Annotated in this window: 115 protein-coding genes and 4 tRNA genes (1 of these 119 cut by a window edge); 69 read left to right on the plus strand and 50 right to left on the minus strand. The window is 69.1% G+C overall.

All coding sequences use genetic code 11. From position 1 onward, the window contains the following. Positions 1 to 193: the final stretch of a lysophospholipid acyltransferase family protein gene (locus tag ACFYTQ_RS11455; RefSeq protein WP_387359450.1), read on the plus strand. Its footprint begins 824 nt before the window's first position; only the last 193 of its 1,017 coding nucleotides appear in the window; its start codon lies off the left edge, out of view; it ends in the stop codon at positions 191 to 193. Here the strand turns inward: ACFYTQ_RS11455 and ACFYTQ_RS11460 are convergent. Then, complete coding sequence (locus ACFYTQ_RS11460) at positions 190 to 1,209, minus strand: HAD family hydrolase (protein ID WP_387359452.1); 1,020 nt, start codon at positions 1,207 to 1,209, stop codon at positions 190 to 192. The two genes, ACFYTQ_RS11455 and ACFYTQ_RS11460, sit on opposite strands and share 4 nt — an antisense overlap. A 67-nt stretch (positions 1,210 to 1,276) precedes the next feature. Between ACFYTQ_RS11460 and ACFYTQ_RS11465 the strand changes: the two genes are divergently transcribed. The 5 genes from ACFYTQ_RS11465 (at position 1,277) to ACFYTQ_RS11485 (ending at position 6,634) form a co-directional block, all read left to right on the plus strand. Beyond that, entirely contained in the window at positions 1,277 to 1,537 is a 261-nt protein-coding gene (locus ACFYTQ_RS11465; protein WP_387359454.1) for a glutaredoxin family protein, read from the plus strand. Positions 1,538 to 1,807: 270 nt separating this feature from the next. After that, entirely contained in the window at positions 1,808 to 2,647 is an 840-nt protein-coding gene (locus ACFYTQ_RS11470; protein WP_387359456.1) for a redox-sensing transcriptional repressor Rex, read from the plus strand. Continuing rightward, entirely contained in the window at positions 2,644 to 4,035 is a 1,392-nt protein-coding gene (locus tag ACFYTQ_RS11475; RefSeq protein ID WP_387359458.1) for a glutamyl-tRNA reductase, read from the plus strand. Before ACFYTQ_RS11470 ends, ACFYTQ_RS11475 begins: the two co-directional genes overlap by 4 nt. After that, on the plus strand, positions 4,032 to 5,072 hold the full coding sequence (hemC, locus tag ACFYTQ_RS11480) for a hydroxymethylbilane synthase (RefSeq protein ID WP_387359460.1): 1,041 nt from the start codon (positions 4,032 to 4,034) through the stop codon (positions 5,070 to 5,072). Before ACFYTQ_RS11475 ends, hemC begins: the two co-directional genes overlap by 4 nt. After that, positions 5,072 to 6,634: a uroporphyrinogen-III synthase gene (locus ACFYTQ_RS11485; protein ID WP_387359462.1), complete on the plus strand. Its 1,563-nt coding sequence runs from the start codon at positions 5,072 to 5,074 to the stop codon at positions 6,632 to 6,634. The genes hemC and ACFYTQ_RS11485 overlap by 1 nt, the downstream gene beginning before the upstream one ends. A gap of 28 nt (positions 6,635 to 6,662) precedes the next feature. On the opposite strand, the gene ACFYTQ_RS11490 is transcribed toward ACFYTQ_RS11485, so the two are convergent. Beyond that, positions 6,663 to 6,932, minus strand: a complete 270-nt coding sequence (locus tag ACFYTQ_RS11490; RefSeq protein WP_387359464.1) for a hypothetical protein — start codon at positions 6,930 to 6,932, stop codon at positions 6,663 to 6,665. A gap of 88 nt (positions 6,933 to 7,020) precedes the next feature. Continuing rightward, complete coding sequence (locus ACFYTQ_RS11495; protein WP_387359466.1) at positions 7,021 to 7,821, minus strand: tetratricopeptide repeat protein; 801 nt, start codon at positions 7,819 to 7,821, stop codon at positions 7,021 to 7,023. A gap of 105 nt (positions 7,822 to 7,926) precedes the next feature. Here ACFYTQ_RS11495 and hemB point away from each other — a divergent pair, with 105 nt between their 5' ends. The 4 genes from hemB to ACFYTQ_RS11515 all read left to right on the plus strand — a co-directional run bounded on the left by hemB (position 7,927) and on the right by ACFYTQ_RS11515 (position 10,476). Beyond that, positions 7,927 to 8,904, plus strand: coding sequence for a porphobilinogen synthase (gene hemB, locus ACFYTQ_RS11500; RefSeq protein WP_387359468.1), 978 nt, complete (start codon positions 7,927 to 7,929; stop codon positions 8,902 to 8,904). After that, positions 8,901 to 9,422 (plus strand): hypothetical protein, encoded by a 522-nt coding sequence (locus ACFYTQ_RS11505; protein WP_387359470.1) that lies wholly within the window; start codon positions 8,901 to 8,903, stop codon positions 9,420 to 9,422. The genes hemB and ACFYTQ_RS11505 overlap by 4 nt, the downstream gene beginning before the upstream one ends. A 270-nt stretch (positions 9,423 to 9,692) precedes the next feature. Beyond that, positions 9,693 to 10,184 (plus strand): hypothetical protein, encoded by a 492-nt coding sequence (locus ACFYTQ_RS11510; RefSeq protein ID WP_387359472.1) that lies wholly within the window; start codon positions 9,693 to 9,695, stop codon positions 10,182 to 10,184. Between the two features lie 49 nt (positions 10,185 to 10,233). Then, positions 10,234 to 10,476: a hypothetical protein gene (locus ACFYTQ_RS11515; protein ID WP_387359474.1), complete on the plus strand. Its 243-nt coding sequence runs from the start codon at positions 10,234 to 10,236 to the stop codon at positions 10,474 to 10,476. A gap of 4 nt (positions 10,477 to 10,480) precedes the next feature. On the opposite strand, the gene ACFYTQ_RS11520 is transcribed toward ACFYTQ_RS11515, so the two are convergent. After that, entirely contained in the window at positions 10,481 to 10,867 is a 387-nt protein-coding gene (locus ACFYTQ_RS11520; RefSeq protein WP_387359476.1) for a hypothetical protein, read from the minus strand. A 202-nt stretch (positions 10,868 to 11,069) separates the two neighbouring features. Between ACFYTQ_RS11520 and hemL the strand changes: the two genes are divergently transcribed. The 7 genes from hemL (at position 11,070) to ACFYTQ_RS11555 (ending at position 19,449) form a co-directional block, all read left to right on the plus strand. Next, positions 11,070 to 12,383: a glutamate-1-semialdehyde 2,1-aminomutase gene (gene hemL, locus ACFYTQ_RS11525; protein WP_387359478.1), complete on the plus strand. Its 1,314-nt coding sequence runs from the start codon at positions 11,070 to 11,072 to the stop codon at positions 12,381 to 12,383. A gap of 68 nt (positions 12,384 to 12,451) precedes the next feature. After that, on the plus strand, positions 12,452 to 13,057 hold the full coding sequence (locus tag ACFYTQ_RS11530) for a histidine phosphatase family protein (protein ID WP_387360171.1): 606 nt from the start codon (positions 12,452 to 12,454) through the stop codon (positions 13,055 to 13,057). 188 nt (positions 13,058 to 13,245) lie between these two features. Further along, positions 13,246 to 13,836 carry a TlpA disulfide reductase family protein gene (locus tag ACFYTQ_RS11535; RefSeq protein ID WP_387359480.1) on the plus strand — a complete coding sequence of 197 codons (591 nt, stop codon included), beginning with the start codon at positions 13,246 to 13,248 and terminating at the stop codon, positions 13,834 to 13,836. 109 nt (positions 13,837 to 13,945) lie between these two features. Then, on the plus strand, positions 13,946 to 14,767 hold the full coding sequence (locus ACFYTQ_RS11540; protein ID WP_387359482.1) for a cytochrome c biogenesis CcdA family protein: 822 nt from the start codon (positions 13,946 to 13,948) through the stop codon (positions 14,765 to 14,767). Between the two features lies 1 nt (position 14,768). Next, the gene (locus ACFYTQ_RS11545; protein WP_387359484.1) at positions 14,769 to 16,397 is read left to right on the plus strand and encodes a cytochrome c biogenesis protein ResB; all 1,629 of its coding nucleotides are present in this window, start codon (positions 14,769 to 14,771) and stop codon (positions 16,395 to 16,397) included. Between the two features lie 2 nt (positions 16,398 to 16,399). Beyond that, positions 16,400 to 17,356 carry a c-type cytochrome biogenesis protein CcsB gene (ccsB, locus tag ACFYTQ_RS11550; RefSeq protein ID WP_387359486.1) on the plus strand — a complete coding sequence of 319 codons (957 nt, stop codon included), beginning with the start codon at positions 16,400 to 16,402 and terminating at the stop codon, positions 17,354 to 17,356. A 914-nt stretch (positions 17,357 to 18,270) separates the two neighbouring features. Continuing rightward, a complete protein-coding gene (locus ACFYTQ_RS11555) occupies positions 18,271 to 19,449 on the plus strand; it encodes a hypothetical protein (RefSeq protein WP_387359488.1) in 1,179 nt (392 codons plus the stop codon). Between the two features lie 705 nt (positions 19,450 to 20,154). Here ACFYTQ_RS11555 and ACFYTQ_RS11560 read toward each other — a convergent pair. Further along, the gene (locus ACFYTQ_RS11560; protein ID WP_387359491.1) at positions 20,155 to 21,075 is read right to left on the minus strand and encodes a LysR substrate-binding domain-containing protein; all 921 of its coding nucleotides are present in this window, start codon (positions 21,073 to 21,075) and stop codon (positions 20,155 to 20,157) included. Positions 21,076 to 21,145: 70 nt separating this feature from the next. Here ACFYTQ_RS11560 and dapA point away from each other — a divergent pair, with 70 nt between their 5' ends. Together dapA and ACFYTQ_RS11570 are read left to right on the plus strand one after the other, a co-directional pair. Next, positions 21,146 to 22,021 carry a 4-hydroxy-tetrahydrodipicolinate synthase gene (gene dapA / locus ACFYTQ_RS11565; RefSeq protein WP_387359493.1) on the plus strand — a complete coding sequence of 292 codons (876 nt, stop codon included), beginning with the start codon at positions 21,146 to 21,148 and terminating at the stop codon, positions 22,019 to 22,021. A 65-nt stretch (positions 22,022 to 22,086) separates the two neighbouring features. Then, positions 22,087 to 23,013 carry a LysR substrate-binding domain-containing protein gene (locus tag ACFYTQ_RS11570; protein ID WP_387359495.1) on the plus strand — a complete coding sequence of 309 codons (927 nt, stop codon included), beginning with the start codon at positions 22,087 to 22,089 and terminating at the stop codon, positions 23,011 to 23,013. An 8-nt stretch (positions 23,014 to 23,021) separates the two neighbouring features. Here the strand turns inward: ACFYTQ_RS11570 and ACFYTQ_RS11575 are convergent, their stop codons facing one another. Together ACFYTQ_RS11575 and ACFYTQ_RS11580 are read right to left on the minus strand one after the other, a co-directional pair. Continuing rightward, positions 23,022 to 23,225, minus strand: a complete 204-nt coding sequence (locus tag ACFYTQ_RS11575) for a hypothetical protein (protein ID WP_387359497.1) — start codon at positions 23,223 to 23,225, stop codon at positions 23,022 to 23,024. 71 nt (positions 23,226 to 23,296) lie between these two features. After that, on the minus strand, positions 23,297 to 23,530 hold the full coding sequence (locus ACFYTQ_RS11580) for a BldC family transcriptional regulator (protein ID WP_062513434.1): 234 nt from the start codon (positions 23,528 to 23,530) through the stop codon (positions 23,297 to 23,299). 241 nt (positions 23,531 to 23,771) lie between these two features. Between ACFYTQ_RS11580 and ACFYTQ_RS11585 the strand changes: the two genes are divergently transcribed. The 4 genes from ACFYTQ_RS11585 (at position 23,772) to ACFYTQ_RS11600 (ending at position 25,456) form a co-directional block, all read left to right on the plus strand. Further along, positions 23,772 to 24,110, plus strand: coding sequence for a DUF4229 domain-containing protein (locus ACFYTQ_RS11585; protein ID WP_387359499.1), 339 nt, complete (start codon positions 23,772 to 23,774; stop codon positions 24,108 to 24,110). Positions 24,111 to 24,231: 121 nt separating this feature from the next. Then, positions 24,232 to 24,453, plus strand: a complete 222-nt coding sequence (locus tag ACFYTQ_RS11590) for a helix-turn-helix domain-containing protein (RefSeq protein ID WP_387359501.1) — start codon at positions 24,232 to 24,234, stop codon at positions 24,451 to 24,453. Next, the gene (locus ACFYTQ_RS11595) at positions 24,453 to 25,040 is read left to right on the plus strand and encodes a Clp protease N-terminal domain-containing protein (protein ID WP_387359503.1); all 588 of its coding nucleotides are present in this window, start codon (positions 24,453 to 24,455) and stop codon (positions 25,038 to 25,040) included. Before ACFYTQ_RS11590 ends, ACFYTQ_RS11595 begins: the two co-directional genes overlap by 1 nt. Positions 25,041 to 25,069: 29 nt before the next feature. After that, positions 25,070 to 25,456 carry a phage holin family protein gene (locus tag ACFYTQ_RS11600; protein ID WP_387359505.1) on the plus strand — a complete coding sequence of 129 codons (387 nt, stop codon included), beginning with the start codon at positions 25,070 to 25,072 and terminating at the stop codon, positions 25,454 to 25,456. On the opposite strand, the gene ACFYTQ_RS11605 is transcribed toward ACFYTQ_RS11600, so the two are convergent. Further along, positions 25,453 to 26,322 carry a 1,4-dihydroxy-2-naphthoate polyprenyltransferase gene (locus tag ACFYTQ_RS11605; protein ID WP_387359507.1) on the minus strand — a complete coding sequence of 290 codons (870 nt, stop codon included), beginning with the start codon at positions 26,320 to 26,322 and terminating at the stop codon, positions 25,453 to 25,455. The two genes, ACFYTQ_RS11600 and ACFYTQ_RS11605, sit on opposite strands and share 4 nt — an antisense overlap. A gap of 21 nt (positions 26,323 to 26,343) precedes the next feature. Beyond that, on the minus strand, positions 26,344 to 26,799 hold the full coding sequence (locus ACFYTQ_RS11610; RefSeq protein WP_387359509.1) for an SRPBCC family protein: 456 nt from the start codon (positions 26,797 to 26,799) through the stop codon (positions 26,344 to 26,346). 89 nt (positions 26,800 to 26,888) lie between these two features. Here ACFYTQ_RS11610 and ACFYTQ_RS11615 point away from each other — a divergent pair, with 89 nt between their 5' ends. Next, positions 26,889 to 30,260 carry a BTAD domain-containing putative transcriptional regulator gene (locus tag ACFYTQ_RS11615; protein WP_387359511.1) on the plus strand — a complete coding sequence of 1,124 codons (3,372 nt, stop codon included), beginning with the start codon at positions 26,889 to 26,891 and terminating at the stop codon, positions 30,258 to 30,260. A gap of 49 nt (positions 30,261 to 30,309) precedes the next feature. On the opposite strand, the gene ACFYTQ_RS11620 is transcribed toward ACFYTQ_RS11615, so the two are convergent. The 8 genes from ACFYTQ_RS11620 to ACFYTQ_RS11655 all read right to left on the minus strand — a co-directional run bounded on the left by ACFYTQ_RS11620 (position 30,310) and on the right by ACFYTQ_RS11655 (position 36,652). Next, entirely contained in the window at positions 30,310 to 31,155 is an 846-nt protein-coding gene (locus ACFYTQ_RS11620; RefSeq protein ID WP_387359513.1) for an ABC transporter permease, read from the minus strand. Next, positions 31,152 to 32,165: an ATP-binding cassette domain-containing protein gene (locus ACFYTQ_RS11625; RefSeq protein WP_387359515.1), complete on the minus strand. Its 1,014-nt coding sequence runs from the start codon at positions 32,163 to 32,165 to the stop codon at positions 31,152 to 31,154. Before ACFYTQ_RS11625 ends, ACFYTQ_RS11620 begins: the two co-directional genes overlap by 4 nt. Before the next feature lie 88 nt (positions 32,166 to 32,253). Beyond that, the gene (menE, locus tag ACFYTQ_RS11630) at positions 32,254 to 33,357 is read right to left on the minus strand and encodes an o-succinylbenzoate--CoA ligase (protein ID WP_387360173.1); all 1,104 of its coding nucleotides are present in this window, start codon (positions 33,355 to 33,357) and stop codon (positions 32,254 to 32,256) included. 133 nt (positions 33,358 to 33,490) lie between these two features. Further along, complete coding sequence (locus tag ACFYTQ_RS11635; RefSeq protein ID WP_387359517.1) at positions 33,491 to 33,811, minus strand: DUF3349 domain-containing protein; 321 nt, start codon at positions 33,809 to 33,811, stop codon at positions 33,491 to 33,493. A 9-nt stretch (positions 33,812 to 33,820) separates the two neighbouring features. After that, positions 33,821 to 34,105, minus strand: a complete 285-nt coding sequence (locus ACFYTQ_RS11640) for a hypothetical protein (protein WP_387359519.1) — start codon at positions 34,103 to 34,105, stop codon at positions 33,821 to 33,823. Continuing rightward, a complete protein-coding gene (locus ACFYTQ_RS11645; protein ID WP_387359521.1) occupies positions 34,105 to 35,301 on the minus strand; it encodes an anion permease in 1,197 nt (398 codons plus the stop codon). Before ACFYTQ_RS11645 ends, ACFYTQ_RS11640 begins: the two co-directional genes overlap by 1 nt. A 69-nt stretch (positions 35,302 to 35,370) precedes the next feature. After that, a complete protein-coding gene (locus ACFYTQ_RS11650) occupies positions 35,371 to 35,754 on the minus strand; it encodes a VOC family protein (RefSeq protein ID WP_387359523.1) in 384 nt (127 codons plus the stop codon). A 4-nt stretch (positions 35,755 to 35,758) separates the two neighbouring features. Beyond that, positions 35,759 to 36,652, minus strand: a complete 894-nt coding sequence (locus ACFYTQ_RS11655; RefSeq protein ID WP_387359525.1) for a 1,4-dihydroxy-2-naphthoyl-CoA synthase — start codon at positions 36,650 to 36,652, stop codon at positions 35,759 to 35,761. A gap of 128 nt (positions 36,653 to 36,780) precedes the next feature. Here ACFYTQ_RS11655 and ACFYTQ_RS11660 point away from each other — a divergent pair, with 128 nt between their 5' ends. Both ACFYTQ_RS11660 and ACFYTQ_RS11665 read left to right on the plus strand, forming a co-directional pair. Continuing rightward, a complete protein-coding gene (locus ACFYTQ_RS11660) occupies positions 36,781 to 37,437 on the plus strand; it encodes a PaaI family thioesterase (protein ID WP_387359527.1) in 657 nt (218 codons plus the stop codon). Positions 37,438 to 37,521: 84 nt separating this feature from the next. After that, on the plus strand, positions 37,522 to 37,968 hold the full coding sequence (locus ACFYTQ_RS11665; RefSeq protein ID WP_387359529.1) for a DUF6918 family protein: 447 nt from the start codon (positions 37,522 to 37,524) through the stop codon (positions 37,966 to 37,968). A 48-nt stretch (positions 37,969 to 38,016) separates the two neighbouring features. On the opposite strand, the gene ACFYTQ_RS11670 is transcribed toward ACFYTQ_RS11665, so the two are convergent. Then, positions 38,017 to 38,838, minus strand: coding sequence for a siderophore-interacting protein (locus ACFYTQ_RS11670; protein ID WP_387359531.1), 822 nt, complete (start codon positions 38,836 to 38,838; stop codon positions 38,017 to 38,019). An 89-nt stretch (positions 38,839 to 38,927) separates the two neighbouring features. Here ACFYTQ_RS11670 and menD point away from each other — a divergent pair, with 89 nt between their 5' ends. After that, entirely contained in the window at positions 38,928 to 40,559 is a 1,632-nt protein-coding gene (gene menD / locus ACFYTQ_RS11675; protein ID WP_387359533.1) for a 2-succinyl-5-enolpyruvyl-6-hydroxy-3-cyclohexene-1-carboxylic-acid synthase, read from the plus strand. On the opposite strand, the gene ACFYTQ_RS11680 is transcribed toward menD, so the two are convergent. Continuing rightward, positions 40,556 to 40,753, minus strand: coding sequence for a hypothetical protein (locus ACFYTQ_RS11680; RefSeq protein ID WP_387359535.1), 198 nt, complete (start codon positions 40,751 to 40,753; stop codon positions 40,556 to 40,558). The two genes, menD and ACFYTQ_RS11680, sit on opposite strands and share 4 nt — an antisense overlap. 100 nt (positions 40,754 to 40,853) lie before the next feature. Beyond that, positions 40,854 to 41,087 carry a hypothetical protein gene (locus tag ACFYTQ_RS11685; RefSeq protein ID WP_387359537.1) on the minus strand — a complete coding sequence of 78 codons (234 nt, stop codon included), beginning with the start codon at positions 41,085 to 41,087 and terminating at the stop codon, positions 40,854 to 40,856. Between the two features lie 110 nt (positions 41,088 to 41,197). On the opposite strand from ACFYTQ_RS11685, the gene ACFYTQ_RS11690 reads away from it, so the two are divergent. Next, on the plus strand, positions 41,198 to 41,761 hold the full coding sequence (locus ACFYTQ_RS11690) for a TIGR03086 family metal-binding protein (RefSeq protein ID WP_387359539.1): 564 nt from the start codon (positions 41,198 to 41,200) through the stop codon (positions 41,759 to 41,761). Between the two features lie 113 nt (positions 41,762 to 41,874). Here ACFYTQ_RS11690 and ACFYTQ_RS11695 read toward each other — a convergent pair whose 3' ends face one another. Then, positions 41,875 to 42,477 (minus strand): TetR/AcrR family transcriptional regulator, encoded by a 603-nt coding sequence (locus ACFYTQ_RS11695; protein WP_387359541.1) that lies wholly within the window; start codon positions 42,475 to 42,477, stop codon positions 41,875 to 41,877. A gap of 83 nt (positions 42,478 to 42,560) precedes the next feature. Here ACFYTQ_RS11695 and ACFYTQ_RS11700 point away from each other — a divergent pair, with 83 nt between their 5' ends. Then, positions 42,561 to 43,595: an aldo/keto reductase gene (locus ACFYTQ_RS11700; RefSeq protein ID WP_387359543.1), complete on the plus strand. Its 1,035-nt coding sequence runs from the start codon at positions 42,561 to 42,563 to the stop codon at positions 43,593 to 43,595. Between the two features lies 1 nt (position 43,596). Here the strand turns inward: ACFYTQ_RS11700 and ACFYTQ_RS11705 are convergent, their stop codons facing one another. The 5 genes from ACFYTQ_RS11705 to ACFYTQ_RS11725 all read right to left on the minus strand — a co-directional run bounded on the left by ACFYTQ_RS11705 (position 43,597) and on the right by ACFYTQ_RS11725 (position 51,159). Next, on the minus strand, positions 43,597 to 47,658 hold the full coding sequence (locus ACFYTQ_RS11705; protein WP_387360175.1) for a molybdopterin-dependent oxidoreductase: 4,062 nt from the start codon (positions 47,656 to 47,658) through the stop codon (positions 43,597 to 43,599). An 83-nt stretch (positions 47,659 to 47,741) separates the two neighbouring features. Then, a complete protein-coding gene (locus ACFYTQ_RS11710) occupies positions 47,742 to 48,446 on the minus strand; it encodes a demethylmenaquinone methyltransferase (RefSeq protein WP_387359545.1) in 705 nt (234 codons plus the stop codon). A gap of 28 nt (positions 48,447 to 48,474) precedes the next feature. Next, positions 48,475 to 49,251 carry a 23S ribosomal RNA methyltransferase Erm gene (gene erm / locus ACFYTQ_RS11715; RefSeq protein WP_387359547.1) on the minus strand — a complete coding sequence of 259 codons (777 nt, stop codon included), beginning with the start codon at positions 49,249 to 49,251 and terminating at the stop codon, positions 48,475 to 48,477. 259 nt (positions 49,252 to 49,510) lie between these two features. Beyond that, positions 49,511 to 50,653 (minus strand): glycosyltransferase family 4 protein, encoded by a 1,143-nt coding sequence (locus ACFYTQ_RS11720; RefSeq protein ID WP_387359549.1) that lies wholly within the window; start codon positions 50,651 to 50,653, stop codon positions 49,511 to 49,513. Between the two features lie 74 nt (positions 50,654 to 50,727). Then, positions 50,728 to 51,159 carry a DUF3592 domain-containing protein gene (locus ACFYTQ_RS11725; RefSeq protein WP_387359551.1) on the minus strand — a complete coding sequence of 144 codons (432 nt, stop codon included), beginning with the start codon at positions 51,157 to 51,159 and terminating at the stop codon, positions 50,728 to 50,730. 41 nt (positions 51,160 to 51,200) lie between these two features. On the opposite strand from ACFYTQ_RS11725, the gene ACFYTQ_RS11730 reads away from it, so the two are divergent. After that, on the plus strand, positions 51,201 to 51,707 hold the full coding sequence (locus tag ACFYTQ_RS11730) for a DUF2505 domain-containing protein (RefSeq protein WP_387359553.1): 507 nt from the start codon (positions 51,201 to 51,203) through the stop codon (positions 51,705 to 51,707). 85 nt (positions 51,708 to 51,792) lie between these two features. Here the strand turns inward: ACFYTQ_RS11730 and ACFYTQ_RS11735 are convergent, their stop codons facing one another. Genes ACFYTQ_RS11735 through ACFYTQ_RS11745 form a run of 3 tightly spaced genes read right to left on the minus strand, consistent with a single transcriptional unit; the run spans position 51,793 to position 53,964 of the window. Continuing rightward, entirely contained in the window at positions 51,793 to 52,239 is a 447-nt protein-coding gene (locus tag ACFYTQ_RS11735; RefSeq protein ID WP_387359555.1) for a VOC family protein, read from the minus strand. Positions 52,240 to 52,291: 52 nt separating this feature from the next. Next, positions 52,292 to 52,705: a helix-turn-helix transcriptional regulator gene (locus ACFYTQ_RS11740; protein ID WP_387359557.1), complete on the minus strand. Its 414-nt coding sequence runs from the start codon at positions 52,703 to 52,705 to the stop codon at positions 52,292 to 52,294. Next, positions 52,705 to 53,964: a geranylgeranyl reductase family protein gene (locus ACFYTQ_RS11745; RefSeq protein WP_387359559.1), complete on the minus strand. Its 1,260-nt coding sequence runs from the start codon at positions 53,962 to 53,964 to the stop codon at positions 52,705 to 52,707. The genes ACFYTQ_RS11740 and ACFYTQ_RS11745 overlap by 1 nt, the downstream gene beginning before the upstream one ends. A 160-nt stretch (positions 53,965 to 54,124) precedes the next feature. On the opposite strand from ACFYTQ_RS11745, the gene ACFYTQ_RS11750 reads away from it, so the two are divergent. Beyond that, entirely contained in the window at positions 54,125 to 55,147 is a 1,023-nt protein-coding gene (locus ACFYTQ_RS11750) for a polyprenyl synthetase family protein (protein ID WP_387359561.1), read from the plus strand. Positions 55,148 to 55,222: 75 nt separating this feature from the next. Continuing rightward, on the plus strand, positions 55,223 to 56,107 hold the full coding sequence (gene htpX, locus ACFYTQ_RS11755) for a zinc metalloprotease HtpX (RefSeq protein WP_387359563.1): 885 nt from the start codon (positions 55,223 to 55,225) through the stop codon (positions 56,105 to 56,107). On the opposite strand, the gene ACFYTQ_RS11760 is transcribed toward htpX, so the two are convergent. Then, complete coding sequence (locus tag ACFYTQ_RS11760; RefSeq protein WP_387359565.1) at positions 56,098 to 56,589, minus strand: YajQ family cyclic di-GMP-binding protein; 492 nt, start codon at positions 56,587 to 56,589, stop codon at positions 56,098 to 56,100. The two genes, htpX and ACFYTQ_RS11760, sit on opposite strands and share 10 nt — an antisense overlap. A 172-nt stretch (positions 56,590 to 56,761) precedes the next feature. Here ACFYTQ_RS11760 and ACFYTQ_RS11765 point away from each other — a divergent pair. The 25 genes from ACFYTQ_RS11765 to ACFYTQ_RS11885 all read left to right on the plus strand — a co-directional run bounded on the left by ACFYTQ_RS11765 (position 56,762) and on the right by ACFYTQ_RS11885 (position 82,348). Then, positions 56,762 to 56,842: transfer RNA gene (locus ACFYTQ_RS11765), tRNA-Tyr, on the plus strand. Between the two features lie 190 nt (positions 56,843 to 57,032). Then, positions 57,033 to 57,105, plus strand: a tRNA-Thr gene (locus ACFYTQ_RS11770). Between the two features lie 73 nt (positions 57,106 to 57,178). Then, positions 57,179 to 57,251, plus strand: a tRNA-Met gene (locus ACFYTQ_RS11775). Between the two features lie 45 nt (positions 57,252 to 57,296). Beyond that, entirely contained in the window at positions 57,297 to 57,467 is a 171-nt protein-coding gene (gene rpmG / locus ACFYTQ_RS11780; RefSeq protein ID WP_011211653.1) for a 50S ribosomal protein L33, read from the plus strand. 138 nt (positions 57,468 to 57,605) lie between these two features. Further along, positions 57,606 to 58,661, plus strand: coding sequence for a fused (3R)-hydroxyacyl-ACP dehydratase subunits HadA/HadB (locus ACFYTQ_RS11785; protein WP_387360177.1), 1,056 nt, complete (start codon positions 57,606 to 57,608; stop codon positions 58,659 to 58,661). Positions 58,662 to 58,834: 173 nt separating this feature from the next. Beyond that, positions 58,835 to 58,907: transfer RNA gene (locus ACFYTQ_RS11790), tRNA-Trp, on the plus strand. A gap of 27 nt (positions 58,908 to 58,934) precedes the next feature. Next, positions 58,935 to 59,351 carry a preprotein translocase subunit SecE gene (gene secE, locus ACFYTQ_RS11795; RefSeq protein WP_387359567.1) on the plus strand — a complete coding sequence of 139 codons (417 nt, stop codon included), beginning with the start codon at positions 58,935 to 58,937 and terminating at the stop codon, positions 59,349 to 59,351. Positions 59,352 to 59,592: 241 nt separating this feature from the next. Next, complete coding sequence (gene nusG / locus ACFYTQ_RS11800; protein ID WP_387360179.1) at positions 59,593 to 60,300, plus strand: transcription termination/antitermination protein NusG; 708 nt, start codon at positions 59,593 to 59,595, stop codon at positions 60,298 to 60,300. Between the two features lie 38 nt (positions 60,301 to 60,338). Beyond that, positions 60,339 to 60,773 (plus strand): 50S ribosomal protein L11, encoded by a 435-nt coding sequence (rplK, locus tag ACFYTQ_RS11805; RefSeq protein WP_387359569.1) that lies wholly within the window; start codon positions 60,339 to 60,341, stop codon positions 60,771 to 60,773. 68 nt (positions 60,774 to 60,841) lie between these two features. Continuing rightward, on the plus strand, positions 60,842 to 61,555 hold the full coding sequence (gene rplA, locus ACFYTQ_RS11810; RefSeq protein WP_387359571.1) for a 50S ribosomal protein L1: 714 nt from the start codon (positions 60,842 to 60,844) through the stop codon (positions 61,553 to 61,555). Positions 61,556 to 61,928: 373 nt separating this feature from the next. Beyond that, a complete protein-coding gene (rplJ, locus tag ACFYTQ_RS11815; protein ID WP_387359573.1) occupies positions 61,929 to 62,483 on the plus strand; it encodes a 50S ribosomal protein L10 in 555 nt (184 codons plus the stop codon). Positions 62,484 to 62,545: 62 nt separating this feature from the next. After that, a complete protein-coding gene (rplL, locus tag ACFYTQ_RS11820) occupies positions 62,546 to 62,929 on the plus strand; it encodes a 50S ribosomal protein L7/L12 (protein WP_387359575.1) in 384 nt (127 codons plus the stop codon). 222 nt (positions 62,930 to 63,151) lie between these two features. Next, positions 63,152 to 64,228, plus strand: a complete 1,077-nt coding sequence (locus ACFYTQ_RS11825; RefSeq protein ID WP_387359577.1) for an ABC transporter ATP-binding protein — start codon at positions 63,152 to 63,154, stop codon at positions 64,226 to 64,228. An 11-nt stretch (positions 64,229 to 64,239) separates the two neighbouring features. Continuing rightward, positions 64,240 to 65,034, plus strand: coding sequence for an MlaE family ABC transporter permease (locus ACFYTQ_RS11830; RefSeq protein WP_387359579.1), 795 nt, complete (start codon positions 64,240 to 64,242; stop codon positions 65,032 to 65,034). A gap of 2 nt (positions 65,035 to 65,036) precedes the next feature. Continuing rightward, positions 65,037 to 65,891, plus strand: coding sequence for an MlaE family ABC transporter permease (locus tag ACFYTQ_RS11835; RefSeq protein ID WP_387360181.1), 855 nt, complete (start codon positions 65,037 to 65,039; stop codon positions 65,889 to 65,891). A 17-nt stretch (positions 65,892 to 65,908) separates the two neighbouring features. Further along, positions 65,909 to 67,240: an MCE family protein gene (locus tag ACFYTQ_RS11840; protein ID WP_387360183.1), complete on the plus strand. Its 1,332-nt coding sequence runs from the start codon at positions 65,909 to 65,911 to the stop codon at positions 67,238 to 67,240. After that, positions 67,237 to 68,319 (plus strand): MCE family protein, encoded by a 1,083-nt coding sequence (locus ACFYTQ_RS11845; RefSeq protein ID WP_387359581.1) that lies wholly within the window; start codon positions 67,237 to 67,239, stop codon positions 68,317 to 68,319. The genes ACFYTQ_RS11840 and ACFYTQ_RS11845 overlap by 4 nt, the downstream gene beginning before the upstream one ends. 14 nt (positions 68,320 to 68,333) lie before the next feature. Beyond that, on the plus strand, positions 68,334 to 69,329 hold the full coding sequence (locus tag ACFYTQ_RS11850; protein WP_387360185.1) for an MCE family protein: 996 nt from the start codon (positions 68,334 to 68,336) through the stop codon (positions 69,327 to 69,329). After that, positions 69,329 to 70,558: an MCE family protein gene (locus ACFYTQ_RS11855; protein ID WP_387359583.1), complete on the plus strand. Its 1,230-nt coding sequence runs from the start codon at positions 69,329 to 69,331 to the stop codon at positions 70,556 to 70,558. The genes ACFYTQ_RS11850 and ACFYTQ_RS11855 overlap by 1 nt, the downstream gene beginning before the upstream one ends. Next, positions 70,555 to 71,772 carry an MCE family protein gene (locus tag ACFYTQ_RS11860; protein WP_387359585.1) on the plus strand — a complete coding sequence of 406 codons (1,218 nt, stop codon included), beginning with the start codon at positions 70,555 to 70,557 and terminating at the stop codon, positions 71,770 to 71,772. The genes ACFYTQ_RS11855 and ACFYTQ_RS11860 overlap by 4 nt, the downstream gene beginning before the upstream one ends. Further along, entirely contained in the window at positions 71,769 to 73,010 is a 1,242-nt protein-coding gene (locus ACFYTQ_RS11865) for an MCE family protein (RefSeq protein WP_387359587.1), read from the plus strand. The genes ACFYTQ_RS11860 and ACFYTQ_RS11865 overlap by 4 nt, the downstream gene beginning before the upstream one ends. Positions 73,011 to 73,062: 52 nt before the next feature. Then, on the plus strand, positions 73,063 to 73,731 hold the full coding sequence (locus tag ACFYTQ_RS11870; protein WP_387359589.1) for a hypothetical protein: 669 nt from the start codon (positions 73,063 to 73,065) through the stop codon (positions 73,729 to 73,731). A gap of 9 nt (positions 73,732 to 73,740) precedes the next feature. Continuing rightward, on the plus strand, positions 73,741 to 74,430 hold the full coding sequence (locus tag ACFYTQ_RS11875; protein WP_387359591.1) for a hypothetical protein: 690 nt from the start codon (positions 73,741 to 73,743) through the stop codon (positions 74,428 to 74,430). A 421-nt stretch (positions 74,431 to 74,851) separates the two neighbouring features. After that, positions 74,852 to 78,337, plus strand: coding sequence for a DNA-directed RNA polymerase subunit beta (locus ACFYTQ_RS11880; protein WP_387359593.1), 3,486 nt, complete (start codon positions 74,852 to 74,854; stop codon positions 78,335 to 78,337). A 57-nt stretch (positions 78,338 to 78,394) separates the two neighbouring features. Further along, a complete protein-coding gene (locus ACFYTQ_RS11885; protein WP_387359595.1) occupies positions 78,395 to 82,348 on the plus strand; it encodes a DNA-directed RNA polymerase subunit beta' in 3,954 nt (1,317 codons plus the stop codon). A gap of 63 nt (positions 82,349 to 82,411) precedes the next feature. Here ACFYTQ_RS11885 and ACFYTQ_RS11890 read toward each other — a convergent pair whose 3' ends face one another. The 5 genes from ACFYTQ_RS11890 to ACFYTQ_RS11910 all read right to left on the minus strand — a co-directional run bounded on the left by ACFYTQ_RS11890 (position 82,412) and on the right by ACFYTQ_RS11910 (position 85,828). Further along, positions 82,412 to 82,870, minus strand: coding sequence for a hypothetical protein (locus ACFYTQ_RS11890; RefSeq protein WP_387359597.1), 459 nt, complete (start codon positions 82,868 to 82,870; stop codon positions 82,412 to 82,414). Then, positions 82,867 to 84,120, minus strand: coding sequence for a hypothetical protein (locus ACFYTQ_RS11895; RefSeq protein WP_387359599.1), 1,254 nt, complete (start codon positions 84,118 to 84,120; stop codon positions 82,867 to 82,869). The genes ACFYTQ_RS11890 and ACFYTQ_RS11895 overlap by 4 nt, the downstream gene beginning before the upstream one ends. A 22-nt stretch (positions 84,121 to 84,142) precedes the next feature. Further along, positions 84,143 to 84,958 carry a hypothetical protein gene (locus tag ACFYTQ_RS11900; RefSeq protein ID WP_387359601.1) on the minus strand — a complete coding sequence of 272 codons (816 nt, stop codon included), beginning with the start codon at positions 84,956 to 84,958 and terminating at the stop codon, positions 84,143 to 84,145. Positions 84,959 to 84,963: 5 nt separating this feature from the next. Then, a complete protein-coding gene (locus tag ACFYTQ_RS11905; RefSeq protein WP_387359603.1) occupies positions 84,964 to 85,581 on the minus strand; it encodes a DUF3558 domain-containing protein in 618 nt (205 codons plus the stop codon). Positions 85,582 to 85,690: 109 nt separating this feature from the next. Beyond that, the gene (locus ACFYTQ_RS11910; protein WP_387359605.1) at positions 85,691 to 85,828 is read right to left on the minus strand and encodes a hypothetical protein; all 138 of its coding nucleotides are present in this window, start codon (positions 85,826 to 85,828) and stop codon (positions 85,691 to 85,693) included. A 210-nt stretch (positions 85,829 to 86,038) separates the two neighbouring features. On the opposite strand from ACFYTQ_RS11910, the gene ACFYTQ_RS11915 reads away from it, so the two are divergent. Next, positions 86,039 to 86,509 carry a PaaI family thioesterase gene (locus tag ACFYTQ_RS11915; RefSeq protein WP_387359608.1) on the plus strand — a complete coding sequence of 157 codons (471 nt, stop codon included), beginning with the start codon at positions 86,039 to 86,041 and terminating at the stop codon, positions 86,507 to 86,509. Here ACFYTQ_RS11915 and ACFYTQ_RS11920 read toward each other — a convergent pair. Both ACFYTQ_RS11920 and ACFYTQ_RS11925 read right to left on the minus strand, forming a co-directional pair. Further along, positions 86,481 to 87,134, minus strand: coding sequence for a hypothetical protein (locus ACFYTQ_RS11920; protein ID WP_387359611.1), 654 nt, complete (start codon positions 87,132 to 87,134; stop codon positions 86,481 to 86,483). The genes ACFYTQ_RS11915 and ACFYTQ_RS11920 overlap by 29 nt on opposite strands. A gap of 106 nt (positions 87,135 to 87,240) precedes the next feature. Beyond that, complete coding sequence (locus ACFYTQ_RS11925) at positions 87,241 to 88,245, minus strand: aldo/keto reductase (protein WP_387359613.1); 1,005 nt, start codon at positions 88,243 to 88,245, stop codon at positions 87,241 to 87,243. Between the two features lie 101 nt (positions 88,246 to 88,346). Between ACFYTQ_RS11925 and ACFYTQ_RS11930 the strand changes: the two genes are divergently transcribed. Beyond that, positions 88,347 to 89,210 carry a helix-turn-helix transcriptional regulator gene (locus ACFYTQ_RS11930; RefSeq protein WP_387359616.1) on the plus strand — a complete coding sequence of 288 codons (864 nt, stop codon included), beginning with the start codon at positions 88,347 to 88,349 and terminating at the stop codon, positions 89,208 to 89,210. Here the strand turns inward: ACFYTQ_RS11930 and ACFYTQ_RS11935 are convergent. From ACFYTQ_RS11935 to ACFYTQ_RS11945, 3 genes are all read right to left on the minus strand, one after another. After that, entirely contained in the window at positions 89,205 to 90,191 is a 987-nt protein-coding gene (locus ACFYTQ_RS11935) for a pirin family protein (RefSeq protein ID WP_387359618.1), read from the minus strand. The two genes, ACFYTQ_RS11930 and ACFYTQ_RS11935, sit on opposite strands and share 6 nt — an antisense overlap. Further along, positions 90,188 to 90,499, minus strand: a complete 312-nt coding sequence (locus ACFYTQ_RS11940) for a GNAT family N-acetyltransferase (protein WP_387359620.1) — start codon at positions 90,497 to 90,499, stop codon at positions 90,188 to 90,190. The genes ACFYTQ_RS11935 and ACFYTQ_RS11940 overlap by 4 nt, the downstream gene beginning before the upstream one ends. A gap of 70 nt (positions 90,500 to 90,569) precedes the next feature. Beyond that, entirely contained in the window at positions 90,570 to 91,031 is a 462-nt protein-coding gene (locus ACFYTQ_RS11945; RefSeq protein WP_387359622.1) for a MarR family winged helix-turn-helix transcriptional regulator, read from the minus strand. 93 nt (positions 91,032 to 91,124) lie between these two features. On the opposite strand from ACFYTQ_RS11945, the gene ribA reads away from it, so the two are divergent. Beyond that, on the plus strand, positions 91,125 to 91,733 hold the full coding sequence (gene ribA, locus ACFYTQ_RS11950; protein WP_387359625.1) for a GTP cyclohydrolase II: 609 nt from the start codon (positions 91,125 to 91,127) through the stop codon (positions 91,731 to 91,733). 13 nt (positions 91,734 to 91,746) lie between these two features. Next, positions 91,747 to 92,532: a dioxygenase gene (locus tag ACFYTQ_RS11955; RefSeq protein ID WP_387359627.1), complete on the plus strand. Its 786-nt coding sequence runs from the start codon at positions 91,747 to 91,749 to the stop codon at positions 92,530 to 92,532. Between the two features lie 9 nt (positions 92,533 to 92,541). Here ACFYTQ_RS11955 and ACFYTQ_RS11960 read toward each other — a convergent pair whose 3' ends face one another. From ACFYTQ_RS11960 to ACFYTQ_RS11980, 5 genes are all read right to left on the minus strand, one after another. Beyond that, complete coding sequence (locus tag ACFYTQ_RS11960) at positions 92,542 to 92,865, minus strand: STAS domain-containing protein (protein ID WP_387359629.1); 324 nt, start codon at positions 92,863 to 92,865, stop codon at positions 92,542 to 92,544. After that, on the minus strand, positions 92,862 to 96,722 hold the full coding sequence (locus tag ACFYTQ_RS11965) for a SpoIIE family protein phosphatase (RefSeq protein WP_387359631.1): 3,861 nt from the start codon (positions 96,720 to 96,722) through the stop codon (positions 92,862 to 92,864). Before ACFYTQ_RS11965 ends, ACFYTQ_RS11960 begins: the two co-directional genes overlap by 4 nt. Then, positions 96,719 to 97,090, minus strand: coding sequence for an STAS domain-containing protein (locus ACFYTQ_RS11970; RefSeq protein WP_387359633.1), 372 nt, complete (start codon positions 97,088 to 97,090; stop codon positions 96,719 to 96,721). Before ACFYTQ_RS11970 ends, ACFYTQ_RS11965 begins: the two co-directional genes overlap by 4 nt. A gap of 46 nt (positions 97,091 to 97,136) precedes the next feature. Further along, on the minus strand, positions 97,137 to 97,853 hold the full coding sequence (locus ACFYTQ_RS11975; protein ID WP_387359635.1) for a PAS and ANTAR domain-containing protein: 717 nt from the start codon (positions 97,851 to 97,853) through the stop codon (positions 97,137 to 97,139). An 87-nt stretch (positions 97,854 to 97,940) separates the two neighbouring features. After that, entirely contained in the window at positions 97,941 to 98,357 is a 417-nt protein-coding gene (locus ACFYTQ_RS11980; RefSeq protein WP_387359637.1) for a MerR family transcriptional regulator, read from the minus strand. Between the two features lie 89 nt (positions 98,358 to 98,446). Between ACFYTQ_RS11980 and ACFYTQ_RS11985 the strand changes: the two genes are divergently transcribed. Next, positions 98,447 to 98,647: a hypothetical protein gene (locus tag ACFYTQ_RS11985; protein WP_387359639.1), complete on the plus strand. Its 201-nt coding sequence runs from the start codon at positions 98,447 to 98,449 to the stop codon at positions 98,645 to 98,647. Here ACFYTQ_RS11985 and ACFYTQ_RS11990 read toward each other — a convergent pair. Then, positions 98,644 to 99,135: a SixA phosphatase family protein gene (locus tag ACFYTQ_RS11990; RefSeq protein WP_387359641.1), complete on the minus strand. Its 492-nt coding sequence runs from the start codon at positions 99,133 to 99,135 to the stop codon at positions 98,644 to 98,646. The genes ACFYTQ_RS11985 and ACFYTQ_RS11990 overlap by 4 nt on opposite strands. A 176-nt stretch (positions 99,136 to 99,311) precedes the next feature. Here ACFYTQ_RS11990 and ACFYTQ_RS11995 point away from each other — a divergent pair, with 176 nt between their 5' ends. Then, the gene (locus tag ACFYTQ_RS11995; RefSeq protein ID WP_387359643.1) at positions 99,312 to 100,979 is read left to right on the plus strand and encodes an FAD-dependent oxidoreductase; all 1,668 of its coding nucleotides are present in this window, start codon (positions 99,312 to 99,314) and stop codon (positions 100,977 to 100,979) included. A gap of 22 nt (positions 100,980 to 101,001) precedes the next feature. On the opposite strand, the gene ACFYTQ_RS12000 is transcribed toward ACFYTQ_RS11995, so the two are convergent. Beyond that, complete coding sequence (locus tag ACFYTQ_RS12000; RefSeq protein ID WP_387359645.1) at positions 101,002 to 101,775, minus strand: acyl-[acyl-carrier-protein] thioesterase; 774 nt, start codon at positions 101,773 to 101,775, stop codon at positions 101,002 to 101,004. Between the two features lie 221 nt (positions 101,776 to 101,996). Here ACFYTQ_RS12000 and ACFYTQ_RS12005 point away from each other — a divergent pair, with 221 nt between their 5' ends. Continuing rightward, entirely contained in the window at positions 101,997 to 103,811 is a 1,815-nt protein-coding gene (locus tag ACFYTQ_RS12005; protein WP_387359648.1) for a serine/threonine-protein kinase, read from the plus strand. Positions 103,812 to 103,844: 33 nt separating this feature from the next. Here ACFYTQ_RS12005 and ACFYTQ_RS12010 read toward each other — a convergent pair whose 3' ends face one another. Both ACFYTQ_RS12010 and ACFYTQ_RS12015 read right to left on the minus strand, forming a co-directional pair. Continuing rightward, entirely contained in the window at positions 103,845 to 105,023 is a 1,179-nt protein-coding gene (locus ACFYTQ_RS12010; RefSeq protein WP_387359650.1) for a transglycosylase SLT domain-containing protein, read from the minus strand. Then, positions 105,020 to 105,337, minus strand: a complete 318-nt coding sequence (locus ACFYTQ_RS12015) for a hypothetical protein (protein WP_387359652.1) — start codon at positions 105,335 to 105,337, stop codon at positions 105,020 to 105,022. The genes ACFYTQ_RS12010 and ACFYTQ_RS12015 overlap by 4 nt, the downstream gene beginning before the upstream one ends. A 115-nt stretch (positions 105,338 to 105,452) precedes the next feature. Between ACFYTQ_RS12015 and ACFYTQ_RS12020 the strand changes: the two genes are divergently transcribed. Both ACFYTQ_RS12020 and ACFYTQ_RS12025 read left to right on the plus strand, forming a co-directional pair. Then, entirely contained in the window at positions 105,453 to 106,427 is a 975-nt protein-coding gene (locus ACFYTQ_RS12020) for an NADPH:quinone oxidoreductase family protein (protein ID WP_387359654.1), read from the plus strand. Positions 106,428 to 106,431: 4 nt separating this feature from the next. Beyond that, positions 106,432 to 107,550 (plus strand): winged helix DNA-binding domain-containing protein, encoded by a 1,119-nt coding sequence (locus ACFYTQ_RS12025; RefSeq protein ID WP_387359656.1) that lies wholly within the window; start codon positions 106,432 to 106,434, stop codon positions 107,548 to 107,550. A 1-nt stretch (position 107,551) separates the two neighbouring features. On the opposite strand, the gene ACFYTQ_RS12030 is transcribed toward ACFYTQ_RS12025, so the two are convergent. Further along, a complete protein-coding gene (locus tag ACFYTQ_RS12030) occupies positions 107,552 to 108,073 on the minus strand; it encodes an Lrp/AsnC family transcriptional regulator (RefSeq protein WP_387359658.1) in 522 nt (173 codons plus the stop codon). Between the two features lie 137 nt (positions 108,074 to 108,210). On the opposite strand from ACFYTQ_RS12030, the gene hppD reads away from it, so the two are divergent. From hppD to ACFYTQ_RS12045, 3 genes are read left to right on the plus strand one after another with little or no spacing between them, the layout of a single operon-like run. Beyond that, complete coding sequence (gene hppD / locus ACFYTQ_RS12035; RefSeq protein WP_387359660.1) at positions 108,211 to 109,380, plus strand: 4-hydroxyphenylpyruvate dioxygenase; 1,170 nt, start codon at positions 108,211 to 108,213, stop codon at positions 109,378 to 109,380. Between the two features lie 19 nt (positions 109,381 to 109,399). Continuing rightward, the gene (locus ACFYTQ_RS12040; protein ID WP_387359662.1) at positions 109,400 to 109,930 is read left to right on the plus strand and encodes a DUF3558 domain-containing protein; all 531 of its coding nucleotides are present in this window, start codon (positions 109,400 to 109,402) and stop codon (positions 109,928 to 109,930) included. Between the two features lie 8 nt (positions 109,931 to 109,938). After that, positions 109,939 to 110,484 carry a DUF3558 domain-containing protein gene (locus ACFYTQ_RS12045; RefSeq protein WP_387359665.1) on the plus strand — a complete coding sequence of 182 codons (546 nt, stop codon included), beginning with the start codon at positions 109,939 to 109,941 and terminating at the stop codon, positions 110,482 to 110,484. Positions 110,485 to 110,553 lie beyond the last annotated feature (69 nt).

Below are 110,553 nucleotides of genomic sequence, written 5' to 3' on the forward strand. Positions count from 1 at the left end.
CCTGCTCGGCGCGCTGCCGCTGCCGTCGAAGTGGTACATCGAATTCGGAACGCCGATCTGCACGGGCGCGTTCGAGCCGGAGGCGGCCGACGATCCGATGACGATGTTCGAGGTCACCGATCAGGTGCGCGAGACGATCCAGCAGACGCTCTACAAGCTGCTGGCCCGGCGGCGCAATCCCTTCACCGGTTAGCCCTTCTCGTCGCGCTTGCGCGTCAAGACGGCGGCCGCCGCGCCCCCGGCCGCGCCGAGGGCCAGTGCGGTCGGCACGCCGATCTTGGCGGCCTTGCGGCCGGTGCGGAAATCGCGGATCTCCCAGCCCCGGTTCTTGGCCACCTCGCGCAGATCCGAATCCGGGTTGATCGCCACCGCCGTGCCGACCAGCGACAGCATCGGGACGTCGTTGTGGCTGTCGGAATAGGCGGTGCAGCGCTTGAGGTTCAGGCCCTCGCGGATGGCCAGCGTGCGCACCGCGTGCGCCTTGCCCAGCCCGTGCAGGATGTCGCCGACCAGCCGCCCGGTGAACACGCCGTCGACGCTCTCGGCGACCGTGCCCAGCGCGCCGGTGAGCCCGAGTCGCTTGGCGATCACCTGCGCGAGTTCGACCGGGGTGGCCGTCACGAGCCAAACCTGTTGTCCCGCATCGAGATGCATCTGGGCCAGCGAGCGGGTGCCCGGCCAGATCTTGTCGGCGATGATCTCGTCGTAGATCTCCTCGCCGAGCGCGGCCAGTTCGGCGGTGGAGCGGCCGGCGATGAACGACAGCGCCTTCTCCTTGCCGCTGGCCATATCGCCCTTGCTCTCCTTGCCGGTGACCCGGAATTTGACCTGCTTCCAAGCGATGTCGACCAGATCGCTGGTCTTGAAGTACTTGCGCGCGGCCAGCCCGCGGGCGAAGTGCACGATCGACGCGCCCTGCACCATGGTGTTGTCGACGTCGAAGAACGCGGCCGCGGTGAGATCGCGCGGAATCTCCGAATCGGTATCGCCGACACCGGATTCCGCCAATTCGGCGTCGTGCAGCGCGAGCGCGGCGTCGGCGCTCGCCTCCCCGGCGAGGTTGGCGCGCACCTCCTCCTCGCTGGGCCCGAACGGGCTGCGGGCGATGCGGGTCAGTTGATCGGACAGCCCTTGACTCCAGCGCGCCGGGAATTCGCCGAACCTCCCCGCGATGAACCCGGTCCTCGCCTCTTTCGATCGATCCGGCACCAGTACCTCCGCTGTCCGCGCGAACACACCCACACTAGCCCAGGGCGCCGACCCGTTTAATTGACACATGAGCGACTCCTCCCATTCGGTGACCCTGTTGACGCGCGCGGGATGCGGGCTGTGTGGTGTGGCCCTGGAACAACTGCGCGCGATTTGTGCCGATTACGGGATCGAACCGGGCACGATCGACGTGGACGAGGCGGCCGCGACCGATCCGGCGCTGCGCGCGGAATTCGGCGATCGGCTCCCGGTCGTGCTGCTCGACGGGCGTGAACACAGTTATTTCGATGTCGACGAGCCCCGGTTGCGGGCCGATTTGTCGCGTTGACCGGCGTACCCGCGGGCGCGCGGCGCGTTGTGTGGAATATCACCGGCTATTGCGGGTTCAATGGGCCGGGCCGGGCTACCCGCGCGTGACCGAATTCACCGACTTTGTGCAGGGCTTCACAAGCGGTTACGGTGGTGACACGCAACCCGCTGCTTCGGGCAGCGGAGCTACCCCGAACCCTGTCGAACCGCTACCGGTGCCACCCCGGGCGCCGACGGTCGACAAGCGATACCGGACACCTATCCCCGGCCGGACGAGGAGCCGAACGACGTGACAGAGCAGCATGAGACGCCAGGCGGCGTCTCCGGCAGGGCTCTGCGTCCGACCCAGCAGAAGGACATTCCCCAGGCCACCGTCGCGCGGCTGGCGACCTATCTGCGTGTCCTCGCCGTCCTTGCCGACGAGGGTGTGCTCATCGTATCGAGTGAGGAACTGGCTGTCGCGGCGGGTGTCGGTTCGGCCAAGCTGCGCAAGGATCTATCCTTCCTCGGCCCCAACGGGGTTCGCGGCGTCGGCTACGACGTCGCCAAACTCCGCGCCCGCATCGAGGACGTGCTCGGCCTGTCCGACGGGCACCGGGTGATCCTCGTCGGCGCGGGGAATCTGGGCCGGGCGCTGGTCGGCTACGGCGGCTTCGCGCGGCGCGGTTTCGGCATGGTCGGCGTCTTCGACCGCGATCCGCGGCTGATCGGCGAGACCATCGACGGCATCGAGATCCGCGATGTGGCCGGGCTGGCCGCGGCGGTGACCGAACTCCAGCCGACCATCGCGGTCATCACCGTGCCCGACGACGCCGCCCAGGCCGTGTGCGACGAACTGGTCGCGGCCGGGGTGCGGTCGATCCTGAGCTTCTCCCCGGTCGTGCTCGACGCCCCGCCCGCGGTGGAGGTGCGCCGGGTGGATCTGGCCGTCGAGATGCAGATGCTGTCGTTCGAGCGGGCCCGGATCGCCGAGGCCGAGGCGCGCGAGGAGCGCGGTGTGGCGGCCGGTGAGACCGTGCACGCCGTCTCCACTCCCATCGGCCGGCGGCTGGCGAACCGCTCGGCCTCCGCACACGTGGGAATTTCGGCAACGGAGCCAACCAGCAAGGGATCGGTGGTCGCACCATGAGCGTGCTTCTAGTCGGTATTTCGCATCGCAGCGCGCCGGTCGCGGTGCTGGAGAAGGTCGCGGTCACCGAGGACGATCGGCCCAAGCTCACCGAGAAGATGCTCGAATCGCAGCACATCTCGGAGGCGATGATCGTCTCCACCTGCAACCGGGTCGAGATCTACGCGGTGGTCGACGCCTTCCACGGCGGCCTGGCCGAGGTCGGCGATCTGCTCGCCCGGCACTCGGGCCTGCCGCTGCCGGAACTGACCCGGCACGCCTACGTCCGCTACAGCGAGGCCGCCGCCGAACACCTGTTCGCGGTGGCCTCCGGCCTGGATTCGATGGTGATCGGCGAACAGCAGGTGCTCGGCCAGATCCGCGCGGCCTACGCCGCCGCCGACGCCCAGCAGGCCGCCGGGCGCACCCTGCACGAACTGGCCCAGCACGGGCTGCGGGTCGGCAAACGGGTGCACACCGAGACCGGCATCGACCGGGCGGGCGCCTCGGTGGTCTCGGTCGCGCTGGAGCGGGCGCGCACCGTGCTCGGCGAGCTGGCCGGCCGCACCGCCGTGGTGGTCGGCGCGGGCGCGATGGGCGGGCTCGCGGTCGCGCACCTGGCCCGCGCGGGCGTCGAGCGGATCGTGCTGGTGAACCGGACGCTCGAGCGCGCGCGGCGGCTGGCCCGCACCGCGCTCGACATGCACGGCGTCGCCGCCACCGCCACCGACCTGTCGGGTCTGGTCGAGGCCATGGCCGACGCCGATCTGATCATCACCAGCACGGGGTCGGTCGGCGCGGTGGTCACCCTCGCCGACGCGCATCGCGCGCTCAACGCCTCCCGGCCGGGTCATCAGCTGGTCGTCTGCGATCTGGGCCTGCCGCGCGACGTGGACGCCGCCGTCGCGGGCCTGCCCGATGTGACGGTCATCGACATGGAGACCCTGCAACGCGATCCCGCCGCGCTGGCGGCCGCCGCCGACACCACCGCGGCCCGCGCCATCGTCGCCGAGGAACTCACGAAATACCTTGCGGGACAACGCCTGGCCGAGGTCACCCCGACCGTCGCCGCGCTGCGCCAGCGCGCCGCCGACGTGGTCGAGGCCGAACTGCTGCGGCTCGAGTCGAAGCTGCCGGACCTGGGCGATCCCGAACGCGAGGAGGTCGCCCGCACGGTCCGCCGCGTGGTCGACAAACTGCTGCACGCGCCCACCGTGCGGGTCAAACAACTGGCCTCGACCCCCGGCGGCGGCAGCTACGCCGAGGCGCTGCGCGAACTCTTCGAACTGAAACCCGGTGCGGCCCAAGCGGTTGCGGCCCCGATGGAGATCGCGGCCCTGGGCGGCGAACTCGCCGACGACTTCGCGCCCGGTCACATCCACTCCGACGAACAGGGGCGCCACGCATGACGGAGGCGACGGTGCGGCAGCACATCGACATTCGACGCGGGAGCGCCGACCTGCCCTGGCGCATCGGCACCCGCGGCAGCCTGCTGGCGCTCACCCAGGCCGGAACCGTGCGCGACGCGCTGATCGGGGTGGGCCAGCACGCCGAACTCGTGATCGTGAAGACCGCGGGCGACAAGTCGTCCGATCCGGTCGAGAAGATCGGCGTCGGGGTGTTCACCACCGCCCTGCGCGACGAATTGGCCTCGGGCGCGATCGATATCGCGGTGCACTCGTACAAGGATCTGCCCACCGCACCCGATCCGCGCTTCACCATCGCCGCCATCCCCGGCCGGGAGGACCCGCGCGACGCGGTCGTCGCCCGGGACGGGCTGGTGCTCGGCGAGCTGCCCCCCGGCGCGCGGGTGGGCACCTCCGCGCCGCGCCGCGCCGCCCAGCTGCGGGCGCTCGGGCTCGGGCTCGACGTCGTGCCGTTGCGCGGCAATCTCGATACCAGACTTCGTAAGGTCGCCGAGGGTGAACTAGACGCCGTGGTGGTCGCGCGGGCCGGGCTGTCCCGCATCGACCGCCTCGACGCGGTCACCGAGGCCCTGGAACCGGTGCAGATGTTGCCCGCACCGGCGCAGGGCGCGCTCGCGGTGGAATGCCGCCGCGAGGACGGCGATCTCGTGACCATCCTGTCCACCCTGGACGATCCCGGCACCCGTGCCGCGGTGATCGCCGAACGGTCGCTGCTGGCCGAGCTCGAGGCCGGATGCACCGCGCCGGTCGGCGCGCTCGCCGAGGTGGTCGAGTCGCTCGACGACGACGGCAGGGTGGTCGAGGAATTGTCGCTGCGCGGTTGCGCGGCGGCGGTCGACGGCTCGGATGTGATCCGGGCCTCGGCGGTCGGCGCGCTCGCCGACGCCGAGCGGCTGGGCCGCGGCCTGGCGCGTGAGCTCCTGGAGCTGGGGGCGCGCGACCTGCTCGGCCAACCCGCGCGGGCGGTGAACCCGTCGCCCTCCGACTTGCCCGATCCCAGCCCGATGGAGAACGAATAATGAGCCGAGCCACTAAGAAGCACCCTGGTCGGATCCTGTTCGTGGGGTCCGGACCCGGTGACCCGGCACTGCTCACCGTGCGGGCCCGTCAGGTGCTCGGCCGGGCGACGCTGGCGTTCACCGATCCCGATGTCGACAAGGGCGTGCTCGCGCTGGTCGGCACCGCGGTCGAGGCGGGCCCTGACGGCGAGCCCGCCGTCGACGTCCGTCCGGCGCTCGGCGAACCCGCCGAGGTGGCCAAAACCCTTGTCGCCGAGGCCCGTTCGGGCAACGACGTGGTGCGGCTGGTGTCCGGCGATCCGCTCACCACGGATTCGGTGATCGCCGAGGTCAACGCCGTCACCCGCTCGCATCTGGCGTTCGAGGTGCTGCCCGGCCTGCCGTCCGGCACGACGGTGCCCGCCTACGCCGGAATCGCGTTGGGCTCCAAGCACACCGAGGTCGACGTGCGCGGCGAGGTCGACTGGGCGTCGGTCGCGGCCGCGCCCGGCCCGCTGGTGCTGCACGCCACCTCGGGTCATCTCGCCGAAACCGCCAGCGCCCTGGTCGAACACGGTCTGGCCCCGCAGACCCCGGTCGCGGTGACCGTGCGCGGCACCACCCGCCAGCAGCGCACCATCGAGGCGACGCTGGCCACCCTCAACAGCGCCGCCTCCGAACTGGTCGGACCGCTCGTGGTCACGGTCGGCAAGGAGGTCGAGAAGCGCTCGAAGATGTCGTGGTGGGAGTCGCGCGCGCTGTACGGCTGGACCGTGCTCGTGCCGCGCACCAAGGAGCAGGCCGGGGAGATGAGCGAGAAGCTCGTCATGCACGGCGCCATCCCGATGGAGGTGCCGACCATCGCGGTCGAGCCCCCGCGCAGCCCCGCCCAGATGGAACGCGCGGTGAAGGGCCTGGTCGACGGCCGCTACCAGTGGGTGGTGTTCACCTCCACCAACGCCGTGCGCGCGGTCTGGGAGAAGTTCGGCGAATTCGGCCTGGACGCCCGGGCCTTCTCCGGGGTGAAGATCGCCTGCGTGGGCGAGGCCACCGCCGACCGGGTGCGCTCGTTCGGCATCAACCCCGAACTGGTGCCCAGCGGTGAGCAGTCCTCGGAGGGCCTGCTGGCCGACTTCCCGCCCTACGACGACGTCTTCGATCCGGTCAACCGGGTCCTGTTGCCGCGCGCGGATATCGCCACCGAGACCCTGGCCGAGGGCCTGCGCGATCGCGGCTGGGAGATCGACGACGTCACCGCGTACCGCACCGTGCGCGCCTCGCCGCCGCCCGCCGAGACCCGCGAGATGATCAAGACCGGCGGCTTCGACGCGGTCCTGTTCACCTCGTCCTCGACGGTCCGCAACCTGGTCGGCATCGCCGGAAAGCCGCACGCGCGCACCATCGTCGCCTGCATCGGCCCCAAAACCGCCGAGACGGCAATCGAATTCGGCCTGCGCGTGGACGTCCAGCCGGAGATCGCCCAGGTCGGCCCCCTCGTGGACGCCCTCGCCGAACACGCCGCCCACCTGCGCGCCGAGGGCCTGCTGCCCCCGCCGCGCAAGAAGAGCCGCCGCCGGGTGTGAGACCCGGCGGGGCGCGGGGTGCGGGTGCTCAGCGCCGGGCGCGCATGAGGTCACGGACCAGGCGGCACGTCTTGTCCGACGGCGGGCGGATGCCCACGAGATCGGCTGTGCGCCGGATGGTTTCGTTGTCGGCCAGGGCGGCGCGGTAGACGCCGGAGTCGAGTAGCGCGATGGCCAGGCGCATGGCCTTCAGCCGTCGGTTGTGGGTGACGTACCACGACCGCGGGCGGCCCGGCGGCAGGCGGCGTTTCTCGAGCGGGACGTACGGTCGGTCGATGAGCGTGGTTGTGGTGGCCACGTGATCCTCCCCTCGGATCGGAACCGGAGTTCCTCGAACACATCTTCGATTCTACCGAGGGGCACCGACAGAAAACCGTTCCGCGCGCTCACATCCCGTGCAGCAGATCGAGGGCGCGCGGATGTCCCAGGGCCGCCGATCGTTCCAGCCACTCGCGCGATTCCGCCTGTGCCGCGGGCGTGGTCGGCTCCGCGTCCAGGAACTGCGACAGGTGGAACATCGACTCCGCGTCGCCGACCTCCGCGCCGCGCCGCAGCCAGCGTTCGGCGTCCTCGGCCCGATCCCGTTCCAGGCAGACCGCGCCCAGCACGGCGTACGCGTCGGTGCGCCCGCGACGGGTCGCCTCCACCAGAAGTTCGGTGGCCCGGGCGATCTCGCCGCGCCGGGCGTAGCGGAGGCCGAGATTGCGCATGCCCGTGGCGTTTCCGGCCAGGGTCGCGCGCTCGTACCACTGCTCGGCCCGCTCGTCCTCGCCGCGCCGATCGGCCAGCGCGCCCAGATTGCACATGGCCTCCGGCAGCCCGGCCTCCGCCGCGCGCAGCAGCCACGGTTCGGCCGCGTCCAGATTCCCGCGTTCCAGATGGATCGCGCCGAGCTGGTACTCCGCGGAGGTCAGCCCGGCGTAGGCGGCCTGTTCGAGCCATTCCATCGCCTCGGCCACCCGCCCGTCCTGCCACGCCGATTCGCCCAGCCGCCCGAGCGCCGCCACGCTGCCCAGCTCCGCCGCCCGGCGTAACCAGCGCTCGGCCTCGGCCCGTTCACCCGCCTCCCCCAGTCGTTGTGCCAGGAGTTCGACGGCCGCGAGATCACCCCGCTCCGCCGCCGCGCGCAGCGCGCGCACCGCGGCCTCGTCGTCCACCCCGTACTGTCGTTCCTCGCGATCGGACATGTTCGCTCCCGTTTCAGTCCTCGTTCGGAGTATGCCGTTCTCGGTCCCGCTCGGCTGGCCGAGGCGGCGAAGACGTGCGTCCGGACGCGGCGTATCGTGCGGTTCATGACCGGAATGGACCGCCCGCGGCGGTTGCGTCGTACCCCCGCCCTGCGTCGTCTGGTAGCCGAAACGACGCTGGAACCAAGGCAATTGGTGTTGCCGATGTTCGTCGCCGACGGGCTCGGCGAACCGCGCGAGATCGGCTCGATGCCCGGTGTGCATCAGCATTCGATGGACTCGCTGCGCAAGGTGGCCGTCGACGCCGTCACCGCGGGCGTGGGCGGTCTGATGCTGTTCGGCGTCCCCAAGCCCGAGGACAAGGATCCGATCGGCAGCCGGGCCAGCGATCCGGACGGGATTCTCAACCGCGGCCTGCGCGCGCTGGCCGAGGAGGTGGGCGACGCGACGGTCGTCATGGCCGACACCTGCCTCGACGAATTCACCGACCACGGCCACTGCGGTGTCCTCGCGGCCGACGGTTCGGTCGACAACGACGCCACCCTGGACCGCTACGTCGAGATGGCGATCGCCCAGGCCGAGGCGGGCGCGGATCTGCTCGGCACCAGCGGCATGATGGACGGCCAGGTCGGCGCGATCCGCGCCGGGCTCGACGAGGCCGGACTGCTGGACGCCGGAATCCTGGCCTACGCCGCCAAATACGCCTCCGCGTTCTACGGCCCGTTCCGCGAGGCGGTGGCCTCCTCGTTGCAGGGCGATCGCCGCACCTATCAACAGGATCCGGCCAACCGCCGCGAGGCGCTCCGCGAACTCGACCTGGATCTGGCCGAGGGCGCCGACATCGTCATGGTGAAACCGGCCATGTCGTATCTGGACATCCTGCGCGAGGTGGCCGACCGCTCCGACGTGCCGGTCGCGGCCTATCAGATCTCCGGTGAGTACTCGATGATCACCGCGGCCGCCGAGCGCGGGTGGATCGATCGGCGCGGAGCCATCCTGGAATCGCTCATGGGCATCCGCCGGGCGGGCGCGGACATCGTGCTCACCTACTGGGCGACCGAGGCCGCGCACTGGCTGTCGTGAATCCGTGGACTCCGCCGGGCCCGCCGCCCGGCCCGGTCGCGGTGCCGACCGATGTGCGCACCGCGTCCCAATTGTGGTGGGGCGTCATCGGTTTGGGCGTGCTGCGGCTGCTCGTCACCGCCGTCGGTCAGTTCGCCGATCGGCACGAGCTGACCCGCCGCCTCTACGACCAGCTGCACGCGCAACAGCCCGAGGTCGGGCTGGCCGAGATCGAGATGATGGTCGCGCTGCTCGAGGTCGTGATCGTCGTGTTCGGGCTCGGCCTGGCCGCGGGCGCGGTGGCCGTGGTCCATCAGTTGCGGCGCGGGCGGCTCTGGGCGCGGGCGCTGCTCGACGTCGCCGCGATGGTGCTCGTGTTCGGGGCGCTCGGCGCGCTGTTCGGTCTGGGCGCGGTGACGGGGACCGCGCAGTTGCTCGCCGGCGCGGCGGCGATCCTGCAGGCGGTGCTCGCCGCCGGGGCCGTATTCCTTTGTCACCGAGGCGAATCCGAACCTCACTTCCGCGGGAACGTCCGGTGAGACACGGGCCGAATTTGTCCCGGGCGCGGCAGGATGTATCGTGAGGGTTGTCACAGCGGACTTGGGAACACGGAGTTGTGGTTCGCACGTTGGTCTTTCGATCTCGTGTCGGCACTCGCTCCGGAGGAGCGGAGGCATCGATGCGAGTGGTGATTCAGCAACCGCAAAGCCTTCGACGAGATGTGCTCGTGCTGAGTCTGCTCATCCTGTTCGTTCTGCTCACCCTCGCGGGACTCCTGATTCCCAGCGTGATCGCCTGAGATCTCTCGTTTGACCGATACCGAGCCCACCGTTCTGTTCGCCGAGCCCGGCGCGCGCTGGCGCAGCATCGCCTACGGCCCGCTGCTGTGCCTGGTCGTGCTGATCCTCGAACTCGCGCTGCGCGCCCCGGTGCACTGGTTCGGGCTGGCCTTCTGTGCCGTCCTGCTGGCCGGATTCGTGTGGTTGCAGGTCATCGCGGGTCGCCGCCACGTCAGCGTGGAACTCACCGGCGCCACCCTCCGCGAGGGCACCGAGGTCCTCCCGCTGCGCGATATCGCCGAGGTCCTCCCCGAACGCGACCCCGACGCCTGGGACGACGAGGACTGGGAATCCGCCCGCGCCCTGGGCGAACTCACCGGCGTCCCCCGGCGTCGCAAGGGCATCGGCCTGAAACTCCGCGACGGCGCGATTATCCAGGCATGGGCCCGCGACCACCACGGGTTGCGGGAGGAACTGAGCGCGGCACTGGAACGGCTGCCCGATGGAGATGGGGCGCGGTGAGGCGGCCGTGCGCGGTTTCGGAGTCGCTGCTCGGCGAGGATCAGGAGGCGTGGTGATGCGGCGGGTGTGGATCGTCGTCGATCTGGTGTTGATCGTGCTCTGTGTCGGCGCGGCGGTGCCGAGCTGGCGGCACGGCGTGCATACCACGGCCTTCGCGGCCTCGGGCGATCTGCCCGCCTTCGAGGCGACGCGCTATTCGGGGCCGTGGCTGGGGCTGGCCGCCCTGCTGGTGGCGGCGGCCGGGCTGGCGGTGGTGGATCTGGTGGTCCGCGGCGCGCGGTGGGCGGACTGAGCGCTCAGTTCCAGCGCTGGTAGATGTCCACCAGACGTGGGCCGTGGGCGCCGGTCACGTTGACGTACACGGTGACCGAGCCGTCGGGGTGGTCGGCGGCCTCCATGATCACCTGCCGCAGCGAGGCGTGGATACCGCCGTTCTCGTCCTTGTAGAGCTGGGTGTCCGGGCGCAGGCCCGCACCCATCCGGCTGGGCGGTACGACCATGCCGACGAGCGCGGGCAGCGGGCCGTCGGCCAGCGCCGCGGTCTCCTCGTGCGAGAGGTTGAGGCCGATCCGGCCCTCCTCGGGCTGCGCGATCGGCGTGGCGGCCGCAGCGGTGCCGATACCGCCCACGGTCGCGGCGGCCGCGATGGTGATCAGGGTGGCGCTGAACAGGATGGTCCGCATGAATTCCCTCCCGGCCGTGGACGTCTGACTGCCCGAGCGTACGCACCGGTGATCGATCCGGTGCCGAAGCGGCCGAAAACCGCTCCCGGCGTGTTGCGGTTGCGTTCGGCCGCTGTGGTTTTCGCGGCGGCGGATGTGGGGTGGCTCACCGCACTACACCCTGTCGTCGACCGGTGTCCGAGGGGCTGCGACACTGGGTGCCGTGAGTTCCTCCCCGCGCTCCGCCCGATTGTTCGATCGCGCCGCCGCCGTCATCCCCGGCGGGGTGAACTCGCCGGTCCGGGCATTCAAATCGGTCGGGGGAACGCCGCGGTTCATCACCTCGGCCCGCGGCTGGGCGCTGACCGACGCGGACGGCAAGGACTACGTCGACCTGGTCTGCTCGTGGGGTCCGACGATCCTCGGCCACGCTTACCCGGACGTGGTGGAGGCCGTGCGCCGGGTCGCGGGTTGCGGCCTGTCCTTCGGCGCGCCGACCGAGGCGGAGATCGAGCTGGCCGAGGCGATCGCCGCGCGGGTCGAGCCGGTGCAGCGGGTGCGGCTGGTCAACTCCGGCACCGAGGCCACCATGAGCGCGGTCCGGTTGGCGCGCGGCTTCACCGAACGCGCCAAGATCGTCAAATTCGCCGGGTGCTATCACGGGCACGTCGACGCGCTGCTCGCCGACGCGGGTTCGGGCGTGGCGACCCTCGGCCTGCCGACCTCGCCCGGCGTCACCGGCGCGCAGGCCGCCGACACCATCGTGCTGCCGTACAACGACCTCGCCGCCGTCGAGACCGCCTTCGCCGAATTCCCGGGCCAGATCGCGGCCGTCATCACCGAGGCCGCCGCCGGGAACATGGGCGCGGTCGCGCCGCTGCCCGGATTCAACGCGGGCCTGCGCCGCCTGACCGAGGAGCACGGCGCGCTGTTGATCATGGACGAGGTGATGACCGGCTTCCGGGTCAGCCCGGCGGGCTGGTACGGGCTCGACGGCGTCGCCGGTGACCTCTACACCTTCGGCAAGGTGATGAGCGGCGGTCTGCCCGCCGCGGCGTTCGGCGGCCGGGCCGACATCATGAACCGCCTCGCGCCGATCGGCCCGGTCTACCAGGCCGGAACCCTGTCCGGGAATCCCGTCGCGGTCGCGGCCGGGCTCGCCACGCTGCGCGCCGCCGACGACGAGGTGTACGCCGCGCTCGATCGCAACGCCGATCGCCTGGGCGGTCTGCTCACCGCGGCGCTGTCGGCCGCGGGGGTCCCGCACGTGGTGCAATTCGCGGGCAATATGGTGAGCGTGTTCTTCGCCGACCGTCCGGTGACCGACTACGCCGCCGCCAAGGGCTCCCAGACCTGGCGGTTCCCGGCGTTCTTCCACGCCCTGCTCGACCGCGGCGTCTACGCGCCGCCGAGCCCGTTCGAAGCGTGGTTCGTCTCGGCCGCACTCGACGAGGACGCGTTCGACCGAATCGCCGCCGCCCTGCCAGCCGCCGCAGCGGCCGCGGCCGCCGCCACACCCGAAGGACCCAGCGCGTGAGCGACCCGCAGCAGCTCGAATCATCCCCGGACGCAACCGGATCCACCCCCGAGACCATCGTGCACGTCATGCGGCACGGCGAGGTGCACAACCCGAAGGGCATTCTCTACGGGCGCCTGCCCGGATTCGGCCTGTCCGTCAGCGGCCGCTCCCAGGCCGCCGCCGTCGCCCGCGCCCTGTCCGACCACGACGTCACCCTGGTGGTGGCCTCCCCCCTGCAACGTGCCCAGGAGACCGCGGAAGCCGTTGCGGGACAACACAAACTGATCGTCCGCACCGACGACAACCTGATCGAGGCGGGCAACACCTTCGAGGGCCTGCGCGTCTCCGTCGGCGACGGCGCGCTGCGCAAACCCCGGCACTGGTGGAAACTGCGCGACCCGTTCACCCCGTCGTGGGGCGAGCCCTACCTCCAGATCGCGCATCGCATGCTGGCCGCGGTCAACAAGGCCCGCGTGGAGGCCGCCGGGCACGAGGCCGTGCTGGTCTCCCATCAACTGCCGGTCTGGACGCTGCGCCGCTTCCTCGAGGGTAAGCGCCTCTGGCACGATCCGCGGCAGCGGCAGTGCTCGCTGGCTTCGTTGACTTCCCTTGTGTATCAAGGGGATACGTTGATCGACATCGTCTACTCCGAGCCCGCGGGGGGTTCGGATCCGCGGGTGACGGGGGCGTGAACGGGGGGGTCGTCGGGTCGTCCGCGCGGCGGGGAACTGCCGCGCGGCGGGTGAGCGATGCTGGTGAGGGATCGTTCTCGCCAGCGAGTGCCCGTGGCCCCGTTCGCCGCGTCGCGGCGGTGTCGGGCCGCTTCACCGGCGCGCGCCGGGCGTCGGTCTCGGCGGTGCACGTCCGCGGATCCCGGCGTGTGCCCGCCCTTCTCGTCGCGTGCCTCGCCCTCGTGGTCGTGTTGGCGGGCTGCTCCACCGGAAAGGACGCCGTCGCCACCGGCGGCACGTTCGACTTCGTCTCGCCCGGCGGCAAGACCGAGATCTTCTACGACCCGCCCGCCTCCCGGGGCACCATCGGCCACCTCTCCGGGCCCGATCTCATGACCGACGGCAAGACGGTCTCCGTCGACGACTTCCCGAATCAGGTTGTGGTGCTGAACATCTGGGGCCAATGGTGCGGCCCCTGCCGCGCCGAGGCCCCCGCGCTGGAGAAGGTCTACGAGCAGTCGAAGGCCCGCGGCGTCACCCTGCTGGGCATCAATGTCCGCGACACCCGGCAGGACAAGGCCCGCGACTTCGTCATCAGCAACCACATCGGCTACCCCTCCATCTACGACCCCGAGATGCGCAGCCTCCTCGCCCTCGGCGGCAAATTCCCCACCAGCGTCATCCCCACCACCCTCGTCCTCGACCGCGCCCACCGCGTAGCGGCCGTCTACCTCCGCCCCCTCCTGGCCGAAGACCTCCAACCCGTCATCGACCGCATCTCCGCCGAGGCCCCCCAATGACCACAAACCCCAGCCGCACCCTTTATTCGAATCCGCACCCGTTGCAGGGCCCTGAAAGGGGTGCGGATTCGAATAAAGGGTGCGGCTGGGTTGGCGTGCGGGGGGTGTGGTGAACGGGTTGGCTTCGGTGGGGGAGACGTTTCAGGAGACCGCGGCCTCGGGGCCGTTGGTGTTGGCGTTGGGGGTTTGTGTGTTGGCGGGGTTGGTGTCGTTCGCCTCGCCCTGTGTGGTGCCGTTGGTGCCGGGGTATCTGTCGTATCTGGCGGGGCTGGTGGGGGCCGAGGCGCCGCCGGTGACCGTGGCCGAGGCGCGGGGGAAGCGGGGGACGGTCGTCGAGCGGGCGGGGCGGGCCCGGGTCGCGGGGGCGGCGGGGCTGTTCGTGGCGGGGTTCACGGTGGTGTTCGTGCTGGCGTCGGTGACCGTGTTCGGGGTCATCCAGACGTTGAACGTGAATCGTGAACTGCTGCAACGGATCGGCGGGGTGGTGACCGTGCTGATGGGGCTCGTCTTCCTCGGACTGGTCCCGGCCTTGCAGCGCGACACCCGGATGCATCCGCGGCGGCTCACCGGAATCGTCGGCGCCCCGCTGCTCGGCGCGGTCTTCGCGCTCGGCTGGACGCCCTGCCTGGGGCCGACGCTCTCCGGCGTCATGGCGGTCTCCGCCGGAACCGAGGGCACCACCGCCGCGCGCGGGGTCGCCCTGATCGTCGCCTACTGCCTCGGCCTCGGACTGCCGTTCGTGATCCTGGCCTTCGGCTCGGCCAGCGCGCTGCGGGGCGTGGGCTGGCTGCGCCGCAACTCCCGCACCATCCAGGTGATCGGGGGAATCCTGCTCGTCGCCGTCGGCATCGCACTGGTCACCGGGATGTGGGACCAGTTCGTCGGGTGGGTCCGCAATGTATTCGTCTCCCGAGTGACCCTGCCTATCTGACATGACCACGACCATGACCGCTCCCGATCGGCGTCCCGCCCGCCCGCCGCGCCAGCCGTTGCCGCGCCGCGCGCTCGCCCTGCTGCGCAACACCTGGCGCGGCCTGACCAGTATGCGCACCGCGCTGATGCTGCTGTTCCTGCTGGCGCTCGGCGCGATTCCGGGCGCGCTGCTGCCGCAACGCAGCCTCAACCCGCAGAAGGTCGACCGGTACATCGCCGACCGCGGCACGCTCGGTCCGCTGATGGACCGGCTGCAACTGTTCGACGTGTTCTCCAGCTTCTGGTTCACCGCGATCTACGTGCTGCTGTTCGTCTCGCTGGTCGGCTGCATCGTGCCGCGCGTGTTCGACCACTACCGCGCGCTGCGCACCCCGCCGGTCAAGGCGCCGCGCAACCTGTCCCGGCTCCCGCACCACGACGCGGTCGAGGTGGACGAGGCCCCGACGGACGTGATCGCCCTTGCCCGAACGCGATTGCGCGGCTGGCGCGTGGTCGAGCGGTCGGACGGCGACGTCGTGACCCTCGCCGCCGAGAAGGGCTACCTGCGCGAACTCGGCAATATCGTCTTCCATCTGGCCCTGGTCGGACTGCTGGTGGCGATCGCGGTGGGCAAGCTGTTCGGCTACGAGGGCACGGTCATCGTGGTCGCCGACAACGGCCCCGGCTTCTGCACCACCTCGACCGCGGCGTTCGACTCCTTCCGCGCGGGCCGCGTCAACGACGGTACCGGCCTGTCGCCACTGTGCGTGCGCGTCAAGGACTTCCGGGCCGACTACCTGCCCAACGGCCAGGCCGAGATGTTCACCGCGAACATCTCCTATCAGGCCGGGAACGATCTGGCCGCGAACACCTGGCGCGACACCACGATCCAGGTCAACCACCCGCTGCGCGTCTCCGGCGACCGCGTCTATCTCCAGGGCCACGGTTACGCCCCGACCTTCACCGTCACCTATCCCGACGGCCAGACCCGTACCGAAACCGTGCAGTGGCGTCCCGACGACGCGACGACCTTCCTGTCCAGCGGCGTCATGCGCTTCGACCCACCCGGCGGCATGTTCGCCACCGAGGAGGAGCGCCGCAAGCACCAGATCGCGATCGACGGCCTGTTCGCCCCGACCGCCCTGCTGCACGGCAACCTGCTGACCTCGTCCTATCCGGCGCTCACCGATCCGGCTGTCGCCGTGGACATCTACCGCGGCGAGACGGGCCTGGACACCGGCCGCCCGCAATCGCTGTTCGCCCTCGATCCGGAGATGATCAAGCAGGACCGCCTGGTGAAACAGCAGCGGGTGAACCTGCGCCCCGGTGAGTCGGCCACCCTCGACGACGGCACCAAGGTGACCTTCGACGGCGCCAAACAGTTTGCGAATCTTCAGGTTTCGCACGATCCGGCGCAGGGCTGGGTGCTCGCCTGCGCCCTCACCATGATGGCCGGACTCCTGGTCTCGCTCCTGGTGAAGCGCCGCCGCGTCTGGCTGCGGGCCTACCCCGACTCCCGCGAAGCCGATGAACGACGTACCGTAGTAGAGATGGGCGGCCTGGCCCGCACCGACCAGGCCGGCTGGGGCGGCGAATTCGACCGCCTGCGCAAACGACTGCTGGGCGACTCGCAGAGCACGGGAGAGTGAGCATGCCGATCGACGAGACCCTCGCCGGGTACAGCAATCTGGCCTTCAAATCGTCGTGGGTCGTCTACGTCCTGGTCCTCGCACTGCTCATCGTGCAGTACTCCTCGGCCCGCACCACCCGGACCGACGCCCGCGAACTGGTCACCGCGGGCGGACCGGCGACCCCCGGCCGTATCGACCCCGCACCTACCCGTTCCACCGCGGAACGCTTCGGCAATATGGCCTTCGCGGTCCTGTTCGTGGGCATCGGCCTGCACCTGGCGTCGATCGTGTTGCGCGGCTTCGCGACTCACCGCTTCCCGCTCGGCAACATGTACGAGTTCATCGCCATGGCCACGGCCGCCGCGATGCTCACCGGCCTCGCCTTCATGCGCGAACGCCGCTACCGCTCGATGTGGGTCTTCCTGCTGGTCCCGGTGCTCATCCTGATGTTCCTGGCGGGCCAGGTCCTCTACGCCGAAGCCGCGCCCGTGGTTCCGGCCCTGAAGTCCTTCTGGCTCCCCATCCACGTCACGGTCGTGAGCACCGGCAGCGGCATCTTCCTCCTCTCGGGCGTCGCCAGCCTGCTGTTCCTGCTCCGCCTGCGCGAGCCGGAGGGCTCGGAGTCCCCGAACATCCTCGGCGCCGTCGCCCGCCGCCTCCCCGACGCCCGCACCCTGGACCGCCTCGCCTACCGAACCACGATCATCGGCTTCCCCATCTTCGGCGCGGGCGTCATCCTCGGCGCCATCTGGGCGGAATCGGCCTGGGGGCGGTTCTGGGGCTGGGACCCGAAGGAGACGGTCTCGTTCATCGCCTGGGTGATCTACGCGGCGTACCTGCACGCGCGCGCCACGTCGGGGTGGCGGGAGACGAAGGCGGCGTGGATCAATATCGCCGGGTTTGTGGCTATGTTGTTCAATTTGTTCATCATCAATATCGTGGTGAGCGGATTGCACTCCTACGCCGGGCTCAACTAGCCGATCTACATGCGGATTCTCGGAATCATCCGGTACATCGGTATTGATTTTCCGTTTCCGTGTGCAGTATTACGGCAGCTTGCCGAATTGCTCGCTAAGCACGGTGACCGCGGCTGTCCGTGTGGCGCGTCCGTATCCGTCCATAAATGGGCGTAGTACTGCAAGGTGGTCACGGCGCTGGCATCGCGGACTCTGGCCTGGATAGTCATGATGTCCGGCCCCTGTCGGATGGTCAGCGAGGCGTAATAGTAGCGGAGATTCTGAAAGCTAATCCCTGGGCATACCGTAACCTCCGCCCTCGCTGTCCGATGTGCCAGCCGATGACACAGGGGGCAGCGGCTTACCGAGGTCGTCACGCACAATTCTTGCTAGGGCGGGCATCGGCTGGCGCCTTCAACAGATCTGAAGGCTCTTGGGACAGGTATGGGGGCGTATCGGTGGCTTTGGTCTTGAGTGGCTGACTCCCAGCCACCGCCGTTCGGGATAAACCACGCCCTCGGTGAAATCGATATCTTTGACCCAGAGCTCCCGCGACTTCTAAAAATTGGAGCCCAACGAATGTGCGAGCAGGATCGCGACCGAAGAAGTTCGGCCACCCGGGGGCGGCCGCTGCTGATCCGGCGTTCCACGGTTTTCGGGTCCACCCCACCGGCCTTGAAGAGTTGGCCGTAGCGCTGGTGACCTATGGCCGTCGCGAGCCGCGGCGGCGTGGTCGACGGACATACAACATAACAATCTGTCTGACCAGTGAGACTGTGGCCAAGGATTCGCACGTCACGTAGTGCTTATGAGGACGGGCCAACCTAGTGCGGGAGGTGCGGCAGCCGTTTCGGCATAGATTGGATTCTGTGGATGCAAGAGTTGATATAGTTCTCCTCAGTTTGACGAAGTATCTATCTGGGGAAAATGGTTGAATGGAAAAAAAATTGAATGAGACGCCAGGCTACGCTCAACTGGCGGCTGGATTGACTAGCGAAGACCTTCTTGATGCCGTTGTTCAATCGGGCTATCCATTCCAGGCGGTAGTAGCTGATCGCTTACGTTCCGTGTTGGAGGAATTTAGCTGGCATTCAAAGATTCAAGAAGAATGGACCTATATAGATTCCGAGTCGGGTCAGGCTAGGGCGGTAGATATTCTCGCCCGGATCCACCTAGGTCCGAAGGGTGGCGACAGGCGCATTCCCCGTCCCGCAGTCAATTTAATTGTTGAATGCAAGCAAAGCGAGTTGCCATTTGTATTCTTTATTCGCGAGTCTCCCCCTGATGGTGTGAGGCTTCTGCGTATTCCGGGATCGAAGAATTCTACTATCAGGCTATATGATGTAAGTGGCGTTAGAAGCCCAAGTTTTTCGTTTCACATGCCTGTGCATGATGTGTTCCATGCTTACGAATTCCCGTTCTTTAGCCTACCGATACCTTGGGCTATATCTTTGTCCAAGATGGTACGTAAGCCCAAACCGGCGTTGACCGGTGAAGAGTCTTACCGCTCCCTTACCCTTCCTCTTCTGAAGGCCGCGAGCCACCTGGAATCGGTAAGCGCGTCGGGCACGAGTGGGCCGTCTGCGAGTAAAAGCGACGCGCCGTTGTTTATTACGATCTGTCTAGCTGTATTGCGGGCACCCATGGTCGGCGTTTTATTGCGTAATGAGAAACCATACCTGCTGTCCTTCCCGTGGTTTCGGGTTACCTACTTGGAACCTACGGACGGTGCTGGACCGGATTCATTGTCTACCTCAGTAAGGTATTACGATGTCGTGCACGAAGATTTTCTGAAAGATTACCTGACGGTGATGATGAAGTCTATGAATCCTTTAGCTGAAAGAATGAAAGGTCATTTCAAGGAAGTTTTCGAGGGGGTGGGTGAAAGTAGTGATCCCGATCGAGCCTGGGAGACTCTTCGGCCATGGCAGGGGGAAAATCCGGATCCGTGGATTGATAATTATCACGCGGAGATCTATAGGGAGATTTCCAGTTTCCGCTTGCCATTGCAGATGGAGGAACATCTTCCGGACGGTGTCATAGCAACCTTCACTATGTTGTTGGGTGAGGATGTCGAATTCGGCGACCAATCCGACGAATCCGATAGAGAGTAAGAAGGGATAGCTAGGTTTGATCTTACTTGCCCCTCCAAGGGAATGTTTCTCGTCCTTACCGGCGTGTCCCGTCGCTAGCGCGGGGCATACGTCCTCCACGGCGTGAGTGCCCGCTCTGGCTGCTTCCCGCTGTTCTGGTGGTCGCTGGAGCGCATGACGGACAAGGATCATCCTCGGTAAGCAAGAGGTGCGCGACGTCACCCGACAGTGCCGTCACACATGCAGTTGCCAACGCCGAAACCGCAGGTACGGTGATCTTCTTCACCTGTTTACCAACTATAAAGACCGGAAACTTTCATATCAATATCGTGATGAGTGGGTTGCATTCGTATGGGGTGAGCTGACTGCGGCGCGGATAGTAATTTCAGCTCGTTATGCACCACTGCGCATCCGGCTAACCGCCGGATCGCGCTGGCCGATTCGTCACGATTCTCTGGGAGCCGCAAATAAAAAGGAGCAGGCGGTAGAGAATTGCCGGGCTGGCCGGGGACAGATGGACATCGATGATTCTGCTGCGCAGATACTGACGCTTCGGTCGATCGACGACGAAGGAACTGAGCAGGTCTTGAGGCGATTGCTTCGGGCTGGATGGATGAATAGGGCCAGATGATTTGTTTGACCTCCGCCTCGACATTCCCGACGCCTCAAGGCGATGACCTGATGTACTAACCGTTGTCCAGCTCGATGCTCGCCGGTCCGATGGACCTATATCGGATTCACGACCGATGGTTCGTGATTCAAAAGGCCGGATGTTAGGTTTCTGCGGCCGACGGTTTCGCGCAACGCTTGTCGCGCGGCCGATACAGCCGGATGCGCACCCGTACCCCGCCGATACGCGAGATGGGTGCGGCGGTGGATATTCGTCGGTGTGAGGATGACGTTCGGTGGGACGTCGTGGGTGGCGAGGTCGGGGACGAAGGCTACGCCCTGGCCCGCGGCCGCCAGGGCCAGAACTGTGCCGAAATCATCGGCGTGGTGGCGGATGCGAGGGGTGAAACCGATTGCCTCGCAGGATCTTACGGTCATTCGATGGCAGAGGGTGCCGGGGGTTCCGGCTATCCAGGAGGAATCGGCCTGGGCGGCAATCGGTTTCGAATTCAGTGCGGCCAGGTGGACGGTTTCCTCCAGGAAAGGTTCGGTGTCCAAACCGGATTCGGGCTCGTCCGGGACATAGTCGTACTCCTGCAATAGCGCCAAATCCAACGCCGAGCTGCGCAGCGCGTCCGCGGCATCGGCCGGATCCAGTTCGGAGACCAGAAGTTCCAGCCCGGGATGTGCCGTGCTCAACATGACCAACGCGGGGGAGAGGATGGTGCGGACGGCGGTGGGGAAGGCGCCGATGCGGAGGGTGCCGGTGAGTTCGGTTCGGGTGGCGGCCAATTCGGCGGTGGCTTGTTCGAGGGTGGCCAGGATGGTTTCGGTGTGGTCTACCAGGCGATGGGCGGCGGGGGTGAGGGTGACGGTGCGGCCGGTGCGGTGCAGGAGGGGGACGCCCGCCTCCCGTTCCAGGATCGTCAGTTGCTGGGAGACCGCGGACGGCGTGTAGGACAGGGCCTCGGCCACGGCGGCGATCGTGCGGCGGCGGGAGAGTTCGCGCAGCAGGCGGAGGCGACGGACGTCGAGCATTAGCACAGCTTAAGCTCGGTGGCAGGAAGGCGAAATAGACGTAACGGGTTGTCTGGGCCAGGCTGGGGTCATGACGTTCTCGGGTCTGTTCGTTCCCCTGATCACGCCCTTCACCGCGCGGGGCGAACTCGCGGCCGACGCGCTCGCGGCGCTCGCCCACGGAGTCCTCGACGCGGGCGCGGCCGGACTCGTCGCGCTCGGCACCACCGGGGAACCGGCCACCCTCACGCCGGACGAGCGGCGACGCGTCGTCGACATCCTCGCCACGGTGTGCGCGGAACGCCGGTCCCCCTTGATAATCGGGGCCGGGTCCAACGCCACCGCCGATTCGGTGCGGGACGTCGAACGGCTCGATCCGCGGGCGGCGGCGGTCCTGGCGGTGGTCCCGTACTACACCCGTCCCTCCGAGGAGGGGATCGTCGCCCACTTCCGCGCGCTCGCCGCGGCCAGCCCGGCGCCGCTGCTGATCTACAACATTCCCTACCGCACCGGCCGCACCCTGAGCCTCGAAACTTTGTGCCGCCTGGCCGAACTCCCGAATATCGCCGGATTCAAACACGCCGTCGGCGGGATCGACGACACGACGATCGCCTTCCTCGCCCGCACGCACACCGCCGTCCTCGCCGGTGACGACCTCTACGCCGCACCCCTATTGGCCCTCGGCGCCAGCGGCGCGATTCTCGCAAGCGCCAATGTCCTACCTGAGCCATACGCCCGCCTCGTCTCGTCCTGGCGGGACGGACCATTCGACCGACCGCTGGCTCATCGCCTCGCGACCCTCGCGGAAACCCTGTTCGCCGAACCGAATCCGGTCGTCGTCAAGGCCGTGCTCGCCGCCCGGGGCCGAATCCCCACCCCGGACGTCCGCATGCCGCTGCTCCCGGCGACCTATACCGCCGTCGCGCGAGCGCTGACCGCCCTCGAGGCGGTGCCCACCGCGATGTGACCCCGGTGATCGAAATCCCCCGCGCTACAGTGAGCTGCACGTTCAACTCATTACGGGGTGGTCGGATGAGTATGGACCCGGTGGATTTCCGGCAGGTGGAGGCGTTCGTCGTGCTCGCCGAGGAACTGCATTTCGGGCGGGCGGCCGCGCGGATGCGACTCACCGCCGGCCGGGTCAGCCAGCTCATCCGGCAGTTCGAGCGGCGGGTCGGCGAGCCGCTGTTCGCGCGGACCAGCCGGAAGGTCGAACTGCTCGCCGCGGGGCAGGCGCTGTTGGCGGAGGTCGAGCCCTGCTATCGGGAACTGTTGCGGGCCATCGCGAACGCGCGGGCGCGGGCGCGCGGATCCGGCGGCGCGCTGCGGGTCGGCTACATCGTGACCATCGGCGTGGCGCGGGCGCATCGGTACGTGTCGGCGTTCGAGCGGGAGTATCCGGACGTCTCGGTGACGACGCATCCGCTCAACGGCTTCGTCACCGGGATCGATCACGCCCTGCGCACCGACGCCGCGGATCTGCTGCTCATGTGGTTCCCGGGTGATCCGGGCGAGTACGCCGCGCGGGAACCCGCGCTGACCTTCGGGCCCAGCCTGCTCACCGCGCCGCGCGGGCTGGCCGTGTCGGCGGGACATCCACTGGCGCAACGGGATTCGGTCGACGCCGAGGAACTGGCCGAGTTCGAGACGATCATGCCGCCGCCGACGTTCCCGGAGTGGTTCGTCGACGCGTGGACGCCGCCGGTCACGCCGTCGGGGCGGCCGATTCGCCGCCGGGCCGTGGTCGCCGATTGGAGCGTCGATCCGGCGGTGGACGCGGTGGTCCGCACGGGACTGATCCACATCGCGACGTCGCTCATGGTGGAGGGCCTGGTCCGCCCCGGGGTGGTGCTCGTCCCGGTGACCGGGCTACCGGACGCTCATCTGGTGCCGGTCCGGCGCGGCCCGGCCGATTCGGCCCTGGTCCGCCGCTTCGTGGACGTTGCCACGCGAAGCTGAGCGCGCCCTCAGCGCTCGGGTCCGGGATCGCCGTCCCGGTGCTGGCGCGAGATGCGCCAAAGGAATTCGGGATCGTCGTCGGGGCCGACGATGCGATTGCGGTGCGAGGAATTCCGACCGGCGCCGGAGCGGTGCGCAGCGCCCGGTCCGAACGCCTTCCAGCACAACACCGCGACGGCCACCACCGCGATGAGTGCCAACAGGTACGTCACGTCGCTCACCTCCTGCTATCGAGGGTAATCGGGTGGCGTACCTGCGGCACGACCTACGCGGAAATCGGGGGTCAGACGCGCGTCGCCTCGGTGGTCAACGACTTCAACAGCTGCATCACCTCGGACTCGCGGAAGCGGCGGTGACCGCCGGGAGTGCGCAGCGAGCCCAGCCGCCCGGCGTGCGCCCAGCGGGTGACGGTCTTCGGATCGACATGGAACAGTGCCGCTACCTGGCCCGGGGTCAGGAGGGCCTCCTGGCCGTTGACGGAACCCAACGTGCGGCTCGCCGCGGTGATCGCAGTCATTCGCAAACCTTTCCGTAATCGACAGTCCCTCATCAGATAGCGACATCGTTGCACTGACACCCCCAGGTACTCGAACGATCTAACGTTGGTAAAGGGGAAGTAATAGACAAATCGGATATCCGTACGGCTTGGATTTGTCCGCTTGTGTCCGGACCAGCGAATATCCAGCGTCCTATTCGGTGGCGATCCGGCAAATCGGGCGGATCGTCACCGCGGCAGGGCCGTCACTTAGGCTGGACGGGTGAGTGACGCATCCCGACCGGACGACGACGCCGCCCCCGAGACCGCCGTTTCGCCGGGTCGGCGGCTGGTGCGCAACCTGGTGCTGTACACCCTCGCCCGGCTGGCGCTGGTCGCGGTCCTCGCGGCCGTCATCGTCGCGGCGGCGCGTTTGCTGAACGTGGACATCCCGCTGATCGTCGCGCTGTTGTTCGCGCTCGTCGTCGCGATGCCGCTGTCGATGGTGCTGTTCAAGCGCCTGCGCGCGCGGGTCAACGAGGACATCGCCGCGGTCGACGAGAAGCGGCGCACCGACAAGGCCCGGTTGCGGGCGCGCCTGCGCGGCGACGAGTCGGAGTGACCGCGCCGCTCGCGCGCTGAGAACACCTCGCGGACAAGACATTCGGATCCCTCGTCGGGTGCGCGTTCCTGTCGTGTCAATTTTCATTGACATAGCCCGAGCGTCAATGTAAATTGACGTCATGAGTGAAGCGACAACGCTGGCGGCCGCCGCCGGTAGCCCGGATCCCCAGATCGGGCTGCGCGCGGTGCTCGCACTGCGCCGGCTGCTCGAACGGCTCGAGGCGATCCAGGTGGCCAATGCCCGCACCCAGGGCTGGTCCTGGCAGGCGATCGCCGACGCGCTCGAGGTCAGCCGCCAGGCGGTCCACCAGAAGTACAACCGGAGAGGCGGGATCCGCTGATGTTCGAACGGTTCAGCAAGGCAGCGCGCTACGCGGTCGTGATCGCCCAGGAGGAGGCGCGCCAATTGCGTTCGGAGCGAATCGATGTCGAGCACCTGTTGCTCGGGGTCGCCGTGAGTCCCGACAAGGCGCTGCGAAAAACGCTGGCGGACAACGGGGTGACCGGTGAGCGGATCCGAGCCGCGCTGAGCGCCAGGCGGATCGGCGAACCGCTCGGCGAGGAGGACGCCGCCGCACTGCGTTCCATCGGCATCGACCTGGATCGGGTGCGCGAGAGCCTGGAGGCCACGTTCGGCGAGGACGCCCTCGAGCGCGCGGTGCCGGGCGAGGAAAGCCGTTGGGGCCGTCTGAGTTTGCGCGGCGGCCGGAACTTCGGCCACATCCCGTTCACCCGGGACGCGAAGAAGGCGCTGGAGCTGTCCCTGCGCGAGACGCTCGCGCGCGGCGACGACCGCATCGAGGCCGCGCACGTACTGCTCGGCATCCTGCGCGCGCCGAACCCCGCCACCCGCGACCTGCTCGGCGGCGAGTCCGGCGTGCGCGCCCTGCGCGACGCGACGCACGGCCTGCTCGACGAGGCGGCCTGATTCGATGGGTTCGCCGCTAGGCTGGCGCCATGGTTGTCCTGCTACGCCTGGTCATCAACGCCGTCGCCATCTGGCTCGCCGCCGCGTGGAACGACAAGATCGACCTGATCAGTCCGGAACACGACGGCACCGGCGGCAAGATCGTCGTGCTGCTGGCCGTCGCGGTGGTCTTCGGCCTGGTCAACGCCCTGGTGAAGCCGATCGTGAAGCTGCTGTCGCTGCCGCTGGTCGTCCTCACGCTCGGGCTGTTCCTGTTGGTGATCAACGCGCTGATGCTGCTGCTGACCGCGAAGATCACCGAGACCACCGAATACGGCCTGCGGGTGCACGGGTTCTGGGCCGCGGTGGTCGGCAGCATCATCATCACCCTGGTGAACTGGGTGCTCGGCGTGCTGGTGCCGGACCGGGACGACTAACCGAGCCCCAGCGCCAGCGCGGTCAGGATCGACCACAGCAGCATCGCCAGGCCGGTGTCGCGCAGCGACGGGATGAGTCCCGGGCCCTGCTCGCCGCCGCGCACGGGGGCGTTCGAGCGGACGGCCAGCGGCACCGCCAGCAGTCCGGCGAGCGCCCACGGCGTGCGGGCCACCAGGGCCGCCGAGGCCACGAACGGCACCACCAGCAGCGCCAGATGCAGTGTGCGCGTACGCGTGTCGCCGAGCCGCACGGCCAGGGTGGTCTTGCCCGTCACCGCGTCGGTCGGGATGTCGCGCAGATTGTTGGTGACCAGCACCGCGCTGGAGAAGCAGCCGACCGCGACCGCGCCGACCAGTCCGGCCCAGTCCACCCGCTCGGCCTGGACGAATTCGGTGCCCAGCACGGCGACCAGGCCGAAGAACACGAATACCGCGATCTCACCGAAACCGCTGTAGCCGTAGGGCTTTCGGCCGCCGGTGTAGAACCAGGCACCCGCCAGGCAGGCCAGCCCGACCAGCAGCAGCCACCACGCCGTGGTGAACACGAGCACCAGCCCGACCACCGCGGCCACGCTCAGGCTCGCCACGGCCGCGCCGCGCACGGCCGCGGGACTCGCCACGCCCGAACCCACCAGGCGCAGCGGGCCGACCCGCTCGTCGTCGGTGCCGCGGATGCCGTCGGAGTAGTCGTTGGCGTAGTTCACGCCGACGATCAGGGCGAGCGAGACCACCAGGCTCAGCAGGGCCTTCCACCACACCGCCCCGCCCAGCGACGCGGCCGCGCCGGTGCCCACCAGGATCGGGGCGACGGCGTTGGGGAGGGTGCGGGGGCGGGCTCCTTCGAGCCACTGTGCTGCGCTTGCCATGTCCGGGAGCCTAATCCGCGCTCAGGACTCGGCAACCGTCCGCAGCCGCGCCAGGCCCTTCTCGAAATCGCGGCCGATCATCGAATCCATCGGGATGACCTTGGCCAGCAGGCTCATCACCGCGTTGCGCTCGCCGCTCATCCGCCAGCTCACCCGCGTGCCGCCGTCGGCGGGTGTCAGGTCGAAGCGCACGCGGTTGGTCGCGCGCCACGGCTTCTCGAAGATCAGGCGGACGTCGACGGTGTCGTCGGTCACGCCGGTGATCTCCATGCTGCCGCGCCCGGCCTTGCGATTGCCGTCCCAGGCGTAGGTCGCGCCGACGCCGGAGTCCGGCCCGGAGAAGGTGCGCCGCATCCCCGGATCGAGTTCCTCCCAGGGCGACCACTCCTGCCAGCGGTGGAAGTCCAGCAGGTGGGCGCGGATGGTGGCGGGATCGGCCGCGATGACGGTCTCCCGCGTGATTTCGAATTCGGCCATAGCGGGAGCGTAGGCGAACAATGGTGATCGGCGGGCGGTACCACGCGCGCCCGGAATTCGGTGGACGACTCACATACGATGGCAGCAGCATGCCTCCTGATCACGGCGGGTTCCCCAGCGCCGCCACCACAGCCGCCGACAGCGCGCCGGACCCCGTGCCGATCGCGGTGCTCGGGGAGGTCGCGGTGCGCCGCGGCGGCGAACTGGTCCCCGTGCCGGGCGCGCGGGCGCGGGTGCTGGTGGCCGCGCTGGCCGCCCATCCCGGCCGCAGCCGCAGCGCGCAGTCGCTCATCGACGACGTCTGGGGTGAGCAGCCGCCGCGGGCGCCGATGAACGCGCTGCACACCCAGGTCTCGCGGCTGCGCGCGGTATTGCCGGACGGCGCGCTCGAGATCGGCCCGGCGGGGTATCGGCTCGCGCTGGGCGAGGACGACGTCGATCTGACCCGCGCCCGCGCGCTGGAACGCCGGGCCCGCGAATCCCACGCCGCCGGAAGCCATTTCGACTGCCTGCACCTGATCGCGCGGGCGCGGTCGCTGTGGCGGGGCGAGCCCGGGGCGGATCTGCCGCCCGGCCCGGTCGCCGACGAACTGGCCGAACTGGCCGCCACCCGCTGGCGGGCCCTGGACGAACTGGAGCTCGCGGCGCGCGAGGCCGCGGGGGACATCGCCGGTGCGGTGACCATCGCGCGGCAGGTCGCGGCCGCCGCACCGCTGGACGAACCGGCTCACGCCACGCTGATGCGGTTGCTGGCCGCCGACGGCCGCGGGAACGAGGCGCTGGAGATCTTCGCCGGGGTGCGCGGCCGGTTGGCCGCCGAACTCGGCGCGGATCCGGGACCGGCGCTGGTGGCGCTGAACACGGCCATCCTGCGCGGTGATCCGATCGCCCCCGCCCGCACGCCGACGCCCCCGCAGCGGGTCGCCTCGGCCCAGCACGCCGTCGAACCGGACGGACCCGCGCACGACCACCTCGTCTCGGCCATCGGCCTGCGCGCCGCGCCGAATCCGCTGCTCGGCCGCGATATCGATCTCGCCGCGCTGGAACGGCTGGTGCGCACGAGCCGGGTCACCACGGTGCTGGGTCCCGGCGGCGCGGGCAAGACGCGGGTCGCCAACGAACTGGGCGCGCGGGTGGCGCGCGAACTGCCGGTGGTCCTGGTCGAATTGGCCTCGGTGCGAGCCGATCCCGACAACGCCCGCCCCGAGATCGAGGGCGCGATCAGCGCGACGCTGGGCGTGAGCGAGGTCAGCCGCGACCCGACCGCGCTGCGGCCCGGCCAGCGGCTCGACATCCGGCGGCGGCTGCGCGACGCGCTGTCGGCCCGGCCGATGCTGCTGATCCTCGACAACTGCGAACATCTCGTCGACGCGGCCGCGGAGGTGGTCGCGGATCTGGTCGGCGCCTGCGACCGGTTGACGGTGCTGACCACCAGCCGGGCGCCGCTGGCGATCATGGCCGAGACGGTATATCCGTTGCCGCCCTTGGCGATCGACGCGCACGGCTCGCCCGCGACCGAGCTGTTCGCGGCCCGGGCGCGGGCGGTGCGGCCCTCGGTCCGCCTCGATCCCGAGACCGTCGCGCGGCTGTGCCACACCCTCGACGGGCTGCCGCTGGCCATCGAATTGGCCGCGGCCCGGGTGCGGACCATGAGCGTGGAGGACATCGAGGCCCGGCTGCACCGTCGATTCGCGTTGCTGCGCAGCGGGGATCGCAGCTCACCCGAGCGGCATCGCACCCTGCACGCGGTGATCGAGTGGAGCTGGAATCTGCTCGACGAACCGCAGCGGATCGCGCTGCGCCGATTGTGCCGATTCCCGGCCGGATTCACGCTCACCGCCGCGGAGATCGTCGCGGGCGGCGACGACGTGGTGGACGTGGCGGGCGCGGTCGACGGGCTGGTGACCCAGTCGTTGCTGTCGGTCATCGAGACCGACGACGGCGGCACCCGCTACCGGATGCTGGAGACCGTGCGCGAATTCGGCGAGGAGCGGCTCACCGCCGCCGACGAGAGCGCCCTGGTCACCCGCGAGATGAACCGCTGGGCAGAGCATTTCGTCCTCGAACTCGACGAGTTGCACCGGGCGGGGGAGCAGGTCCGGGCGGTGCTGACGCTCGGGGCCGAACAGGACAACCTGGCGGCGGTACTGCGGGCCGGGCTCGAAAACCGGGACGCCGCAACGGTTTACCTGGTGTTCCCGGTGCTGGGCATCCTCTGGGTGATGCGCGGCGCGCATCTCGAGCTGGAGAGCTGGGGGCGGCGCGTGCTGCACGTCGCGCCCCCGCCGCCAGGCGCGGACCGGTTCCGGACCGATCTGCAGGTCTACGCCCAGGCGCTGATCGGCACGCACGTCATCTTCGGCGGCTACGAGGCGCGGCCCATCGCGGTATTGCGGACGCGCACGCGGCGGGTGCTGCGGTCGGGCGCGCCGATGTCGCCGCTGGCGCGGTTCGTCGCCGAGATGGTGTGCATCCGGCCCACCGCGGCCGCGCTGTGGCGCGCGCTGGCGGCCGCCACCCGCTCGGAACACCGCGAGATCCGTTGGGCCGCTTTGCTGTTCCGCGCGAACATGGCCGAGAACTCCAGCGACGTGATCGGGTCGATGCGCGATTCGACGCGGGCCATGGCCGAGATCGATCGGGGTGACGTCTGGGGCACGGCCATGCTGTGCCAGCATCTCGGCCAGCTCGCCGCGCAGACCGGGCGCTACGTCGACTCGGTCGACTACTACCGCCGCGCGGTGGAGGGGCTGCATCGGCTGGGCTCCTACGACGAGAGCGTCGAGATGCGCAGTTATCTGGCGCTCTCGCTGGTCGGCATCGGTGATCTCGCGCAGGCGCGCCGCGAATTGGAAACGGCGGCGGGCTTTGTCGACGGGGCCGCCGGGCCGGACGATCCGGTGACCCGGCCCAACCACCGGCTCGCGGCCGTGCGGATGGGCTGGGGTGAGCTGGCGCTCGCCGAGGGCGATGTGGCGGTGGGGCTGCGGCGGGCGCGGGCGACGCTGGAGCTGTTCGCGTGGCCGCAGTACCTGCAGGGCCCCGGGCCGGGCGATATCATCGCGGCCGCGTCGGTGCTCGACGCCCACATCCTGTACGACCGCCTGGACGCGGTGCCGACGCTGCCGCTGGAACTGATCGACGTGGCCGCCGATCGGCTGGGGCAGTTCATGGATCTGCCGCAGATCGGCTCGGTCGCCAACGCCGTCGGCTCGTATCTGGCCGCCACGCAACGGCTTCCGGAGACCGCGCGGGAACTGCTCATTCTCGCCGAGAAGGTCCTCGCCCGCGAGGACACCCCCTCCATGCTGCTGTCCCGCCATCGGGAACGGCACGCCGCGCTGATGACCGACGACGCCACGGCTCGGCTGCGCCGCGAGGCCGCGCGGATCGGACGCCGCACGGCGGCCAAGCGAATCATGCTGGCGCTGAAGGACATCGCGCGCGAACTGCGCGCATGAGGACGCCCACCCACCGCGAGACGCGGCGGGCGGGCGTCGGGTGATCATCTCAGGCGCGGCGCATGTAGGCGCGGATGGCCAGCGGGGCGAAGATCACGATGATCCCGGCCGAGCCGATCAGGCACCAGGCGATATTGGCGCTGTAGAGATTCTGATTCATCAGTTCGCGGCAGGCGTTGACCATGTAGTAGATCGGGTTGATCTTGTTGAAGCCCTGCAACCAGCCCGGCATGGTGCCCACGGAGACGAAGGCGCCGGACACGAAGGTCAGCGGGAACATGATCATCATCGAGATGCCCTGCACGGTGGCCGCGCTCTTGCCGGTGACCCCGACCAGGGCCCAGATCCAGCTGACCGCGAACGAGCAGACGATCACGAGCAGAGCCGCGACCACCACACCCGCCACGCCGCCCGCGGGGCGGTAGCCGAGGATGATGCCCACCGTGATGGTGAGGACCGTGGCCAGCCCGTAGCGGACCATATCGGCGATCAGCGCCCCGGCCAGGGCCGAGATGCGGGCGATGGGCAGGGATTTGAACCGGTCGAAGACGCCCTTGTCCATATCCTCGCGCAGCTGGGTGCCGGTGACGACCGAGGTCAGCACCACGGTCTGCACCAGGATGCCCGGAATCAGCAGGGGCAGATAGCCTTTCACCCCGCCACCGCCGCCGAGGGCGCCGCCGAAGATGTAGGCGAACAGCGCGGTGAACAGGATCGGCTGGATGGTGACGTCGAACAGCTGTTCCGGATTGTGCTTGATCTTGAGAATGCCGCGGTAGGCCATGGTCAGCGAGTTCGCGACGGTCTGGCGCAACCCGATGTGGTTGCCGACCTCGGGAATCGCGGGCCGGGCGGCGTGCCGCGCGGTGGCGGTGGGTGCGGTGAGAGTGGTCATGCCGCACTCCTTTCGGTGTCGTCGTCGTTCTGGTCCTCGGCGCCGTGTCCGGTGAGGGCGAAGAAGACCTCGTCCAGGCTCGGCTTGCTGACGGTGATCTCGTCCACGCGAATGTCGTTGTCGCGCAGGCGAATCAGGAGATCCGCGGTCACGCCCGGATCGTCGAGCGGGGCGGTCACGCGGCCCGCCTCCGGGGTGATGGCGGCCTCGACGGGCTTTCCGCCGGCGCGGGAGAGGAAGTCGCCGATGAGCGTGCGGGCCTGTTCGATGTAGCTCGGGTCCGCCAGGGTGACCTGTAGGGCCGACACGCCCACCGACGCCTTGAGTTCGTCGGAGGTGCCGTCGGCGATGACCTTGCCGCGGTCGATCACCGCGATGCGGTCGGCCAGCTGGTCGGCCTCGTCCAGGTACTGGGTGGTGAGCAGGACGGTCGCGCCCTCGCGGACCAGCCGCCGGATGGTCTCCCACATCTGCGCGCGGGTGCGCGGGTCCAGGCCGGTGGTCGGCTCGTCGAGGAACAGCAGCGGCGGGGTCGCGATCAGGCTGGCGGCCAGGTCGAGCCGTCGCCGCATACCGCCGGAGAAGTTCTCCAGGGCCTTGTTCGCGGCCTCGGTCAGACCGAACTCCTCCAGCAGTTCCTGGGCCCGGCGGCGCGCCTCGGTGCGGCCGAGTCCGAGCAGGCGGGAGAAGATGATCAGGTTCTCGGTGGCCGACAGCTTCTCGTCCACGGAGGCGTACTGCCCCGTGACCCCGATCAGCTGCCGGACCGCGGTGGGCTCGGCCTGCACGTCGTGACCGAAGATGCGGGCGCGGCCCCCGTCCGGTCGCAGCAGGGTGGCGAGCATGCGGATGGTGGTGGTCTTCCCGGCTCCGTTCGGCCCGAGCACGCCGTACACCGCGCCCTGCGGCACCGTCAGGCTCACGCCGTCCACGGCCCGTTGCTCCCCGAAGACCTTGACCAGCCCCTCCGCCTCGATGGCGAGTGTGTCAGCAGGTGCGTAAGAAGTCATGCTCCTACTGTCGGGGGCCGACCTTGCACGACCCTTGCACGCGTATTGCAGGGTGGCGCAAGGGGCTCTTGCGCCGCCCTTGCCGCGGTCAGTGCGCCGATTCGGCGAGCAGGTGGTCCCGCAGCCTGGCGCGGTCCGGCTTGCCCGGTCCGCGCATCGGGACCTCGTCGATGAGGGCGAGTTCGCGGGGGGCGGCGATCGGGTCGAGTTCGGCCGTCACATGGTCGCGGAGGTCGTCGAGGGTCGGGGTCGCGCCGGGCGCGGGGACGACGGCGACGGCCACGCGCTGGCCCAGGCGCTCGTCGGGCAGGCCGAGCACCACGACCTCGGTCACCGCCGGGTGGGTGGCGAGGACGGCCTCGACCACCTGCGGGATGACCAGCAGGCCGCCGGTGGTGATGGCCTCGTCGAGGCGGCCGGTGATGCGCAGCCGCCCGTTCTCGAAGGTTCCGGCGTCGTCGGTGCGGAACCAGCCGGGTTCGGCGAACGCGGGGTGGTCGGGGAGGCCGCGGTAGCCCTTGGCGAGCATGTCGCCGCCGAGCAGGACCCGGCCGTCCTCGATGCGGACCCGCGCGCCGCGCAGCGGTTCGCCCTCGTAGACGCAGCCGCCGCAGGTCTCGCTCATGCCGTAGGTGCGCACGACGTTGATTCCGGCGGCCCGTGCGCGTTCCAGGACGGGCGCGGGCGTGGCCGCGCCGCCGACCAGCACGGCGTCGAGTTCGGTGAGCGCCTCGGCGCTGACCGGTTCGTCCAGGGCCTTGATCAACTGGGTGGGCACCAGCGAGGTGTAGCGCCGGGGCCCGCGCATCGCGCCGATGGCCGTGGCCAGCCCGCCGGGCAGGAAGCCGTCGGTGACGTCGAGGACCACCGGGTCGGTTCCGGCGAGGATGCTGCGCATCAGCACCTGCAAGCCGGCGATGTGATGGGTCGGCAACGCCAGCAACCACTGTCCGGGCCCGCCGAGCCGCTCGTGGGTGGCGTCGCCGCTGGCCCGCAGCGCCGACGAGGTGAGCATCGCGCCCTTCGGCACGCCGGTCGTGCCGGAGGTGGTGACCACCAGGGCCACGTCGTCCTCGATCGGCTCGCCCGGGCCCAGGGCGCTCGACAGCCGATGGGTTTCGCGGCGGTCACCCGTCGGCACCGGCAGCCACGCCGGACCGTTGCCGTCCAACGCTTCCCTCAGATGCGGCATGACATCTCCCACCGCGGCACCGGTGGGAATGGGAAGGGTCCGCAGGGTACTGCTCACGTTCGCGATCGTGTCATGTCGAAGCCGGCAACCCGCGCACGGGTCCGTCCTCCCTTCGGCTGTCGGGGAATCGGGATCATTCGGACGTCGGTGTCGCCAGCGGCCACCCACCGGCTGCGAGCCGGGAGGCCACCCGAGCGATATCGTCCCCGCCGGGATGTTCCTTGGCAACTCGGGCGATGGCGGCCGAGATCTCCGCGTGGTCGATCTCGTCGACGCCGTCGCGCTCGCGCACGAGTTCCTCCACGATCATCCGCACCTCGTAGTCGGTGAGGCGGCGATGCAGCACCGCGAGCAGCGCCACATAGTCCGATTGCGGAACGCCCTGGGGATACCCGGCTTTCAGCCACGCGAGCACCTTGGCCAGCACCGACGGCGAGCCTCGATCTTCGGTCACGGCGGATCCTCACTGTCCGAACAGATGTATGCCGAGCCGGGCGGCCAGAAAAGTCTTGGCCACGAACAACACTCCCGCCACGACCGCGGCGAGCACCACGGCGTAACACACCGCGGCGATCGCGGTGGCCGAGCGTCGTCGCACGGCGGAATCGCTCGTACCCTCCTCGGGTACCCCCGCGCGGGACTGGAAACGCACACCCAGCGCGAACAGCGCGGGCAGCCCGGCCCCGAAGACGAGCGCGGCGAGGGTGACCCGGCCGAGTTCGCGCAGGTCGACGAGTACGGTCTGCATCAGCGGTGCTCCATCCGCTCCGGTTCGATCTGGACAACAGGCGGCTCCGCGGGCGGGGGCGGGACCCACTCGTCGTTGACATTGCCCGGATGCACCGGCGCGCGCCGCGAGCGCAGATACATCCACCCGGCCAGCGCGAGCAGCACCGCGAACACCACCAGCACACCCGGGAAGCCGCCGATCCCGTGCGCCAGCGCCCAGCAGGTCGCGCCGACCAGCCCGGACAGCGGCAGCGTGAGCACCCACGCGACGACCATGCGCCCCAGCACGTTCCAGCGCACCTCCGCGCCCGGCCGCCCGAGGCCCGTGCCGAGGATCGCGCCCGTCACCGTCTGCGTGGTCGACAGCGGCAGCCCGAAGTGGGCGGAGGTGAGAATGATGGCGGCACTGGTCGATTCGGCCGCCAAACCCTGCGGCGGGGTGATGTCGACCAGACCCTTGCCCAGGGTGCGGATGATCCGCCAGCCGCCGAGCGCGGTCCCGGCCGCGATGGCCACCGCGCAGGCCACGATCACCCACAGCGGCAGCGCATCGCCCGCGCCGCGCGAGCCGTAGGCGATCAGGGCCAGGAAGATGATGCCCATCGTCTTCTGCGAGTCGTTGGTGCCGTGCGCGAGCGAGACCAGCGAGGCCGACCCGATCTGTCCCCAGCGGAAGCCGCGGTCCACCACGCGCTGTTCGCTGCCGCGGGTCAGCCGGTACACCAGCCAGGTGCCGATCGAGGCGACCAGCGCGGCCACCACGGGCGCGAGCACCGCGGGCACCACGATCTTGGTCAGTACGCCCTTCTGCCCGGCCGACCAGATCACCCCGTTCCAGCCCAGTGCGGCGATGGTCGCGCCGATCAGGCCGCCGAACAGGGCGTGCGAGGAACTGGACGGCAGGCCCAGCAGCCAGGTCAGCAGATTCCACAGGATGCCGCCGACGAGGCCCGCGAACACGATCTCGAGCAGCTCGGCCCCGCTCACCTCGTCCAGGCGCACGATGCCCTCGGCGACGGTGGCCGCGACCTCGACGCTGAGGAACGCCCCGATCAGATTGAGCGTGCCCGACAGCAGGACCGCGGTCCGCGGACCGAGCGCGCCGGTCGCGATGGAGGTGGCCATCGCGTTGGCCGTGTCGTGGAAGCCGTTGGTGAAGTCGAAGACCAGTGCGGTGACGACGACGATGAGCAGAACCAGGAGTTCGGCGGTCACCTCTCCAGTGTGCGTTATCGACCCGCGAATATAACTGCCTGTTTGCCAACGTGCCCGAAAATGGTTCGCCTAGCGGGTGTCCCGGCGCAGCGGATGATCACCGGGCACCTCGACCAACACGATCGGCACCCCGTCCGGATCCCGCAGCCACGTCTCGATCAACCCCCACGGCTCGCGCACCGGGCCGCGCTCGATCGCGATCCCGCTCAGCGCGAGCCGCGCCGCCGCATCGCTCGCGTCCCGGACCTGCAACCACAACGCGCCCGCGAACCCCGTGGGCGCGTCCGCCCCCCGCCCGTGCCCGGCGACCTCGATCAGCGACTGCCCGGCGTAGAAGACCGTGCCGCCGGGATACTCCCGCGCGATCGCCAACCCCAGCCCGTCCCGATAGAACGCCAGTGTTCGCTCGTAGTCCGCCGGGCGGAGGATGACCCGGCTGCTGAGAATGTCCACACCCTCAGAAGTACCAGGGGAACGGCGACCAATCCGGCTTTCGCTTCTCGAGGAAGGAGTCGCGTCCCTCCACGGCCTCGTCGGTCATGTAGGCCAGGCGGGTGGCCTCCCCGGCGAACAGTTGCTGGCCGACCAGACCGTCGTCGGCGAGGTTGAACGCGTATTTCAGCATCCGCTGCGCCTGCGGGGACTTGGCCAGGATGTCGGCGGTCCACTCCAGGGCCTCGTCCTCGAGGCGGTCGTGGTCGACGACGGCGTTCACCGCGCCCATCCGGTGCATCTCCTCGGCCGAGTACGGGCGGCCGAGGAAGAAGATCTCGCGGGCGAACTTCTGGCCGACCAGTTTCGCCAGATACGCGCTGCCGTAACCGCCGTCGAAGCTGCCCACATCGGCGTCGGTCTGCTTGAACCGCGCGTGCTCGCGGCTGGCCAGGGTCAGGTCGCAGACGACGTGCAGGCTGTGGCCGCCCCCGGCCGCCCAGCCGTTCACCAGCGCGATGACCACCTTGGGCATGAACCGGATCAGTCGCTGCACCTCGAGGATGTGCAGCCGCCCCGCGCGCGCCTTGTCCACGGTGTCGGCGGTCTCCCCGCTCGCGTACTGATAGCCGCTGCGCCCGCGGATCCGCTGATCGCCGCCCGAGCAGAACGCCCACCCGCCGTCCTTGGGACTGGGCCCGTTACCGGTCAACAGCACCGCGCCCACGTCCGGCGTCATCCGCGCGTGGTCGAGCGCGCGGTACAGCTCGTCGACGGTGTGCGGGCGGAAGGCGTTGCGCACCTCGGGCCGATCGAACGCCACCCGCACGGTGCCCTGCTCGATGTGCCGGTGGTAGGTGATGTCGGTCAGGTTCTCGAACCCGGCCACGGGTTCCCACAACTTCGGATTGAACGTCACGAGAGCCATCCTGACAGCCGTCGCGGGCGTACCCTCCGGCTCCTCGGGCACGTCGACCGGGCGCGCTGTCCGGTCGATTACCCCACAGTTGCGTTGGACGCCGTAAGAAGTCGGGCTAACGTGCTGGTATGAGCGAGCGAGTGGAACCGGTTATAGACCGGAGCGCGATCGACGAGGATCGGTACGAGAAGCACGGCGGATTCCCGAAGATCGCCGAGGCGGATCCGGGCCCCAATTTCGGCCCGTTCGTCGAGGCCATGCGGACCCTCCAGGATCTGGCCGTCTCCGCCGACTGCCCGGACGAGGTGTTCGGGGCGGCGCTGGACAAGGCGCGCGAACTCATCGATCTGCTCGAGCCCTATCGGGCCCCCGAATTGCACAGTCCCGCCGGGCGGGTCGTGACCCTGCCGGGGCGCGGCAGTCTGCTCATGCCGCCGTGGCTCACCGTCGAGGCGGGACCGACGGGCGTGCGGATGCGCGGGGAGTTCCGCCGTTACCACCTCGGCGGCAACAGCGCCGTGCACGGCGGCGTGTTGCCGCTGCTGTTCGACGATTTGTTCGGCTCGCTCGTGCACTATGCCGGTCGTCCGATCAGTCGCACCGCCTTCCTGCATGTCAACTACCGCAAGGTGACTCCGCTCGAGACTCCGCTCGTGGTAGAGGGCACCGTGGACCGGATCGAGGGGCGCAAGACATTCGTAAGCGCAAGGCTCCGAGACGAATCCGAAACGCTGCTCGCCGATTGTGAAGGACTCATGGTGCAACTGCTGCCGTGGCAGCCTTAGCGGGTTGCGGGAGTGTGCCTGGTTCGTCCGGTGCGTATAGTGGCGTGCGCTCGCTCATCGAAAACTATCCGGAGGAACCTGAAAGTGGTTGCTGCACTGTCTGAATCCCTGCTCGATGATGCCAAGCGCCCGGCCTTCATCGCCGACGCTCAGCAGGTTCTGGACGCGGAGGTGTCGGACAAGGGTGGCGCGTCCGGCCTCGCCGTGAAGGGTGCCTACGCCGCGGCGAAGAAGGTCAGCCCGACCATCGTGTCGGACGCGCTGGAATCGTTCGTGCCCAAGTTCGTCGAGCGCCTCGAGCCCTACTGGGCCGAGTACCAGGCCGGCGGTAGCGGTCGGTTCGCCGACCTGCTGGTATCCAAGCAGGACGAGGTTGCCGAATCGCTGCTCGCGGTGACCGACGCCCGTGCCGAGGCCTCCTCGCGTCCGGCCCTGAAGAAGGCGTACTCCGCGGTGCGCGGTTCGGCGAAAAAGCATGTCGTCGAGGCGCTTCCGCGAGTCGGCGATCTCATCGAGAAGCACGCGGGCTGATCGGGGCTCGGCGGGCGCCCGCCCGCCGAGACCAGCCGTGGGCCGCGCTCAGCCCTGAGCCCTGCCCACCCGCCAATATCCGGTGAAGCAGATATCGGCTTTCGGGACGCCGCGGTCGGCAGCCAGGTGCCGCCGCACGCCCGAGGCGAGTCGCTGCTCACCGGCGACGAAGCCGTACACGCCCCGTTCGGGCAGCGCGGCATCGCGGACCGCCGCCAGCGCGACGCTGCCGACGGCGGCGGTCGGATCGCTGCGCACCAGCCAATTCACTTGCACGCCTTCGGGTTCGCCCAGGTCCTGCGCGTCGTCGGGGTGGACGATCTCGACATAGGCGGCCCCGCGCAGATCCCGCGGCGCCGACCGCAGGATGCCCGCGATCGCGGGCAGCGCGCTCTCGTCGCCGACCAGCAGCGAATACGAACAATGCTGCGGCACTTGGTACATGATGCCCTCGTCGAGCAGTCCGACCCGCTCGCCCGGCGTCACCCCGCCGGCCCACTCGCAGGCGGGCGTCTCGCCGCCGTGCATGGCGAAATCGATGTCCAGCTCGCCCGTTTCGCCGAATTCCCCCGCGCCCGCCGGGCGCCACGCGCGCACCGTGTAGTTGCGCACCACGGGCCGATGATCCTTGCCCATCATCAGATATTGGGCGTACCAGAGGTTGCTCGCCGCGCTCGGCAGCCGAAGTCCGTCCCGGCCCGGCAGGAACAGCCGGAACCACTGGTCGTAACCCATCGGCGTGAACCCGGCGAGCCCCGGGCCGCCGAGCGTGACGCGGACGAAATTCGGACCGATCCGCTTGCTCGCCAGCACCTCGGCGGTGAGTATCTCCCGCTGCTCGGGCTTGACGTATTTGGTGCGCTTCGCCATGGACGTTAGGTTAGCGCAACCTAACTCCTTCGACATCGTGTGAGCGAGTCGACTGCCCCGATCCGACGGTGGTCTGACAGTCTGGGGTGGTGAATCCATCGACTGCACAGGCGCAGGTCGTCGTCGACGAGCTCGTGCGCGGCGGGGTGCGCGAGGTCGTGCTGTGCCCCGGTTCGCGCAACGCGCCGCTGGCCTTCGCGTTGCAGGCCGCCGACGCGGCGGGCCGGTTGCGGCTGCACATGCGCGTCGATGAGCGCACCGCCGGATTCCTCGCGATCGGACTGGCCGTGTCGAGCGGGCACCCCGTGCCGGTCGTGATGACCTCCGGGACCGCGGTGGCCAATCTGGGCCCGGCGGTGCTCGAGGCGAACTACGCCCGGCAGCCCCTGATCGTGCTGAGCGCCAACCGGCCCTACGAGATGCTGGGCAGCGGCGCCAACCAGACGGTGGAGCAGTTCGGGCTGTTCGGCAGTCAGGTGCGCGCGGCCATCAGCCTCGGGCTGGCCGAGCGGGAGGACGGTTACCGGCGGCAGAACAGCGTGTGGCGGGCGGCCGTGTGCCGGGTCTTGGCCGCGGCGCGCGGCACCCGCTCGGGGAACGCCGGTCCGGTGCAATTCGACATCCCGCTGCGCGAGCCGCTCGTGCCCGACGCGCACGAGGGCGAAGCGTTCCCCCTCGGTCGCGAGGGCGGAAAGCCTTGGACCGCAACGCAATACGCGACCCTCGACGTACCGCTCGACATCGATCTGACGCCCGATACGGTGGTGATCTCCGGACACGGCGCGGGCTACCGTCCCGAGCTGGCCGCGTTGCCGACGGTCGCCGAGCCGACCGCGCCCATGCACGGGCCCGCGCTGCATCCGATGGCGTTGCCGCTGCTGCGGCCCCGGCAGGCGATCATCACCGGGCGGCCGACCCTGCACCGGCAGGTGTCGAAGGTGTTGTCCGATCCGGAGATCACGGTGTTCGCGTTGACCACCGGTCCGCGCTGGCCGGATGTCTCGGGCAATGTGGTCGGCACCGGCACGCGCGCGGTCACCGCCGGGGCGCCGAGCGCGAGCTGGCTCGAGCGGTGCCGCGCGCTGGACGCCATGGCCCGGCGGGTGGTGCGCGACGAGCTGGCCCGGCATCCCAAACCGACGGGGTTGCACGTGGCCGCGGTGGTGACCGACGCGCTGCGCGAGGGCGATCAGCTGTTGCTGGGCGCGTCGAATCCGGTGCGGGACGCGGCGCTGGTGTCGTATCCGCGGCCGGGGATCAAGGTGGTGTCCAATCGCGGCGTCGCCGGGATCGATGGCACGGTGTCGACGGCGGTCGGTGCGGCGCTGAGTCATTCGGGCCGCACGGTCGCGCTGATCGGCGATCTCACCTTCCTGCACGACGCGTCCGGGCTGCTGATCGGTCCGGGCGAGCCGCGGCCGGAGGATCTGACCATCGTGGTCGCCAACGACGACGGCGGCGGCATCTTCGAACTGCTCGAGCAGGGCGATCCGCAGTACGCGGGGGTGTTCGAGCGCGTGTTCGGCACTCCGCACGGCATGGACCTGGCCGCGTTGTGCGCGGCGTATCGGGTTCCGCACCGGCAGGTGGATCCGGCCGAACTCGCGCTCGAATTGTCCCGTCCCGCACACGGAATCCGCGTGCTCGAGGTCGCCACCGAACGGTCCGGTCTGCGGGAGTTGCACGCGGCCGTGAAGGCGGGGATCACCGCCGGGGGTTAGTACTCCGGTTCGGTGTCCGGGTACTCGTCGTCGAGGGGAACCTCGCGGGACTGCTCGAAGACGTCGGCCTCGGGGGCCTCCAGCGCGGGTTCCGGGGGGAGGGCGAGGTCGTCGCCGTCGTCGTCGGGGTCGACGGGGACGGCCTGTTCCACATAGTCGGCTTCGGGAACGGCGTCGACGATCGGGTCGGTCATCGGGTGCTCCTTTCGCTGCTCGGCCGTGGGCCGGTAGTACCCCGGCTGGTGTCGAGCATGCGCGCCCAGCGCCGACCTGGCAACCGTCGTGTCGATCGTGTCACTCGTCCGGCAGCGGACCCGGATCGGCCGGATACTCCACGAGCGCCAGTGTGCGCCCGGCCATGAACCGCGCGGTGCGCACCGCGGTTCCGGTCCGTGTCACCTCGCTGACCTCGACCACGCCCCGCGCGATCCGGATCTCGACCCGCCGCCCCGCGCGCGTGGCGGCCACCTCGTAACTGCGCGAGCCGTCGCCGGTGTCGACGACGATCTCCACTCGATCGCCCTTCATCATCCAATTCTTCCCTTTACCAGGGGTTTTCGCTGCTAACAAGTGGGTTTCGGGATTCCGGTGTACGTACGGGCCGATGAATTCTCCCGGCCCGAGTCGTCTCGTCACACATGTTCGATCTGGAACCCGCGGCCACCGAACTGGAATCGGTACTCGCCGCCATCACCGACGACCAACTCGACGCGACCACCCCCTGCGACGGCATCTCGGTGCGCGCCCTCCTGGCCCACGTCGAAATGCTCACCGAGGCGTTCCGCCAGGCGGCCACGAAGGAATCCGTCGGCCGCTCCCAGGCCCCCCGGGTGGGCGACGACGACACGGCCCTGTCCCCCGACTGGCGAACCCTGATCCCCGCACGGCTGAAGGCCCTGGCAGCCGCCTGGCGCGACCCCGCCGCCTGGCAGGGCGACACCGAAGCGGGCGGCGTCACCATGCCCGCCGAACCCATGGCCAAGGTCGCCCTCAACGAACTCGTCGTCCACGCCTGGGACCTCGCCACGGCCACCCACACCCCCTACCACCCCACCCCCGCCGACATCACCCTCCTCCTCGACTTCCTCGCCGACACCCCCGCCGAAGGCGTCCCCGGCATGTTCGCCCCCGTAGTCCCCCTCCCACCCACCGCCCCACCCCTGTCCCAACTCCTCGCCCGCACCGGCCGAAACCCGAACTGACCCCAGGCCCACGAACCCAGCCGCACCCCTTATTCGGATCCGCACCCGTTGTATTGCCCTGCAAGGGGTGCGGATTCGAATAAAGGGTGCGGCTGGGTTCGTGGGCCTGGGGGTCAGGTGTAGAGGCCCAGGAGGGCGGCTTGGTGGGCGGAATGGGCTGCGGTGGTGGCGGATTGGGGGGTTATGGGGTCGCCGGTGGTTAGGAGGTTGTAGTAGAGGGGGGCGGAGACTGCTTTGAGGAGGGTTCGGGGGTTGGTTTCGGGGGGGATTTCGGCTCGGGATTTGGCTCGTTCCACGCAGGGGGTCCATTCGGTGAGGCGGGTGTCGTAGAAGTGGTGTAGGGCTCGGGCGGCCTCTTCGTCGCAGGTGGCGGCGGCTATGAGGGATTTGAAGAGGGGGCCTTGGCGGGGGTGGGTGAGGGTTTCGGCGACCAGGGTCGCGTTGGCCAGCAGGTCGCCTAGGAGGGTGCCGGTGTCGGCGTGGGGGAGGGAGGTTTCGGCCATTTCGGTGAGGATGTCGGCGACCAGGCCCGCGGGGGTGCGCCAGCGGCGGTAGACGGTGGTTTTGCCGACGCCCGCGCGGGCGGCGACCTCGGTGAGGTCGAGGTGGGCGAAGCCGCGTTCGGCGAGCAGGTCGCCCCCCGCGCGCAGGACGGCCTCGCGGACGCGGGCGGTGCGGCCGCCGGGGCGGAGTGAGCCGGGCCTCTCATCGGTCATAACGGTTCTCCAGTTTCATTAGTTGCCCGTTGAGTGTATCGTCGGCAGTGTTAATGAAACTGAAGTTCCGTTAGGAGTGAGTCATGGAGTATCGGCGGCTGGGTGCGTCGGGGCTGTTGGTGCCCGCGTTGAGCTTCGGGGCGGGGACGTTCGGGGGGCGCGGCGAGCTGTTCTCGGCCTGGGGCGATACCGACGCGCGGGCGGCGCGGGAGATGGTGGACATCGCGCTGGACGCGGGCGTGACGATGTTCGACACCGCGGACGTCTACTCGGACGGCGCCTCGGAAGAGGTGCTGGGACAGGCCATCCGAGGACGACGCGATCGAATCCTGTTGTCCACCAAGGCTTCCCTGCCCACCGGCCCGGGACCCAACGACGCCGGATCCGGCCGCTCCCGATTGATCGGCGCGGTGGAGGCGTCGCTGCGGCGGCTCGGCACCGACCACATCGACCTGTTCCAGCTGCACGCCTTCGACGCCGGAACGCCGGTGGAGGAGACCCTCGGCGCGCTGCGTGATCTGGTGACCGCGGGCAAGATCCGCTACGTCGGCGCCTCGAATTTCGCGGGCTGGCAGCTGATGAAGTCGCTCGCCGCCGCCGACCGGCACGGCTTCCCCCGCTACGTCGCCCATCAGGTGTACTACTCCCTCGTCGGCCGCGACTACGAATTGGAGCTCATGCCGCTCGGCCGCGATCAGGGCGTGGGCGCGGTGGTGTGGAGCCCCCTCGGCTGGGGCCGCCTGACCGGGAAAATCCGTCGCGGACAACCCCTTCCGCCGAACTCTCGCCTGCACAAGACCGCCGCCGCGGGCCCGCCCGTCGACGACGAACTGCTCTACGACGTGGTCGACGTCCTCGACGACATCGCCGCCGAAACCGGCCGCACCGTCCCGCAGATCGCCCTGAACTGGCTGCTGTCCCGTCCCACCGTCGCCACCGTCATCGTCGGCGCCCGCGACGCCGACCAACTGCGCCAGAACCTCGGCGCGATCGGCTGGCAGCTGACCCCCGACCAGATCGCCCGCCTGGACAAGGCCAGCGCCGTCACCCCGCCCTATCCCTACTACCCGTACTACCGCCTGCCGGACTTCACCCGCCTGAATCCGCCTGCGGCATAGCTCAATACACGTCCCGCAGGTACCGCTTCTCGGCCACCAGCCGCTTGCGGAAGGCCAGCGCGGCGTCCGGATCGAGGTTGCCGTGGACGCGGGCGATGCGCAGCAGCGCGTCGTCGACGTCGCTCGCCATGCGGGCGGCGTCGCCGCAGACGTAGAGATGCGCGCCGTCGGCCAGCCACGACCACAGCTCCGCGCCGTGCTCGATCATGCGGTGCTGCACGTAGATCCGCTCCCGCTGATCCCGGGAGAACGCCAGATCCAGGCGGGTGAGGAAGCCCGTGCGGAACATGTCCTCGAGTTCCTCGCGGTAGTAGAAATTGTCCGCGGCGTGCTGATCGCCGAAGAACAGCCAGTTGCGCCCGCGGCTGCCCAGCGCCCGCCGCTCCTGGAGGAAGCCGCGGAACGGCGCGATGCCCGTGCCGGGACCGATCATGATCATGGGCGCGTTCGGATCCCGCGGCGGCCGGAAGTGCGGGGCGCGGTGCAGGAAGACCGGCACCTCCCCGCACCGGTCGGCGAGGAAGGTCGAGCACACCCCGCCCCGGCGCGCGCCGGGTGCGCCGTAGCGGACGACGCCGACGGTCAGCTCCACCTCGTGCGGGCTCACCGCCGGGCTCGACGAGATCGAATACTGGCGTGGCTGAAGCCTTTTCAGCACGCCGAGCCAGTCGACGAGATCCGCCCGCACCGGGAAGTCGCGCAGTACGTCGACGGCCTGCCGGTCCCACAGATAGCCGTCGAGCTCGTTGCGGTTGTCGCGGCGCAGCAGTTTGGCCAGCCGCGGGCTGGCGTTGTGCCGGGCGATGAACGTCAGCAGGTCGGGGGAGACCTTGCTGATGTCGTAGTGGGTGCGCAACGCCTCGGCGAGCGGCACCTCGCGGTCGTCGATCTCGACGCCGTGCCGGCCGTCGAGTCCGGTGGCGGCGAGCCATTCGGCGATCGTGTGCTCGCCGTTGGTCGGCCACACCCCGAGCGAATCGCCGACCTCGTAGGTCGCCTCGACCGCGCCGAGGTCGAAGCCGAACCGCCGCACCTCCTTCGCCGAGCCGGGGCGGGAGAGCAGTTCGTTGCGGATCAGCGGAACCGTCACCGGCGCGTTGCGGGTGAAGGGGACCGCCGCCCGGCGGGTGCGCTCGAGGACCAGGGTGGTGCCGCCCGCCGGGCGCGGCGGTTCGGGCGCGTCGCCGGAGAGTGCGGCGATCACCTCGTCGAGCCAGGTCCGCGAGCGGGTGTCGTGATCCGGTTCGCTGTCGACGCGCTCCAGCAGCCGGGTCGCCCCGCGTTCGGCGAGCAGCTGATCCAGGCGGCGGCCGTGGCCGCAGAAGTCGTCGTAGGACGAGTCGCCCAGCGCGAACACCGCGTACCGCAGTCCGGTGAGGCGAATCTCGGTGCCGCGCAGGCGGTCCCAGAAGTCCGCGCCGTTGTCCGGCGGGCCGCCGTCGCCGAAGGTGCTGGTGATCACCAGCGCGTTCCCGGTGAGTTCGGACAGGTCGCAGGAGTCCATGTCCAGCAGCCGGGGCGTGAAGCCGGACGCGGTCAGGCGCTCGACGGCCGCGGCCGCGAGTTCCTCCGCGGTCCCGGTCTGGGAGGCCCACAGCACCGTGATCGCCTCGCCCGCAGCGGATTCGCTCGGTGAAGCATCGGGTTCTGTTGCGCGCGAGTACATTCCGGCCAGCAGGCCGTTGATCCACAGGCGGCTGCGTTCGGGCAGCGGCGCGGAATCGGGCAGCACCGGTTGCCCCCGCACCGGAAGCTGTTGCAGCGCGGCCAGATAGCCGCTGAGGTAGATCCGCTCGTGCTCACCGAGCGTCGGCGTGCTGGCCGCGTCGAGGCCGAGCACGGCGGCCAGCGGGTGCGCCGCGGGCGCGGGCGGCGCGGGCGGTTCGGGCACGGACGCCACCCGGCGCAGGGCCACCGCGCACGCCTTGAACTCCGGTTGCAGCGAGGCCGGGTCGACCGCGTCGTTGGTGACCGCGTTGACGGTCAGATACTCGCCCTGCTCGTCGTTCCAGTGGAACGGCGCGAAGCAACACCCGGGCCGTACCCGATCGGTGATCCGCACCGGCAGCACCGCGCGGCCGCGCCGCGACGCCACCTCCAGCTGATCGCCCGCACGCAGTCCGAGCCGCTCGGCGTCCTCGGGATGCACCTCGACGAACGGGTCGCCGGTGAGCTTCACCAATTTCGGCACCCGCCCGGTCTTGGTCATGGTGTGCCATTGATGTGCCAGGCGACCGGTGTTGAGCACGAACGGATAGTCGTCGTCGGGCATCTCGGCGGGCAGCAGATGCGGGCGCGGCCAGAACACCGCGCGGCGGCTCGGGGTGGCGAACGCCAGACGCGGTCGCCGTCCGTCGGCGTCGACGAACAGGTTCTGGCTCACGCCGTCGTTCACGTACCGCACGGGATTGCGCCGCCGCGCCGGATCGGGGCACGGCCACTGCATCGGCCCTTCGCGCAGCGCGTCGTGGCTGATGCCGCGCAGATCGTAGCCCGTCGCCGGATTGGCGAAGCGCCGGATCTCGTCGAAAACCTCGGCGCTGGAGGCGAAGTCGAAGCCGTCGAAACCCATGGCCGTGGCCACCTGGGCGATCAGCTGCCAGTCCGGGCGAGCGTCGCCGATCGGATCGACCGAGCGGCGCAGCAGGCTGACCGTGCGTTCGGAGTTCACCATGGTCGCGTCCGCCTCGGCCCACAGGGTGGCGGGCAGCAGCAGATCCGCGTAGGCGTTGGTGGCGGTGTCGGTGTAGACGTCCTGCACCACCACCAGTTCGGCCGCCTCCAGCCCGGCGATCACCGTCTTCCGATTGGCAACGGACGCAACGGGATTGGAGCAGATGATCCAGCACGCCTTGATCCGCTCCTCGGCCAGGCCGCGGAACATGTCGATGGTGCCGGGCCCGACCTCGGACCGGATCGTGCCGGGCGGCAGCCCCCACACCGTCTCGACGAAGGCGCGATCGCCCTCGGCGAGCACGCTGCGCTGACCGGGCAGGCCCGGACCCATGTACCCCATCTCGCGCCCGCCCATGGCATTGGGCTGACCGGTGAGCGAGAACGGGCCGCTGCCCGGACGGCAGATCGCGCCGGTGGCCAGATGCAGATTGCACAGCGCGTTGGTGTTCCAGGTGCCGTGCGTGGACTGGTTGAGGCCCATGGTCCACAGCGACATCCACTCGCCCGCCTCGCCGATCCAGCGGGCGGCGGTGCGGATGTCGGCCTCGGCCAGGCCGGTGAGTTCGGCGACGCGGGCCGGGGAATAGTCGGCCAGGAACTCCGGCATCGCCGCCCAGCCCTCGGTGTGCTCGGCGATGAAGTCCTCGTCGATGTCGCCGTTCTCGACCAGCAGGTGCAGCAGGCCGTTCAGCAACGCGAGATCGGTACCCGGAGCTATCTGCAAAAACAGGTCCGCGCGCTCGGCGGTCTCGGTGCGGCGCGGATCCACCACGATCAGGCGCGCACCCGCCTTCAGCCGATCGGCCATGCGCAGGAACAGGATCGGATGACAGTCGGCCATATTCGCGCCGATCACGAAGAACAGATCCGCGTGGTCGATGTCGTCGTAGGAACCGGGCGGGCCGTCCGCGCCCAGGGACTGCTTGTAGCCGGTGCCCGCGCTGGCCATGCACAGCCGCGAATTGGCCTCGATGTGCACGGTCCGCAGATAGCCCTTGGCGAGTTTGGTGGCCAGGTACTGCGCCTCGAGCGACATCTGGCCGGAGACGTAGAGCGCGATCGCGTCGGGGCCGTGCCGGTCGAGGATGTCGCGCAGGCGGTCGGCGGTCTCGCGCACGGCGTCGTCGACGGGGACGGGCCGGGCGGGCCGGTCGCGTTGCGGGCGCCGGTGGGCGGTGGTCATGCGGCCGGACGCGGCCATGAGGTCGGCGTGCGTGGCGCCCTTGGTGCACAGCCGTCCGGCGTTGACCGGATGCAGTTTGTCGCCGCGCACGGCGGCGATCACCGGCTTGCCCTGTTCGTCCGGGCGGGTCTGGACGGCCATCCCGCACCCCACACCGCAGTAGGAGCACGTGGTGGCGGTGGTGCTCGACATGACCCCGATCATGGCCGCCGGCGATTTCATCGGATTTACCCGACGTTAGCGGCAGGTGACGAAGGTCCGCACAGTCGGGAATCGATCTTGTGAGGTCATTCCAGCTTGTAGGCCCGATGCAGGGCGACGATGCCGCCGGTGAGGTTGCGCCACTTCACCGCCGACCAGCCCGCGTCGGCGATGCGCAGGGCGAGTTGCCGCTGGTTGGGCCAGGCGCGAATGGATTCGGCCAGGTAGACGTAGGCGTCGGGATTGCTGCTCACCGCGCGCGCCACCCGCGGCAGCGCCTTCATCAGGTACTCCATGTACAGGGTGCGGAACGGGCCGAAGACCGGGGTGGAGAACTCGGCGACCACCAACCGGCCGCCCGGCTTGGTCACCCGCAGCATCTCGCGCAGCGCCGCATCGGGTTCGGAGACGTTGCGCAGACCGTAGGAGATCGTCACCGCGTCGAACGCCTCGTCGGCGAACGGCAGCGCGGTGGCGTCGCCCGCGACCATCGGCACCCCGCGGAACCGGCCCGCGGCGAGCATGCCCTGGGAGAAGTCGGTGGCCACGCACCACGCGCCGGACTTGGTGAACTCGGCGGTCGACACCCCGGTCCCGGCGGCGAGGTCGAGCACCCGCTCGCCGGGCCGCAGCGCCAGCGCCTGCCGCGTCGCCCACCGCCAATAGCGGTCCTGACCGGCGGAGATCACCGTATTGGTGAGGTCGTACCGCTCGGCCACCCCGTCGAACATCGACGCGACCTCGTGCGGTTGCTTGTCCAGGGAGGCCCGGAACGACTCTGTCTTCGCCACGATCCGACCCTAACCCGGCCGCGCGGGTTCAGCGCAGCAGGTGCTCGAACAACCGGACCCAGGCGTCGGGGCGGACGTGCCCGACGGGCACGCCGTCCGCGATTCCCGCGGCGGCACAGGCGTTTTCGACGCGCCGGGCCGGGAAGTATCGACGCAGGGAGGCCCGCACCGAGCCGCCGACGCCACGGAAGCCGATCTCGACCAGGCGGCGATACTCGGGGACGGCCGTGTGCGGGAGCAGCGGCGTCGGGCGGCGATCGAGGCGCAGGACGGCGGCATCGACGCTCGGCACGGGACGGAAACCGCCGCGCGGCACCCGCAATCCCAGCGAGACGGCGGTCCAGGGCCATTGCGACACCGTGAGTTTCGACCAACGGCCGTAGTCGCCGGAGTGCTTGCGGGCGAATTCGAGCTGGGTCAGCAGGGTGGCCGAGGTCAGGTGCGGGGCGGCGAGGCACCATCGGACGATGGCCGTGCTCACCCCGAACGGGATGTTCGCCACCACCATGAACGGTTCCGTCGGGGGCCGAACATCTCGAATGTCGTTGTGGTGAACCATAATTCGAGGTTCGGAAGCGTAGCGGCGGGCCAGCTTCGCGGCCCAGTGCGGATCCTTCTCGTAGGCCGACACCCGCCCGGCCGAGGCGAGCAGCCGCCGGGTGAGCATCCCGTCGCCGGGACCGATCTCGACGACGAGATCGTCGCGGGTCACCCCGGCGGAACGCACCAGACGGTCCGCCGCGGCGGCGTCGACGAGAAAATTCTGGGACAGGGTCTTGCGGGCACGCGACATCGCGCTGGGCATGCGGAGTCCTCCGGACGGAGCGGTCGAATCAGGACGTGATTCGCCCGAACCCGGGCCGGGGCGCTCGAAAGGACCTGGTGGAGAACCGAAGTCGGGAAAGAGGAATTACCGCACGAAGCGATGCGAGACGCGGGCCGGGTTCAGGCTGCCGCGCGGATCCGCACGAAGGACGCGCCGATCGCGCACGCTCCGTTCATCGCTATTACTCCCACGGGGACGACCGTAGGGGACGGGTCCGCTGATGGTCCAGCGAATTTCGTCAGGCCGTGCGGTAGGCCGATTCGCGGTTGCCGCCGATGACCTCGGTGTAGTGGCCCAGCAGTTCGGTGCAGATGGCGGGCCAGGTGCGGTGCAGGACCGATTTGCGGGCGGCGGTGGCGAAGCGGGTGCGCAGCGCGGTGTCACGCAGCGCGCCGACGGCGCTGGGGAGCAGTTCGGTGAAGCGGTCCACCGGCAGCAGATAGCCGTTGCGGCAGTGGGCGATCAGATCGCGCGGGCCGCCCGCGTCGGGGCCGATGACCGGCAGGCCCGAGGCCAGCGCCTCCTGCACGCCCTGACAGAACGTCTCGTGCTCGCCCGCGTGCACCATCACGTCGAGGCTGGCGTAGGCGGCGGCCAGGTCGGTTCCGCCGAGTTCGCCGGTGAAGATCGCGGTGGGCATCAGCTGGGCCAGCGCCGCCCGCTGCGGGCCGTCGCCGACGATGACCAACTGCACATCGGGATCGTCCGCGAGCGCGGCCAGGCGTTCCACGTGCTTCTCCGGCGCGAGCCGCCCGACGAAGCCGACGATCAGCTTGTCGTCGGCGTGCCAGGCCGCGCGCAGTTCCGGATCGCGGGCCGAGGGGGTGAAGCGGGCGATGTCCACGCCTCGGGCCCAGCGATGCACCCGCGGAATGCCATGGGCGACAAGGTCTTCCGCGGCCGCCGAGGAGGGCGCCAGGGTGCGCGCGGCGCGGACGTGGATGCGCCGGGTCCAGGCCCAGGCCGCGCGGCGGGCCGGGCCGAGCCCGTAGCTCTTGGCGAATCCGGCGACATCGGTCTGGTAGATCGCCACCGCGGGCAGATCCAGGCGCAGGGCCGCCGCGACCCCGCCCGCGCCCAACAGGAACGGCGAGGCCAGATGCACCACGTCGGCGTCGAATTCGTCGATGGCGGCGGTGATCACCGGCTGCGGCAGCCCGACCGGCAGCGAACTGATCTTGGGCACCATCACCGCGGGCACCCGCACCACCGGGAACCGCCCGTGCTCGCGCGGGGCGGGCGGCTGGCCGCGCGGGGTGTCCGGCGCGATGATCAGCGCCTCGTGGCCGTGCCGGTCCAGGTGGTCGAGCACCTGCAGCACGGAGTTCACCACACCGTTCATATTCGGCAGGAACGACTCCGCGACAATCGCAACACGCACGGTTTCGAGTGTGGTCATCGCGCCCCGCCCGGCCGTCACACGCACATGACACGCATACGAAGATCCGGCGAACTTCAGTCCTCGCGGCGGCGCATCCGGGCCAGCAGCCACAGCGTCGGCAGCGCGATCGCCCACACCACCACGATCACCGACAGCGCGGGCACGATCGCCACCCGGGCGTCGCGGCCCGCCACCCGCACCAGATCCGGGTCCGCGCGGCTGTATTCGACGTTGATGCGTTCGCCCGCGGTGAGTTTCGTCGGGTAGAGCACGCCGACGCGCGGGTTGTGGGTCACGCCGTCGGGGGTGGTGAACACGACCGCCGAGCGCAACCGCCCGGCCGACAACACCTCCGCGCTGGTCACGCCCTTGTCCGAGCTGATCAGCAGGTCGTCGCGCCAGGCCGCCAGCACCAGGAGGACGGCCAGCACGCTCACCGTGACGGCGGCGATGAGGACCCCGATCCGGGTGCGGCGCAGGCGATCAGACTGCGTGGTTTCCGACACCGCACCAAGGCTATTGCATCGTTCCGATAGCGTGTGCGGCCATGTCCCGAAAATTCAGCTTCACCGTGCCGTACAGCGTTCCGGTAGAAGAGCTTCACCGGGCGATCACCAGCGACGAGATGTGGCAGGCGCGGTTCTCCGGCGCGGAGACCGCGACCCTGGACCTGTCCCACGAGGACGGCCCCGACACCATCCGCGTCCACATGACCGAGCGGGCGAAGGCGGAGAAGATCCCGGCCATCGTGAGCAAGGTCCTCAAGAGCGAACTCGTGCTCGAGCGCACCGACAACTGGGGCCCGCTGCGCGGCGACATCGCCCGCGGCACTTTCGTCGGCCTGTCCAAGGGCATCACCACCGAGATGGAGGGCAGCTACGAAATGCGGCCCACCGCAGGCGGTTCCGAGATCGAGGTCTCCGGCATCGTCACCGTGAAGGTCCCGATCGTCGGCGGCGCCATCGAGCCCCTCGCCGAACAGCTCCAGCATCGCGTGGTCGACAGCGAGCGCAAGTTCATCGAGGAGTACCTCACCACCAAGGCCGACGCCTAGCTCCCGAAGCCCGCCCCCCGGCCGGAGCGTTGGTTCCGGCCGGGGCCTGTCCCGGCGTACCGGGACCGGAGTGGGGGCGGAGGGCCTAGTTCCCCCAGTCGGCGGTGGCCGGATCGAACTCGCGGCGTTCGACGAGGACGAGCCAGTTGCCGGAGTTGTCGCGGAGGACGGCCTCGACGCCGTAGGGGCGTTCGGCGGGAGGTTGGACGAAGTCGACGCCCTTGGCGGTCAATTCCTCGTAGGCCTTCTGGCAGTTGTCGGTGCGGATGCCGAGGGCGCCGTGGGTGCCGTTGGCGAGGGAGCGGCGGATGGCCTCGGCGAGGGTGTCGTCCAGGGGTGGGCCGGGGATCATCAGGGTGACCTCCAGCTCGGGGTGGTCGGGCTGGGCGACGGTGACCCAGCGGAAGCCGTTGTCGCCCATGGTGACATCGGCGGTCTCGACGAAGCCGAGCTTGTCGATGTACCACTGCTTGGCCTCGGTTTGATCGGTCACGTACACGGTGACCAGCGAAACGTTCGTGATCGTTGCCATGCGTCGAGGCTATGGCAGCGGGCCGGCGCGGCGCTTCTCCGAAATTGCGGAATCAGCCCCGGCGGTCGGACAGGCCGTGCATGAACACGTAACAACCCGGAATGTGCGGCGCGCCCTCGGCGGCGAACTTGGCCTGATACGCCGACGGCGACATCCCGACCAACTCGGTGAACTTCCGGCTGAACGAGCCCAGGCTCGAATATCCGACCAGCACGCACACCTCCGTGACCGTCACATTCGTGGCCCGCAGCAGATCCTGGGCGCGCTCGATGCGCCGCTCGGCCAGATACAGCGCGGGCGTCTTGCCGTAGGTCGCGGCGAAACAGCGCAGGAAGTGGTACTTGGACACCCCGGCCGCGGCGGCCAGCTCGTCCAGATCCAGCGGATCGGCGTACCGGCGGTCGGCCAGATCCCGCGCCCGGCGCAGATGCGGGAGCAGGTCCTCGGGAACCGACCACGTGCCCATCAGGTGAACGGCGCCAACTCGTCGAGCCGCATCGAGGCGTGTCCCGCGCCCCGCCACGCGCGGGCCACCAGATCGTGGTCCTCCTCGGTGACCAGATTGCCCATCACCCGAACGGCGGTGCGCTGCAAGAACTTCGACCGCATCACCGGCGGCCCGCCGAGCGGCACCATGCGCGGATGGGTGGCCAGTCCGGCGATCCGCCGCGCCACCGAGAACGTGCGGCCGTAGCGGGCGCGCAGCAGATCCGGCCACAGCGTGGTGAGATCCGGTTCGTCGAGCAGCCCGGCGAGCAGATGGCCGCCCTCGAGTCCGTAGTCGATGCCCTCGCCGTTGAGCGGGTTCACGCAGCCCGCCGCGTCCCCGACCAGCGCCCAGTTGCGGCCCGCGACATTCGACACCGCGCCGCCCATCGGCAGCAGCGCCGAGGCCACCGCGCGGGTCTCGCCCTCGAACTCCCATTCCGGCCGTCGCAACGAAACATAGTGTTGCAGAAGCGGTTTCAACGCGATGTGCGAGGGCCGCCGCTCGGTGGCCAGCGAGCCGACGCCGATGTTGACCTCGCCGTTGCCGAGCGGGAACACCCAGCCGTAACCGGGCACCAGCGTGCCGTCGGCGTCGCGCAGTTCCAGATGCGAGGTGATCCACTCGTCGTCGCTGCGGTTCGAGCGGATGTAGGCGCGCGCCGCCACTCCGAAGGCGTAGTGCCGATGCCAGGTGCGGCCCAACAGCTTTCCGACCGGCGACCGCACCCCGTCGGCGACTATCAGTGTGCGGCAATCGATTTCGGACGTGCCCGCGGCGGTGCGCACCCGCACTCCGGTGACCCGGTCCCCGGCGCGGATCACCTCCACCACCCGCGCGTCGTCCACCATCCGCGCGCCCCACTTCACGGCCGTCTCGCGCAGTTTGTCGTCGAGTTCGGTGCGCGGAACGGCACTTCCGTAGGTCGGGAAGGAGCCCTCGGGCCAGGGCAGCAGGGCCTCGCGGCCGAAGCCGGTCATGCGCAGGCCGCGGTTGACGGTGTGGGCGCGCACCCATTCGCCCAAGCCGAGATGTTCGAGCTCGGCCGTGGCGCGCGGGGTCAGCCCGTCGCCGCAGGTCTTGTCGCGGGGGAAGGTCGCGGCGTCCAGGAGCAGGACGTCGCGACCCGCCCGCGCGGCCCACGCGGCGGCCGCCGAACCGGCCGGTCCCGCGCCCACCACCAGCACCTCGGCGTGGCGGGGCAGCGATTCGGCGCGACTGGGATCCGGTGCAACCATGCGTTCAATCCTTCCAGGACAGTCGGACGCCCGTGCCCCCGTGTCCGATTTGCGGCGTCGGCCTGTCTGTTTTCTCCCACAGTGACGGTGTTCATGGGGCTGCGGCACCCGACACGCTAGGTTCTTCGGTGTGGGGACGGACGCGGCGTTGGGAGACGAGATGAGTGCATCGGCTGTGCGCGACGAGAGCACGGTGGTCGCCGGGGTGGATCTGGGCGACCCCGACCTCGCGGCCACGGTGCGCAACGGCCTCGACGATGTCGAGAAGCTGCTGGTCAGCGAGCTTTCCGACGGGGAGGAATTTCTCCAGGAGGCCGCCCTGCACCTGGCGAAGGCCGGGGGCAAGCGGTTCCGCCCGCTGTTCACCATCCTCACCGGGCAGCTCGGCCCGCGTCCCACCGACCCCGATCTGATCACCGCCGGCACGGTCGTCGAACTCGTGCACCTGGCCACGCTGTACCACGACGACGTGATGGACGAGGCGCCGATGCGGCGGGGCGCGCCCAGCGTGAATTCGCGGTGGGGCAACAGCATTGCCATCCTCGCCGGGGACTACCTGTTCGCGCACGCCTCCCGCCTGGTGTCCACGCTCGGTCCCGACGCGGTCCGCGTCATCGCCGAGACCTTCGCCGAACTGGTCACCGGCCAGATGCGAGAAACCATGGGCGCCAAGCGGACTCAGGATCCGGTCGAGCACTACCTGCGGGTGGTGTGGGAGAAGACCGGCTCGCTCATCGCGGCCGCGGGCCGGTTCGGCGGCACCTTCTCCGGCGCGGACCTCGATCACGTCGAGCGGCTGGCCCGGCTCGGCGACGCGGTCGGCACCGCCTTCCAGATCTCCGACGACATCATCGACATCTCCTCGGTGTCCGAACAGTCCGGCAAGACGCCGGGCACCGATCTGCGCGAGGGCGTGCACACCCTGCCGGTGCTGTACGCGCTGCGCGAGGAGGGCGCCGAGGGCGATCGGCTGCGCGCGCTGCTGGCCCGTCCGCTGGAGACCGACGCCGAGGTCGCCGAGGCGCTCGAGCTGCTGTCCCGTTCGCGCGGCATGGTGCTGGCCAAGGAGAAGCTGCGCGGGTACGCCGACCTCGCCCACACCGAGCTGGCGGCGCTGCCCGCGGGTCCGGCCAATCAAGCGCTGCGGCGGTTGGTGAGCTACACCATCGAACGCGTCGGGTGAGGAACTCGTGCCACGCTCCGGTCGTTGACCTGGTGTAACGCATTTCTGGGGGCGGATGAGCACAGAGAGGCGGACATGCACGGGCACGGGTATGCGAACGGACTCAAGACCTTCGGATTGATGGTCGGACTGTCGGCGTTGATCGTGGCCGCGGGCGCGCTGTTCCGGAATCCGACGATCCTGGTGCTCGCCATCCTGCTGGCCGTCGGCATGAACGCCTACGCCTACTTCAACAGCGACAAGCTGGCGTTGCGGGCGATGCACGCCCAGCCGGTCTCCGAACTCGAGGCGCCGGTCATGTACAAGATCGTGCGCGAACTGGCCACGGCCGCACGGCAACCCATGCCCCGGCTCTACATCAGCCCGACCAACGCACCCAACGCCTTCGCCACCGGCCGCGATCCGCGGCACGCGGCGGTGTGCTGTACCAGCGGAATCCTGCAGATCCTGGACGAGCGCGAACTGCGCGCGGTGCTCGGGCACGAGCTGTCGCACGTGTACAACCGCGACATCCTGATCTCGTCGGTGGCCGGGGCCATGGCCGCGGTCATCTCGGGCCTGGCCAACCTGGCCTTCTTCGCCGGGGCCTTCGGCGGCAACCGCGACGGCGAGGGGCCGAACATCATCGGCGTGCTGCTGGTTTCGCTGCTCGGCCCGATCGCGGCGTCGCTGATCAAACTGGCCGTGTCCCGCTCCCGCGAATACCAGGCCGACCAGGACGGGGCCGCGCTCACCGGTGACCCGCTGGCCCTGGCCTCGGCCCTGCGCAAGCTGGAGAGCGGCACCCAGGCGGCCCCGCTGCCGCCCGAGCCGCAGCTCACCGCGCAATCGCATCTGATGATCGCCAACCCGTTCCGGGCCGGTGACCGGATGGCCCGGTGGTTCTCCACCCATCCGCCGATGGCCGAGCGGATCGCCCGGCTCGAGCAGATGGCCGGGGGACCACGCTACTACCGGTAGTTCACGAACTGCAGGGCCACGTCGAAATCGGAACTCTTCAGCAGCGCGATGACCGCCTGCAGATCGTCGCGCTTCTTGCTGCTGACCCGCAGTTCGTCGCCCTGGATCTGGGCCTTCACGCCCTTGGGGCCCTCGTCGCGGATCTTCTTGGAGATCTTCTTCGCGTTGTCGGGGTCTATGCCCTCCTTGACCGTCCCCGTGATCTTGTACACCTTTCCCGACGCCTGCGGATCGCCGGCGTCGAACGCCTTGAGCGAGATGTCGCGGCGGATCAGCTTCTCCTTGAACACGTCGAGGGCGGCCTTGACCCGGTCCTCCGAGTTGGCCGAGAGGACGATCTTCTCCTCCCCGGACCATTCGATGCTCGCGTCCGTGCCGCGGAAGTCGTAGCGCGTGTTCAGCTCCTTCGCCGCCTGGTTGAGGGCGTTGTCGACCTCCTGCCGATCGACCTTGCTGACGACATCGAATGACGAATCGGCCACACTCTGCTCCTGTCTCACGGCTCGCGGTTCGTAGCGAATTTTCTACCCCGACCGTCCGACGGTAGTCGCCCGGCGCGCGGGAGTCGATCCGGGCAGCGGGCCGCCACCAGCCGGTTTGCGTGGACAACCGGTGTTCGTTGTATTCTCGTCACCGCACTCGAGCAGTGCACCCGGCAGGTTGCCCGAGCGGCCAAAGGGAGCTGACTGTAAATCAGCCGCGTAAGCTTCGGAGGTTCGAATCCTCCACCTGCCACCCCCCGAAGGGCCCACGCGCTGTCAGGCGCGCGGGCCTTTCGCGTTCCGGGCGGTCGTTCGCCCCGCGTGCGGCCCGAAAAAGCCTCGTGACCACTCGGTTTGGCGCTACGCCCCGGGTGTGTGTAACCTCGTTCAAGGCTTCGGCGCCCCGGGTGCGAGAGATCGCCACCCGGAGCGCCAGTAGTCGTGCCCCCTTAGCTCAGTCGGCAGAGCGTTTCCATGGTAAGGAAAAGGTCAACGGTTCGATTCCGTTAGGGGGCTCGCCGGATTGCCGGTGGTGACCAACTCGGCACTCCATGGGCCGGGCGGCGGCACCGCAGCAATACCGTGTCATGGCGGTGTAGCTCAGGTGGTAGAGCAAACGACTCATAATCGTTGTGTCGCCGGTTCGAGTCCGGCCATCGCTACCCATACCGATCCACCCTCAGGCTGACTGGAAAGAAGGCATTATCGTGGCCGCGAAGTCCACCGATGTCCGGCCAAAGATCACCTTGGCCTGCGAGCAGTGCAAGCATCGCAACTACATCACCAAGAAGAACCGGCGCAACGACCCGGACCGCCTCGAGCTGAAGAAGTTCTGCCCGAACTGCGGCACCCACCGGGCGCACCGCGAATCTCGCTAACTTCACCACGCGTGCCAGCTGCCGCGTAGAAACGGTGCCGGAGTGGTCTCCCCGCTCCGGCATTTGGTGTAAGTGCGGTAGTGAGCGCTCCGCCGACTCCCGGTAGCGGGGTCAGATAGGGATCAGCCTTCCGTGACAATCAACACCGGAACCGCGGTCGAGACCGAGCAGGTGCTCGATCCGGCGGCCCACGCCGCCGAGATGGTCGGCCATCACTACCGCGTGGACGACTACTACGAGGTCGGCCGCGAGAAGGTGCGCGAGTACGCGCGCGCCGTGCAGGACTACCACCCGGTGCACTGGCAGGAGGGCGCGGCCCGCGAACACGGCTACGACGGCCTGCTCGCCCCGCTGACCTTCATCTCCCTGGTCGGAATCCTGGCCCAGCGCAAGCTCTTCGAACAGGTCGTCACCGGCTACGACCTGAGCCAGATCATGCAGACCGATCAGATCCTGGAGTTCCACCGGCCCATCAAGGTCGGCGATCAGCTCGTCTGCGACGTCTATCTGCACTCGTTCCGGCAGGCGTTCGGCGGCGACATCATCGTCACCAAGAACATCGTCACCTCGCGCGACGAGCTGGTGCTCACCACCTACACCACGCTGGTCGGCCGCAGCGGCGGCGACGTCGATCCGAATATCGCCGACGCGGTGCGCAACATCCTCATGCACGGCCTCGGCGAGACGCCCGAACAGGCGCCGGAATCCGAGGCGGCCGGGCTGGACGCCCCCGCGGCGACCCCGACCGAGCCGGAACCCTGGATCCCCGCCCGCGCCCTGTCCTTCGACAGCGTCTCCGTCGGCGACGAACTCCCCCCGCGGACCGTCACGCTGACCCGCGGCGATCTGGTGAACTACGCGGGTGTGTCCGGCGACGCCAACCCGATCCACTGGAGTGACGAGGTCGTCAAGCTCGCCGGGCTCGACAACGTGGTCGCGCACGGCATGCTCACCATGGGTCTGGGCGGCGGCCTCGTCACCTCGTGGCTGGGCGATCCGGGCGGGGTCAAGGAGTACAACGTCCGCTTCACCAGCCCGGTCTACGTGCCCGCGGACCGCCCGGCGCAGATCGAGTACACCGGCAAGGTGAAGTCGGTCGATCCCGCGACCCGCACGGCCGTGGTGGCGATCGTCGCGAAATCCGAGGGGCGCAAGATCTTCGGGCGCGCGACGGCGACGGTCCAGCTGTCCTGACAGGCCGATTGGCAATCGCGCGGGACGGTAACGTACACTCGGGTCTCTGGGGATTCCAGCCGCTGCGCGCTGCTCTGAATGGGGCGGCGCGCGTATTGTGTGGCTCCCGGGAATACAACTGAATCGAATCGTGCTGGATCACCGTGCGCCCGCGGCGACGGAAGTCCGGCCCGAGGGGCGTAGCTCAATTGGCAGAGCAGCGGTCTCCAAAACCGCAGGTTGCAGGTTCAAGTCCTGTCGCCCCTGCACTGGATGCCAGCGAAAGGACGAGACGTGAGCGACGAGCGGGACCTTCGCCACGGCGGCGCGCATGCCGCCGATGACGATGACACCGCTGCGGTGAGTCGGCCGACCGGTAAGCGGTCCGCCCGGCGTGCTCGCGGCTCCCAGAGCGACACCGGCTCGGTCGCCACGATCGAGCGTTCGAGTTCTCGCTCCGATACGGCATCGCGCAAGGCGTCCAAGCCGGCCGACAAGGGCAAGGCCGGTCGCGGTTCGGGTAATCCGCTCAAGCGCCTGGTGAAGTTCCTGCGCGAGGTCATCGCCGAACTGCGCAAGGTGATCTGGCCCAACCGCAAGCAGATGGTCACCTATACGAGCGTGGTCCTGGTGTTCGTGGTCTTCATGGTCGCGTTCATCGCCGGGTTGGATCTGGCGTTCATCAAGGGCGTCAACTGGCTGTTCGGCTAGCTGACCGTCGGCGCCGGTCACCGTCTCGGGTTGGATTCGGACGGTGCCATCCGCCGGATTCCGTATCCGGCACGCAGAGGAAGTTAGTGACGACACAGGAAGCGAGTGCCCAGTGAGCACCCCGGAGAACGGCACATACGAAGAGTTCCCGGCCGAGGAGACGGTGGCCGAGGCCGCCGAGACGACGGCCGAGGACTCCGCGGGGGCCACCGGCGGGAGCGCTGGGCCCGAAGGCGGCAGCTTGCGTAACCACGAAGGGCCTGCGGACGCCGCATCGAACACCGAGGCCACCGAGGCGCCCGCCGAACCCGAGGCGCCCGCCGATCCGGTCGCGGAGATGAAGGCCGCGCTGCGGCGCGCCCCCGGCGACTGGTACGTCGTGCACTCCTACGCCGGGTACGAGAACAAGGTCAAGGCCAACCTCGAGACCCGCGTGCAGAACCTGGGCCTCGAGGACTACATCTTCCAGGTCGAGGTGCCGACCGAACAGGTCACCCTGATCAAGAACGGCCAGCGCAAGAACGTGCAGCAGAAGGTGCTGCCGGGCTACATCCTGGTGCGGATGGACCTCAACGACGAGTCGTGGGGCGCGGTGCGCAACACGCCCGGCGTCACCGGATTCGTCGGCGCGACTTCCCGGCCCTCGCCGCTGTCCATCGATGACGTGGTGAAGTTCCTGGTCCCCGCCGAGCAGCAGCAGAAGAAGCCCGCCGCCGCGGCCGCCAACGCCTCCGCCGCCGAGACCGCGACCGAGGTCGCGCCCAAGCCGACCATCCAGGTCGACTTCGAGGTCGGCGAGTCGGTCACCGTCATGGACGGCCCCTTCGCGACGCTGCCCGCCAGCATCTCCGAGGTCAACGCCGAGCAGCAGAAGCTCAAGGTGCTGGTGTCGATCTTCGGGCGCGAGACCCCGGTGGAGCTGGCCTTCACCCAGGTCGCGAAGATCTGAGACTTGCAATAACGCAAGAAACCAACCAAGGAAGAAAGATGCCCCCCAAGAAGAAGAAGGTCTCCGGGCTCATCAAGCTCCAGATCCAGGCCGGTGCGGCCAACCCCGCCCCGCCCGTGGGTCCCGCGCTCGGTCAGCACGGCGTCAACATCATGGAGTTCTGCAAGGCGTACAACGCGGCGACCGAGTCGCAGCGTGGCAACGTCATCCCGGTCGAGATCACGGTCTACGAGGACCGCTCGTTCGACTTCAAGCTGAAGACTCCGCCCGCCGCCAAGCTCCTGCTCAAGGCCGCCGGTGTGCAGAAGGGCTCCCCCGAGCCGCACCGCAACAAGGTCGCCCAGGTCACCATGGAACAGATCCGCGAGATCGCCAAGACCAAGCAGGAAGACCTGAACGCCAACGATCTCGATCAGGCGGCCAAGATCATCGCGGGCACCGCCCGTTCGATGGGGATCACCATCGCGGAGTGATCTCCTCCCTCGTGGGAGGGACGGCCAGTCCCGTACCACTGCTGACTTACGACTAAGGACAGAACAACATGGCAAAACGAAGCAAGGCGTATCTCGAGGCGGCCGCCAAGGTCGACCGTTCGCTGCTGTACTCCCCGCTGTCGGCCACCCGGCTGGCCAAGGAGACCTCCACCACGAAGACCGACGCCACCGTCGAGGTGGCCGTGCGCCTGGGCGTGGACCCGCGCAAGGCCGATCAGATGGTCCGCGGCACCGTGAACCTGCCGCACGGCACCGGTAAGACCGCCCGCGTCATCGTGTTCGCGGCCGGTGAGAAGGCCGCCGAGGCCGAGGCCGCCGGCGCGGACGCCGTGGGCGCCGAGGATCTGATCGAGCGCATCCAGGGCGGCTGGCTGGACTTCGACGCCGCGATCGCCACCCCGGACCAGATGGCCAAGGTCGGCCGCATCGCGCGCGTGCTGGGCCCCCGCGGCCTGATGCCGAACCCGAAGACGGGCACGGTCACCACCGATGTGACCAAGGCCGTCAACGACATCAAGGGCGGCAAGATCAACTTCCGCGTCGACAAGCAGGCCAACCTCCACTTCGTGATCGGCAAGGCCAGCTTCGAGGACAAGAAGCTGGTGGAGAACTACGGCGCGGCCCTCGACGAGATCCTCCGCCTCAAGCCCTCCACCGCGAAGGGCCGCTACGTCAAGAAGGTGACGATTTCGACCAACACCGGCCCGGGCATCCCGGTGGACCCGAACCGCACCCGCAACCTCACCGACGAGGACGCGTAGGGACGAGAACTAGACAGGGCCGGTGCGAATCCCGCACCGGCCCTTCGTGTTTCGCGGGGTGGCCGACCCGTTTTGGCAGTTCGGGGGGCCTTCCGCTATTCTGGACAACGGTCGTCGGCCTGTTCGGCGATCACCCCCAATCGTTCTACCGAAGACCGTTGGTCGCTGCCCTCGGGCAGTCGAAGGTCCGGCGTCATCGCTGGCGGCCCACGCAGGCAGAGCCGAGGTCGGGAAATCTGTGCGAGTTCGCTCGTGCGTGTTTTCTTGTGCGCCCCGGGATGCCCTGCGTCCGGGGCGTTTGCTTTGCCGCCGGGCAGTCTCCCTCCGGGAATCGGTAGTTCTCATCACCGACCATCCAGAGAGGAGGCGAAGTATGGCGAAGACCTGGAAGGTCGAGGCGGTCGAGGAGATCACCGAGCAGTTCAAGGGTGCTACCGCCACCGTGGTCACGGAATACCGTGGCCTGTCGGTCGGCAAGCTCACCGAGCTGCGTCGGGCGCTCGGCGCCGGGGCGACCTACTCCGTCGCCAAGAACACCCTGGTCAAGCGCGCGGCCGCCGAGGCGGGCGTCGACGGCCTGGATGACCTGTTCGTCGGTCCGACCGCCATCACCTTCATCACCGGTGAACCGGTCGAGGCCGCGAAGGCGCTGAAGACCTTCGCCAAGGACAACAAGGCCCTGATCATCAAGGGCGGCTACATGGACGGCGCGCCGCTTTCCGTGGCCGAGGTCGAGCGGATCGCCGACCTGGAGTCCCGCGAGGTGCTGCTGGCCAAGCTGGCCGGTGCCATGAAGGGCAACCTGACCAAGGCGGCCGGCCTGTTCGCCGCGCCCGCGAGCCAGGTCGCTCGGCTGTTCGCTGCCCTCGAGGAGAAGCAGCGCACCGCCGGTGGGGCCGCCGAGGCTCCCGCCGCGGACGCCGAATAAGCGCATCCACCAATACTTTTCCCGTTCCGGCGGGAGCAAGCCTCATATCGAAAGGAAACACCATGGCCAACGTTGACGAGCTGCTCGAGACCATCGGCAACATGACCCTGCTCGAGCTGTCGGACTTCGTGAAGAAGTTCGAGGAGAAGTTCGAGGTCACCGCCGCCGCTCCGGTCGCGGTCGCCGCTGCCCCGGGTGCCGCGGGCGCCCCGGCCGAAGCCGCCGAGGAGCAGGACGAGTTCGACGTCGTGCTCGAGGGCGCCGGCGACAAGAAGATCCAGGTCATCAAGGTCGTCCGCGAGATCGTGTCCGGCCTGGGCCTGAAGGAGGCCAAGGACCTCGTCGAGAGCGCCCCGAAGCCGATCCTGGAGAAGGTCGCCAAGGACGCCGCCGAGGCCGCCAAGGCGAAGCTGGAAGAGGCCGGCGCCAAGGTCTCGGTCAAGTAATAAGCCGTAAAAGGCTGGTAGAAAAGGGCGGTTCCCCTTGGGGGACCGCCTTTTTCGCATTTCCGTAGCACGGGGGGAAGTTTTCTACCCGCGAGTCAGGTAGGGTGTGCTGCGCCAGCGGCATGCGATACAGTTGCCGCACCCAGTGTGACGCGTCACACGGCACCCGAAAAATCGGTGACGCGGCCAGTGGGCGCTCGTCGAAGAATTGTGGAGGTTGGCGTGGGCGTCGAGGTCAGGACCGAAGGGGTCACCAAGTCTTTCGGGTCCCAGCGTATTTGGCAGGACGTCACGCTGACGCTGCCACCGGGGGAAGTCAGCGCGCTGCTCGGCCCGTCCGGCACCGGTAAGTCCGTGTTCCTGAAGTCGCTCATCGGCCTGCTGCGCCCCGAGCGCGGCCACATCTACATCGATGGCCGCGACATCACCACCTGCTCGAACAAGGAGCTCTACGAGATCCGCAAGCTGTTCGGCGTCCTGTTCCAGGACGGCGCGCTGTTCGGCTCGATGAACCTGTTCGACAACGTGGCGTTCCCGCTGCGCGAGCACACCAAGAAGAACGAGTCCGAGATCCGCAAGATCGTCATGGAGAAGCTCGAGCTGACCGGTCTGCTCGGCGCGGAGGGCAAGCTCCCGGGCGAGATCTCCGGCGGTATGCGCAAGCGCGCCGGGCTGGCCCGCGCGCTCGTGCTGGACCCGCAGATCATCCTCGTCGACGAGCCCGACTCCGGTCTGGACCCGGTCCGCACGACCTACCTGTCGCAGCTGCTGATCGACATCAACGCGCAGATCGACGCGACGATCCTGATCGTGACCCACAACATCAACCTGGCCCGGACCGTGCCCGACAACATCGGCATGCTGTTCCGTCGCCAGCTGGTCATGTTCGGTCCGCGCGAGGTGCTGCTGACCTCGGAGGAGCCGGTGGTCAAGCAGTTCCTCAACGGCCGCATGATCGGTCCGATCGGCATGTCCGAGGAGAAGGACGAGGCGCAGATGGCCCGCGAGCAGGCGCTCGCCGACGCCGGCCACTACGACAACGGCACCGACGAGGTCGAGGGCATCATCCCGCAGATGAAGGCCACCCCGGGTATGCCGCTGCGCCAGGCCGTCGAGCGCCGCCGCGCCCGGGTGCTGGAGATCATGCACACCCTGCCGCACGCGGCGCAGGTCGCGATCCGCGAATCCATGGACCAGAACGGCGATACACAAGTTCTGCCCGCCTATACCGGCAACGCTCCGGAATACCAGGGCGGCGCGTACGACACCACGGTCCGTCACCACCCAACCAACGGGTAACATCTCGAACCGTGAATCAAACCCTGGCACGGCTGCGCACCCCGGTCGAGTCGGGTTTTGCACAGGCCGGCAATATCTTCGCGCTATTACTCGATGTAGCGCGCAAGGTATTCCGCCGGCCTTTCCAGTGGCGGGAGTTCGTCGAACAGTCGTGGTTCATCGCGAGTGTCTCGATTCTCCCGGCCGCACTGGTGGCAATCCCGTTCGGCGCCGTGGTGGCGTTACAGACCGGTTCACTCATCAAACAGATCGGCGCGGAGTCGCTCACCGGCGCGACGAGCGTGCTGGCAGTCGTCCAGCAAGCGGCGCCGGTCGTCACGGCCCTGATCACCGCGGGCGCCGCGGGGTCGGCCGTGGCCGCGGATCTCGGCTCGCGGACCATCCGCGAGGAGATCGACGCGATGGAGGTCCTCGGCATCGATCCCGTACAGCGGCTCGTGGTGCCGCGCGTGCTGGGCATGATGCTGGTGGCGTTGCTGCTCAACGGTCTGGTGTCGGTCGTCGGCATCTGCGGCGGCTACTTCTTCAACGTGCTGCTGCAGGGCGGCACCCCGGGCTCGTATCTGGCCTCGTTCTCGGCGCTGGCCCAGCTGCCCGATCTGTGGGTCGGCGAGTTGAAGGCATTGATCTTCGGCCTGATCGCGGGCGTCATCGCCGCGTACAAGGGCCTGAATCCCAAGGGGGGCCCGAAAGGAGTCGGTGACGCGGTGAATCAATCCGTGGTGATCACCTTCCTGGTCCTCTTCTTCGTCAATCTCGTGGTCACGCTGGTGTACCTGCAGATCGTCCCGGCCAAGGGGTCGTGAGCATGGTCTCCGTCCAACGTTCCCCGGCGTTGCGCCGGGTGGGCTCGGCCCTGCGCGCACCCGTGAACGTCATCGATCGCGCGGGCGATCAGATGTCGTTCTACTCCAAGGCGATCGCCTGGATCCCGCGCACGATCGTGCACTTCCGCAAGGAGGTCATGCGGCTGCTGGCCGAGGTGACCTTCGGTTCGGGCGCGCTCGCGGTCATCGGCGGCACGATCGGCGTGGTCGTGATGATGTCGGCCTCGGTCGGCGTGGTGGTCGGTCTACAGGGCTTCAAGGCCCTCGACGCGCTGGGCTCGTCGGTGCTCACCGGCTTCCTGACCGGCTACATCAACACCCGTGAGCTGGCCCCGCTGGTCGCCGCGATCGCGTTGTCGGCCACGGTCGGCTGCGGTTTCACCGCGCAGCTGGGCGCGATGCGCATCTCCGAGGAGATCGACGCGCTCGAGGTGATGGCCGTGCCGGGCGTGCCGTTCCTGGTGTCCACCCGGGTCATCGCGGGCTTCGTGGCGGTGATCCCGCTCTACGTTGTCGGCCTGCTCGGCACATATCTGGCATCCCGGCAGATCAACGTGTGGTTCAACGGGCAGTCGTCCGGTTCCTACGACCACTATTTCGGCTTGTTCCTGCCCCCGGAGGACGTTCTCTATTCGTTCCTCAAGGTGCTCGTGTTCGCATTCGTGATCATCCTGATCCACTGCTATTACGGGTATACCGCCACGGGCGGTCCGGCCGGCGTCGGCGTGGCCGTGGGCCGCGCGGTGCGCGCATCGATCGTTCTGATCAACATCCTGGATTTCTTTTTGAGCCTTGCCATTTGGGGAACGAATACCACGGTGCGGGTGGCCGGATGAACGAGCGCAGGGTCGAAATGTGGCGTGCCACAAAGAAATTGCGTAAGCGAACGCTCGGCATACTGTTCTTCGTCGTGATGGCTCTGTTCCTCTACACGACCATCGCCATCTACAACAAGGTGTGGGTCGACACCGTGAAGGTCGACCTGCTCACCGACAACGTGGGCAACGCGCTGACCCGCAACGCGGATGTGAAGGTCCGCGGCGTGAACGTCGGCGAGGTCCGCTCGAGCGAATCCACCGGCGGCCGAGTCACTCTGCACCTGGCGCTGGACCCCGGCAAGGCCGCGAAGATCCCGGCCAACGTGACCGGACGCCTGCTGCCCAAGACCCTGTTCGGTGAGCGCTACGTCGAACTGATGTGGCCCGAGCAGCCCAGCGGGCAGTACCTGAAGCCGGGCGCGGTCCTGCATCAGGACGCGAGCGGTAACGCCGTCGAGGTGAGCCGCCTGCTCGACAGCGTGCTGCCGCTGTTGCAGGCGATCCCGCCGCAGTATCTGGCCTCCACCCTGGGCGCGCTGTCGCAGGCGCTCGGCGGCCAGGGCCGGGAACTGGGCGACACCATCGATCGGCTCGATCACATCTTCCGCGATCTCAACGACGTGCTGCCCACCCTGCGCGACGATCTGCGCAGCTTCGCCACCGTGGCCGACACCTACTCCGACGCGCTGCCGCAGCTGGTGGACACCTTCGACAATCTGCGCACGACCAATGCCACGATCGTGCAGAAGCGTTCGCAGATCGACACCCTGTACTCGGTGCTGACCCCGACGTCCTCGCATACGGCCGACTTCCTGATCCTCAACCGCGACAACATCATCGACGTCGCCGCGGACTCCCGGGAGGCGCTGGAACTGCTGGCCACCTACTCACCCAGCTACGCCTGCACCATGCGCAACTTCGCTCAGCTCAGCCCGCGCATCACCAAACTGTTCGGTCCCGGCACGGGCATGCCCGGCGTGCGGACCAATGTGCAGATCGTGAATCCGCGCGGCCGCTACCTGCCCAACCAGGACGAGCCGCGCTGGCTCGACACCCGCGGACCGGTCTGCCTGCCCGAACCCGCGCTGGGCACCGATCTGGGCCAGTACCCGACCGGGCCCTACAACGACGGTTCCTATCCGGTGCCCAGCCGCGCGCCCGGTGATCAGAACGCCGGACATCTGCCGCCCGCGCAGTTCTCGGTGTACGGATCGGGCGCGCCGACGCTGGCCGGATCGCCCGCCGAGGAACGGGCCGTGGGCGCGGTGCTCGGCGCGGCCAACGACGTCCCACCGTCCGAGGTGCCGGGCTGGATCAGCCGCATCGCCGCCCCGGCCCTGCGCGGCAGCGAGGTGAGTGTGCGATGAGCGGATCCCTGCGCGGCCTGGCCGGGCCGCTGACCAAACTGCTGATCTTCGTCGTGGTGACGCTGTTCGTGACCACCCTGCTGGCGCTGACCATCGCCAACTACAGCGGCGGCGGCAAACAGTTCAAGGCCCGCTTCGCCGACGCGACCTCGCTGAATCCGGGCGACGAGGTCCGGGTGGCCGGGGTGCGGGTCGGCAAGGTGAACAAGGTGGCGGTGGCCGACCGCTCCCAGGCCGAGGTCACCTTCGAACTCAACGACCGCGACTGGCTGCCCGCCTCGACCATCGCGACCATCCGGTACCGCAACCTGGTCGGCCAGCGCTACATCGCGCTGGAACAGGGCAGCGGGCAGCAGGGCCGAAAGCTCAACGCGGGCGGCACGATTCCGCTCGACCACACCCGGTCCGCGCTGAATCTGACCACCCTGTTCAACGGCTTCCGGCCGCTGTTCCAGACGCTGTCGGCCGAGGACGTGAACAAGCTGTCCTACGAGATCATCCAGGTCTTCCAGGGCGAGTCGGGCACGATCACCGATCTGGTCCGCAACACCGCGAGCCTGACCAACAAGATCGCCGACAAGGACGCGGTGATCGGCGAGATCGTCAAGAACCTCAATGCCATTCTGGACGCGGTCAATTCGCGCGACGGTCAGCTCAACGATCTGATCGTCAATACCGAATCGCTGGTCAGCGGTCTCAACGCCGAACGCGGCACGATCGGTTCGGCGGTGCAGTCGCTGGGCAATCTGGCCTCGGCCACCTCCGATCTGCTGGTGCCGACCCGCCCGACCCTGCAGGGGTCGATCGCGGGCCTGAACCAGCTGACCGGCGAATTGTCCGCGCGCCGAGACGATGTCGATCAGGCGCTGACGAATCTGCCGATCAAGATGGAGAAGCTGGCGCGGGCCGGCAGCTACGGTTCCTGGTTCCAGTTCTATCTGTGCGGCATCGACGTCGTCGCCGGGCCGGGGGATCCGCGCAAGACCCCGGACCTCAACGTGCCCGCGGGGCTGCCGACGGTGAATCAGCCCGTCTACACCAACCCCGCGCCGCGCTGCCATGGGAAGGGTGGTCGCTGATGGACGAACGCGGCATGTTCGGCAAGCGCAGCCCGGCGTTCATGGGCGGGCTCGGCCTGCTGCTGGTCCTGTTGGTCACGATGTCGGCGTTCTCGGTCGACAAACTGCCGATCATCGGGGCCGGGATCCGGTACACCGCCGAGTTCTCCGAGGCGGCCGGGCTGAAGAAGGGCAACGAGGTCCGCATCGCGGGGGTGAAGGTCGGCGACGTCTCGGACGTGAGCCTCGCCGGTGACCACGTACTGGTCACCTTCCGCGCGCGCGACGCCTGGGTGGGCGATCAGACCACCGCGTCCATCCAGATCAAGACCCTGCTCGGGCAGAAGTATCTGGCACTGGATCCCAAGGGAAGCAAGGCCGCCGACCCGGGTCATCCGATTCCGTTGTCCCGCACGGTGTCTCCGTACGACGTGGTGGACGCGTTCAGCGACGCCGCCAAGCAGATCCAGCAGACCGACACCGCGCAGCTGGCCACCAGCTTCCGCGTGCTGTCCGACGCGTTCTCGGGCACTCCGCCGGAGATCCGCGGCTCGATCGACGGCGTGGCCCGGCTGTCGGAGACCCTCGCCAAGCGCGACGAACAGCTCAAGCAGCTGTTCGCGGCGACCAGCAAGACGACCAAGGTGCTGGCCGACCGCAACGCCGAATTCGAGAAGCTGCTCGCCAACGGCGGCCAGCTGCTGACCGAGCTGAACGTCCGCCAGCAGGCCATCCAACAGCTGCTCACCGGCGCGAAGTCGGTGGCGGCCGAGCTGACCGCGCTCGTGCACGACAACGAGCAGCAGATCGGCCCGGCGCTGACCAATCTGAAGAAGTCCATCGACCTGCTCAACGACAACCAGCAGAACATCTCCAGGACGCTGACCCTGGCCGCGCCCTTCTACAACATCTACGCCAACGTGCTGGGCAGCGGCCGCTGGTTCGACGCGGTGATCACGAATCTGATCCCGCCCGCGCTGCCGGAGATCCCGGGTGCTCGCCCGCCGGTCCGGACCCTGGGAGGCAACTGATGGGACGCACCGCCAAGGTTTCCATCGCGCTGGTGGCCGCGGCCGCGGTCGTGCTCGCGGGCGTGTTGTGGTGGCTGTTCGACCATTTCAACACCACGAAGATCACCGCGTACTTCGACAAGTCGATCGGCATCTACACCGGATCCGACGTCCGCATCCTGGGCGTGCCGGTCGGTTCGGTGGATTCGGTTGTGCCGCAGGGTGATCAGGTGAAGGTCACGATGTCGGTCGACCGGAAGTACGACATCCCGGCCGACGCCAAGGCCGCGCAGATCACCCCGTCGGTGGTGTCGGACCGGTTCATCCAGCTCACCCCGGTCTATCGGGGCGGGCCGAAGATGCCCCGCGAGGCCACGATTCCCAAGGAGCGCACCGCGACCCCGGTCGAGGTGGACCGGCTCTACAAGAGCATCGCCCAGCTGTCGGACGCCCTCGGCCCCGATGGCGCGAACAAGGACGGGGCGGTCAACGACCTGGTGCGCTCGTCGGCGGCGAATCTCGCGGGTAACGGTGAGGCGCTGGCCAATTCGTTCACCCAGCTCTCGCACGCGGCGCGGTACCTGTCGGATTCGCGCGGCGACATCTTCGACACCATCAAGAACCTCCAGGTCTTCGTGCACACGCTGGCCGAGAACGACGCCCAGGTGCGCGAATTCAATACGCAGCTGGCCGATCTCGCGACCTTCCTCGCCGGTGAGCGGCAAGATCTCGGGCAGGCGCTGAACCTGCTGTCGATCGCGCTGGGCGATGTGGCCCGGTTCATCGACGACAACCGGGATCTGGTCGCCCAGAACGCCGAGGCGCTGACCAAGCTCACCAAGACCCTCGCCGACCAGCGCGACGATCTGGCCCGCGCGCTGCCGGTGCTGCCGGTCGCACTGAGCAACCTGATCAACGCGCACAACGGCGAGACCGGCACCCTCGACATGCGGCCGAACTTCCCCGATCTCCAGGATCCGTTCGGCGTGATCTGCAAGATGCTGGATCTGAGCAAGCTGCGCCCCGGCGATCCGCAGTTCGACGCGCTCGGACGGCAGATGCGGCCGCTCCTCGACCACTGCCAGGCGATCACCGACCAGATCACCGCCGGGGTGAAGACCCCGACGCTGATCCTGCCGTTCGGCATCCTCTCCGGTGACAACGAGCAGCGCGCGCCGGTTCCGGGCACCGTGCCCGGCACGCCGTCGAACCAGCTGCCGCCCTCGCAGCAGGAAGGTGGGCAGCGATGACACGTACCGCGCGAATCGCGTTGGGCGGCACCGCGTTCGGGCTGTGCGCCGCGTTGGTGACGGCGTGTTCGTCGGACGGCATGTACAGCGTGCCGCTGCCCGGCGGCGCCGACACCGGCGATCATCCGCTGCACATCGACGTCCGCTTCGACGACGTGCTGGATCTGGTGCCGCAGTCCGCGGTCAAGGTCGAGGGCGTGCCGGTCGGCCGGGTCGACAAGATCGATGTCGCGCCGGACGGCTGGACCGCCAGCGTGCACACCCTCGTCAACGCGTCGGTGAAACTGCCCGCCAACGCGCACGCCGAGGTGAAGCAGTCCAATCTGCTGGGCGAGAAGTTCATCGAATTGTCCGCTCCCGCACAGGATCCCGCGCCCGAACGGCTCACCGACGGGGCGGTCATCCCGGTCGAGCGCACCCGGCACGCGACCGAGGTCGAACAGGTCCTCGGCGCGCTGTCGCTGCTGCTCAACGGCGGCGGCGTGGCGCAGTTGCAGCCGATCGTGGTCGAGCTGAACAAGGCGCTGGCCGGGCGGGAGAACAAGGCCCGCTCGCTGCTCGACCAGGCCGACACCCTCATCGACGGACTGAACAAACAGGTCGACGACATCCAGCGCGCGCTCGACGGGCTCGGCACGCTGTCGAGCCGGGTGGGCCAGCAGACCGAGCAGATCGGCAAGATCCTCGACGAACTGCCCGCGGGTATCAAGATCCTCGACGAGCAGCGGCCGCAGCTGATCGGGCTGCTGCAGCAACTGGACCGGCTCGGTCAGGCGGGCATGGACGTGCTCGACCACTCCAAGGAGAACCTGATCCGGGATCTGCAATCGCTGCGGCCCACCTTGCAGGAATTGGGCCGGGCGGCACCGGATCTGGTGACCGCGCTGCCGCTCATCCCGACCTATCCGTTCCCCGACGCCTCGATCGACGCGGCCATCGGCGGGCAGGTCAACACGTTCCTGGTGGTGGATCTGCAGATCGCCGAGACGCTGTCCAATCTCGGTGTGGGCAAACCGGATCCGGTGTTCATCCAGACCACCCCGCCGATCAATGTGGATCCGTCGAATCCGTGGGTGGGCGGCAACGGGCCGCGTCCGGGCTGGCCGACGGTGTCGTTGCTGCCGCTGCCCGCGGCCGTGGCCGCGCCCGCGCCCGCGCCGAACAATCCGCTCGGGGCGATCCTCGACCAGTTGGGAGTGGGTGGTCACCCGTGAGTCGCCTCGTCCGTATCCAGCTCATCGCGTTCGCGGTGATCGCGGTGCTCGGCGTCGTGTACGTCGGCGCGCGTTACGTCCACCTGGACCACATGCTCGGTTTCGGCCAGTACCGGGTCACCGTGCGGGCCAAGGAGACCGGCAATCTGTCCAAGGGCGCCGAGGTCACCTATCGCGGCGTGGCGGTGGGCCGGGTGAACTCCATGGACATCACCCCCGACGGCGTGCTCATCGACCTCGAACTCGATTCGGGCAAGCCGAAGGTGCCCGCGAGCGCGAAGGCCGTGGTGGCCAACCGATCCGCGATCGGCGAGCAGTACGTGGATCTGGAACCGGACCGCGCGGGCGGGCCGTATCTGCGCGACGGTTCGGTCATCGACGGCGCGGAGACCCCGATCCGGGTGGAGGACCTGCTGGCCAGCGTCGACCACTTCGCGTCCACGACCGATCTACAGGCGCTGTCGACCACGGTCACCGAACTCGGCAAGGCGTTCGACGGCCAAGGCGACAATCTGCGCGTGCTGCTGGACTCGCTGAACAAGTTCAGCGCCACCGGCGTCGAGGCGTTGCGGCCGACGGTCGATCTGATCCGCGACGCCCAGGTGGTGCTCGGCACCCAGGCCGACCAGTCCGGGGCCATCCGGCAGTTCAGCGAGGGCCTGGACCGGCTCAGCCTGCAACTGAAGGCCAACGACCCCGATCTGCGGCGGTTGATCGGCACCGGCACCGACGCGGGCCGCGCGATCGACGCCCTGCTGGATCAGAGCGCCGATCCGCTGACCAAGGATCTGGCGAATCTGCGCGCGCTGCTGCTGTCGGTGTCGCCGAAGTACTACGCGCTCAAACCGCTGTTGCAGATGCTGCCGATCCTGTCGTGGGGCGGTTCGGCGACCGCGCCGGGCGACGGCACCACGCACTTCGGGCTGGTGCTAGAGACCAACAATCCGCCCGCCTGCACTCAGGGTTACGAGGGCACGAAACAGCTCCTCCAGCAGATGAAGGCGCAGAACCCGGACTTCGACGACACCCGCGACGACTTCCCGCTCAACCTGAACGCGCAATGCACTGTGCCGCAAGGCAATCCGACCGCCGTGCGCGGCGGGGCGCGGGCCGAACTGGCCGATCCGAGCATCCCGCAACCCTGGGACGGCAAGCCCAAGACCGATCCGGACCGGCTCGACCTGTCCCCGGTGGCCGTGCAGCTGGCGACCCTCATGGGCGTGACCCCGAAGCGGTGAGCAGCGGGAAGGGCCGATTCGACGGCGGAGACGACGACGTTAGGGTGACGCTGTGAGTTCCGATCCCGATACCGCTACGCCGCCCGCGCCGACCCAGCCGGTCCCGTCCGGCGAATCGTCGGCATCCCGGCTGCCGACGGTGCTGACCGCCGTCGCGGCGGTCGCCGCCGCCGTGGCCCTGGTGGCCGCGCTGTGGTTCGGATTCGGCTGGGCGCGCGCGGCCTGGTTCACCGACGGCCCGCGCGCGGCCGCCCGGGACGCCGCCCTCGACGGGGCGCGGCAGGCGGCGGTGAACATCACCACCCTGAAACTCGACGACGTCGACGGGTCGCTGGGCACCGCCCGCTCGTCGATGACCGGCGATCTGCTCGACACCGCCGACAAGAACAAGGACCAGATGAAGCAGCGGGCCGTCGCGGGCGGGGTGAACTCGACCTCGAAGGTGCTCAACGCCGCGCTCACCCAGCTGAACAGCGAACGCGACCACGCCTCGACGCTGGTCGTGCTGGAGGTGGATTCCGCCGGTCCCGGAAAGCCCTCGGAGCGACTGCGTTTCACCTGGGCGATCGACATGGTGAAGACCGGGGACGTGTGGAAGGCCGAACAGGTCCAGACCGTCGCCGAACCGGTCTCGCTCGACGCGGCCGCCCCGGCGCCCCAGCCCGGCGCCCAGCCCGCGCCGTCCACGACGCCCGCGCCCACCCCGACGCCGGGACCGTAGGAGGCCACCATGACGGAATCCCGCCGACCGATCAATCGCGTCTCGCGCCGCCGCCCGGCCGCGAAGACGCCCGCGAAGAAGACCGCCACCCGCCGGGTGGCGGGGCGTCCGGGTCCGGCCGAACAGCGCCGATCCGTCCAGCGTCCGCCCGCCGACCGGTCCGCGGGCGCGCGGGCGTGGCGGCTGCCGACACGGGACCGGACGCGGGCCACGTCGCGCTGGCGGCCCGCGATCCTGCTGGCGGTCGCCGCGTTGCTGCTGGCCGCGGTCGCGGTGACGGCCGCGTTCCGGCCGGGTGTGGACGACGCGAATCGCGCCTTCCTCGACAATGCCGAGACCGAACAGGTCAAGGCCGCGACCGCGCAGGTGCTCGCCACGGTCTACGGCACCGACGCCGCGAATCTGGGCGGCTACAAGGACGCCGCCAAGAAGGTCCTGACCGGCAAGGCGCTCGCCGATTCGGACAAATATCTCGACACCGTGGTGCAGGCCGTCCAGCAGACCGGCACCAAGGCCGACATCCGTACCGACCCCATCGGTGTGACTTTCCTCACCAAAGACAACGCCGAGGTCATCGCGAACATGACCGTCGGACTGACCAAGGACGGCGCCGTGCAGCAGAGCGCCACGGGTCCGATCTTGGTCCGATTGACGAAGGTGGGCGACCGCTGGCTCGCCAGCGATCTCCCCGATCGCTGAGGTCAGCGGGAGATCTACCAGCGCCACAGGCGATCTCGTGCCCGTTTTCGCGGCCCCGCCACTTGACGAGTGTCGTCCGACCAGTCACGCTATTCACAACAGCGGCAGCTGTCACAGGGTCGAGTGCCCCGGTTGAGACGCAGCCGACGAGCCCGCACGCAGCCAGCGGAAACGGGTCCGGCGCGCCAACTGTTTGGAACTCGGCTCGGGTGGTACTTTGACACCCTCTCTTCAGGGGTGTAGGTTTGGACGTTGCGCTGGCTGCCCTCTGTCCATACCTCGATCACACTACGAAAGTTCCACCGCCGAGGTGTTACTTCCGTCTTTTGCTGTTTGGGGTTCGTTCTGGGGTGCTACCAGCGGGAATCTCCAAGTAGCAAAGACAAGCGACGGTCGCGGACCACCACGCGACGCGCGTGAGGTGCTGGAAGGACGCATCTTGGCAGTCTCCACCCAGACCAAGGCCGGTATCCCCGGAGCCCCGAAGCGGGTGTCTTTCGCGAAGATCCGTGAGCCTCTCGAGGTTCCGGGTCTTCTCGATCTACAGACCGATTCGTTCGCCTGGCTGATCGGTTCGCCGGATTGGCGGGAGAAGGCGATCGCCCGCGGCGACGTCAACCCGTTCGGCGGGCTCGAGGAGGTGCTCGAGGAGCTCTCGCCGATCGAGGACTTCTCGGGATCGATGTCCCTGTCCTTCTCCGATCCGCGCTTCGAAGAGGTCAAGGCCTCCATCGAGGAGTGCAAGGACAAGGACATGACCTACGCGGCGCCGCTGTTCGTCACCGCGGAGTTCATCAACAACAACACGGGTGAGATCAAGTCCCAGACGGTCTTCATGGGTGACTTCCCGATGATGACCGACAAGGGCACGTTCATCATCAACGGCACCGAGCGTGTCGTCGTCTCCCAGCTGGTCCGCTCGCCGGGCGTCTACTTCGACGAGACCATCGACAAGGGCACCGAGAAGACCCTGCACAGCGTGCGCGTGATCCCGAGCCGCGGGGCGTGGCTCGAGTTCGACGTGGACAAGCGCGACACCGTCGGCGTCCGCATCGACCGCAAGCGCCGCCAGCCGGTCACCGTGCTGCTCAAGGCGCTGGGCATGACCACCGAGGAGATCGTCGAGCGCTTCTCCTTCTCCGAGATCATGATGTCGACCCTGGAGAAGGACAACACCGCCGGTCAGGACGAGGCGCTGCTGGACATCTACCGCAAGCTGCGTCCGGGCGAGCCGCCGACCAAGGAGTCCGCGCAGACCCTGCTGGAGAACCTGTTCTTCAAGGAGAAGCGCTACGACCTCGCGCGCGTCGGCCGCTACAAGGTCAACAAGAAGCTCGGCCTGAACCCGGGCGAGCCGATCACCGGTTCGGTGCTGACCCGCGACGACATCATCACCACCATCGAGTACCTGGTCCGCCTGCATCAGGGCGACAAGGAGATGACCGCCCCCGGCGGCGTGGAGGTGCCCGTCGAGGTCGACGACATCGACCACTTCGGCAACCGTCGCCTGCGCACGGTCGGCGAGCTGATCCAGAACCAGATCCGCGTCGGCCTCTCGCGCATGGAACGCGTTGTGCGCGAACGCATGACGACCCAGGACGTCGAGGCGATCACCCCGCAGACCCTGATCAACATCCGGCCCGTGGTGGCGGCGATCAAGGAGTTCTTCGGCACCTCGCAGCTGTCGCAGTTCATGGACCAGAACAACCCGCTGTCGGGTCTGACCCACAAGCGCCGCCTCTCGGCGCTGGGCCCGGGCGGTCTGTCCCGTGAGCGCGCGGGCCTCGAGGTCCGCGACGTGCACCCCTCGCACTACGGCCGCATGTGCCCGATCGAGACCCCGGAAGGCCCGAACATCGGCCTGATCGGCTCGCTGTCGGTGTACGCGCGGGTCAACCCGTTCGGGTTCATCGAGACCCCGTACCGCAAGGTCGTCGACGGCCGGGTCACCGACGAGGTCGTGTACCTGACCGCCGACGAGGAGGACCGTCACATCCGCGCCCAGGCGAACTCGCCGGTGGAGCGGGACGGCACCTTCGTCGAGGACCGGGTCCTGGCCCGCCGCGGCAACGAGGAGATGGAGTACGTCCCGGCCAAGGACGTCGACTACATGGATGTCTCGCCGCGCCAGATGGTTTCGGTCGCGACCGCCATGATCCCGTTCCTCGAGCACGACGACGCCAACCGCGCGCTCATGGGCGCGAACATGCAGCGCCAGGCCGTGCCGCTGATCCGTTCCGAGTCGCCGCTCGTCGGCACCGGCATGGAACTGCGCGCCGCGGTCGACGCCGGTGACGTGGTCGTGAACGACAAACCCGGTGTGGTGGAAGAGGTTTCGGCCGACTACATCACCGTCATGCACGACGACGGCACGCGGCGCAGTTACCGGTTGCGGAAGTTCGCGCGGTCGAACCAGGGCACCTGCGCGAATCAGCGTCCGATCGTGGACGAGGGTCAGCGGGTGGAGAAGGGTCAGGTTCTCGCCGACGGTCCGTGCACCGAGAACGGTGAGATGGCCCTGGGTAAGAACCTGCTCGTCGCGGTGATGCCGTGGGAGGGTCACAACTACGAGGACGCGATCATCCTGTCGCAGCGTCTCGTGGAGGAGGATGTGCTGACCTCGATCCATATCGAGGAGCACGAGATCGACGCCCGGGACACGAAGTTGGGTGCGGAGGAGATCACTCGCGATATCCCGAATGTGTCCGATGAGGTGCTCGCCGATCTGGACGAGCGCGGCATCGTGCGTATCGGTGCGGAGGTTCGTGACGGTGACATCCTGGTGGGCAAGGTGACCCCGAAGGGTGAGACCGAGCTGACGCCGGAGGAGCGGTTGCTGCGGGCGATCTTCGGTGAGAAGGCCCGCGAGGTCCGCGACACCTCGTTGAAGGTGCCCCACGGTGAGTCCGGCAAGGTGATCGGTATCCGCGTGTTCTCCCGCGAGGACGACGACGATCTGCCGCCGGGCGTGAACGAGCTGGTCCGGGTGTATGTGGCGCAGAAGCGCAAGATCCAGGACGGCGACAAGCTCGCCGGTCGCCACGGCAACAAGGGTGTGATCGGCAAGATCCTCGCCAAGGAGGATATGCCGTTCCTGCCCGACGGGACCCCGGTCGACATCATCTTGAACACCCATGGTGTGCCGCGTCGTATGAACATCGGCCAGATCCTGGAGACCCACCTCGGGTGGATCGCCAAGAGCGGCTGGCAGGTCGAGGGCGAGCCCGAGTGGGCGAAGAACCTGCCCGAGGAGATGATCGGCCAGCCCGCCGACACCAATATCGCCACCCCGGTGTTCGACGGCGCCCAGGAGGAGGAGCTCACCGGCCTGCTCGGCTCGACGCTGCCCAACCGCGACGGCGAGACGATGGTCAACTCCGACGGTAAGGCCGTGCTGTTCGACGGCCGCTCCGGCGAGCCGTTCCCGTACCCGGTGGCCGTGGGCTACATGTACATCCTGAAGCTGCACCACCTGGTCGACGACAAGATCCACGCGCGCTCGACCGGTCCGTACTCGATGATCACCCAGCAGCCGCTGGGCGGTAAGGCGCAGTTCGGTGGTCAGCGCTTCGGCGAGATGGAGTGCTGGGCCATGCAGGCCTACGGCGCCGCCTACACCCTGCAGGAACTGCTCACCATCAAGTCCGACGACGTGGTCGGCCGCGTGAAGGTGTACGAGGCGATCGTCAAGGGCGAGAACATCCCCGAGCCGGGCATTCCGGAGTCGTTCAAGGTGTTGCTCAAGGAACTCCAGTCCCTGTGCCTGAACGTCGAGGTGCTGTCGTCCGACGGCGCCGCGATCGAACTGCGCGAGGGCGAGGACGAGGACCTCGAGCGCGCCGCGGCGAACCTGGGAATCAACCTGTCCCGCAACGAGGCTGCGACGGTCGACGATCTGGCGCAGTGAGCTGATGACTAGCGAATTTTGCTCGAAACTCAACCCGAACAGGGGAAAGGAAGTTACGTGCTAGACGTCAACTTCTTCGATGAACTCCGGATCGGCCTGGCCACCGCCGAAGACATCCGTAACTGGTCCTACGGTGAGGTCAAGAAGCCGGAGACCATCAACTACCGCACGCTCAAGCCGGAGAAGGACGGCTTGTTCTGCGAGAAGATCTTCGGTCCCACCCGGGACTGGGAGTGCTACTGCGGCAAGTACAAGCGCGTGCGCTTCAAGGGCATCATCTGCGAGCGCTGCGGCGTCGAGGTGACCCGTGCCAAGGTGCGGCGTGAGCGGATGGGCCACATCGAGCTGGCCGCGCCGGTCACCCACATCTGGTACTTCAAGGGCGTCCCGTCGCGCCTGGGCTACCTGCTGGACCTGGCGCCGAAGGATCTCGAGAAGATCATCTACTTCGCCGCCTACGTCATCACCACCGTCGACGACGAGCTGCGCCACAACGAACTCTCCACCCTCGAGGCGGAGATGGAGGTCGAGAAGAAGGCCGTCGCCGATCAGCGCGACGCCGATCTCGAGGCCCGCGCCCAGAAGCTCGAGGCCGACCTGGCCGAGCTCGAGGCCGAGGGCGCGAAGTCCGATGTGCGCCGCAAGGTCAAGGACGGCGGCGAGCGCGAGATGCGTCAGCTGCGCGACCGCGCCCAGCGCGAGCTGGACCGGCTCGACGAGATCTGGACCACCTTCACCAAGCTGGCTCCCAAGCAGCTGATCGTGGACGAGGTCCTCTACCGCGAGCTGCAGGACCGCTACGGCGAGTACTTCACCGGTGCCATGGGTGCCGAGGCGATCCAGAAGCTCATGGAGAACTTCGACATCGAGGCCGAGGCCGAGAACCTGCGCGAGACCATCCGAACGGGCAAGGGCCAGAAGAAGCTTCGCGCCCTCAAGCGCCTGAAGGTCGTCGCCGCGTTCCAGACCAACGGCAACTCGCCGATGGGCATGGTCCTCGACGCCGTCCCGGTGATCCCGCCGGAACTGCGCCCGATGGTGCAGCTCGACGGTGGCCGCTTCGCGACCTCCGACCTGAACGACCTGTACCGCCGCGTCATCAACCGCAACAACCGCCTCAAGCGACTGATCGATCTGGGCGCGCCCGAGATCATCGTCAACAACGAGAAGCGGATGCTGCAGGAGTCGGTGGACGCCCTGTTCGACAACGGCCGCCGCGGCCGTCCGGTCACCGGACCGGGCAACCGTCCGCTGAAGTCGCTGTCGGATCTGCTCAAGGGCAAGCAGGGTCGCTTCCGTCAGAACCTGCTCGGCAAGCGCGTCGATTACTCCGGCCGTTCCGTCATCGTCGTCGGTCCCCAGCTGAAGCTGCACCAGTGCGGTCTGCCGAAGCTGATGGCGCTCGAGCTGTTCAAGCCGTTCGTCATGAAGCGGCTGGTCGACCTGAACCACGCGCAGAACATCAAGTCCGCCAAGCGGATGGTCGAGCGGCAGCGGCCGCAGGTGTGGGACGTCCTCGAAGAGGTCATCGCCGAGCACCCCGTGCTGCTCAACCGCGCGCCCACCCTGCACCGGCTGGGTATCCAGGCCTTCGAACCACTTCTGGTGGAGGGCAAGGCGATTCAGCTGCACCCGCTGGTCTGTGAGGCGTTCAACGCCGACTTCGACGGTGACCAGATGGCCGTGCACCTGCCGCTGTCCGCGGAGGCGCAGGCCGAGGCCCGCATCCTGATGCTGTCCTCGAACAACATCCTGTCCCCGGCGTCGGGCCGCCCGCTGGCCATGCCCCGCCTGGACATGGTGACCGGCCTGTACTACCTGACCCGCATGGAGGAGGGCGCCAAGGGCGAGTACCGCGAAGCCACCGCGGACGAGCCGGAGTTCGGCGTGTACTCCTCCCCGGCCGAGGCCCAGATGGCCGTCGACCGCGGCGAGCTGACCGTGCGCTCGCGGATCAAGGTGCGCCTGACCGATCAGCGCCCGCCGAAGAACGTCGAGGCCGAGCTGTTCCCCGACGGGTGGCAGCGCGGCGACGCCTGGACCACGATCACCACGCTGGGCCGGGTCATCTTCAACGAGCTGCTGCCCGCGGACTACGCGTTCATCGACGAGCAGATGCCGAAGAAGCGGCAGGCCGCGATCATCAACGATCTGGCCGAGCGCTACCCGATGATCGTGGTCGCGCAGACCGTCGACAAGCTCAAGGACGCCGGTTTCTACTGGGCCACCCGGTCCGGTGTCACCGTCTCCATGTCCGACGTGCTGGTGCCGCCGGAGAAGACCGAGATCATGGAGCGCTACGAGGCGCAGTCGGATCAGATCGAGAAGAAGTACCAGCGTGGTGCGCTCGATCATCAGGAGCGCAACAACGCCCTGGTCAAGATCTGGCAGGAGGCCACCGAAGAGGTCGGTAAGGCGCTGCGCGCGCACTACCCGGCCGACAACCCGATCATCACGATCGTGGATTCGGGCGCCACGGGTAACTTCACCCAGACCCGTACCCTCGCGGGCATGAAGGGTCTGGTGACCAACCCGAAGGGTGAGTTCATCCCGCGGCCGATCAAGTCCTCCTTCCGTGAGGGCCTGACGGTGCTGGAGTACTTCATCAACACCCACGGTGCGCGAAAGGGCTTGGCCGACACCGCGCTTCGCACCGCCGACTCGGGTTACCTGACCCGTCGTCTGGTGGACGTGTCGCAGGACGTCATCGTCCGCGAGGAGGACTGCGGCACCGAGCGCGGCATCAACGTCCGCATCGCGGAGAAGATGGCCGACGGCACGCTGATCCGCGACCCGCACGTCGAGACCAGCACCTACGCCCGGACCGCGGCGATCGACATCATCGACGCGAACGGCAACGTGGTGGTCGAGAAGGGCCACGACATCGGCGATCCGGCGATCGACGCGCTGCTCGAGGCCGGCGTCACCGAGGTCAAGGTGCGGTCGGTGCTGACCTGCACCTCGGCGACCGGTGTCTGCGCGATGTGCTACGGCCGTTCGATGGCCACCGGCAAGCTGGTGGACGTCGGCGAGGCCGTCGGCATCGTCGCCGCCCAGTCCATCGGTGAGCCCGGCACCCAGCTGACCATGCGCACCTTCCACCAGGGTGGTGTCGCCGGTGACGACATCACCGGTGGTCTGCCCCGCGTGCAGGAGCTGTTCGAGGCCCGTGTCCCCAAGGGCAAGGCCCCGATCGCGGAGGTCTCGGGCCGGGTGCGGCTCGAGGACGACGACCGCTTCTACAAGATCACCATCATTCCGGACGACGGTTCGGAGGAGGTGCTCTACGACAAGCTGTCGAAGCGGCAGCGGCTGCGGGTGTTCAAGCACGACGACGGCTCCGAGCGCCTGCTCGCCGACGGCGACCACGTCGAGGTCGGCCAGCAGCTGCTGGAGGGCTCGGCGGATCCGCACGAGGTGCTGCGCATCATGGGTCCGCGTCAGGTGCAGGTCCACCTGGTCCACGAGGTCCAGGAGGTCTACCGGTCGCAGGGTGTGTCCATCCACGACAAGCACATCGAGGTGATCGTCCGCCAGATGCTGCGTCGCGTCACGATCATCGACTCGGGCGCGACGGAGTTCCTGCCCGGTTCGCTGGTCGAGCGCGCCGAGTTCGAGGCGTCGAACCGTCGCGTGGTGGCCGAGGGCGCCGAGCCCGCGGCCGGCCGCCCGGTGCTGATGGGTATCACCAAGGCGTCGCTGGCCACGGATTCCTGGCTGTCGGCGGCCTCCTTCCAGGAGACCACCCGAGTGCTGACGGACGCGGCCATCAACTGCCGCTCCGACAAGCTGATCGGCCTGAAGGAGAACGTGATCATCGGCAAGCTGATCCCCGCGGGCACCGGCATCAACCGGTACCGCAACATCCAGGTTCAGCCCACCGAGGAGGCCCGCGCGGCCGCCTACGCCGTCCCGTCCTACGACGACACCTACTACACCCCCGACGGCTTCGGCCAGACCACGGGTGCCGCGGTGCCGCTGGACGACTACGGCTTCAGCGACTACCGGTAACCACCTGGTAGACAACGACATTCGGCCCCCGCTCCGATTCCGGAGCGGGGGCCGAAGCGTTGTTCAGCGCAACCACCAGGGTTCGTCCCCGGGATACTCGTCGAAGTCGTCGGGCCAGTCGCTCGGCCCCACCACCCCCTCCCCGAGGCCCCCGCGCGGCGGCTCCGGCGGCGCGGCCCGCACCTCCCAGACCCACACGAACCGCGGCGAGCCCTTCAACTCCGCCACCTCCGGCGGCACCGGCCGCGCGAGCGATTCGATATCCGCCCAACCACATTCACCCGCCCGCACCCGCTCGGCATAGGCCCGCAGGGCCGGGGAGGCGGCCTCGGCATCGGCGAGGGCGGCCATGAAATCCTCGGTGACGATCGTGGGTTCGCGCAGCAGCGCGTCGACATCGAGGACGTCCAATCTGATTCGGGCCGTGCGCAAGTCGTCGACGGCGCTCATGACCTCGCGGGCCAGGGCCTCGACGGTCGGGTCGAGATCGGGCTCGTCCCGGCGGCCCCACCGCGGGCTCACGCGTCGTCCCAGGGGGTCGTGCCGGAGCCGACGTCATAGCCCGCTTGCGGTCTGTCGAGCGTGGAGTTCACCTGCGCTATCCGAGCGAGGTCGGCGGTGACGGCCACCTTCTTCGACGCCTTCGCCAACGCGTCGTTGAACGGTGCGATGGTGTCGTCCAGCTTCTGCTGCGCCTTGTCCTTCAGTTTGTTCAGCGGATCCTTGATGAAGTCCAGGAGCGCGTTGACCTTGTCGACCAGGATCCGGATGTGGTTCACCAGTTTCAGGGCCTCGGTGACGATGGTGAACAGTTTCCGGCCCAGATCCACGATCTCGTAGACCTGCCCGACGATCGGGATCTTCTTGCCGATCGTCTTGAAAATGCCTTTGACGCTGGTGAAGTCGATCTGACTCTCGAGAATCCCCCAGAGTTTCTGCAGCACGGTCTTGATCGCGCCGCGGATCTCGTCGGCCACCACGCCGAGGACATCGCTCACGACGCGGCCGACCGGACCCTCCCATTTCATCGCCGCGATCTGCCGGTTCGCCCAATCGTTGAACGAGAGCGCCGCCTTGCCGTCCCATTTGGGGTCGATCCGGGACAGTCCGGCCTCGAGGTTCTTACCGGAGGATTCCAACGCGTTGCCCGCGGCCTTGTACGCCTCACCGATCCGGCGCACCTCGTTCCAGTTCCCCGGAATCGGCTCGAGGCATTTACCCAGCGGATCTATCTCGTTTCCGGCGGTTCTCGTGATGCTCTTGATCGTCTCGTTCATATCGCCGAGAACGGGAGCGACCTCGGCGATCAGCGCGACGGTGTCCTCCTTGTTGGCCTGCGGTTTCTCCAACTTGAACTCTTCGGGCTTCGCGTAGGAGGCCGCCTCGGAGTACGCCTCCGTGAATCCGGGCGCCTCGACATCGGCGCTCGTGGTGTTCGGCCGGCCCGGACCCACCGGGCCGAGGAACGTGTGATTGTTGAGCGCGTCGTAGTTCTTCTTCTCCTGGTCCGAGTACAACCAGGCCGCCTTGTTCAGCTCGGCGCCGGTCGTACTCGTGGTGCTGCCGATGCTGCCCATGCGCTGCTGGGTGCATTCGGCGGCCTGGTGCAGGGGCATCAGGAGGTCATCGATGATCGGTCCGCGCAGCCATTCGGCGGGTCTGCCCTCCTGTCCGACGAACGTCGCCGCGCGGCTGATGTCGTCGCCGATCTCGGCGACGAGCCTGCCGAGCCCGGCGATTTCCCTCGGGTCCGCTTTGAAGTCCTCGATCATTCGATATGCCCTTGCCTCGTTCTTACGTCGTCTTCCTCAGTGAATCGATCAACGCGTCGATATCCTTGTCGCTCAGGGACTTCGGCAGACCGAGGTGATGCTCGATCATGAACACCGCCGTTTCGGCGGAGGAATAGGCCGGAGTGGCGATGATGTCGTAGTCGACCCGCGTGGGATCACACGAATATTTCTGTGGCACACCGGAAAGCCGCGCCGTGAACCTGATCGCCGGTCGACCGGAGATCGTGAATCGAACGGGACCGTCGACGGTGACTTCCGGTGTGCGGCCGCCGGTTTCGTCGGAGAAGATCAGCCGCGCCTTGTCCACGTCTTCCCGAGCCGCCTGCTCGAGGTCCACACCGGTTCTGCCGTGGACGCCGATATTGGCCAGCGCCGATCCGTCGTGCTCCCGGCAGTAGCCGTAGCCGTAATCGCTCACCGCGCCGAAGGTGGCGATCCGCTCGTGGCTGACCTCATTCGTCCAGCCCGTCACCATGGTATTGCTCGGCCGCCAATCCGCGTTCCCGGGCACGCTGTAGGTGAGGCCGTATCTCGTGGGTACCGGCTGCGGACTTCCCTTGGGGGCCTGGATCATCGGCGGCGGAAACTCCATGGAGGGGAATCCGGAAGGCAACGGCGGATCCGTGGTGCCGAAACGCTCGGGCGGCGCCGTCCAGGCGGTCGGCCGCTGTTCGCCGCCGCCCGCGTGGTTCGTGTGCGGGTTGCCGATCCACGCGGCGACACTGACGGTCGCGACGGCCACCACGAGCAGCAGAATGATCTTGATGATCTGATACGCGATCCCACGACCGCGAATCCATCGAATCAGACGTGCCACCGCCGCTACTTACCGTCGAGGGCGGCCGCGAATCCCTCGGCCAGCGAACGGATCTCGTCGCAGGGCGGCGGCACCGGCACCGGGCCGGGGAACACGATCAAGTTGACCTCGAACACGCCGTCCGGAGCGCTCATGCTCGCCGTGCAGATACCCGGGAGTTGGGGCGTGCTGTACACCAGGGCCGGGCGGCCGCGAATCGGCTCGTCGCCGAGGAAGTTTCGGGCCTTGTCGCTTCGGATCTCCGCGAGGGTGTCGTTCGAGGAGATCAGCGCGACGCTGCCCGTGATGATCTTCTCCCCGTCCACCACCGCCACCCGATTGAAATCGCACCCGATGGAAGTCAGCAGATCCGTGGCCATCTCCCCGGAATCGCGTTCCCGCGTCCCCGGATCGAATCCCAACCGGCCGACCACCTCGTCGCCGATCTCCACGCACGGATCGAACCGCACCTGCTTCGTCCCGGTCTGCGCGGGGGCGGGCGGAACGGATACCCGGATCGACGGCCGGGCGGGCGTGGCCGTGGTCGCGGCGGCCGTCGCCCGCTCACCGGAATCCCCACCGCCGCACGCGGATACCGCGCAACAGGTGACCACAGCCCAGCCGAACGCGCGGATCCGTCGCATAGGGCGGTGCCCTCCCCTCCCGACTACCTATCGGACATTTCGGTCTCGAACAGTAGGACGCAGCGTAACGCCCCGCGGTTCCATCGAAATCGGGGGAGGGCCCCGGGGGTCAGTGGAAGATGCCGCCGCCCTGGGTCGTCGAGCCCGAGGAGCCGGAGACGAACAGGTTCATGATGTTGGTGAAGACGCTGGTGCTGTTCACCGTGCCGGCGGAGTTGGAGTCGATGAGGGCGATCAGTGCGAGCATGCTGTGTTCCTGGGGCTTCGGGGGTCGGGGACCCGGTTCGGGCTGCGGCTACGGCGCAGTGAAACGTAGCTTAGTCAGAATCGGAAAGCTCTGACTAGAGATCGTTTCAGAATCCCGCCCGAATTTCCCGGATCCCGCCCGCCGTGGACAACGCCGCGCCGAGCCGGTATGAAAAACTGGAACAGGTTTCAATTCGGACGGGAGCGGCGAATGACCGACGCGGCGGCGCTGGGTGAGCTGGTGATGGCCGGTTTCAAGAAGCTGGGCTTCATCCGCTTCGCGGGGATCGAGGGCGCGGGGTACGGGCCGGGGCGCAGTGTGGTGACGATGACCCCGACTCCGGAACACCTCAATCACAACGGGGATCTGCACGCCGCCATGCTGTTCGGCCTTGCCGAGACCGCGGCCATGGGCGCGGCGGTCTCCGGGATCGTGGATCTGATGGGGGAGACCTTCATCGTGGCGCGCGACGGCCGGATCGACTATCTCGCGCGCGCCAAGGGTTCCGCGGGGCCGTTCGCGGCGACCTCGGATCTCGGTGTGGCACAGGTGGATCGGATGCGGGCCGAGATCCGGGCCCGCACGCCGATCGAACTGCTCGTCCCGGTGGACATCACCGACGGCGACGGAAAGCGCGTCGCCGCGGCCGAATTCACCGCGGTGATTCGCCCGCGCCGGTGACCATCTCGGTGAGGGCCGCGGTCGCGGCGTCGACGGCGGGCTGGCCGCCGGAGGCGTAGAGCCCGGCGACGGCCCCGAGCGCGCCGCCGAGCACGGTGGTGATCGGCACCGTGATGAAGTCGAGGACGAACAGCCCCAACGGGAATCCGATCACGAATCCGAGGGCCGCGCCGATCGCCGCCCCGGTGCCCACGGCGGCCAGGTGCGGCTGCACGATATCGAACAGCCGCTGCTGGGCGTCGATATCGCGCAGCGGGCCCGCGCTCTCCCCCACGGGGGTGAGGGTCAGCCGCCGTCCCGCCTCGTCGATCACGGGCGCGAGTTCGACCCGCGTGCCCGCGACATCGAAGCGCAGCGGCAGATTCGCCAGCAGGTGGCCCGAATCATCGGTCACCGCAACGGTTTCCGCGTCCCAGGTGGCCAGGAACCGGCCCGCGGTGAGCGTGCCGACCGCCGAGCGGCTGTCGTCGCTGAGCGCGACCTCGTAGCCGACGCCGCGGTCGTCCCCGCGCACCGCGAGCGCCGGCCGGTTCTCCGGTTCCGGCGCGGCCGCCGCGACGCCCGCGGAACCCACCACCACGCTCGCGCAGAGCGCCGCCGCCGCAACCATTCTCGTGATCCTCATCGCGCTTCTCTCACTTCGGCCCCCGCGTGTTTTCGGAAGAACCTACCGGGTGCGCGGCGTGAGCAGAAGTGTTGCTGGGATCGGTGGCGGAAAGCGGACGCGGGCCTCAGCGTTCGCTGTCGAGCATGGCCATCTGCGGTGCGGCGTACCGGTCCCCGGCCACCCGATCGGCCGGAACCGCCGCCTCGATCCGCGCCAGATCCTCCGGTGAGAGCCGGATGTCGAGCGCCGCCACGGCCTCGGCCCAGCGCTCGGGTCGGCGCGCCCCGACGACGGGCACGATGTCGTCGCCGCGGGAGAGGACCCAGGCGATCGCCAACTGGGCCACGCTCACCCCGTGCGCGGCGGCGATCTCGCCCAACTCCTCGACCAGCCGCAGATTCGCGGTCAGGTTCTCGCCCTGGAAGCGGGGGCTGTGCGCGCGGAAGTCGGTGGGCGCGAAGGCTTGTCCGGCGCGGATCGAATCGCTCAGCAGACCGCGCGAGAGCACCCCGTAGGCGGTGACGCCGATGCCCAGTTCGCGCGCGGTCGGCAGGATCTCCCGCTCGATGCCGCGGGTGACGAGCGCGTACTCGATCTGTAGATCGACGATGGGATGCACGGCCGCGGCCCGGCGCAGCGTCTCCGCGCCGACCTCGGACAGGCCGATGTGGCGCACGTACCCCGCCTCGACCATGTCCGCGATCGCGCCGACGGTGTCCTCGATCGGCACGGCCGGATCCAGGCGGGCCGGGCGGTAGATGTCGATGTGGTCGACGCCCAGCCGTTGCAGGGAGTACGCGAGGAAGTTGCGCACGGCCGCGGGTCGGCAGTCGAAGCCCACGAATTCGCCGTTGGGCGCGCGCAGGCCGCCGAACTTCACGCTGAGCAGATAGTCCTCGCGCTTGCGATCGGCCAGCGCGCGGCGGATGAGCATCTCGTTGTGGCCGTGACCGTAGAAGTCGCCGGTATCGATCAGGTTCGCGCCCGAATCCAGGACGGCGTGGATCGTCGCGGCGGACTCGGTCTCGTCGGAGGGCCCGTAGCTGCCCGACATCCCCATCGCGCCCAGGGCGATGCGGCTCACCTCGGGTCCGGTCGTGCCGAGCCGTACTTTCTCGATGTTCGTCATACCGGGAATCCTGCCCGCCGATCCGGGGACCCGGCAGAGACCGCCGATCGGGGGACCGGCGATCCCTGGTTCGGCCCGGCGGCGCCGGGCACAGTGGAGGGATGGACCGCCCCGAACTCGCCGATTTCCTGCGCCGCCGCCGCGAGCAGTTGCAGCCCTCGGACGTGGGTCTGCCGCCGGGCGCGCGGCGGCGGACGCCCGGTCTGCGGCGCGACGAGGTGGCCCTGCTCGCGGGCATGTCGACCGACTACTACACCCGGCTCGAACAGGCCCGCGGCCCGAATCCGTCTGTTCAGGTGCTGAGTTCGCTGGCGCGGGCGCTGCGGTTCACCGACGACGAGCGCGACCACCTGTTCCACCTGTGCGGCCACCCCGCGCCCACCCGCGGCGGCGGGAACCGGCACGTCAGCCCGGGGTTGCTCTACCTGCTGCACAAGCTCGACGACACCCCGGCGTGCGTGGTCTCGGATCTGGGCGAGGTGCTGGCGCAGAACCGGATGCACGTCCTGGTCACCGGCGACGCCACCCGCTACACCGGGCTGGATCGGTATCTGCTGTGGCGCTGGTTCACCCATCCGCGCGAGGAGTCGGCCATTCCCGAGGAGGATCGCGCCCGCATGACCCGCCAGCACGTCGCGGCGTTGCGCGCCACCGCCGCCCGGCGCGCGGGCGACGCCGACGTGACCGAGCTCGTCAGCCGATTGCGTTCGGCCAGTCCGGAATTCGAGCGGTTGTGGACCGAACACGAAGTGGCCGTGGGGATCTCGAAGACCAAGCGCATCGAGCATCCGAAGGTCGGCCTGCTGGATCTGGTGTGCGAGACCCTGATCACGCCCAACGCCACCCAGAGCGTGCTGGTCCTCTACCCGCGTCCGGGCGGCGACGCGCAGGACAAACTGGATCTGCTGCGCGTCATCGGCACCCAGTCGCTGCTGGATTCGACGGAGACCTCCGCCGAGCTATAGGTGCGGTCCGCCGACGCGGCGGCGGCGCGGTGTCAGCCGCAGATTCGGCAACGGCGGGGCGGGGATGCGCTGGGCGGGGGTGTGCCCGGCGATATCGCCGAACCGGCTGGTGTCGTGGGTTTCCCACGCGGTGCGCGCGGCGTCGATCTCGTCGTGGGCGCGCCCCACGAAGTTCCACCACATGACCAGATCCTCGGCGAACGGCTCCCCGCCGAGCAGCACCGCGTGCGCGCCGCCCGCGCTGCGCAGCCGCAGCGTGTCCCGGCCGCTGCCCAGATACAGCAGCGGGCCCGGGGTGACGGGCGTGTCCGCGACGGTCAGCTCACCGTCGACGACCAGCACCGCGTACTCGAATTCCGTTGTCAGCGGCAGGGTTTCGTCCGCCCCGGCCGCGACGGTGAGATCCGCGCCGACGAGCGGGGTGTAGGTCACGGCCGGGGAACTCACCCCGGCCAGCGTGCCGAGCAGCACCCGGGCGCGCAGGCCCGGCGACGTCAGCTCGGGCAGGTCGCGATGCTGTTCGAAATGCGGTTCGATGCCGCGCCGATCCTCGGGCAGCGCGATCCAGAACTGGAGGCCCCGGCCCGCGGGCGCGCCCGGCACGGTGTACTCCGAATGCGCGATGCCGCGCCCGGAGGTCATCAGGTTGAGCTGGCCCGGTTCGATCTCCACATCGGAGCCGACGCTGTCGCGGTGGCGGATCCGTCCCTCGAACGGCCAGGTGACCGTCTGCAACCCGATGTGCGGATGCGGATCGATGTTCGGGGGCAGTTCGGTGCGGGGCGCGGTGGAACCGAACAGATCGAGGAAGCACCACGCGCCCACGGTCGGCAGATCACGTTGCGGCAGTACGCGTTTCACGGTGACGCCGCGCACCCCGCCCAGCGGCACCTCGCGCGCGGGGTAGAACTCCGCACGCGGGCCCGGCGGCGCGGCGGCCCGGCAGACCGCCGCGTCCGGTGCGACCTCGAGGTCGCTCATCGCTGGATGCCCTTGCCGACCACGTGTTCATCGTATTCCGGATGCTTGTCCAGCCAGCCCTTGATGAACGCGCAGCGCGCCACGATGGGCTTCCCGCGCCGCACCGCGTCGTCGATCGCGTTGCGGGCGAGGACGCCGCCCAGACCCTTACCGCCGAATTCGGAGTCGACCTCGGTGTGGATGAACGCGATGTCGTCGTCGCGTTCGCGGTACTCGGCGAATCCGGCCAGCTTGTCGCCGTACCACACCTCGTAGCGGTGCTGCGCGTCGTTGCGGACGACGGCTGCTGAGACGGCCTGCTCGGTCATTGGTTCAGTTCTCCGATACCTGATCACCCGACAATATGCGGTGGCATCGTAACCGGGCGGCGGGATCCGTTCAGTGCTCGTCGCGCAGCCGCCGCACGACCTCGCCCAATCCGTCGGCGAGGGCCGAGATCTGTTCGGGGGTCAGCACATCGATGAACAATTCCCGCACGGTCGCCACATGGCCGGGCGCCGCCCGTTCCAGCGCGCGCTGCCCGGCCTCGGTGAGCACCGCGTAGACCGCGCGCATATCGGTGGCACACGAATGCCGCCGCACCAGACCGGCGTGCTCGAGCCGATCGATCTGATAGGTGAGTTTGCTCTTGGACGCGAGCAGGGTCGCGGCCAGATCGCTCATCCGCAACCGGTGCTCGGGCGCGGCGACGAGTTCGACCAGGATCGCGTATTGCAGGTGCGAGAGCCCGGCGTCGCGTTCCAACTGCTGGTCGAGGCGCCGATCGAGCAGGCCCGCGGCCGCGAGGAAGGCCAGCCACGCGCGGCGCTCGGTTTCGCTCAGCCAGCGCGGAACGCTCATGGGCCGAGGTTACCGCCGGTTGTTCCCGATGGAATATCGACCGGACGCCATCCGTTCAAATTTGAACGAAGCGTCCCCGACCTCGGAGCAGCCATGACAGTTACGGCAACGGTCCGCACCCGCGTGCGCATCCCGCTCACCTTCGGTGACGGCTACTCGACGGACGCGGAGGCGGTCACCTTCGACGGACTCGGCGACGGCCGCGAACATCTCGCGCTGCTGCTCGGGGAGCCGACGGGAACGCCGCTGGTCCGGCTGCATTCGGAATGCCTGACCGGGGACGTGTTCGGGTCGGCGCGCTGCGACTGCGGCGCGCAGCTGCGCGAGGCCGCCGGGCGCATCGGCGAGGTCGGCGGCGTGCTGCTGTACCTGCGGCAGGAGGGCCGCGACATCGGGTTGTACAACAAGCTCGACGCCTACGCCCTCCAGGACCGGGGCCTGGACACCTATCAGGCCAATACCGCCCTGGGCCTGCCCGAGGACGGCCGCGACTACCGCGCCGCGGCGCAGATGCTGAGCGCGCTGGGCGTCGGCACGGTCGATCTGCTCACCAACAATCCGGACAAGCCGCGGCAGTTGCGCGCGCACGGCATCGAGGTGCGGGCCACCGTCCCCACCGGGGTGCACGCCACCGCCTCGAATCTGCGGTATCTGCGCGCCAAGGCCGAGCACACCGGGCACACCATACGTCTGATCGGATGAACGAGGAAACATCATGTCGCACAGCGCGATTCGGGAACGGATGCCGGTCGTCTACCTGAGCCACGGCGCGCCGCCGCTGGCCGACGATCCGGTCTGGCCGGGCCAACTGGCCGAGTGGTCGGCCGAATTGCCCAGGCCCACGGCCATTCTCGTGGTCTCGGCGCACTGGGAGGACGCCCCGGTCACCCTCGGCGCCACCACCACGGTGCCGCTGACCTACGACTTCTGGGGCTTCCCGGAGCACTACTACGCCGTCCGCTATCCCGCGCCCGGCGCACCGGAACTGGCGGCGAAGGTGCGCGCGCTGCTCGGCCCGAACGTGCACGAGGCGCCCGAGCGCGGCCTCGATCACGGCGCGTACGTGCCGCTGGTGGAGATGTATCCCGCGGCCGACGTCCCCGTGCTGCAACTGTCCATGCCCACCCTGGATCCGGTGGGCCTCTACGATCTCGGCCGTCGGCTCGCGCCGCTGCGCGAGGAGGGCGTGCTGATCATCGGCAGCGGCTTCTTCACCCACAATCTGAGCGAGATGCGCCGCGACGCCGCCGCGGACGAGGCCCCGGGCTGGTCGCGGGAGTTCGACGACTGGGGTGCGCGGGCCGTCGCCGCCGGGGATGTCGACGCGCTGCTGAACTTCCGGCACACCGCGCCCGCCGCCGGCCGCGCGCATCCGCGCACCGAGCACTTCGCCCCGCTGTTCGTCGCGCTCGGCGCGGGCGAGGCCGATCTCTCGGTGCGCCGCAGCGTGATCGACGGCTTCTGGCACGGCCTGGCCAAGCGCTCGATCCAGCTGGGTTAGCGGGAGCGGTCAGGACAGCGTGCGCGCGGCCGCGGCGGCGTCGCCGTGGAACGGCAGCTCGACCAGTGCGGCCGCGCGGTGGATGGGACTGCCGGGCGCGAGCACCAGGACCACGGCCTCGTCGGCCAGTAACCGGTCCAGGGCCGCGAAACCCGCGCTGTCGAGGTAGTCGAGGTTGCTCAGTTCCAGCAGCAGCGGTCGCGCGCCCGGCAGCGTCGCCACGGATTCGGCGAAATCGTCGGCGTTGGTGACATCGACCTCGCCGGTCACCGCGACGGAGGGTGGGGCCCCGGTCAATCCGGCGGTGTGCAGTTCGAACGCGGCCCGTGTCATGGTGTGGCTCCGTTCCCTGGGTCGGGTGCGGCTGCGGCCCGAAGGTCGAACCGCAGGGTGATACGAGTGCCCCGCGCCGTGCGGACGGTGTCGACGCGCTCGGCCAGCCCGTTGATGAGCCGCAGGCCCCGCCCGCCCCGGGCGGTGCGATGACTGGCCGAGGAGTCGCGGAACCAGCGGCCGGTGTCGCTCACCGTCGCGGTCAGTCCCCGGTCGTGCCGGAACAGCTCCACCGCGACGGTGTCGCGCGGGTGCAGCCGGGCCCCGTGTTCGACCGCGTTGGTGACCGCCTCGCCGACGGCCAACAGGATGTCGTGGCGGCGCTGCGGTGCGATGCCGAGCCCGATCAGCCACTGCCGCAAGCGATCTCGCAGCGCGGGCAGGTGCGCGGGCGCGGCGGGCACGACGGTGGTCAGGCTGTTCGGGCCGATGTGGGTGGGCCGCACGGCCAGCAGCGCGACGTCGTCGGTGTAGCCGCCGGGCGGGGCCATCCGGCGGACCAGTTCGTCGCAGAACTTGCCCACCGGCAGCCGGGCGCAGTCGGCGACGGTCGCGCGCAGCCGCTCGAAGCCGTCGTCGAGCGTCTCGTCGTGCCGCTCGATCAGCCCGTCGGTGTAGAGCAGCACCAGGCTGCCGGGCGGAAGTTGTTCGTGCCCAGGATGTTCCACCCAGCGCCCCGCCCACGCCGCGACGGGCGGCCGACGGCCCGCGGTGAGGTAGCGCGCGGTGCCGTCCGGGGTGACCAATAGGGGATAGGGGTGTCCGGCGCAGGTGTAGTCGAGGGTGCCGCGGGTGGCGTCGAGCACCGCGTAGGCGACGGTCGCGCACCGGGCCCCCGAGACCGTCGCCGCGTACCGGTCCAGGGTGTCGAGCACCGCGGCCGAATCGTCGGCGGTCAGCGCGACCGCCGCCAGGGCCGCGCGCAGGCGGCTCATCACGATCGCCGCCGACAGCCCGTGCCCGACCACGTCGCCAACCGAAATGCCCAGGCGCCCGGGCTGATCCAGGGGCGAGACCAGATACCAGTCGCCGCCCACCCGCATCGTCTCACCGGCGGGCTGATAGACCCCCGACACCACCGCGTCGGTCGAACGGTGATCCAGATCGAGCAGATGCTCCTGGAAGTCCACGGCGATGCGGTGTTCGCGTTGCAGCACCCGCAGCCGGGCCAGCGCCGATTCGGTCATCTCCGCGGTGCGCGCGAGCACGTCGAGTTCGGTCGCGGCGAACGGATGCGGGCGCGACCAGAACAGCACGAGGGCCCCGAAGATCCGGCTCGCGTCGTCGCGCAGCGGGTACACCGCGAGCGCGCGCACGTGCTCGGCCACGTCCCGGGCGAAGTTCCGATAGCGGCCGTCCAGGGTCAGCGTGTCGGGCACGACCATCGAATGCCCGGTGCGCACCACGTCGGCGACCGGCATCGGCGCGTCCGGATCGAGCACGTGATAGCGGTCGCGCAGTTCGGTGGGCAGGGCACCGGCGTATTCGATTCGGACACGCTCGGTTTCGGCCTCGAGCGTCGCGATGCCCAGCCCCTCGGCCTCGGCCACCCCGACGCTCGACTCGAGCAGCGTCGCGAGGATCTCGCTCGCGGTGTCGGTGGCCTGCAACGCGGCGTCGAGCTGGGCCAGCGCGGTCGTGCGCAGCACATCGGCGTCGCGGTGGCGGCGTCGCGCGCTCTCCCGGGCCGCGGCCGCGAGCCGGGCCGCGACCCGGTCGATCAGCTCCCGCGAGCCGAACGGCTTGGGCAGGTAGTCGTCGGCGCCGTGCGCGAAACCGTCGGCGGCCGCCTCCGCGCCCGCCCGCGCCGAGAGCAGGAGCACCGGGGTCGCGGCGGTGAGCGGATCCGCGCGCACGGCCCGGATCAATTGGAAGCCGTCCATGCCGGGCATCATCACGTCGGCGACGATCACATCGGGCCGGTGTTCGCGGACCGCCCGCAGCGCCGACTCCCCGTCGGCCACCAGCAGCGTGCGCCACCGGCCGGACAGCGCGCGATCCAGGTGGCGGCGCATATCGGCGTTGTCGTCGGCGATCAGGACCAGTTCGCGGCCGTCGTCGTCCGGGTGGGGCGCGGTGTCGAGATCGCTCAGCCACTGCCCGGCCTCGGTGACGTAGGGGTTGTCGGAATCGATCGCGGGGGCTTCGGCGAGCGCGGGGCTCGCGGCCGCGGGCAGCCGGACGGTCACCGTGGTCCCCTGCCCGAGTTCGCTGTCGACCTCGATGGTCCCGCCCTGCAACTCGACCAGACCGCGCGCGAGCGACAGGCCGATGCCGCTGCCCTCGACGCTGCGCCCGCGCGCGTTCCCGGCCCGGTAGAACCGTTCGAACAGCCGGGCCAGGTCGGCGCGGGAGATGCCGGTTCCGGTGTCGCGCACGGTGATTCGGCTGCCGTCCGGTTCCGCCCACACCCGCACCTCGATCGATCCGGCGAAGGTGAACTTGATCGCGTTGGACAGCAGGTTCAGCACCACGGTCTCCCACATCGCGGTGTCGATCTCCGCCGTCACCGGCTCGCAGTCGACGACCAGTTCCAGCCCGGCCCGCCGGCACAGTTCGGTGAACGATTCCGCGAGTTGCGCGGTCAGCGCGCCCACGTCGACGGTCACCGGATGGGCGGTCGCGCGCCCGGCCTCCACCCGGGCGAAGCCCAGCAGCGAGTCGACCAGCCGCAGCAACCGGCCCGCATTGCGGCGCGCGGTGGTCAGCCTGTCGACCAGCACCGGATCATCGTCGGCCCCGGCGAGCGCGTCGTCGAGCGGTCCCAGCAACAACGTGAGCGGGGTGCGGAACTCGTGGCTGACATTGGTGAGGAAGGTCGTCTTCGACCGGTCGATCTCGGCGAGCGCGTCGGCGCGCTGCCGCTGCTGCTCGTAGGACACCGCGGCCGCGAAGGCCGAGGCGAGCTGATCGGTGAGCAGGCGGCAGAAGGCGCGGTACTGATCGTCCAGCGGCCGACGCGGATTCAGGCCCAGCACCACCGCCCCGCGCACCGGCCCGTCGCCCAGGGAGAGCACCAGGGCCTGTTCCAGCGCGTCGCCGCCGGCGCCCGTCAGTTCGGGACCCAGCTCGACCGTCTCGGCGCGGGTCCGCGACCACCCGGCGGGATCGGAGTCGACGAGCGCCGTCAGCGCCGCCGGGGCGGCGTCGGCGACCTCGGGGGTCACCCCGCGCAGGCGCGGCTCACCCGTGTCGGCGTCCTGCGCGTAGACGGCCAGGAACGGCACATCCGCGGGTTGTTTGGCGCACGCGAACACCGCGGCCCGGACCGCGTCGTCGATCGTGCGGGTCTCCAGCACCGCGGCGGCCACCGCGTTCAGCGCGTGCAGGCGGCGTTCGCTGAGCACCTGCTGGGTGGTCTCGCGCACCGCGCAGAAGATGCCGTCGACGCCGCCGTCCGCGCCGAACAACGGGCTGTAGCTGAAGGTGAAGTACCGCTCCTCGGCGCGCCCGCCGGTCTGCAACGGCAGCATCAGATCGTCGGACCAGGTGGCCTCGCCGGTGCGCAGCACGCTCGAGATCAACGGTTCGATGGAATCCCAGACGTCGTACCAGACCTCGCGCGCGGGCCGGCCCAGCGCCTCGGGATGCTTGTCCCCGGCGATCGGCAGATAGGCGTCGTTGTAGAACTGGTACAGCGATTCCGCGCCGAGCCACAGCACGATGGGGAACCGGGAGGTCAGCGCCGTCGCGATGATCGACCGCACCGCCGCGGGCCAGGTGTGCAGCGGCCCCAACGGGTGTGTGGCCCAATCGAATTCGGCGAGGCGGCGGCCCATCTCCCCGCCCAGCGCGAGCGCGGAGGCCAGATCGGCGGGGATCGCCGATGCGTCGCGCCCCGCCGCCGCGCCGGTCACGGCCGGTGCTCGGAATCCTCGGGCAGCAGCGCCTTCTCGAGGGTCGGGTAGACCGCGAGCACACTGTCGAGATTGGTCACCTGCAACGGCCGCAGCACGCGCGCGTGGTCGGCGACCAGCCGGACCGTGACGCCCGTCTCGCGGCCCTGCACGTGACATTCCAGCGCGGCGTTGAGCCCGGCGCTGCCGAAGTAGGTGACCTCCTGGAGATCGAGCACGAGTAGTCGGCGGGTGTGGGCGGCCGCCAGCCGCAACCCCTCGGTCAGCTGTTCGGCCAGTACCCCGACGGTGCTGATGTCCACGTCGCCGGCGGCGCGCACGATCACCGCGTCCACACCGACCTCGTGGTCGACCGTCAAACGTCTCACCTGAGTCCGCCTTGGTTCTTCGATCCGTTCGCTGCCGTAGTAGAGATTACGGCCGCCGCGCCGCCGACGTCGGTCGCACCTGCTCGTCCGGGGTGGGCTCGGGCCGAATCCGCTCGTGCACGGTCAGCAGCAGATGATCGAACCGGCTCTGCACCGCGGGCGGCGCGGGCGGCAGCTGATCGAGTTCCTCGATCAGCCGGGCGGCCAGCGTGCGCAGCTTGACATTGGTCTCCTGGGACCGCCAGCGCAGGATCCGGAACGCCTGATCGGCGTTGATCCGGTAGATGCGCATCAGCACGCCCTTGGCCTGCTCGATCACCGCCCGCGACTCGAACAGCTCGGGCAGCGTCTCGTCCAGGACCTCCTGCCGCTCCTCGGCGAGGGTGTCGGTGACGTCGATGTAGTAGCCCGACGTGCCGATCACCGCGCCCGACTCGCCGAACATGCGGTCCGCCACCACGATCACGTTGTGCAGGCCGCCGCGGGTGTCGATGAATCGGTGGCGGCTGGAGAAGGACTCACCCGAGTGCAGCGCGTAGTCGAGCAGATCCTGGACGTGCGCGCGATCGTCGGGATGTTTGTGCGCGAGCAGCAGTTCGGTGGTCGGCACGACCGTCCCCGGTTCGTAGCCGTGCATCCGGGCGACCTCGTCGGACCACTCCCAGCGCTGACCGACGAAATAGAACCGGAAACTCCCGACGACCGGACTCGGGTCGGCGGTCGGCGTCTCTCGATCCGTCTCGGAATGGTCGGGCCCCTGCACCCATGGAGTATCCCACCAGCGCGCCGACGCCACGAGCCCAGGCGTCGAAATTACGCATCGAGCATTGACTTTCGGCGGTGTCGAGTGTTACCGGGTGGCAACGGTTCTCGCCTCGTAGATGGCGATCTTGTGGTCGAGCGCGCCGAGCGTCTGCTGGAGTTCCGCGATGCGGGAGAGCACCTCGGCGCGCGTCTTGCGGAACATCTCGAGCCGCTGCGGCGTCGTGGCGTCCCCGGCGCGGACCAGTTCCGCGTAGTGCAGCATGTCGGCCACCGACATGCCGGTGCAGCGCAGCTTGCCGATCAGGTCCAGCCAGTTCAGGTCTCGCTCGCTGAACCGGCGCTTGCCCGAGGCGTCGCGGCCGACGTAGTTCATCAGGCCGATCCGCTCGTACCAGCGCAGTGTGTCGCGCGACAGGCCGGACCGCTCGGCGGCCTCGCCGATCGAGTAGCGCGGCAGTTCGTAGCCGTCGTCGACGGGCTGTTCGGTTGTCACGGTGCTCATCGCCTCCACCTTCCACGCGAATCCCTCTCACGGTACCCACCTGGAGTCGACTCCGAGCAAGTCGGCGCGGACCGGCCTACCCTTGACGCATGGCAAAAGAGATCGACCGGATCCGGGCGCGTTCGGCCCTCGAGACGGTCCGCGAGAGTCCCGTCATCGCCCTCATCGCGGCGCTGCCGGTCCTGGCCGTGCTCGGCGTGGTCTGGTGGCTGACCAACTGGTTCGTGGCCCTGATCGTGCTGGTCCTGCTCGGCGCGGTCGTGGTGGTCCGGGGCCGGCTGATCCGCTAGCGCGGGACGTGGAATCGGGTCAGTTCACCCGTTCCGGTGTCCACGTCCGCCCACGGCCGATCGAATTCCAGCACCGCCAGCGCGGAGGTGGGGAACTTGCGGCTGAGTTCGGTCGCCGCGTCGGAGTCCCGATCGGCCGCCAATTCCCAAGCGGTCTGCGGCATTCCGGGCGCGTGCCCGATCACCAGCAGCGTGGCCACCTCGGGCTCGGTGAGCCGGACCAGTTCGATCAGCGTGCGCGGCACCGCCTCGTAGATCGCCGGTTCGAAGATCATCGGCGCCTCGACACCCGTGGCGGCGAGCGTCTCGCGGGTGCGCACGGCGGTCGAACAGCGCACGGCGTCGATCGGCGGCTGGGTCGCCCGCAGCCAGTCCCCGGCCAGTCCCGCCTCGCGGACGCCGCGCGGCGCCAGCGGTCGTTCGTGATCGGCGACGCCCGGCGGATAACCGGATTTGCCGTGCCGCATCAAGATCAGGGTCCGGGCCATGAGCACCACCGTAAGCCCGCTCAGGCCCCGGACCGGGCAGCCGTGCGGAGATGTAGCTCACGCTCGAGGCACACTGAATGTGGCGTCACAGCAGCCGCCGTGCGTAAATGGCTGTGAGGCATGCCCTGGCCCACCGGGTTTGGGTACCACCGAGATGTTTCGAGGATCTGCGAGATATGGCCTACGTGATCACGCAGCGCTGTTGCAACGACGCCAGCTGCGTACCCGAGTGCCCGGTCGATTGCATTCGTCCCACTCCCGAGCAACCCGAGTTCGCGACGACCGAGCAGCTCTACATCGACCCCGATACCTGTATCGACTGCGGTGCCTGCGTGGACGCGTGCCCGGTGGAGGCCATCTTCTCCGAGGACGATCTGACCGCGTCGCTCGCGCGGTTCCGGGAGATCAACGCCGGGTACTTCGAGCGGCATCCGCTCGAGTCGAACTTCGATCCGCTGGTGACCCCCGCGCGCCCGCCCAAGGAACTGGGCACGCTGCGGGTGGCGATCGTGGGCGCGGGCCCGGCCGCCTGCTACGCCGCCGACGAACTGCTGCGGCGCGCCGACGTGGAGGTCGAGATGTTCGACCGCCTGCCCACCCCGTGGGGGCTGGTGCGCGCCGGGGTGGCCCCGGATCATCCGGGCACCAAGACGGTGTCGAACATGTTCGACAGCGCCTTCCGCCGCGACACGCTGCAATACCACCTCAATGTCGAAGTGGGACAGCACATCTCGCACGAGGAGCTGCTGGCCCATCACCACGCGGTGATCTACGCGGTGGGCGCCTCCACCGATCGCCGCCTCGGCGTGCCGGGCGAGGAGCTGCCGGGCAGCCATTCCGCGACGGAGTTCGTGGCCTGGTACAACGGCCATCCCGATTTCGCCGAGCGCACCTTCGACCTGTCCGGCGAGCGGGCGGTGATCGTCGGCAACGGCAACGTCGCCCTGGACGTGGCCCGCGTGCTCACCCTGAGCCCCGACGAGCTGGCCAAGACCGATATCGCCGATCACGCCCTGGACGCCTTGCGGCAGAGCAACATTCGCGAGGTCGTGGTGCTGGGTCGGCGCGGTCCGGTGCAGGCCGCCTACACCTCGTCGGAGTTCCTCGCGCTGGGCTACCTGAAGGGCGTCGACGTCGTCATCGATCCCGCCGAGCTGGAACTCGATCCGCACAGCCGGGCGCTGCTCGACGATCCCGACGCCGAACCGTCGCTGGTACTGAAGTACAAGCTGGCCCAGGAGTACGCGGCGAAGACGCCGGATCCGGCGAACAAGCGCATCGTCTTCCGCTACCTCGCCTCGCCCACCGCGGTCACCGGCGACGGCCGGGTCGAGGCGCTCGAGTTCGCGCACAACGAACTGGCCGACGAGGACGGGACGCTGGTGGCCCGCACCACCGACCGGACCGAGACCATCCCGGCCGCGCTGGTGCTGCGCTCGATCGGCTATCGCGGCGAACCGGTTCCGGATCTGCCGTTCGACGAGCGCGCCGGGATCATCCCGAACGAGGGCGGCCGGGTGCTCGCCGACGGCGAACCGCTGACCGGGGTCTACGTCGCGGGCTGGATCAAGCGCGGGGCGCGCGGGGTGATCGGCTCCAACCGCGTCGACGCCGCGCAGACCGTCGACCACCTGCTGGTCGACTTCACCTCGGGCCACCTCGCCACCCCGTCGGGTGACCGCGCCGCGCTGAAAACCCTACTGGGACAACGGCAACCGGACCTGGTCGGCCGGGAGGGCTGGAAGGCCATCGATACCGCCGAGCGGTCGGCGGGCAAATCCGGGGGGCGTCCGCGCGTCAAGTTCACCTCGCGCGAGGATCTGCTCAAGGCCGCGCGGCCGTAGCGCGTTCGGGCCGTTGCCGGGATCAGCTCGGCAACGGCCCGATCCGCACGGCCGTGGTCGTGGTGCCCGCCACCACGAACCACAGGCGTAAGAGGGGGTGCCCGGTGCGATCGCCGGGCTCGTACCGGCTGCGCACGCTGATGTGCTCGCGGGCCAGCACCGGCGCGATGTACTCGATCACCGCGCGGTGCGGCCCGGCCACCAGCTTCGGGAAGTCGACCAGGTAGTGCTCCACGCCCTGCCAGTACGCGGCGTTGTTGACGTGGTTGAACTGGTCGATGTCGGTGGCGCGCACCGGGAACGGCAGATCGGTGTCGGACTCCGGCGGCGTCGGATCGGTCAGCCAGGGCCGCCACCGCAGCCGGTGCTCGGTCGCGGTGCGGGCCAGATGCGCCAGCCCCTCGTCGCTGATCCGGGTGGGCCGATCGGTCATCTCGTTGATATTGATCCAGAATCCCTCGGTCTCGATGAGACCGCCGTTCGCGCTGGTGATCCGGACCCGCATATTCGTCCAGCGGGTCGACATCGCCGAACACCACCGCCGCAGTTCGACCCGGTCCGGCCACAGCACCGGCCGCACCACGTCGATGACCGTCCGGCGCACGATCCACTGCGGATCGGTGCGATGGAAGAATCCGGCGTGCAACTCCTCTTCCGCGATGTCCTGGAGATAACGGGCCACGGCGTCGAACCGCAGCCGGTTGTAGGGATCCACATCACCAGCCCGGACGGGCCACGCCGAGGCAAAGCCCATGCCCTCCTGGGGAAGCGGGGCGAGTGGCTGATCGAGTGACACTGGTGCTCCTCGCGCTGCACGGTGTGCCGCGTTCTCGTGCGTGCTGTTGTGACACGACTTTACGGGTCCTACATCACACTGTGACGTCCAGTCCGCTCTACTGACGCGTAGCCAATGCCCGATTTGCGTTGTTGCGGACCGCCTGCTCCGGGCCCTGCCGGTACTATCCCCCAGATGTCGCGCACCGGCCAGGTCGACGGTCATAGGGGAGGGGTGACGGGGTGAAACCGCTGGGGCCGCACGATCCGCGCAGCGCCGGGAGGCATCGGCTGATCGCGGTGATCGGCCAGGGCGCGATGGGCCGCGTCCTGCTCGGCAGCGCCCCCGACGGCCGTCCGGTCGCGGTCAAGATGATCCACCGGCATCTGGCCCGCCGCCCCGAGTTCCGCGCCCGCTTCCGGATGGAAGTGCTTGCGTCGCAGCGGGTTACGGGGGTGCACACCGCCGCGGTCGTGGACGCCGACCCCGACGCCCCCGAACCGTGGCTCGCCGCGCGCTATGTCGCGGGCCCGTCGCTGCGCGCGGCCGTCGACCGGTTCGGCCCGTTGCCGCTCGGCGGCTTACGCCTGCTCACCGCGGGTCTCGCCGGGGCCCTGCTGGAGATCCACCGCGCCCGCGTGATCCACCGCGACCTCAAACCCGGCAATGTCCTGCTCGCCGCCGACGGCCCGCGCGTGATCGACTTCGGCATCGCCCGCGCGCTCACCCTCGACGCCCGGCTCACCGGCACCGGCGCCCTGGTGGGTTCGCCCGCGTTCATGTCCCCCGAACAGGCCGAGGGCCGCGAACTCACCCCCGCCAGCGACGTTTTCGCGGTCGGCGCCCTGCTGGTCCTCGCCGCCACCGGCCGCAGCCCCTTCCTCGGCGCGTCGACGCCCCAGACGCTCTACAACGTCGTCCACGCCCGCCCCGACATCTCCGGCGTCCCCGAATCCGCCCGCGAGATCGTCGAGGCGTGTCTGGCCAAGACTCCCGCCGATCGCCCCACTCCCGGGCAACTGCTCGACGCCGCCGACCGCATTGCCGCCCGCCCGGTCTGGCCGCCCGCCGTCCGCCAGCGCATCGCCCAGGCCCAGCGGGAGGCCGAGCACCGCCGCGCCGAACCCGCCCCCTTCGAATCAGCCCGAGCCCCACGCCGTTCCGGCCGTCGCGTCCTGTTCGCCGCCGCCACGGCCATCACCCTGGCTGCCGTCCTCACCGCTGGAACCCTCCTCCTCGACCACGATCCCGCCACCCCGCCGCCCACCCGTCTCGACCTCCCGCCCGACCGCCTCCGCCTGGTCGACGCCTGCGCCCTCCTCACCCCCGACGTCCTGCCGCACCCCGCCACCCCCGAACCGCGCGACACCACCACCTGCGCCGCCCACACCGACCGCGCCGACCTCACCCTCCGCGTCGGCGCCCCGATCGACTTCCCCGCCGCCCGCCCCACCCCCGGCACCGCGGGCGGCCTGGCGGTGCTGGACACCACGGCGTCGGCGACCACCTGCGGCCGAGCGATCGTCACCCCCGCGGAACCGCAGTCGGCGGTGGAGGTGACGGTCTCGGGCGAATCCGATTGCGCGCTCGCGGATTCGACGTTGCGGGCGATCGTGGACCGGCTGGCGACCAATCCGCCGCTGGTGAATCCCGCCCGCGACTCGGTGCTCCGCCTCGATCCGTGCGCCACCGTCGACCCTGCGATCATCGAGGCCGTGGTCACCGCCCCCGCGACAGCCCGGGGCGTGCACCAATGTCGTTGGAGCGGAGCCGATTACGAGCTGAAGCTGGACCTCGAGGAGGCGAAGCGGGTGGACGCCGCGGACGATCCCCTGGGCCAGATCGACGGCGGCGCGCTCGGCCCCCTACCGGTGTCGGTGCACACCGATCCCGACGGCACCGTCCGGACCTACCACCTGGTCCGGGCCACGACCGCGGACCGCGGCGAACTGGTCACGCTCTCCGCCCGCCCGCACATCGCCACCCCGACCGAGGACGTCTTCCAGAGGCTGGCTCCCGTGCTCGTCGCCGTGGTGGATCGGCAGCGGAAACAATAAGGGCGACAACGCGATTCGCGGGTCTCCGGACGCTCAGTAACCCTGGTAGTGCCCGGTCTGCTCGAACGATTCGACGCCGGGATGCCGCAGCGTGCCGTAGCGGTCGAGCGCGTACCGGGCGCCGGCGACGATATTGTCGACCGGATTCCAGATATCGGTATGGCCCGGCGCCGCATACGAATTGAAGGTGCTGTCGATGGTCTGCATCAACCCCTTCGAGGGATGTCCGGCCGAGGCGTTGGAATCCCACAGGTTGATGGCATTGGGGTCGCCGCCGGATTCGGCCTGGATGATGATCGCCAGGGCGTTCTCATCGATCTGGTCGGGGCGGTAACCCATTTGGAGGAGGATCTCCTTGGCCTGGGCGATCCACTGCTTCACATCGCCGCTCGCCGCGATCGCGGGCGGCCCGCCCGATGATCCCGTGCCCAGCCCGCCGCTGAAAGTCGTTCCGGTGAGCCCGGATCCGCCGTGATAGCCCGCCCCGTTCCCGCCGTAATGGCCCGAGCCGCCGTGGGAGACATTGCTGACCAGATGCGGGGTCTGCGCGGCGACGGGCGGGGCGGCCGGCGCCGAGGCCGCCGCGGGCGTGGTCGGCGCGGGCGCCGCCGTCCCCGCGCCCGTCACCGGATCCCCCAGAGCCGCTGTCGCGCTGTCGACTTTGCCCTTCGCCGTCGCGACCGCCGTCGCCGCCGACTCGGCCACGCTCTCCGCCTGTGCCAGCGCCCGCGTCAGCTCTACCGTCCGCTGCTGCGCCTCCACGTCCTGGTGCAGGATCATGTCGGCCTTGCCCGGCGTGTCCTCGGGCAGGTTGGTTTGCAGCCACTTCTTGCGTTCCTCGGCGGTGACCGTGCCGTTGGCCGCGACCTCGAAGGCGCCGGGCGGGAAGGGCGCGTTCTCGGCGAGGTCGCGCAGCTTCAGCACCTCGTCCTTCACGTGCTGCAGATTCTCGACCTGCTGGCCGATCGCCCCCTGCAACTCCACCAGCGCCTGACTCACCGCCGACGCCCGCGTCTTCTCCGTCGTCATCCGGGTCTCGGCGACCTCGGCCGCCTGCCCGGTCCACTTGTTGTCGGTGCGCAGCGTCTGGGTGTCGGTGAGGCCCTTGTTCACGGCCTGGTCGAGATCGGCGCCGAGTTTTCCGACCGCCGCGGCGGCGGTGGTGAGCTGGCCCGGGTTCCACTTCTCGACGTCGGGGATGCCGAGTGTCATTGGCGCAGTCCGATCGTGGTGAGTTTGTCGCGGAACTCGTCGTCGGTGAGTTGGACGGCCTTGCCGGACTGCTCGACGGTCCCGGCGATGGCGGTGAGGCGGTCGCCGATGCGGTGCAGCGCGCCATCGATCGAGGTCTTCGTCTGCGCGCAGGTCTCGGCCCAGCGGGTGCCCGGTAGCGCACCCGACGCGTCGGCCAGGCCCGATTGCAGGCCGGTGATGCCCTGCGCCTCCGCGGTCAGATTGTTCGCGAAGGTGTGCAGCGCAGCGAGATCCACGTACATGCCGGTGCCGGACGACTCGTCGTTGCCCATGACTCCCCCTCGGACTCGGTGCGGCGTCTCAGCGTAACAAAATCCGGTCCCGTGGACAGGCCGATGCGAAGACCGGTTAACTTGGCGGCAGGCATCCGGACAGAGAGGTCGTTACATGCGCGCAGCCCAGGTCAGCAAGCTCGAGGGACCGGAATCCATCGAGATCGTCGACATTCCGGAGCCCGCCCCGCAGCCCGGCGGCGTGGTCATCGACGTGTACGCGGCGGGCGTCGCGTTCCCGGACGTACTGATGACGCGCGGGCTCTATCAGATGAAGCCGGAACTGCCGTTCGTCGTCGGCGGCGAGGTCGCGGGCGTGGTCCGCTCGGCCCCCGAGGGCGCGCACGTCGCGGCGGGGGACCGCGTGCTGGCGCTGACCATGCTGGGCAATGCCATCGCGGAGGTCGCGGTGGTCCCCGCGGCCATGGTTTTCAAACTGCCGGACGCGGTTTCGTTCGAGGCGGGCGCGGGCGTGCTGTTCAACGACCTGACCGTGCACTTCTGCCTGCGCACCCGGGGTCGGCTGGCCGCGGGCGAGACGGTCCTCGTGCACGGCGCGGCGGGCGGCATCGGCACCGCCACGCTGCGGCTGGCCGCCCCGCTCGGCGCGGGCCGGGTGGTCGCGGTGGTGAGCACCGAGGAGAAGGCCGAGGTCGCGCGGGCCAACGGCGCGACCGACGTGGTGCTCACCGACGGGTGGCTGGCCGCGGTCAAGGAACTCACCGGCGGGCGCGGCGTCGATATCGTGCTCGATCCGGTCGGCGGGGACCGCTTCACCGACAGCATCCGCTCGCTCGCCCCGGCCGGGCGGCTGCTCGTGGTCGGCTTCACCGGCGGCGACATCCCGACGGTGAAGGTGAATCGCCTGCTGCTCAACAATGTCGAGGTGGTCGGCGCGGGCTGGGGCGCGTGGGCCATGACCCATCCGGGCTACCTCCAGGAACAGTGGGCCGAACTGGAACCGCTGCTCGCCGACGGCCGGATCGCCCCGCCGGCGCCCGTGCTCTACCCCCTCGAGCGCACCGCCGAGGCGGTCGCCTCCCTCGAAAACCGCACCGCCACCGGCAAAGTTGTCGTGACGCTGCGCTGAACCCATGACCGATCGCCTGTCCGACCGGGTGCTCAATCGCACCCTGCTGGCCCGCCAGCACCTGTTGCGCCGCGAGCCGCTGTCCCCGGCGACGGTGTGCGAGCGGCTGGTGGGCTTGCAGGCCCAGGACGTCACCCCGCTGTTCGTCGGATTGTGGAGCCGCACAGCCGATTTCGATCCCGAGACCGTCTCGCGCGGGCTGACCGATCGCTCGCTGGTGCGAATCACGTTGCTGCGCGGCACGATTCATCTCGTGACCGCGCTCGACGCCCGCCGCATCGCCCCGCACGTCCAGCCCGAACTGGAGAAGATCCCGTTCCGCAAGGGTTTCAACTACGGGGCGATGGTCGGACTCGATCCGGAAGAGGTTCGCGCACACGGTGATCGGGTGTTCGGCGACGAACCCGTGTCCGCCGCCGACCTGCGCGCGCGGGCGGCGCAGGTGTATCCCGATCGCGATCCCGGCGCGGTCGTGCAGACGTGGCTGTACCAGCTGCCGGTGTTGCAGACGCCGCCGCGCGGGCTGTGGCGGAACAACAGCCGCCCGGTGTGGTCGCGCATCGAACCCTGGCTCGGCGCGCCGCTGATACCCGATTATCCCTTGGGGGAGTTGGTCATTCGCTATCTGCGCGCGTTCGGCCCCGCCACCGCGCCGGACGTGCAGACCTGGTCCAAACTGCTCGGCATCAAGGACGCCCTCACCGGCCTGGGGGACCGGATCCGCACCTACACCGACGAGCGCGGCCGCACCCTCTACGACGCCGCCGACGCCGAACTCACCGATCCGGACACGCCCGCCCCCGTGCGCTTCCTCGGCTGGTACGACAATGCCGTGCTGTCGCACAAGGATCGCTCCCGCATCGTGCCCGACAACGCCGCGCCGCCGCTGCGTCATCTCGCCGCCCAGGTCTCGCCGATCCCGATCGACGGCTACCTGTGGGGGATCTACAAGATCTTCCCCGACCGCGACCGGGCCCGGCTGCGCATCGTGCCGGGCCGGGAGTGGACCGGGGCCGAACGCGCGGAGGTCGAGTCGGAAGGGCTTGCGCTGCTGGCCTTCCTGGAACCCGATCGCGCCCCGAGCGTCGAAATCCTCACGCCCGGAGCGGATCCGCGCGTCTGAGTCAGGAGTTGGCGTTGCGGTAGGCGGGCGCCTTGCTCGTCCCGGCGGGGGTGAGTGTGCGCAGCAACGGCAGCGTGCGCTGGGGCACCACCGTGGACAACACGATCACGCTGTGCGAACGGGTCACGGCCGCACTGCGATCGATGCTCAGCAGCACCGCCTGTAGGCCCGCGTGCGACTCCGCGCCGATGCGGCACAGCACATCCGCCGAACCGGTGGTGGCGTACGCCTCGAGCACGCCCGGGATCGCCTCGAGGTCCTCGGCCACGGCGTCGAGCGCGCCCTGGGCGATCTCGAGGGTGACGAACGCCTGCACGTCGAATCCGGCCGCGGTGACATCGATGTGCGGATCGTAGGAGGCGATCACCCCGGCCTCCTCCATGCGCGCGATCCGGGACTGGACGGTCGCCCGCGCGACCCGGGTGCGACGGGACAGCTCGAGGATGCCCGCCTTCTGGTATTCGTGCATGGCCGACAGGATCGCCAGGTCCAGTTCGTCCAGCTTCGCGACGGTGCGTCCCATGGCCCTCTTCCTCAGCTCGCGGGTGTGCTATTCAAATTGTCCAGCACGACGGGCGATCTGGTGACGCAATTCACCAGGGTGTCCAAATAATTTGGTCGATATTGCTCAGTGCGGCGGTTCGGCGATTCGCTTGTCGCATGACTACCGAGCAGCTGTTCAGCGATACCCGGCTCGTCGGGCTGGTCGACCACGATCCGCGTCGCGACCCGTTTCCCGTGCTCGGGTGGGACGCGCTGGTGTGGGTGGTCGGCAACGCCACCCAGTGCGCGCACTACCTGGAGTCGGCGTTCGGGATGCGGCTCGAGGCGTACTCGGGACCGGAGACCGGCAATCGCGATCACAAGTCGTACGTATTGCGCAGCGGCGGTGCGCGTTTCGTGATCCAGGGGGCGGTGGATCCGGACAGTCCGCTGGTGGCCCACCACGATCGGCACGGCGACGGGGTGGTCGACATCGCGCTCGAGGTCCCGGATGTGGACAAGTGCGTCGCGCACGCCCGCGCGGCCGGGGCGACGGTGCTCACCGAACCGCACGACGAGTCCGACGACTTCGGGGTCGTGCGGCTGGCGAGCCTGGCGGCCTACGGCGACACCCGGCACACCCTGGTCGACCGGTCCCGCTACGACGGCCCGTACCTGCCGGGCTATGTCGCCCGGCGCAGCGGCCTCGTCCCGCCCGCGGACGCGCCGCCGCGGCTGTTCCAGGCCATCGACCACGTGGTCGGCAATGTGGAACTGGGCCGGATGGACGAGTGGGTCGAGTTCTACCGGCGGGTCATGGGATTCGAGAACATGGCCGAATTCGTCGGCGCGGATATCGCCACCGAGTACTCGGCGCTGATGAGCAAGGTCGTCGCCAACGGCAACCACCGGGTGAAGTTCCCGCTCAACGAGCCCGCGGCGGGCCGCCGGAAATCCCAGATCGACGAGTACCTGGAGTTCTACCGCGGGCCCGGCGTACAGCACATCGCCCTGGCGACCGGCGACATCCTCACCACCGTCGACGCGCTGCGCCGCGCGGGCGTCGAATTCCTCGCCACCCCGGACGCCTACTACGACGACCCGGTGCTGCGCGCCCGCATCGGCGAGGTCCGCGTCCCCGTCGCCGAACTGCGCTCGCGCGGCATCCTCGTCGACCGCGACGACGACGGCTATCTGCTCCAGATCTTCACCAAGCCCATCACCGACCGCCCGACCGTCTTCTTCGAACTCATCGAGCGCCACGGCTCCCTCGGCTTCGGCAAGGGCAACTTCAAGGCCCTGTTCGAGGCCATCGAGCGCGAACAGGAGGCGCGCGGGAATCTGTAATCCCAGTAGAGTTCCACCCATGCGGAGGATCTCGGCGGCCCTCGTCACGGCGACGGCCCTCGCGGCGCTGCTGGCGGCGTGCGGTTCGGGCGATTCGGGCGGCAACACTCCGCCGGTGCGCCCGCCCATGAAGGTCGCCGCGCTCGGCCCGTTCACCGGGGAGTGCGGGAATGTGACCGACGACGAGGTGCGCGATCTGGGCGGGCTGGGACAGATCACCCAGACGTTCAAGAATTCGGTGGGCTGCAACTGGCAGGGCGGCGGCATCGACGGTCCCACGGTCACCTTCGCGTCCTACCGCGGCAGCCCGATCGAGCGGGAGCGGGCGTGGGTCACCGCGCAGGGCCGCAATCCGGAGGCGGTCGACGTCGGCGGGCACAAGGGGTTCCAGGACACCGATCCGCAGGGCCTGATCTGCGACTTCGCGGTCCAACTCGGCGACGACTTCTTCGAGTGGTCCACGTACGCGGGTTCGTTCGGGCGGCCCAGCGCCAATCCGTGCGAGAAGAACCGCAAACTGGCCGAGCTGACCGTGCAGCGATTGAAATGAGGGGCGCGATGAGATCACGAGCCGCGGTGGCCGCCTGCGCGGTGCTGGCGTTCGCGGCCACGCTGTCCGGCTGCGGCAAGACCGTCACCGGCACCCCGCAGCCCGCCGGGGGCAGCGGCGGCGGGGTCAACATGAACTTCGACAAGCTGCTGCGCGAGTGCGAGGTGGTCCAGCTCGACCAGATCGCCAAGATCACCGGCACCCAGACGCTGCCGCAGAGCAGCTTCAACGGCGCGGTCTGCATGTGGTCGCTCGCGGGCGCGCCCGGCGGGGACGGCATGGCCACCCTGAACTGGTACGAGATGGGGACGCTGAGCAACGAGAAACAGAACAACGACCGGCTCGGTTATCAGACGACGGACGTCAATGTGCAGGGCCGCCGCTCACTCCAGGTCCATCGGCCCAACGATCCCGACTCCTGCGGGGTGATGGCCCCGGCCGCGGACACCGGCATCATCGGCTGGTGGATCAACTACCGTCCGGGCGGCGGACACCCGGATCCGTGCGACGCGGCGCAGAAACTGGCAGAGTTGACGTTGAACCTCGCCCGCTAGACCGCACAGCGCACCGACCCGTCGAACTACCACGGGGTACCCGCTTTTGCCCCCCGCCGCGCCGACGGG

This window comes from Nocardia sp. NPDC004068 (assembly GCF_042874315.1).
GTDB lineage: Bacteria > Actinomycetota > Actinomycetes > Mycobacteriales > Mycobacteriaceae > Nocardia.

Coding starts and splice junctions, on each gene's coding strand:
- ACFYTQ_RS11465 (WP_387359454.1), top strand. CDS start 1,277: ATGAGCGACTCCTCCCATTCGGTGACCCTGTTGACGCGCGCGGGATGC.
- ACFYTQ_RS11475 (WP_387359458.1), top strand. CDS start 2,644: ATGAGCGTGCTTCTAGTCGGTATTTCGCATCGCAGCGCGCCGGTCGCG.
- hemC (WP_387359460.1), top strand. CDS start 4,032: ATGACGGAGGCGACGGTGCGGCAGCACATCGACATTCGACGCGGGAGC.
- ACFYTQ_RS11485 (WP_387359462.1), top strand. CDS start 5,072: ATGAGCCGAGCCACTAAGAAGCACCCTGGTCGGATCCTGTTCGTGGGG.
- ACFYTQ_RS11495 (WP_387359466.1), bottom strand. CDS start 7,821: ATGTCCGATCGCGAGGAACGACAGTACGGGGTGGACGACGAGGCCGCG.
- hemB (WP_387359468.1), top strand. CDS start 7,927: ATGACCGGAATGGACCGCCCGCGGCGGTTGCGTCGTACCCCCGCCCTG.
- ACFYTQ_RS11520 (WP_387359476.1), bottom strand. CDS start 10,867: ATGCGGACCATCCTGTTCAGCGCCACCCTGATCACCATCGCGGCCGCC.
- ACFYTQ_RS11530 (WP_387360171.1), top strand. CDS start 12,452: ATGCGGCACGGCGAGGTGCACAACCCGAAGGGCATTCTCTACGGGCGC.
- ACFYTQ_RS11545 (WP_387359484.1), top strand. CDS start 14,769: ATGACCACGACCATGACCGCTCCCGATCGGCGTCCCGCCCGCCCGCCG.
- ccsB (WP_387359486.1), top strand. CDS start 16,400: ATGCCGATCGACGAGACCCTCGCCGGGTACAGCAATCTGGCCTTCAAA.
- ACFYTQ_RS11555 (WP_387359488.1), top strand. CDS start 18,271: ATGGAAAAAAAATTGAATGAGACGCCAGGCTACGCTCAACTGGCGGCT.
- ACFYTQ_RS11560 (WP_387359491.1), bottom strand. CDS start 21,075: ATGCTCGACGTCCGTCGCCTCCGCCTGCTGCGCGAACTCTCCCGCCGC.
- dapA (WP_387359493.1), top strand. CDS start 21,146: ATGACGTTCTCGGGTCTGTTCGTTCCCCTGATCACGCCCTTCACCGCG.
- ACFYTQ_RS11570 (WP_387359495.1), top strand. CDS start 22,087: ATGAGTATGGACCCGGTGGATTTCCGGCAGGTGGAGGCGTTCGTCGTG.
- ACFYTQ_RS11580 (WP_062513434.1), bottom strand. CDS start 23,530: ATGACTGCGATCACCGCGGCGAGCCGCACGTTGGGTTCCGTCAACGGC.
- ACFYTQ_RS11590 (WP_387359501.1), top strand. CDS start 24,232: ATGAGTGAAGCGACAACGCTGGCGGCCGCCGCCGGTAGCCCGGATCCC.
- ACFYTQ_RS11595 (WP_387359503.1), top strand. CDS start 24,453: ATGTTCGAACGGTTCAGCAAGGCAGCGCGCTACGCGGTCGTGATCGCC.
- ACFYTQ_RS11600 (WP_387359505.1), top strand. CDS start 25,070: ATGGTTGTCCTGCTACGCCTGGTCATCAACGCCGTCGCCATCTGGCTC.
- ACFYTQ_RS11605 (WP_387359507.1), bottom strand. CDS start 26,322: ATGGCAAGCGCAGCACAGTGGCTCGAAGGAGCCCGCCCCCGCACCCTC.
- ACFYTQ_RS11610 (WP_387359509.1), bottom strand. CDS start 26,799: ATGGCCGAATTCGAAATCACGCGGGAGACCGTCATCGCGGCCGATCCC.
- ACFYTQ_RS11615 (WP_387359511.1), top strand. CDS start 26,889: ATGCCTCCTGATCACGGCGGGTTCCCCAGCGCCGCCACCACAGCCGCC.
- ACFYTQ_RS11620 (WP_387359513.1), bottom strand. CDS start 31,155: ATGACCACTCTCACCGCACCCACCGCCACCGCGCGGCACGCCGCCCGG.
- ACFYTQ_RS11625 (WP_387359515.1), bottom strand. CDS start 32,165: ATGACTTCTTACGCACCTGCTGACACACTCGCCATCGAGGCGGAGGGG.
- menE (WP_387360173.1), bottom strand. CDS start 33,357: ATGCCGCATCTGAGGGAAGCGTTGGACGGCAACGGTCCGGCGTGGCTG.
- ACFYTQ_RS11640 (WP_387359519.1), bottom strand. CDS start 34,105: ATGCAGACCGTACTCGTCGACCTGCGCGAACTCGGCCGGGTCACCCTC.
- ACFYTQ_RS11660 (WP_387359527.1), top strand. CDS start 36,781: ATGAGCGAGCGAGTGGAACCGGTTATAGACCGGAGCGCGATCGACGAG.
- ACFYTQ_RS11670 (WP_387359531.1), bottom strand. CDS start 38,838: ATGGCGAAGCGCACCAAATACGTCAAGCCCGAGCAGCGGGAGATACTC.
- ACFYTQ_RS11680 (WP_387359535.1), bottom strand. CDS start 40,753: ATGACCGACCCGATCGTCGACGCCGTTCCCGAAGCCGACTATGTGGAA.
- ACFYTQ_RS11685 (WP_387359537.1), bottom strand. CDS start 41,087: ATGAAGGGCGATCGAGTGGAGATCGTCGTCGACACCGGCGACGGCTCG.
- ACFYTQ_RS11690 (WP_387359539.1), top strand. CDS start 41,198: ATGTTCGATCTGGAACCCGCGGCCACCGAACTGGAATCGGTACTCGCC.
- ACFYTQ_RS11695 (WP_387359541.1), bottom strand. CDS start 42,477: ATGACCGATGAGAGGCCCGGCTCACTCCGCCCCGGCGGCCGCACCGCC.
- ACFYTQ_RS11700 (WP_387359543.1), top strand. CDS start 42,561: ATGGAGTATCGGCGGCTGGGTGCGTCGGGGCTGTTGGTGCCCGCGTTG.
- ACFYTQ_RS11705 (WP_387360175.1), bottom strand. CDS start 47,658: ATGATCGGGGTCATGTCGAGCACCACCGCCACCACGTGCTCCTACTGC.
- erm (WP_387359547.1), bottom strand. CDS start 49,251: ATGCCCAGCGCGATGTCGCGTGCCCGCAAGACCCTGTCCCAGAATTTT.
- ACFYTQ_RS11730 (WP_387359553.1), top strand. CDS start 51,201: ATGTCCCGAAAATTCAGCTTCACCGTGCCGTACAGCGTTCCGGTAGAA.
- ACFYTQ_RS11735 (WP_387359555.1), bottom strand. CDS start 52,239: ATGGCAACGATCACGAACGTTTCGCTGGTCACCGTGTACGTGACCGAT.
- ACFYTQ_RS11740 (WP_387359557.1), bottom strand. CDS start 52,705: ATGGGCACGTGGTCGGTTCCCGAGGACCTGCTCCCGCATCTGCGCCGG.
- ACFYTQ_RS11745 (WP_387359559.1), bottom strand. CDS start 53,964: ATGGTTGCACCGGATCCCAGTCGCGCCGAATCGCTGCCCCGCCACGCC.
- ACFYTQ_RS11750 (WP_387359561.1), top strand. CDS start 54,125: ATGAGTGCATCGGCTGTGCGCGACGAGAGCACGGTGGTCGCCGGGGTG.
- htpX (WP_387359563.1), top strand. CDS start 55,223: ATGCACGGGCACGGGTATGCGAACGGACTCAAGACCTTCGGATTGATG.
- rplK (WP_387359569.1), top strand. CDS start 60,339: ATGCCCCCCAAGAAGAAGAAGGTCTCCGGGCTCATCAAGCTCCAGATC.
- rplA (WP_387359571.1), top strand. CDS start 60,842: ATGGCAAAACGAAGCAAGGCGTATCTCGAGGCGGCCGCCAAGGTCGAC.
- rplJ (WP_387359573.1), top strand. CDS start 61,929: ATGGCGAAGACCTGGAAGGTCGAGGCGGTCGAGGAGATCACCGAGCAG.
- rplL (WP_387359575.1), top strand. CDS start 62,546: ATGGCCAACGTTGACGAGCTGCTCGAGACCATCGGCAACATGACCCTG.
- ACFYTQ_RS11835 (WP_387360181.1), top strand. CDS start 65,037: ATGGTCTCCGTCCAACGTTCCCCGGCGTTGCGCCGGGTGGGCTCGGCC.
- ACFYTQ_RS11840 (WP_387360183.1), top strand. CDS start 65,909: ATGTGGCGTGCCACAAAGAAATTGCGTAAGCGAACGCTCGGCATACTG.
- ACFYTQ_RS11845 (WP_387359581.1), top strand. CDS start 67,237: ATGAGCGGATCCCTGCGCGGCCTGGCCGGGCCGCTGACCAAACTGCTG.
- ACFYTQ_RS11850 (WP_387360185.1), top strand. CDS start 68,334: ATGTTCGGCAAGCGCAGCCCGGCGTTCATGGGCGGGCTCGGCCTGCTG.
- ACFYTQ_RS11855 (WP_387359583.1), top strand. CDS start 69,329: ATGGGACGCACCGCCAAGGTTTCCATCGCGCTGGTGGCCGCGGCCGCG.
- ACFYTQ_RS11860 (WP_387359585.1), top strand. CDS start 70,555: ATGACACGTACCGCGCGAATCGCGTTGGGCGGCACCGCGTTCGGGCTG.
- ACFYTQ_RS11875 (WP_387359591.1), top strand. CDS start 73,741: ATGACGGAATCCCGCCGACCGATCAATCGCGTCTCGCGCCGCCGCCCG.
- ACFYTQ_RS11895 (WP_387359599.1), bottom strand. CDS start 84,120: ATGATCGAGGACTTCAAAGCGGACCCGAGGGAAATCGCCGGGCTCGGC.
- ACFYTQ_RS11905 (WP_387359603.1), bottom strand. CDS start 85,581: ATGCGACGGATCCGCGCGTTCGGCTGGGCTGTGGTCACCTGTTGCGCG.
- ACFYTQ_RS11910 (WP_387359605.1), bottom strand. CDS start 85,828: ATGCTCGCACTGATCGCCCTCATCGACTCCAACTCCGCCGGCACGGTG.
- ACFYTQ_RS11915 (WP_387359608.1), top strand. CDS start 86,039: ATGACCGACGCGGCGGCGCTGGGTGAGCTGGTGATGGCCGGTTTCAAG.
- ACFYTQ_RS11920 (WP_387359611.1), bottom strand. CDS start 87,134: ATGAGGATCACGAGAATGGTTGCGGCGGCGGCGCTCTGCGCGAGCGTG.
- ACFYTQ_RS11925 (WP_387359613.1), bottom strand. CDS start 88,245: ATGACGAACATCGAGAAAGTACGGCTCGGCACGACCGGACCCGAGGTG.
- ACFYTQ_RS11930 (WP_387359616.1), top strand. CDS start 88,347: ATGGACCGCCCCGAACTCGCCGATTTCCTGCGCCGCCGCCGCGAGCAG.
- ACFYTQ_RS11935 (WP_387359618.1), bottom strand. CDS start 90,191: ATGAGCGACCTCGAGGTCGCACCGGACGCGGCGGTCTGCCGGGCCGCC.
- ACFYTQ_RS11940 (WP_387359620.1), bottom strand. CDS start 90,499: ATGACCGAGCAGGCCGTCTCAGCAGCCGTCGTCCGCAACGACGCGCAG.
- ACFYTQ_RS11945 (WP_387359622.1), bottom strand. CDS start 91,031: ATGAGCGTTCCGCGCTGGCTGAGCGAAACCGAGCGCCGCGCGTGGCTG.
- ribA (WP_387359625.1), top strand. CDS start 91,125: ATGACAGTTACGGCAACGGTCCGCACCCGCGTGCGCATCCCGCTCACC.
- ACFYTQ_RS11955 (WP_387359627.1), top strand. CDS start 91,747: ATGTCGCACAGCGCGATTCGGGAACGGATGCCGGTCGTCTACCTGAGC.
- ACFYTQ_RS11960 (WP_387359629.1), bottom strand. CDS start 92,865: ATGACACGGGCCGCGTTCGAACTGCACACCGCCGGATTGACCGGGGCC.
- ACFYTQ_RS11980 (WP_387359637.1), bottom strand. CDS start 98,357: ATGAGCACCGTGACAACCGAACAGCCCGTCGACGACGGCTACGAACTG.
- ACFYTQ_RS11985 (WP_387359639.1), top strand. CDS start 98,447: ATGGCAAAAGAGATCGACCGGATCCGGGCGCGTTCGGCCCTCGAGACG.
- ACFYTQ_RS11990 (WP_387359641.1), bottom strand. CDS start 99,135: ATGGCCCGGACCCTGATCTTGATGCGGCACGGCAAATCCGGTTATCCG.
- ACFYTQ_RS11995 (WP_387359643.1), top strand. CDS start 99,312: ATGGCCTACGTGATCACGCAGCGCTGTTGCAACGACGCCAGCTGCGTA.
- ACFYTQ_RS12010 (WP_387359650.1), bottom strand. CDS start 105,023: ATGACACTCGGCATCCCCGACGTCGAGAAGTGGAACCCGGGCCAGCTC.
- ACFYTQ_RS12015 (WP_387359652.1), bottom strand. CDS start 105,337: ATGGGCAACGACGAGTCGTCCGGCACCGGCATGTACGTGGATCTCGCT.
- ACFYTQ_RS12020 (WP_387359654.1), top strand. CDS start 105,453: ATGCGCGCAGCCCAGGTCAGCAAGCTCGAGGGACCGGAATCCATCGAG.
- ACFYTQ_RS12025 (WP_387359656.1), top strand. CDS start 106,432: ATGACCGATCGCCTGTCCGACCGGGTGCTCAATCGCACCCTGCTGGCC.
- ACFYTQ_RS12030 (WP_387359658.1), bottom strand. CDS start 108,073: ATGGGACGCACCGTCGCGAAGCTGGACGAACTGGACCTGGCGATCCTG.
- hppD (WP_387359660.1), top strand. CDS start 108,211: ATGACTACCGAGCAGCTGTTCAGCGATACCCGGCTCGTCGGGCTGGTC.
- ACFYTQ_RS12040 (WP_387359662.1), top strand. CDS start 109,400: ATGCGGAGGATCTCGGCGGCCCTCGTCACGGCGACGGCCCTCGCGGCG.
- ACFYTQ_RS12045 (WP_387359665.1), top strand. CDS start 109,939: ATGAGATCACGAGCCGCGGTGGCCGCCTGCGCGGTGCTGGCGTTCGCG.